This is a genomic window from Curtobacterium sp. L6-1 (assembly GCF_018885305.1).
GTDB classification, from domain to species: Bacteria; Actinomycetota; Actinomycetes; order Actinomycetales; family Microbacteriaceae; genus Curtobacterium; species Curtobacterium aetherium.
This window is the reverse complement of sequence record NZ_CP076544.1, coordinates 2,476,128-2,588,977: the sequence shown is the minus strand read 5'-3', so window position 1 is coordinate 2,588,977 and position 112,850 is coordinate 2,476,128. Positions and strand designations below refer to the sequence as shown.

At 72.7% G+C, this 112,850-nt stretch carries 112 protein-coding genes and 1 tRNA gene (2 of these 113 cut by a window edge); 76 read left to right on the top strand and 37 right to left on the bottom strand.

Annotated elements, in window-relative coordinates; translation table 11 throughout:
* A protein-coding gene (locus tag KM842_RS11870) for a hypothetical protein (RefSeq protein WP_216258615.1) crosses the window boundary here: on the bottom strand, positions 1-143 show its 5' portion. It extends 64 nt beyond the left edge of the window; only the first 143 of its 207 coding nucleotides appear in the window; its start codon is at positions 141-143; its stop codon lies off the left edge, out of view.
* An 84-nt stretch (positions 144-227) separates the two neighbouring features.
* Between KM842_RS11870 and KM842_RS11865 the strand changes: the two genes are divergently transcribed.
* The 13 genes from KM842_RS11865 (at position 228) to KM842_RS11805 (ending at position 15,348) form a co-directional block, all read left to right on the top strand.
* A complete protein-coding gene (locus KM842_RS11865; RefSeq protein ID WP_216258613.1) occupies positions 228-452 on the top strand; it encodes a hypothetical protein in 225 nt (74 codons plus the stop codon).
* A gap of 124 nt (positions 453-576) precedes the next feature.
* Positions 577-1,770 (top strand): Gfo/Idh/MocA family protein, encoded by a 1,194-nt coding sequence (locus tag KM842_RS11860; RefSeq protein WP_216258612.1) that lies wholly within the window; start codon positions 577-579, stop codon positions 1,768-1,770.
* An 80-nt stretch (positions 1,771-1,850) separates the two neighbouring features.
* Positions 1,851-2,498, top strand: coding sequence for a ThuA domain-containing protein (locus KM842_RS11855; RefSeq protein ID WP_253206376.1), 648 nt, complete (start codon positions 1,851-1,853; stop codon positions 2,496-2,498).
* On the top strand, positions 2,495-3,604 hold the full coding sequence (locus tag KM842_RS11850) for a Gfo/Idh/MocA family protein (protein WP_216258608.1): 1,110 nt from the start codon (positions 2,495-2,497) through the stop codon (positions 3,602-3,604). The genes KM842_RS11855 and KM842_RS11850 overlap by 4 nt, the downstream gene beginning before the upstream one ends.
* Before the next feature lie 140 nt (positions 3,605-3,744).
* On the top strand, positions 3,745-4,194 hold the full coding sequence (locus tag KM842_RS11845; protein WP_216258606.1) for a hypothetical protein: 450 nt from the start codon (positions 3,745-3,747) through the stop codon (positions 4,192-4,194).
* A 2-nt stretch (positions 4,195-4,196) separates the two neighbouring features.
* Positions 4,197-5,627, top strand: a complete 1,431-nt coding sequence (locus tag KM842_RS11840; RefSeq protein ID WP_216258604.1) for an FtsX-like permease family protein — start codon at positions 4,197-4,199, stop codon at positions 5,625-5,627.
* A 221-nt stretch (positions 5,628-5,848) separates the two neighbouring features.
* Positions 5,849-6,856: a LacI family DNA-binding transcriptional regulator gene (locus tag KM842_RS11835; RefSeq protein ID WP_216258602.1), complete on the top strand. Its 1,008-nt coding sequence runs from the start codon at positions 5,849-5,851 to the stop codon at positions 6,854-6,856.
* Positions 6,857-6,940: 84 nt separating this feature from the next.
* On the top strand, positions 6,941-8,245 hold the full coding sequence (locus tag KM842_RS11830; protein WP_216258600.1) for an ABC transporter substrate-binding protein: 1,305 nt from the start codon (positions 6,941-6,943) through the stop codon (positions 8,243-8,245).
* Positions 8,246-8,451: 206 nt separating this feature from the next.
* Entirely contained in the window at positions 8,452-9,354 is a 903-nt protein-coding gene (locus tag KM842_RS11825; RefSeq protein WP_253206375.1) for a carbohydrate ABC transporter permease, read from the top strand.
* Positions 9,351-10,274, top strand: a complete 924-nt coding sequence (locus KM842_RS11820; RefSeq protein ID WP_216258597.1) for a carbohydrate ABC transporter permease — start codon at positions 9,351-9,353, stop codon at positions 10,272-10,274. The genes KM842_RS11825 and KM842_RS11820 overlap by 4 nt, the downstream gene beginning before the upstream one ends.
* Positions 10,274-12,529 (top strand): alpha-xylosidase, encoded by a 2,256-nt coding sequence (gene yicI, locus KM842_RS11815; RefSeq protein WP_216258594.1) that lies wholly within the window; start codon positions 10,274-10,276, stop codon positions 12,527-12,529. Before KM842_RS11820 ends, yicI begins: the two co-directional genes overlap by 1 nt.
* Before the next feature lie 196 nt (positions 12,530-12,725).
* The gene (locus tag KM842_RS11810) at positions 12,726-13,913 is read left to right on the top strand and encodes an ROK family transcriptional regulator (RefSeq protein WP_216258591.1); all 1,188 of its coding nucleotides are present in this window, start codon (positions 12,726-12,728) and stop codon (positions 13,911-13,913) included.
* Between the two features lie 340 nt (positions 13,914-14,253).
* Positions 14,254-15,348 carry a hypothetical protein gene (locus KM842_RS11805; RefSeq protein ID WP_216258589.1) on the top strand — a complete coding sequence of 365 codons (1,095 nt, stop codon included), beginning with the start codon at positions 14,254-14,256 and terminating at the stop codon, positions 15,346-15,348.
* 3 nt (positions 15,349-15,351) lie between these two features.
* Here KM842_RS11805 and KM842_RS11800 read toward each other — a convergent pair whose 3' ends face one another.
* Entirely contained in the window at positions 15,352-15,852 is a 501-nt protein-coding gene (locus KM842_RS11800; protein WP_216258587.1) for a MarR family winged helix-turn-helix transcriptional regulator, read from the bottom strand.
* An 89-nt stretch (positions 15,853-15,941) separates the two neighbouring features.
* Between KM842_RS11800 and KM842_RS11795 the strand changes: the two genes are divergently transcribed.
* Positions 15,942-16,874 (top strand): NADP-dependent oxidoreductase, encoded by a 933-nt coding sequence (locus KM842_RS11795; protein WP_216258585.1) that lies wholly within the window; start codon positions 15,942-15,944, stop codon positions 16,872-16,874.
* A gap of 48 nt (positions 16,875-16,922) precedes the next feature.
* Here the strand turns inward: KM842_RS11795 and KM842_RS11790 are convergent, their stop codons facing one another.
* Entirely contained in the window at positions 16,923-17,687 is a 765-nt protein-coding gene (locus KM842_RS11790; RefSeq protein WP_253206116.1) for a glycosyltransferase family 2 protein, read from the bottom strand.
* Between the two features lie 190 nt (positions 17,688-17,877).
* Here KM842_RS11790 and KM842_RS11785 point away from each other — a divergent pair, with 190 nt between their 5' ends.
* From KM842_RS11785 to KM842_RS11750, 8 genes are all read left to right on the top strand, one after another.
* Positions 17,878-18,816 carry a hypothetical protein gene (locus tag KM842_RS11785; protein WP_216258584.1) on the top strand — a complete coding sequence of 313 codons (939 nt, stop codon included), beginning with the start codon at positions 17,878-17,880 and terminating at the stop codon, positions 18,814-18,816.
* On the top strand, positions 18,813-19,262 hold the full coding sequence (locus KM842_RS11780) for a phage holin family protein (RefSeq protein WP_216258582.1): 450 nt from the start codon (positions 18,813-18,815) through the stop codon (positions 19,260-19,262). Before KM842_RS11785 ends, KM842_RS11780 begins: the two co-directional genes overlap by 4 nt.
* Complete coding sequence (locus KM842_RS11775; RefSeq protein ID WP_253206115.1) at positions 19,262-19,867, top strand: DUF3618 domain-containing protein; 606 nt, start codon at positions 19,262-19,264, stop codon at positions 19,865-19,867. The genes KM842_RS11780 and KM842_RS11775 overlap by 1 nt, the downstream gene beginning before the upstream one ends.
* 149 nt (positions 19,868-20,016) lie before the next feature.
* Positions 20,017-20,709 (top strand): HAD family hydrolase, encoded by a 693-nt coding sequence (locus tag KM842_RS11770; protein ID WP_216258580.1) that lies wholly within the window; start codon positions 20,017-20,019, stop codon positions 20,707-20,709.
* Positions 20,710-20,761: 52 nt separating this feature from the next.
* Positions 20,762-21,244: a GNAT family N-acetyltransferase gene (locus KM842_RS11765; protein WP_253206114.1), complete on the top strand. Its 483-nt coding sequence runs from the start codon at positions 20,762-20,764 to the stop codon at positions 21,242-21,244.
* Between the two features lie 76 nt (positions 21,245-21,320).
* Complete coding sequence (locus KM842_RS11760) at positions 21,321-21,944, top strand: TetR/AcrR family transcriptional regulator (protein ID WP_216258578.1); 624 nt, start codon at positions 21,321-21,323, stop codon at positions 21,942-21,944.
* Entirely contained in the window at positions 21,941-23,659 is a 1,719-nt protein-coding gene (locus tag KM842_RS11755; protein ID WP_253206113.1) for an MDR family MFS transporter, read from the top strand. Before KM842_RS11760 ends, KM842_RS11755 begins: the two co-directional genes overlap by 4 nt.
* Positions 23,660-23,771: 112 nt before the next feature.
* Positions 23,772-24,707, top strand: coding sequence for a Ppx/GppA family phosphatase (locus KM842_RS11750; protein ID WP_216258576.1), 936 nt, complete (start codon positions 23,772-23,774; stop codon positions 24,705-24,707).
* A gap of 66 nt (positions 24,708-24,773) precedes the next feature.
* Here the strand turns inward: KM842_RS11750 and KM842_RS11745 are convergent, their stop codons facing one another.
* On the bottom strand, positions 24,774-25,376 hold the full coding sequence (locus KM842_RS11745; protein ID WP_216258574.1) for an antibiotic biosynthesis monooxygenase: 603 nt from the start codon (positions 25,374-25,376) through the stop codon (positions 24,774-24,776).
* A 233-nt stretch (positions 25,377-25,609) separates the two neighbouring features.
* On the opposite strand from KM842_RS11745, the gene KM842_RS11740 reads away from it, so the two are divergent.
* Positions 25,610-26,140: a hypothetical protein gene (locus tag KM842_RS11740; protein WP_216258573.1), complete on the top strand. Its 531-nt coding sequence runs from the start codon at positions 25,610-25,612 to the stop codon at positions 26,138-26,140.
* A 42-nt stretch (positions 26,141-26,182) separates the two neighbouring features.
* On the opposite strand, the gene ku is transcribed toward KM842_RS11740, so the two are convergent.
* Complete coding sequence (ku, locus tag KM842_RS11735; protein WP_216258571.1) at positions 26,183-27,274, bottom strand: non-homologous end joining protein Ku; 1,092 nt, start codon at positions 27,272-27,274, stop codon at positions 26,183-26,185.
* Positions 27,275-27,368: 94 nt separating this feature from the next.
* Here ku and KM842_RS11730 point away from each other — a divergent pair, with 94 nt between their 5' ends.
* From KM842_RS11730 to KM842_RS11715, 4 genes are all read left to right on the top strand, one after another.
* Positions 27,369-27,899, top strand: a complete 531-nt coding sequence (locus tag KM842_RS11730; RefSeq protein WP_216258568.1) for a hypothetical protein — start codon at positions 27,369-27,371, stop codon at positions 27,897-27,899.
* Between the two features lie 150 nt (positions 27,900-28,049).
* Complete coding sequence (locus tag KM842_RS11725) at positions 28,050-28,940, top strand: SDR family oxidoreductase (RefSeq protein ID WP_216258567.1); 891 nt, start codon at positions 28,050-28,052, stop codon at positions 28,938-28,940.
* On the top strand, positions 28,937-31,492 hold the full coding sequence (locus KM842_RS11720; RefSeq protein WP_437124530.1) for an ATP-dependent DNA ligase: 2,556 nt from the start codon (positions 28,937-28,939) through the stop codon (positions 31,490-31,492). Before KM842_RS11725 ends, KM842_RS11720 begins: the two co-directional genes overlap by 4 nt.
* Before the next feature lie 149 nt (positions 31,493-31,641).
* Positions 31,642-31,842, top strand: coding sequence for a hypothetical protein (locus KM842_RS11715; RefSeq protein ID WP_216258562.1), 201 nt, complete (start codon positions 31,642-31,644; stop codon positions 31,840-31,842).
* A 54-nt stretch (positions 31,843-31,896) separates the two neighbouring features.
* Here KM842_RS11715 and KM842_RS11710 read toward each other — a convergent pair whose 3' ends face one another.
* The 5 genes from KM842_RS11710 to KM842_RS11690 form a co-directional block, all read right to left on the bottom strand.
* Entirely contained in the window at positions 31,897-32,076 is a 180-nt protein-coding gene (locus KM842_RS11710; RefSeq protein WP_216258560.1) for a hypothetical protein, read from the bottom strand.
* Complete coding sequence (locus KM842_RS11705) at positions 32,069-33,049, bottom strand: sugar phosphate isomerase/epimerase family protein (RefSeq protein ID WP_216258558.1); 981 nt, start codon at positions 33,047-33,049, stop codon at positions 32,069-32,071. Before KM842_RS11705 ends, KM842_RS11710 begins: the two co-directional genes overlap by 8 nt.
* 159 nt (positions 33,050-33,208) lie before the next feature.
* Entirely contained in the window at positions 33,209-33,892 is a 684-nt protein-coding gene (locus tag KM842_RS11700) for a fumarylacetoacetate hydrolase family protein (protein WP_216258556.1), read from the bottom strand.
* Positions 33,889-34,356, bottom strand: coding sequence for a GtrA family protein (locus KM842_RS11695; protein ID WP_216258554.1), 468 nt, complete (start codon positions 34,354-34,356; stop codon positions 33,889-33,891). Before KM842_RS11695 ends, KM842_RS11700 begins: the two co-directional genes overlap by 4 nt.
* A gap of 70 nt (positions 34,357-34,426) precedes the next feature.
* Positions 34,427-36,901, bottom strand: coding sequence for a phosphoketolase family protein (locus KM842_RS11690; RefSeq protein ID WP_216258552.1), 2,475 nt, complete (start codon positions 36,899-36,901; stop codon positions 34,427-34,429).
* Between the two features lie 206 nt (positions 36,902-37,107).
* Here KM842_RS11690 and KM842_RS11685 point away from each other — a divergent pair, with 206 nt between their 5' ends.
* Complete coding sequence (locus tag KM842_RS11685) at positions 37,108-37,788, top strand: ABC transporter substrate-binding protein (protein WP_216258550.1); 681 nt, start codon at positions 37,108-37,110, stop codon at positions 37,786-37,788.
* A 117-nt stretch (positions 37,789-37,905) separates the two neighbouring features.
* Here the strand turns inward: KM842_RS11685 and KM842_RS11680 are convergent, their stop codons facing one another.
* Positions 37,906-38,511 (bottom strand): DnaJ family domain-containing protein, encoded by a 606-nt coding sequence (locus tag KM842_RS11680; protein ID WP_216258548.1) that lies wholly within the window; start codon positions 38,509-38,511, stop codon positions 37,906-37,908.
* Positions 38,512-38,606: 95 nt separating this feature from the next.
* On the opposite strand from KM842_RS11680, the gene KM842_RS11675 reads away from it, so the two are divergent.
* Entirely contained in the window at positions 38,607-39,668 is a 1,062-nt protein-coding gene (locus KM842_RS11675; RefSeq protein ID WP_216258547.1) for a sodium:calcium antiporter, read from the top strand.
* Between the two features lie 54 nt (positions 39,669-39,722).
* Here the strand turns inward: KM842_RS11675 and KM842_RS11670 are convergent, their stop codons facing one another.
* Complete coding sequence (locus KM842_RS11670; protein ID WP_216258546.1) at positions 39,723-41,540, bottom strand: glycoside hydrolase family 15 protein; 1,818 nt, start codon at positions 41,538-41,540, stop codon at positions 39,723-39,725.
* A 177-nt stretch (positions 41,541-41,717) separates the two neighbouring features.
* Between KM842_RS11670 and KM842_RS11665 the strand changes: the two genes are divergently transcribed.
* The 6 genes from KM842_RS11665 (at position 41,718) to KM842_RS11640 (ending at position 50,255) form a co-directional block, all read left to right on the top strand.
* A complete protein-coding gene (locus KM842_RS11665; RefSeq protein WP_216258545.1) occupies positions 41,718-42,884 on the top strand; it encodes an RtcB family protein in 1,167 nt (388 codons plus the stop codon).
* Positions 42,885-42,979: 95 nt separating this feature from the next.
* A complete protein-coding gene (locus tag KM842_RS11660; protein ID WP_216258544.1) occupies positions 42,980-43,837 on the top strand; it encodes a DUF1206 domain-containing protein in 858 nt (285 codons plus the stop codon).
* 173 nt (positions 43,838-44,010) lie between these two features.
* Positions 44,011-45,618, top strand: a complete 1,608-nt coding sequence (locus KM842_RS11655) for a protein kinase domain-containing protein (protein ID WP_216258543.1) — start codon at positions 44,011-44,013, stop codon at positions 45,616-45,618.
* A 109-nt stretch (positions 45,619-45,727) separates the two neighbouring features.
* Complete coding sequence (gene treS, locus KM842_RS11650) at positions 45,728-48,010, top strand: maltose alpha-D-glucosyltransferase (RefSeq protein WP_216262384.1); 2,283 nt, start codon at positions 45,728-45,730, stop codon at positions 48,008-48,010.
* Between the two features lie 93 nt (positions 48,011-48,103).
* A complete protein-coding gene (locus tag KM842_RS11645) occupies positions 48,104-48,979 on the top strand; it encodes an SMP-30/gluconolactonase/LRE family protein (RefSeq protein ID WP_216258541.1) in 876 nt (291 codons plus the stop codon).
* A 169-nt stretch (positions 48,980-49,148) separates the two neighbouring features.
* Positions 49,149-50,255 (top strand): alpha/beta fold hydrolase, encoded by a 1,107-nt coding sequence (locus tag KM842_RS11640; protein WP_253206112.1) that lies wholly within the window; start codon positions 49,149-49,151, stop codon positions 50,253-50,255.
* A 140-nt stretch (positions 50,256-50,395) separates the two neighbouring features.
* Here KM842_RS11640 and KM842_RS11635 read toward each other — a convergent pair whose 3' ends face one another.
* The 5 genes from KM842_RS11635 to KM842_RS11615 all read right to left on the bottom strand — a co-directional run bounded on the left by KM842_RS11635 (position 50,396) and on the right by KM842_RS11615 (position 54,232).
* Positions 50,396-51,592 (bottom strand): NAD(P)/FAD-dependent oxidoreductase, encoded by a 1,197-nt coding sequence (locus KM842_RS11635; protein WP_216258540.1) that lies wholly within the window; start codon positions 51,590-51,592, stop codon positions 50,396-50,398.
* Positions 51,593-51,602: 10 nt separating this feature from the next.
* Entirely contained in the window at positions 51,603-52,403 is an 801-nt protein-coding gene (locus KM842_RS11630; protein WP_216258538.1) for an SDR family NAD(P)-dependent oxidoreductase, read from the bottom strand.
* A gap of 14 nt (positions 52,404-52,417) precedes the next feature.
* Entirely contained in the window at positions 52,418-52,924 is a 507-nt protein-coding gene (locus tag KM842_RS11625) for a Dps family protein (RefSeq protein WP_216258537.1), read from the bottom strand.
* Between the two features lie 96 nt (positions 52,925-53,020).
* The gene (locus KM842_RS11620; RefSeq protein ID WP_216258534.1) at positions 53,021-53,536 is read right to left on the bottom strand and encodes a MarR family winged helix-turn-helix transcriptional regulator; all 516 of its coding nucleotides are present in this window, start codon (positions 53,534-53,536) and stop codon (positions 53,021-53,023) included.
* A gap of 138 nt (positions 53,537-53,674) precedes the next feature.
* Positions 53,675-54,232 carry an NADPH-dependent FMN reductase gene (locus tag KM842_RS11615; RefSeq protein ID WP_216258532.1) on the bottom strand — a complete coding sequence of 186 codons (558 nt, stop codon included), beginning with the start codon at positions 54,230-54,232 and terminating at the stop codon, positions 53,675-53,677.
* A gap of 146 nt (positions 54,233-54,378) precedes the next feature.
* Between KM842_RS11615 and KM842_RS11610 the strand changes: the two genes are divergently transcribed.
* The 4 genes from KM842_RS11610 to KM842_RS11595 all read left to right on the top strand — a co-directional run bounded on the left by KM842_RS11610 (position 54,379) and on the right by KM842_RS11595 (position 59,278).
* Positions 54,379-56,019 (top strand): glycoside hydrolase family 13 protein, encoded by a 1,641-nt coding sequence (locus KM842_RS11610; protein ID WP_216258529.1) that lies wholly within the window; start codon positions 54,379-54,381, stop codon positions 56,017-56,019.
* Positions 56,020-56,136: 117 nt separating this feature from the next.
* Positions 56,137-58,245: a lectin-like domain-containing protein gene (locus KM842_RS11605; RefSeq protein ID WP_216258527.1), complete on the top strand. Its 2,109-nt coding sequence runs from the start codon at positions 56,137-56,139 to the stop codon at positions 58,243-58,245.
* A 131-nt stretch (positions 58,246-58,376) separates the two neighbouring features.
* On the top strand, positions 58,377-59,018 hold the full coding sequence (locus tag KM842_RS11600; protein ID WP_253206111.1) for a DUF308 domain-containing protein: 642 nt from the start codon (positions 58,377-58,379) through the stop codon (positions 59,016-59,018).
* Entirely contained in the window at positions 59,015-59,278 is a 264-nt protein-coding gene (locus KM842_RS11595) for a hypothetical protein (RefSeq protein WP_216258524.1), read from the top strand. The genes KM842_RS11600 and KM842_RS11595 overlap by 4 nt, the downstream gene beginning before the upstream one ends.
* Before the next feature lie 157 nt (positions 59,279-59,435).
* On the opposite strand, the gene KM842_RS11590 is transcribed toward KM842_RS11595, so the two are convergent.
* On the bottom strand, positions 59,436-60,311 hold the full coding sequence (locus tag KM842_RS11590; RefSeq protein WP_216258523.1) for a LysR family transcriptional regulator: 876 nt from the start codon (positions 60,309-60,311) through the stop codon (positions 59,436-59,438).
* A gap of 81 nt (positions 60,312-60,392) precedes the next feature.
* Here KM842_RS11590 and KM842_RS11585 point away from each other — a divergent pair, with 81 nt between their 5' ends.
* Together KM842_RS11585 and KM842_RS11580 are read left to right on the top strand one after the other, a co-directional pair.
* Positions 60,393-61,652, top strand: coding sequence for an MFS transporter (locus KM842_RS11585; protein WP_216258522.1), 1,260 nt, complete (start codon positions 60,393-60,395; stop codon positions 61,650-61,652).
* A gap of 380 nt (positions 61,653-62,032) precedes the next feature.
* Positions 62,033-62,698: a hypothetical protein gene (locus KM842_RS11580; RefSeq protein ID WP_216258521.1), complete on the top strand. Its 666-nt coding sequence runs from the start codon at positions 62,033-62,035 to the stop codon at positions 62,696-62,698.
* A 22-nt stretch (positions 62,699-62,720) separates the two neighbouring features.
* Here KM842_RS11580 and KM842_RS11575 read toward each other — a convergent pair whose 3' ends face one another.
* The gene (locus KM842_RS11575) at positions 62,721-63,635 is read right to left on the bottom strand and encodes a cation diffusion facilitator family transporter (protein ID WP_216258520.1); all 915 of its coding nucleotides are present in this window, start codon (positions 63,633-63,635) and stop codon (positions 62,721-62,723) included.
* A gap of 48 nt (positions 63,636-63,683) precedes the next feature.
* Here KM842_RS11575 and KM842_RS11570 point away from each other — a divergent pair, with 48 nt between their 5' ends.
* Positions 63,684-64,427 (top strand): DUF4166 domain-containing protein, encoded by a 744-nt coding sequence (locus tag KM842_RS11570; protein ID WP_216258519.1) that lies wholly within the window; start codon positions 63,684-63,686, stop codon positions 64,425-64,427.
* Positions 64,424-65,425, top strand: a complete 1,002-nt coding sequence (locus KM842_RS11565; RefSeq protein WP_253206110.1) for an epimerase — start codon at positions 64,424-64,426, stop codon at positions 65,423-65,425. Before KM842_RS11570 ends, KM842_RS11565 begins: the two co-directional genes overlap by 4 nt.
* On the opposite strand, the gene KM842_RS11560 is transcribed toward KM842_RS11565, so the two are convergent.
* Complete coding sequence (locus KM842_RS11560) at positions 65,394-66,344, bottom strand: EamA family transporter (RefSeq protein ID WP_216258518.1); 951 nt, start codon at positions 66,342-66,344, stop codon at positions 65,394-65,396. The genes KM842_RS11565 and KM842_RS11560 overlap by 32 nt on opposite strands.
* 71 nt (positions 66,345-66,415) lie before the next feature.
* Between KM842_RS11560 and KM842_RS11555 the strand changes: the two genes are divergently transcribed.
* Entirely contained in the window at positions 66,416-67,330 is a 915-nt protein-coding gene (locus KM842_RS11555) for a LysR family transcriptional regulator (RefSeq protein ID WP_216258516.1), read from the top strand.
* A 130-nt stretch (positions 67,331-67,460) separates the two neighbouring features.
* Here the strand turns inward: KM842_RS11555 and purB are convergent, their stop codons facing one another.
* From purB to KM842_RS11540, 3 genes are read right to left on the bottom strand one after another with little or no spacing between them, the layout of a single operon-like run.
* Positions 67,461-68,846 carry an adenylosuccinate lyase gene (gene purB / locus KM842_RS11550; protein WP_216258514.1) on the bottom strand — a complete coding sequence of 462 codons (1,386 nt, stop codon included), beginning with the start codon at positions 68,844-68,846 and terminating at the stop codon, positions 67,461-67,463.
* Complete coding sequence (locus tag KM842_RS11545) at positions 68,843-69,355, bottom strand: low molecular weight protein-tyrosine-phosphatase (protein ID WP_216262376.1); 513 nt, start codon at positions 69,353-69,355, stop codon at positions 68,843-68,845. The genes purB and KM842_RS11545 overlap by 4 nt, the downstream gene beginning before the upstream one ends.
* A gap of 51 nt (positions 69,356-69,406) precedes the next feature.
* Positions 69,407-69,808, bottom strand: a complete 402-nt coding sequence (locus KM842_RS11540; protein ID WP_216258512.1) for a phage holin family protein — start codon at positions 69,806-69,808, stop codon at positions 69,407-69,409.
* Positions 69,809-69,849: 41 nt separating this feature from the next.
* Between KM842_RS11540 and KM842_RS11535 the strand changes: the two genes are divergently transcribed.
* The 6 genes from KM842_RS11535 (at position 69,850) to KM842_RS11510 (ending at position 76,301) form a co-directional block, all read left to right on the top strand.
* Positions 69,850-70,947: a histidinol-phosphate transaminase gene (locus KM842_RS11535; RefSeq protein ID WP_216258511.1), complete on the top strand. Its 1,098-nt coding sequence runs from the start codon at positions 69,850-69,852 to the stop codon at positions 70,945-70,947.
* 5 nt (positions 70,948-70,952) lie between these two features.
* Positions 70,953-72,089 (top strand): thiamine pyrophosphate-dependent dehydrogenase E1 component subunit alpha, encoded by a 1,137-nt coding sequence (locus KM842_RS11530; protein WP_216258509.1) that lies wholly within the window; start codon positions 70,953-70,955, stop codon positions 72,087-72,089.
* An 86-nt stretch (positions 72,090-72,175) separates the two neighbouring features.
* Positions 72,176-73,135, top strand: coding sequence for an alpha-ketoacid dehydrogenase subunit beta (locus KM842_RS11525; protein WP_253206373.1), 960 nt, complete (start codon positions 72,176-72,178; stop codon positions 73,133-73,135).
* Positions 73,136-73,178: 43 nt separating this feature from the next.
* Positions 73,179-74,780 (top strand): dihydrolipoamide acetyltransferase family protein, encoded by a 1,602-nt coding sequence (locus tag KM842_RS11520; protein WP_216258507.1) that lies wholly within the window; start codon positions 73,179-73,181, stop codon positions 74,778-74,780.
* A gap of 99 nt (positions 74,781-74,879) precedes the next feature.
* The gene (locus KM842_RS11515) at positions 74,880-75,455 is read left to right on the top strand and encodes a GNAT family N-acetyltransferase (protein ID WP_216258505.1); all 576 of its coding nucleotides are present in this window, start codon (positions 74,880-74,882) and stop codon (positions 75,453-75,455) included.
* Between the two features lie 111 nt (positions 75,456-75,566).
* Positions 75,567-76,301, top strand: a complete 735-nt coding sequence (locus KM842_RS11510) for a GntR family transcriptional regulator (RefSeq protein WP_216258504.1) — start codon at positions 75,567-75,569, stop codon at positions 76,299-76,301.
* 137 nt (positions 76,302-76,438) lie between these two features.
* On the opposite strand, the gene KM842_RS11505 is transcribed toward KM842_RS11510, so the two are convergent.
* The gene (locus KM842_RS11505; RefSeq protein WP_216258501.1) at positions 76,439-76,891 is read right to left on the bottom strand and encodes a PTS sugar transporter subunit IIA; all 453 of its coding nucleotides are present in this window, start codon (positions 76,889-76,891) and stop codon (positions 76,439-76,441) included.
* Positions 76,888-77,124 carry a PTS sugar transporter subunit IIB gene (locus KM842_RS11500; protein ID WP_110823137.1) on the bottom strand — a complete coding sequence of 79 codons (237 nt, stop codon included), beginning with the start codon at positions 77,122-77,124 and terminating at the stop codon, positions 76,888-76,890. The genes KM842_RS11505 and KM842_RS11500 overlap by 4 nt, the downstream gene beginning before the upstream one ends.
* A gap of 178 nt (positions 77,125-77,302) precedes the next feature.
* On the opposite strand from KM842_RS11500, the gene KM842_RS11495 reads away from it, so the two are divergent.
* The 12 genes from KM842_RS11495 to KM842_RS11440 all read left to right on the top strand — a co-directional run bounded on the left by KM842_RS11495 (position 77,303) and on the right by KM842_RS11440 (position 88,640).
* The gene (locus KM842_RS11495) at positions 77,303-78,571 is read left to right on the top strand and encodes a PTS transporter subunit EIIC (RefSeq protein ID WP_216258499.1); all 1,269 of its coding nucleotides are present in this window, start codon (positions 77,303-77,305) and stop codon (positions 78,569-78,571) included.
* Between the two features lie 116 nt (positions 78,572-78,687).
* Complete coding sequence (locus KM842_RS11490; RefSeq protein WP_216258497.1) at positions 78,688-79,605, top strand: metal ABC transporter solute-binding protein, Zn/Mn family; 918 nt, start codon at positions 78,688-78,690, stop codon at positions 79,603-79,605.
* Entirely contained in the window at positions 79,602-80,495 is an 894-nt protein-coding gene (locus tag KM842_RS11485; protein WP_216258495.1) for a metal ABC transporter ATP-binding protein, read from the top strand. Before KM842_RS11490 ends, KM842_RS11485 begins: the two co-directional genes overlap by 4 nt.
* A complete protein-coding gene (locus KM842_RS11480; protein ID WP_216258493.1) occupies positions 80,495-81,415 on the top strand; it encodes a metal ABC transporter permease in 921 nt (306 codons plus the stop codon). The genes KM842_RS11485 and KM842_RS11480 overlap by 1 nt, the downstream gene beginning before the upstream one ends.
* The gene (locus KM842_RS11475) at positions 81,412-81,834 is read left to right on the top strand and encodes a Fur family transcriptional regulator (RefSeq protein ID WP_216258491.1); all 423 of its coding nucleotides are present in this window, start codon (positions 81,412-81,414) and stop codon (positions 81,832-81,834) included. Before KM842_RS11480 ends, KM842_RS11475 begins: the two co-directional genes overlap by 4 nt.
* A gap of 10 nt (positions 81,835-81,844) precedes the next feature.
* Entirely contained in the window at positions 81,845-82,531 is a 687-nt protein-coding gene (locus KM842_RS11470) for an alpha/beta fold hydrolase (protein ID WP_216258488.1), read from the top strand.
* Between the two features lie 1,078 nt (positions 82,532-83,609).
* Positions 83,610-83,846, top strand: a complete 237-nt coding sequence (gene rpmB / locus KM842_RS11465; protein WP_216258486.1) for a 50S ribosomal protein L28 — start codon at positions 83,610-83,612, stop codon at positions 83,844-83,846.
* Complete coding sequence (gene rpmG, locus KM842_RS11460) at positions 83,846-84,016, top strand: 50S ribosomal protein L33 (protein WP_017886456.1); 171 nt, start codon at positions 83,846-83,848, stop codon at positions 84,014-84,016. The genes rpmB and rpmG overlap by 1 nt, the downstream gene beginning before the upstream one ends.
* A 3-nt stretch (positions 84,017-84,019) precedes the next feature.
* The gene (rpsN, locus tag KM842_RS11455) at positions 84,020-84,325 is read left to right on the top strand and encodes a 30S ribosomal protein S14 (protein WP_110823155.1); all 306 of its coding nucleotides are present in this window, start codon (positions 84,020-84,022) and stop codon (positions 84,323-84,325) included.
* Between the two features lie 379 nt (positions 84,326-84,704).
* Positions 84,705-84,992 carry an HU family DNA-binding protein gene (locus KM842_RS11450; protein WP_110823157.1) on the top strand — a complete coding sequence of 96 codons (288 nt, stop codon included), beginning with the start codon at positions 84,705-84,707 and terminating at the stop codon, positions 84,990-84,992.
* Positions 84,993-85,161: 169 nt separating this feature from the next.
* A complete protein-coding gene (locus KM842_RS11445; protein WP_216258484.1) occupies positions 85,162-87,339 on the top strand; it encodes a bifunctional copper resistance protein CopD/cytochrome c oxidase assembly protein in 2,178 nt (725 codons plus the stop codon).
* The gene (locus KM842_RS11440) at positions 87,336-88,640 is read left to right on the top strand and encodes an ATP-dependent DNA helicase (protein ID WP_216258482.1); all 1,305 of its coding nucleotides are present in this window, start codon (positions 87,336-87,338) and stop codon (positions 88,638-88,640) included. Before KM842_RS11445 ends, KM842_RS11440 begins: the two co-directional genes overlap by 4 nt.
* A gap of 360 nt (positions 88,641-89,000) precedes the next feature.
* Here KM842_RS11440 and KM842_RS11435 read toward each other — a convergent pair whose 3' ends face one another.
* Entirely contained in the window at positions 89,001-89,453 is a 453-nt protein-coding gene (locus tag KM842_RS11435; protein ID WP_216258480.1) for a DUF4383 domain-containing protein, read from the bottom strand.
* A 250-nt stretch (positions 89,454-89,703) separates the two neighbouring features.
* Here KM842_RS11435 and KM842_RS11430 point away from each other — a divergent pair, with 250 nt between their 5' ends.
* Both KM842_RS11430 and KM842_RS11425 read left to right on the top strand, forming a co-directional pair.
* Positions 89,704-90,618, top strand: coding sequence for a phosphatase PAP2 family protein (locus KM842_RS11430; RefSeq protein WP_216258477.1), 915 nt, complete (start codon positions 89,704-89,706; stop codon positions 90,616-90,618).
* Positions 90,619-90,702: 84 nt separating this feature from the next.
* Complete coding sequence (locus tag KM842_RS11425; RefSeq protein ID WP_216258476.1) at positions 90,703-91,842, top strand: CE1758 family FMN-dependent luciferase-like monooxygenase; 1,140 nt, start codon at positions 90,703-90,705, stop codon at positions 91,840-91,842.
* A gap of 226 nt (positions 91,843-92,068) precedes the next feature.
* On the opposite strand, the gene KM842_RS11420 is transcribed toward KM842_RS11425, so the two are convergent.
* Together KM842_RS11420 and KM842_RS11415 are read right to left on the bottom strand one after the other, a co-directional pair.
* Entirely contained in the window at positions 92,069-92,482 is a 414-nt protein-coding gene (locus tag KM842_RS11420; RefSeq protein ID WP_216258474.1) for a DMT family transporter, read from the bottom strand.
* Entirely contained in the window at positions 92,482-92,796 is a 315-nt protein-coding gene (locus KM842_RS11415; RefSeq protein WP_216258473.1) for a DMT family transporter, read from the bottom strand. Before KM842_RS11415 ends, KM842_RS11420 begins: the two co-directional genes overlap by 1 nt.
* Positions 92,797-92,885: 89 nt before the next feature.
* On the opposite strand from KM842_RS11415, the gene KM842_RS11410 reads away from it, so the two are divergent.
* From KM842_RS11410 to KM842_RS11395, 4 genes are all read left to right on the top strand, one after another.
* Positions 92,886-93,467: a TetR/AcrR family transcriptional regulator gene (locus KM842_RS11410; protein ID WP_253206109.1), complete on the top strand. Its 582-nt coding sequence runs from the start codon at positions 92,886-92,888 to the stop codon at positions 93,465-93,467.
* A 158-nt stretch (positions 93,468-93,625) separates the two neighbouring features.
* Positions 93,626-94,645 carry a permease gene (locus KM842_RS11405; RefSeq protein ID WP_216258471.1) on the top strand — a complete coding sequence of 340 codons (1,020 nt, stop codon included), beginning with the start codon at positions 93,626-93,628 and terminating at the stop codon, positions 94,643-94,645.
* Positions 94,632-95,483: a TIGR03943 family putative permease subunit gene (locus KM842_RS11400; RefSeq protein WP_216258469.1), complete on the top strand. Its 852-nt coding sequence runs from the start codon at positions 94,632-94,634 to the stop codon at positions 95,481-95,483. Before KM842_RS11405 ends, KM842_RS11400 begins: the two co-directional genes overlap by 14 nt.
* A 55-nt stretch (positions 95,484-95,538) precedes the next feature.
* Positions 95,539-96,882, top strand: a complete 1,344-nt coding sequence (locus KM842_RS11395; RefSeq protein WP_216258467.1) for a hypothetical protein — start codon at positions 95,539-95,541, stop codon at positions 96,880-96,882.
* Positions 96,883-96,927: 45 nt separating this feature from the next.
* Here KM842_RS11395 and KM842_RS11390 read toward each other — a convergent pair whose 3' ends face one another.
* From KM842_RS11390 to KM842_RS11380, 3 genes are all read right to left on the bottom strand, one after another.
* On the bottom strand, positions 96,928-97,890 hold the full coding sequence (locus KM842_RS11390; protein WP_216258465.1) for a helix-turn-helix transcriptional regulator: 963 nt from the start codon (positions 97,888-97,890) through the stop codon (positions 96,928-96,930).
* Positions 97,891-98,095: 205 nt separating this feature from the next.
* Positions 98,096-99,142: an NAD(P)-dependent alcohol dehydrogenase gene (locus KM842_RS11385; protein ID WP_216258463.1), complete on the bottom strand. Its 1,047-nt coding sequence runs from the start codon at positions 99,140-99,142 to the stop codon at positions 98,096-98,098.
* A 111-nt stretch (positions 99,143-99,253) separates the two neighbouring features.
* Positions 99,254-100,468 (bottom strand): glycerate kinase, encoded by a 1,215-nt coding sequence (locus tag KM842_RS11380; RefSeq protein ID WP_216258461.1) that lies wholly within the window; start codon positions 100,466-100,468, stop codon positions 99,254-99,256.
* Positions 100,469-100,553: 85 nt separating this feature from the next.
* Between KM842_RS11380 and KM842_RS11375 the strand changes: the two genes are divergently transcribed.
* Entirely contained in the window at positions 100,554-101,396 is an 843-nt protein-coding gene (locus tag KM842_RS11375; protein ID WP_216258460.1) for a formate/nitrite transporter family protein, read from the top strand.
* A gap of 141 nt (positions 101,397-101,537) precedes the next feature.
* On the opposite strand, the gene KM842_RS11370 is transcribed toward KM842_RS11375, so the two are convergent.
* Together KM842_RS11370 and KM842_RS11365 are read right to left on the bottom strand one after the other, a co-directional pair.
* Positions 101,538-102,587 (bottom strand): GNAT family N-acetyltransferase, encoded by a 1,050-nt coding sequence (locus KM842_RS11370; RefSeq protein ID WP_216258459.1) that lies wholly within the window; start codon positions 102,585-102,587, stop codon positions 101,538-101,540.
* A gap of 121 nt (positions 102,588-102,708) precedes the next feature.
* Complete coding sequence (locus KM842_RS11365; protein WP_216258457.1) at positions 102,709-103,971, bottom strand: MFS transporter; 1,263 nt, start codon at positions 103,969-103,971, stop codon at positions 102,709-102,711.
* A 606-nt stretch (positions 103,972-104,577) separates the two neighbouring features.
* Here KM842_RS11365 and KM842_RS11360 point away from each other — a divergent pair.
* The gene (locus KM842_RS11360; protein WP_216258455.1) at positions 104,578-105,138 is read left to right on the top strand and encodes a GNAT family N-acetyltransferase; all 561 of its coding nucleotides are present in this window, start codon (positions 104,578-104,580) and stop codon (positions 105,136-105,138) included.
* A 217-nt stretch (positions 105,139-105,355) separates the two neighbouring features.
* On the opposite strand, the gene KM842_RS11355 is transcribed toward KM842_RS11360, so the two are convergent.
* Positions 105,356-105,426 (bottom strand) — tRNA-Gly (locus KM842_RS11355).
* A 216-nt stretch (positions 105,427-105,642) separates the two neighbouring features.
* On the opposite strand from KM842_RS11355, the gene KM842_RS11350 reads away from it, so the two are divergent.
* Together KM842_RS11350 and KM842_RS11345 are read left to right on the top strand one after the other, a co-directional pair.
* On the top strand, positions 105,643-106,716 hold the full coding sequence (locus KM842_RS11350) for a DUF6177 family protein (RefSeq protein ID WP_216258453.1): 1,074 nt from the start codon (positions 105,643-105,645) through the stop codon (positions 106,714-106,716).
* 1 nt (position 106,717) lies between these two features.
* The gene (locus KM842_RS11345) at positions 106,718-107,053 is read left to right on the top strand and encodes a hypothetical protein (protein WP_216258451.1); all 336 of its coding nucleotides are present in this window, start codon (positions 106,718-106,720) and stop codon (positions 107,051-107,053) included.
* A 15-nt stretch (positions 107,054-107,068) separates the two neighbouring features.
* On the opposite strand, the gene KM842_RS11340 is transcribed toward KM842_RS11345, so the two are convergent.
* From KM842_RS11340 to dcd, 3 genes are read right to left on the bottom strand one after another with little or no spacing between them, the layout of a single operon-like run.
* Positions 107,069-107,398, bottom strand: a complete 330-nt coding sequence (locus KM842_RS11340; protein WP_216258449.1) for a HepT-like ribonuclease domain-containing protein — start codon at positions 107,396-107,398, stop codon at positions 107,069-107,071.
* The gene (locus KM842_RS11335; protein ID WP_216258447.1) at positions 107,395-107,919 is read right to left on the bottom strand and encodes an XRE family transcriptional regulator; all 525 of its coding nucleotides are present in this window, start codon (positions 107,917-107,919) and stop codon (positions 107,395-107,397) included. The genes KM842_RS11340 and KM842_RS11335 overlap by 4 nt, the downstream gene beginning before the upstream one ends.
* A 48-nt stretch (positions 107,920-107,967) precedes the next feature.
* Entirely contained in the window at positions 107,968-108,558 is a 591-nt protein-coding gene (gene dcd, locus KM842_RS11330; protein ID WP_216258445.1) for a dCTP deaminase, read from the bottom strand.
* A 94-nt stretch (positions 108,559-108,652) separates the two neighbouring features.
* Between dcd and KM842_RS11325 the strand changes: the two genes are divergently transcribed.
* From KM842_RS11325 to KM842_RS11310, 4 genes are all read left to right on the top strand, one after another.
* Positions 108,653-109,801, top strand: coding sequence for a GNAT family N-acetyltransferase (locus KM842_RS11325; RefSeq protein WP_216258443.1), 1,149 nt, complete (start codon positions 108,653-108,655; stop codon positions 109,799-109,801).
* A 307-nt stretch (positions 109,802-110,108) separates the two neighbouring features.
* A complete protein-coding gene (locus KM842_RS11320; RefSeq protein ID WP_253206108.1) occupies positions 110,109-112,067 on the top strand; it encodes a bifunctional copper resistance protein CopD/cytochrome c oxidase assembly protein in 1,959 nt (652 codons plus the stop codon).
* 57 nt (positions 112,068-112,124) lie between these two features.
* On the top strand, positions 112,125-112,691 hold the full coding sequence (locus tag KM842_RS11315; RefSeq protein WP_216258438.1) for an RNA polymerase sigma factor: 567 nt from the start codon (positions 112,125-112,127) through the stop codon (positions 112,689-112,691).
* On the top strand, positions 112,688-112,850 hold the 5' end (the start) of the coding sequence (locus KM842_RS11310; protein ID WP_216258437.1) for a hypothetical protein. Its footprint extends 656 nt past the window's final position; the window shows 163 of its 819 coding nt (coding positions 1-163); the start codon lies at positions 112,688-112,690; its stop codon lies off the right edge, out of view. The genes KM842_RS11315 and KM842_RS11310 overlap by 4 nt, the downstream gene beginning before the upstream one ends.

Below are 112,850 nucleotides of genomic sequence, written 5' to 3'. Positions count from 1 at the left end.
TCTGCGGCGTGCAGGCCGCCGTGTCCCCGCTCCCGACCGCAGTGCCAGCGGTCGAAGCGGCCCGGGCAGCGCTCGTCGCCGACGGCTCCCGGGCGGCCGGCGGGTGTCGCGGGGTGCGGGTGGATGGTCGGTCGGTCGTGCATCGTCTGCTCTCTCGTCGTGCGGTCCCCTTGTTGGACGTGTGCAGCGGGGGTTCCGTCACGAATCCGGTCCGCCCGGGCGGGGCCGTGCGGATCACCGCCGAGGTCGCGGTCGACGGTGCACGGCCGGCGACGGACACGGTGCGCGAGGTCGGCGAACGCATCCGCTCCGTGGTCGACGCCGAGCCCGGACCGCGCCCCGACACGATCACGGTCGTCGTCCGCCTCGTCGAGGACATCGTCGGCCTGGTCCCCACAGCGGGCGCGGAGCCCGTCGACACCGGGGCCGAGCGGGGCGCGACGCGCCACTGAGCAGCCTCGCCACCTCCCTGCGCGACGGTCCCCGCGAAAGTTTTCCGATCCTCCCGTCCGGCTTGTCCCGGCCACCCGCCGGTCCGTAGCGTCGACGGCGGACGCGAATGCGAGGGAGCATGCGATGACGGACGACCGGTTGCGGGTCGCGATGGTGGGACACGGCTTCATGGGGGCCGCGCACTCGCAGGCCTGGCGGGTCGCCCCGCGCTTCTTCCCCCTCGAGCGCGAGCCGGAGATGACGGTCGTCGTCGGCCGCGACCCCGAGCGCACCGAGGCCGCGCGCGCCCGCTTCGGCTGGCAGCGCGCCGAGACCGACTGGCGTCGCGTGGTCGAGGACCCGGACGTCGACGTCGTCGACGTCTGCTCGCCGGGGTCGTCGCACGTCGAGGTCGCGATCGCCGCGCTCGAGGCCGGCAAGCACGTCCTCTGCGAGAAGCCGCTCGCCAACACGGTGGCCGAGGCGGAGGCCATGGTCGCCGCCGCCACGGCCGCCGCCGCACGCGGGGTGCGCTCGATGGTCGGCTTCAGCTACCGCCGCGTCCCCGCACTCGCGTTCGCCCGGCAGCTCGTGCAGGCCGGCCGCATCGGCGAGGTCCGTCAGGCCCGCGCGCTGTACCTGCAGGACTGGCTCACCGACGCCGAGGGGCCGATGACCTGGCGGCTCGACGCCGCACTCGCCGGCTCCGGATCGCTCGGTGACATCGGCGCACACGCCGTGGACCTCGTCGAGTACGTCACCGGCGCCACGATCGGCACGGTGAGCGGGACGCTCGAGACGTTCGTGCACGAGCGGCCGCTGTTGGCCGACGGCGTCGGCCTGTCCGGCACGGCATCGGACGAGCGCGGACTGGTCACCGTCGACGACGCCGCCTGGTTCCTCGGCCGACTGACGGGAGGCGCGGCCCGCCCCGGTGGGACCCTCGCCTCGTTCGAGGCCACCCGGTACGCGACCGGGCGGAAGAACGGCCTGACCATCGAGATCAGCGGCTCGACGGGCGCGATCGCCTTCGACCTCGAGGCCATGAACGAGCTCCGCCTGTACGAGACGGCCGCGCCGGCAGGGGAGCAGGGCTTCCGCCGGATCCTCGTCACCGAGCCGGAGCACCCGTACATGGCGCACTGGTGGCCGACCGGGCACACGATCGGCTACGAGCACACCTTCGTGCACGAGGTCGTCGACTTCGTCACCGCGATCACCACCGGCCAGCAGCCCGAGCCGTCCTTCGCCGTGGGGCTGCACGTGCAGGACGTCCTCGACGCCGTGCAGCGGAGCGCGGCCGACGGCAGCGCCTGGACCACGATCCCCGCCCGATGACCGACCCTTCCCCCGATCCGCAAGGAGCACCTCCCGTGCAACGCCAGGCACTCGTCGTCCGCGGCGGTTGGGACGGGCACATGCCCGTCGAGACCACCGAGCTCTTCATCCCCTTCCTCCGCGACAACGGCTTCGACGTCCGTGTCGAGGAGGGCACCGCCGTGTACGCCGACGCCTCGGTGATGGACGCCGTCGACCTCGTCGTGCAGGTCAACACGATGTCCACCATCGCGAAGGAGGAGTTCGACGGCCTGCAGCGCGCGGTCCTCGCCGGGACGGGGATGGCCGGCTGGCACGGCGGCATCGCGGACTCGTACCGGGACAACGCCGACTACCTGCACATGATCGGCGGCCAGTTCGCCCACCACGCGGGCAAGCACCCGGACGAGCGCGTGGGCGAGCAGTCCGACAACTACATCCCGTACACGGTGCACGTCACCGACCTCGGCCGCGAGCACCCGATCACGCAGGGGATCGACGATTTCGACCTGGTCAGCGAGCAGTACTGGGTGCTCAGCGACGAGTACGACGACGTCCTCGCCACCACCACCCAGGAGGCCCGTGCCTGGGACGCCTGGAACCGTCCCGTCACCTCGCCCGCGATCTGGACCCGGCAGTGGGGGAAGGGCCGCATCTTCGTCTCGGCACCCGGGCACCGCATCGAGATCGTCGAGTCGCAGCCGGTCCGCACCATCATCGAGCGCGGCATGCTGTGGGCTGCACGATGAGCGCCGCGTCCGGTGCTCGTGGCGCCGCTCCACTGCGCGTCGGGATGGTCGGCGTCGGGAACATCAGCAGGCAGTACCTCGAGCAGTTCCCGTCGCTGCCGGACCTCCGGCTGACCGCGGTCGCCGACCTCGACACGTCCCGCGCCGCGGCCGTCGCCGACGAGCAGGGCGTCCAGGCGCTCGGCGTCGACGACCTGCTGGCGTCCCCGGACGTCGACGTCGTCCTCAACCTGACGATCCCGGCCGCCCACGCCGACGTCGCCACCCGGGCGCTCGCCGCGGGCAAGCACGTCTACGGGGAGAAGCCGCTCGCGCTGAGCACCGCCGAGGCCGCACCCGTCCTGGCCGCCGCCGAGGCCGCGGGTCTCCGGGTCGGCAGCGCACCGGACACCGTGCTCGGCACCGGCGTGCAGACCGCCCGGGCCGCGCTCGACGAGGGCCGCATCGGGACGCCGGTCGCCGCCGCGGTGTCCTGGAGTGCGCCGGGGCACGAGCTCTGGCACCCGGCGCCCGGCTTCTACTACCAGCCGGGCGGCGGCCCGCTGCTCGACATGGGCCCGTACTACCTGACGAGCCTCGTCACGTTCTTCGGCTCCGTTGTGCGGGTGAGCGGCAGCACGACCCGGTCGACCCGGGAGCGCACCGTCGCCACCGGCCCGGACGCCGGCCGGGTCTTGCCGGTCGACGTCGACACGCACGTCGTCGCGGTCCTCGAGCACGAGGGCGGCGTCGTCTCCACCGTGACGCTGTCCTTCGAGGTGTGGGCGACCGATGCCCCGCTGTTCGAGGTGCACGGCACCGCCGGGTCGCTCTCGGTCGCCGACCCGAACCGCTTCTCTGACCCGACTCGGATCGCCACCGCCGACGACCGCACGTTCCGCGAGCTCCCGGAACTCGCCGGGTTCCGGGACGCCGGCCGCGGGGTGGGCCTGGCCGACATGGCACGGGCGATCGCCTCGGGGGAGCCGCACCGGGCCTCCGGCGACCTGGCGTTCCACGTGCTCGACGTGATGGAGTCGATCGCGACCGCGGGGCGGACCCACGGCGTCGTGGCGGTCGCGAGTCGGGCCTCCCGGCCGGCGGCCGTGCCGCTCGCCGAGCGGTGATGTGTCGAGCGTGACGCCCGGCCCGGCGGAGCCGATCGCCCCGCGACGTCGACCTGCGAGCCGGATGTCATCCCCGAGGAGCAGGGGAGTCCTCCTCCGAACCGATCCCGGCAGGCCCCCGCGCACGGTGGGATGAGGGTGTGAACACAGAACTCACCCGCCTGTCCTCCCGGTACGCCACGGTCGTCGCCGTCGGTGCGCTCACACTCGGCGCGCTGACGCTCAGCGGCTGCTCCGTCTTGCAGGACCAGGTGCACCACCAGGTGACCCGGCACGCGGACACCCGGGCAGACCTCGGCTCGCCACCCGCCTGGATGCCCGAGGACGCGACCGACATCTCGTCGTCGACCGGCACGGCGGTGAAGGGCGACGACGCCGCGCCGACGACGGTCGTCTTCACGAGCAAGCAGGGCGCGGACTCGGCGGGCTGCACGACGGTGCCGAGGAAGTCGGCCCCGGTCATGACCGTCGAGGGCGCCCCCGACGTGTACGCGGCGAAGACCGTCGTCCGGTGCGGCGACTGGTCCCTGGTCGGCGACGGGCGGCAGTGGGTCGCGTGGACGCCGAACACCGGCGACGGCGGGTCCTGACCGTGTCACGACACCGCGGAGGACGGCCGTCCCGACGGCCCCGTCCGGGTCTCCGCGCGCTCGCCGAGAGCCGGTCGACCGTCTCCGTCGCCGCGCTGTCCGCCGGACTCGGCACGCTGATGGTCACCGGGTCCGAGGCAGCCCACCGCATCGTCGAACTCGGCGAGCGGACGGGCGAGAGCGCCACGGTCGCAGCGATCCTGCCGGTCGTGTCGTGGGTGTTCATCGCCATCGCGCTGTACGTCAGCGCCGTCGTCACCTCGAACACCTGCGCCACGGTCATCGCTGGGCAGACGCGCTCGCTGGCACTGCAACGCGTCCTCGGCGCCACGGGCGTGCAGCTCCGGCGCCGCATCACCGGTCTCGGCCTCGTGTGCGGCGTCGTCGGCTCGGTCATCGGCGTCGTGTCGGGCACCGCGTTCACCAACGGCGTCCTCGGGCTGGCCGCAGTCACGTCGGTGCTCCCGCCCCTCGGCTGGGTCCTCCCGCCCGCGGTGGCTCCGGTGGCCGTCCTCGTCACGCTCATCACGACCGTCGCCTTCCGCGTCGGTTCCCGCGACGTCCTGTCGATCACGCCGCTGCGCGCGCTCGACGCGTCGATCGAACCGCCCGCCGGCGCGACCCGCACCGGGCCCCGGACCGCCGTCGCCGCGGTGATCTTCACCGTCGGGGTCGTCGGCATCGGTGCGGCCTTCGTGCTCGGAGCCTCGACCGTCGACGCGCTCCTGCTCGCCGTTGCCAGTGGGGCGCTGTCCTTCACGGGCGTCGTCATCGCCTCGCCCGTCCTCCTGCCGGCCGTCCTCCGCGTCGTCGTCGCCGCGTCCGCGCAGCGCATCGTCCCCTCGATGGCGGCGCGGAACTCGCTCCGGTCTCCCGAGCGCACGGCCCGCGCGACCGTCGGCCTGGTGATCGCGGTGACCTTGATGACGACGTTCTCGGTCGGGTTCGCCACCTACGCCCGCATGCTGCAACGGCAGGCCGAGGCCGACCCCGTCTACTACCGGGACATCCAGACGCAGTTCGACCAGCTCGCGGTCATGTTCGCCGGCCTCATCGGCGCGGCGGGGGTGATCGCCGCGGCGGGCGTCGTCGCGGTGACGGCCCTGACGATCGCGCAACGTGCCGGTGAACTGGGGCTCCTCAGGGTCCTCGGTGCGACGCGAGGGCAGGTCCGCACGCTGATCCTCGTGGAGACGGCGATGACCATCGCGATCGCCGTCGTGCTCGGGGTCGTCCTCGGTACGGCGTACGGCTGGGCGGGGGCCTACACACTCCTCGGTGCCACGAACGGTGCGCAGCTCGTCGGTCCGACGGTCCCGGCGTGGCTCCTCGTCGTCGTGGTCGCGGGTGCGGCGGGCACCGGGCTCGCGGCAGCCCTCGGGCCCGCTGCCCAGGCGGTGCGGGGGACACCGGTGCGGGCACTCCACGAGTAGCACGCGGTCCGGTCCCGGCGCCGCGCCTGCCGGACCGGCACCGGCCGTGGCGGCCGGACGGGAGGCCCGTGGCGCGCTCCATCCGTCGATACCGCCGACGAGTGGGTTGCGCGAAGCGCTTCGACGCTGTTAGCGTCGCCGTCGCGAGCTCGTCGAAGCGCTTCACAGGCGCCGGACGGACCGCAGGGCACACGCGACGAACAGCACGAGGAGGTGCGCGCATGGTGACGATCCACGAGGTGGCGAAGGCCGCGGGCGTCTCGATCTCGACCGTCTCGTACGCCCTCTCCGGCAAGCGCGCGATCTCCGCCACGACCCGCGCCCGCATCGACCAGGCGGTCGCCGAGCTCGACTACCGGCCGAACGCCGGCGCCCGCATGCTCGCCGGGGCCCGCACGAACATCCTCGCCCTGTCCGCGCCCATCCGGGAGGACGCGCACCTGCCCACGCACATGCGCTTCGTCACCGCGGTGGTCGAGGCCGCACGGGCCCACGACGACGACGTGCTCCTGCTCGCCCGCGACGACGAGGTCACCGGGATCCGCCGCGTGGTGGACAGCTCGCTGGTCGACGGGGTCGTGGTGCTCGGGGTCTCCACGGACGACGAACGGGCCGAGGTCGTCCGCCGCTCGGGTGCCGCGGCCGCGTTCGTCGGCGTCCCGGGCGACACCGCCGGCCTGACCTGCATCGACCTCGACTTCGCCGAGGCCGGTCGCGCGTCGGTCCGGCAGCTCGCCGCCGCCGGGCACCGCAGCATCGGGGTCATCGGCCACCCCGCCACCTACGTCGAGCGGCACACGGGCTTCATCCGCCGCTTCGCCGACGCGTTCGAGGACGAGTGCCGCGCCGCCGGCATCGCCACGCTCGCGCTGTACCCGTCGCTCGACCGCGCCGACCAGCGTCGTGCGGCCGACGAACTCCTGGCCGGCCTGCCCGACATGACGGCGCTCGTGTTCCACTGCAACGAGCCCGTCGTCGAGGCCGTCCTCGCTCACCTCGTGTCCCGGGGCGTCCGCGTCCCGGAGGACGTCTCCGTGCTCGCCGCGTGCGCGAGCTACGACACCGACGCGCTCGAGGTCCCCCTGTCCACCATCCCCCTCCCGCTCGAGGAGATGTGTCGCGGCGCCGTGGAGGGCGCCGTCCGTCAGGTCGACGGTGCCCGTGAACCGGGCGTCACACTCCTCCCGCCGCGGTTCATCGACCGCGGGTCCATCCGACCGGTGCCCTGACCGGCACCGTCCCACCGGCGTCTTCGGCCGTGCATCGTCGAAGCGCTTCGACACCAGCACCATCCACTACGAGGAAGTAGCGACATGAAGAAGTTCCGCCTGCTCGGCGCACTCGCCGGGCTCGCCGCGACCGCCGTCGTCCTGACCGGCTGTTCCGCCGGCGGGAGCGCCGACGACCGCAGCAACGAGGACGGCAAGACCCTCAAGCTCTGGCACTTCGAGTCCGAGGACTCCGCCATGGGCAAGGCTTGGAAGGAGTCGATCGAGGTCTTCGAGAAGGAGACCGGCGCGAAGGTCGAGTTCCAGGAGAAGAGCTTCGAACAGATCCGGAAGACGGCCAGCCAGTCGCTCAACTCGGACCAGGCCCCGGACCTCATCGAGTACAACAAGGGCAACGCCACCGCCGGTCTGCTCGCCAGCCAGGGGCTGCTCAGCCCGCTCGACGACGCGGTGGAGAAGTACGGCTGGGACGACAAGCTCGCCAAGTCGCTGCAGACCACGGCCCGCTACGACGAGAAGGGCGTGATGGGCTCCGGCTCCTGGTACGGCGTGCCCGACTACGGCGAGTACGTGGAGTTCTACTACAACAAGGAGCTCTTCGAGAAGTACGGCGTCGAGGTCCCGAAGACCCAGGCCGACCTCGAGGAGGCCATGGCGACGTTCGAGTCGAAGGGCGTGACCCCGCTCGCCGAGTCCGCCGCCGAGTACCCGCTCGGTCAGCTCTGGTACCAGCTCGCGCTGTCGAAGGCGGACCGCAGCTGGGTCGACGACTACCAGTTGTACGAGAACCCGGTCGACTTCTCCGACGAGCAGATCACGTACGCGACGAAGACGATCAAGGACTGGACCGACAAGGGCTACATCTCCGCGGACGCCACCGGCATGAAGGCCGAGGACGCCGGGACCGCCTTCATCAGCGGCAAGTACCCGATGTTCTTCTCCGGATCGTGGTGGTACGGCCGCTTCACCACCGAGATGCAGCAGGACTGGGGCACCTTCCTCTACCCGGGCGCCGAGATGTCCCCGGGCTCGTCGGGCAACCTCTGGGTCGTGCCGACCAAGGCGAAGAACAAGACCCTCGCCGAGAAGTTCATCGACATCACGCTCCGCCCCGACATGCAGGCGCTCATCGGGAACAACGGCGGCGTCCCGGTCGCAGCCGACGAGGCCGACATCACGGACGAGAAGAGCAAGGAGCTCATCGCGAACTTCAACACGCTCACCGAGCGTGACGGCCTCGGCTACTACCCGGACTGGCCCACCTCGACGTTCTACGACCAGCTGAACGCCGGGCTGCAGAGCGTGCTCAACGGCAGCAGCACGCCGAAGCAGGTCAACGAGGAGCTCGGCCAGCAGTACGCCGACGGCGTGAAGGCCGTCACCGGCTGACCCAGCGGTACTCCACCACCCCGGTCGCTGACGCGACCACCTGCCGGGAGGCGCGGTGCGGGTCCGACCCGCACCGCGCCTCCCGGTCCCCTCACCCGCACCACCCCACTCCCCGGAAGGGAAGCCCGACGATGGCGTCCAGTCCTCCCGTCGCGCCGCTCCGCGGCCGCGTCCCCCGCCCCCGCCGTCGCGACGACGGCGCGATCATGCCCGCCTCCGGCCGCGGCAGCTACTGGTTCTACCTGCTGCCCGGGTTCGTCCTGCTGGCGGCGATCATCCTCGTTCCGCTCGGCTGGAACGTGTACCTGTCGTTCACGAACTACCGGGGGATCCTGCCGCCGCAGTTCACCGGCCTCGACAACTGGCGCCGGCTCATGGCCGACGGCCAGTTCTGGATCTCGTTCCGGAACAGCATCGTGATGATCCTCGCGATGGTGATCGTGCCGACCAGCCTCGGGCTCGTCCTCGCCGCCGCGCTGTTCGACGTCATCGGCAAGAAGTTCGGCGGCAAACTCGCGAGCTTCCTCCGCGCCACGTACTACCTGCCGCAGATCCTGCCCGCGGTCATCGCGGCGATCGTCATCGGGTGGATCCTCCGCCCGGAGAACGGCGCCCTCAACGCCGTCCTCGGTGCGGTCGGGCTCGACGGCCTGCGGCACAACTGGCTCGGCAGCCCGGACACCGCGCTGCTGTCGGTCGCCGTCGTGCTCGTCTGGGTGCAGATCGGCTACCCGGTCGTCGTGTTCATGGCGGCCCTGCAGCGCGTCGACCCCGAGCTCTACGAGGCGGCGGAGCTCGACGGCGCGAACTGGTTCCAGCGCTTCCGCTCCATCACCGTGCACATCATCCGGCCCGAGATCTTCGTCGTCGTGCTCACGTGCACGATCGCCGCGCTCAAGGTGTTCGGGCCCGTCTACGCCCTCACCGGCGGCGGCCCCGGCAACGCGACCATCGTGCCGAGCTACTACTCGTACAGCCAGTTCTTCCAGGCGCAGCAGGTCGGGTACGGCGCGACCATCGCCACCGCGCTGACGGTCGTCATCGTCATCGTCGCCATCGGTTTCATCGCCGCCCAGAACCGGGCAGAACGCAAGGAGGAGGCACGATGACCGTGTCCGCACCCGACACCAGGGCGACCGTCACGGCGGACGCGGGACGGGCCTCCCGGCCGACGGCGAAGCCGCGCAAGCGGCCCGGTGAGGGCGGCGTCAAGCGTCCCGCCGACTGGGTCGTGCTCGCCGGCGGCGTCGTCATCGCGGTGCTCATCGCCGCGCCGTTCCTGCTCATCCTGCTCAACTCGTTCAAGACGCCGGCGGACTACGCGGCCGGCGGCCCGCTCGCCTGGCCGACGCAGCTGTCGTTCGACGGCATCACGACGTTCTGGAACCGGGTCGACTTCCCGCTGAAGCTCTGGAACAGCGTGTTCATCAGCGGCATGGTGGCGCTGCTCGCGGTGCTCATCTCGATCCTCAACGCGTTCGCGATCGGCATCGGCCGGGTCCGCTACCGCACCTGGATCGTCGTGCTCTTCATGCTCGCGAACATGCTGCCGCAGGAGGTCCTGCTCTACCCGCTCTACATGATGTTCAAGGGCGTCGGGCTGTACGACAACGTGTGGAGCGTCATCATCGTCTTCACGGTGATCCAGTCGGCGTTCGGCACCTACCTGCTCTCGAGCGTCTACGGCACCTTCCCGAAGGAGATCCTCGAGGCCGCCGCGCTCGACGGCGCCGGTCGCTGGCGCGTGCTGTGGCGGGTCATCGTCCCGATCAGCCGGCCGACCCTGTCGGTCCTGCTCATCTTCTTCTTCATCTGGACGTGGAACGAGTTCCTCATCCCGCTGACCTTCCTGGTCAGCAACGACAACCAGACCGTCCCGGTCGCGATCTCCCTGCTGCAGGGCGACCGGCTCATGGACGTCACCACCACGAGCGCGTCGGCCCTGCTCGGCCTCATCCCGACGCTCGTGTTCTTCCTCATCTTCCAGCGCACCCTCGCGCGCGGCATCACGGCAGGAGCGGTCAAGTAATGAAGTTCACCGACGGGTTCTGGCAGCTCAGGCCCGGAGTCCACCCCGTGTACGCCGCCGAGGCGTACGACATCGACGCACGGCAGTCGCCGTCCGGGGACCGCCTGGTCGTCACGGCGCCGACGAAGGTCATCGCGTCGCGGGGCGACACCCTCAACCGTCCGACGCTGACCGTCTCGCTGTCGAGCCCGATGGAGGGCGTCGTCACCGTCCGGGTCGAGCACCACCGCGGCCGCCGGCCGGAGCTGTCCTTCGACCTGGTCGGGAAGGAGGCGGGGCACGGCTCCGCCACGGTCGCCGACGGTGTCGGGACCCTCACCTCCGGTGACCTGTCGGCCGTCGTCACGCCCGGGGCGCCCTGGGACCTGCGGTTCCTGTCGGAGGGCCGCGTCCTCACCGGATCCGGGCACAAGTCGCTCGGCCACGTCACGCTCGACCCCGGCGCCGAGGTGTCCCGCGGCGTCGTCGGCAACGCCCGGGTGCAGGGTGCGGACGCCCCGACGGCGGACCGCTTCGTGCACGCGCAGCTCGACCTCGGCGTCGGGGAGCTCGTCTACGGGCTCGGTGAACGCTTCGGGCCGCTCGTGAAGAACGGGCAGACCGTCGACATCTGGAACGCCGACGGTGGCACGTCGAGCGAGCAGGCGTACAAGAACGTCCCGTTCTACCTGACGAACCGCGGGTACGGCGTGCTCGTCGACCACCCCGGGCACGTCTCGTTCGAGGTCGGGTCCGAGACGGTCGAGCGTGTGCAGTTCTCGGTGCCGGGGGAGTCCCTCGTGTTCCACGTCATCGGGGGCGGCAGCCCGTCGGCCGTGCTCGAGCGGTACACGGCGCTCACCGGCCGTCCGGCGCACGTGCCGGCGTGGTCGTACGGGCTGTGGCTGTCGACCTCGTTCACGACCGACTACGACGAGGCGACCGTGACCTCGTTCGTCGACGAGATGGCCGCCCGACAGCTGCCCGTCTCGGTGTTCCACTTCGACTGCTTCTGGATGCGCGAGTTCACCTGGTGCGACTTCGAGTGGGACCCGCGGGTGTTCCCGGACCCCACCGGCATGCTCGGGCGGCTGCACGACAAGGACCTGCGGGTCTGCGTGTGGATCAACCCGTACATCGGGCAGGCCTCGAAGCTGTTCGACGAAGCGGTCGAGGGTGGCTACCTCGTCATGAACCCCGACGGCACGGTGTGGCAGTGGGACCTGTGGCAGGCCGGCATGGGGCTCGTCGACTTCACGAACCCGGAGGCCACCGCCTGGTACCAGGCGAAGCTCCGTGCACTCGTCGAGCAGGGCGTCGACTGCTTCAAGACCGACTTCGGCGAGCGCATCCCGCTCGACGTGGTCTACGCCGACGGCAGCGACCCCGAGCGGATGCACAACCTCTACACGCAGCTGTACAACCAGGCCGTGTTCGAGGTGCTCGAGGAGACCCGCGGGAAGGGCGACGCCGTGCTGTTCGCCCGCTCCGCCACCGCCGGCGGCCAGCAGATGCCCGTGCACTGGGGCGGCGACAACACGTCGTCGTTCCCGTCGATGGCCGAGACGCTCCGCGGTGGGCTGTCGCTGGCGCTGTCCGGCTTCGGCTTCTGGTCGCACGACATCGGTGGCTTCGAGGGCACCCCGGACCCGGCGGTGTTCAAGCGCTGGGTGCAGTTCGGCCTCCTGTCGTCGCACAGCCGGTTCCACGGCAGCAGCTCGTACCGGGTGCCGTGGGCGTTCGACGACGAGGCGGTCGAGGTGACGCGGGCGTTCACCGAACTGAAGCTGCGGCTCATGCCGTACCTGTACGCCGCGGGGCTCGAGGCGTCGGCGCGGGGCATCCCCGTGATGCGGCCGATGCCCCTGGCGTTCCCGGACGACCCGACGGCGGCGTACTGCGACCGGCAGTACATGCTCGGCGCGGACCTGCTCGTCGCGCCGGTGTTCAGCGCGACCGGCGAGGTCGAGTACTGGCTGCCCGCGGGGTCCTGGACGAACTGGTTCACCGGCGAGGTCGTGACCGGTGGGGTCTGGCGTCGGGAGCAGCACGGGTTCGACACCCTGCCGCTCTGGGTCCGCGAGGGGGCGGTCCTGCCGCTGTCCACCCGCACGGACCGGCCGGACCACGACTACCACGAGGCCCTCGAGTTCCGGGCGTTCCCCGGTGCGGGCGGGGCCGGCAGCCGGTCCGTCGTGGTGACGTCGCCCGACGGTCGAGCGGTGACCCACGAGGTGATCTTCACGGCCGACGGCACGGTCGGCGCCGGCGCCTGACCGCGCCGGCGCCTGACCGCGCCGGTGCGCTGGCCGCCCTCGGGCTGAGCGACGGTCCTCGTGGCGGTGGCCACGAGGACCGTCCCTCGCCGCGAAGCTCGCGCAGCGTGAGCGCAGCGTGAGCGCCGCGCGAGCGCAGCGCGGGCCGCACGCGGCTGGCGCACTACGCTGGCGGGACCCACGGAACGGAGCGGACATGGCGGAGGCGAGCACGGCCTCCCGTCCGGTGCGCACCACGGACGTCGTCCGGCGACGCAACCTCGCCCGCGTCCTGCGCCTCGTCCACGAGGGCGGCCCGATGCCCCGTTCCGCCCTCACCCGCGAGACCGGCCTGAACCGGTCGACGGTCGCTGCGCTCGTCGGGGAGCTCGTCGACCTCGGCCTCGTCGTCGAGGGCGACGCGGCACCGGCCACCGGCGTCGGCCGACCCAGCGCGACCGTCTCGGCGTCCGCCGAGGTCGTCGCCCTCGGGATCGTGCCCGAGATCGACGCCGTGACCCTGGCCGTCACCGGACTCGACGGCACCGAGCACGAGCGCCGCTCCGTCCGCACCACCACCGTCTCGACGCCCGACGCCGCCCTCGCGATCGCCACCGACCTGGTCGCCGCCGCGGCCGAGCGTCAGCGGGTGGCCGGTCGCCGGGTCGTCGGGGTCGGCGTCTCGGTCCCCGGAATCGTCCGCGTGGGCGACGGCGTCGTCCGGTACGCGCCGCACCTGGCCTGGCGGGACGAGGCCTTCGCCGCCCCGCTCGCCGACCGCACCGGGCTGCCGGTGCGGGCCGCGAACGACGCGAACCTCGGCGTCACCGCGGAGTTCCTCTACGGCGCCGGACGCGGCGCCACCGACGTCGTCTACGTCAACGGCGGCGCGAGCGGCATCGGCGGTGGGATCATCACCGGGGGCCGACCCCTGGCCGGGACGGACGGGTACGCGGGCGAGCTCGGGCACACCTTCGTCGCAGCGAACGGCATCCGCTGCCACTGCGGCGCCGTCGGTTGCCTGGAGACCGAGGCCTCGCAGGCGGCACTGCTCGACGCCGCGGGGCTGGGGATCGACGAGGCCGACCGGCTCGGTGACGTCCTGGCCGCCGGTCCGGGGTCGGAGCTCGCCGCCGTGGTGGAGCGCCAGGTCACCGCACTCGCCGTGGCGATCCGGAACGTCGTGCACACCGTCAACCCCGACGTGGTGGTGCTCGGCGGCTTCCTCGGCACCCTGCTCCGGCACGTCGGGACCCGGCTCGAGGACGCCGTGCGGGCGCAGACGATGACCGCGATGGGCGAGGACCTGCGGATCGTGCCCGCCGAGCTGGTCGGGAGTGTCCTGTTCCGCGGCGCGGCCGAGCTCGCCTTCGCGTCGCTGCTCGCGGACCCGACCGCGGGCTGAACCGCCGCGGCGGACGGCGTGTGCCGGCCGTCTCCGGACGGGAGGCGCGGTGCCGGACCGGTGGTGGGCCTCCCGGCCGGTGGGTGGCGGTGTGGACACGCGGACGCCCGCCGCAGTTCGGGTCAGGGGCGGGCGTCCACGGCCGGCGCGTGCCTCCGGGAGTGGCAGGCGCGAGTCGTCGCTCCACGAGGTCAGGGTCCCTCGCGTGCCTTCCGGCCGGGCGACTTCCGGAACGCTACGCCGCCGTCCTGGATCGCGTCCAAGGTCGTCCGTGTCGTGTACCCGCCGGGGTGTCCTCGGCGGCTTGCCCGAGCACGCCCCGGCGCGCCACACTCCCCGAGTGCGTTCCTCCACTCACGACCTGCTCGACGGTCCCCGTTTCCGCGTTCTCTGTCTCGCGTTGGTGAGCGACCTCGACGCGGCCGTGCAGCAGGCGGTCCAGGCGGTGGACGCTGCGGCGGACCAGGACTTCGCGCTGCCCGAGGCGGTCGGAGTGCCCGCGGACGTGGTCGCCGGACTCGCGTCCGCCGTCGCCGCGGTCGACCTTGCGGACGTCCGGGGCTGGCGGGATCCGCTGCGCTTCCTGCCCGCCCTGGGCGCGACGGTGGACTCGTCGATGCCCTGGCAGCCGCCGATCGTCGGCGCGGAGGCGATCACCGCCTTCCCCGAGGTGCGCTCCGCACTCGCGCCTGTGGCGGAGGCGGTCCTGTCCGCACCGGCGACGACGTGGTGGGCGACGGACCTCGACCTCGACGCGCAGTGGGTGGCGCGTCCCGTGCGCGACGGCGAGGTCCAGCCGGTCGGTTCCGGAGGAGGTGTCGCCGCGACGGTCGCGCGGTGGAGACGGAACCACGAGGACGACGAGGCGCGCGGGGCGGCGGATCGAGCGGTCCCGGTGCACCGGACCGCGGGCGGCGCCTGGTGGTCCACACCACTGGCGTACGGGGACGCCGGCGCCGCGCGGTTCATCTCGAGTACACGCCGGGTCGGGTCGCTCGGGGCAGGGGCGCTCGAGCTGGTGGAGGACGGGTTCGGTGACGACGAGGTCGTCCTCCAACGCGTCACGGCGGATCGGGAGCCGCGCGTGTGGGAGGTGCACTCGGCCGAGGACTGGGCCCGGTTGGTGTCGACGTACCCGAAGCCCGCCCTCTGGGCACGGCGCGGTGCGTGGTGGCCGTCGACCGGCCTGGAGGCGGACTGGCTGGTCCCCGACCTCGAGGCCCTGGCGGTCGATGTCGACGCCGTGCACGTCTCCGTGCAGGGGTACCTGGCGGCGGCCGGCCGTGCGCTCGAGGTCGACGGCGGCGCGACGGTCCTCGCCGGGTGGGCGCCGGACGAGACCTCCTGGTTCACCGACGACGTGACGGTGTCCCCGGTCGAGGAACGGTGGGTCCGCCGCGGGGACGGGCCGTCAGGCTGGACCCGCGCCTCCTGACCGTCAGACCGTGCGGCGGCGGCGTGGTGCGGCGGAGCGGGGCGGTGCTGCGCGCAGGCGGTCGCCGACCTTGCCGAGCACGGCAGCGAGCGCGTCGACCTCGTCGGTCGACAGCGACGCGAACAGGAGTTCCTGCACGAGAGCGATGTGCCCGGGGAACACGGCGGCGAGGACCTGACGGCCGGCGTCGGTGATCGACACGACGACACGGCGTTCGTCCTCCGGTGACGGCGCCCGCGACACCAGGCCTCGCTGGTCGAGGAGCTGCGCCTGGTAGGTGAGCCCGCTCCGGCTGTAGACGACCCCGTCGGCCAGGTCGGTCATGCTCCGACTGCCGGTCGGGGCGTCGCCGAGTCGTGCCAGCAGCTGGAACTGCACGTAGCTGAGCTGTCCGACGTCCTTGAGCTGCTTCTCGACGGCGGGCCGCAGCAGCGCGCTCACCTCGGTGAAGGACAGGTAGGCGGCCAGCTGCGCGGACGTCAGGGACGAGGAGGGTTCGGGCACGTCTCGATCCTACCGTTGCTTCGAGTTCGAAGCAGTGCTACGGTTCCGACAGTGCTTCGAACTCGAAGCAACAACGAGAGGATACGACCATGCAGGCCATCCAGTTCTCCGAAGTCGGCGGTCCCGAGGTGCTCCGGCACGTCGAGGTCGACCAGCCCGTCCCCACCGCCGGCGCGGTGCGCATCCGCGTCGCCGCCTCGGCCTTCAACGCGGCCGACGGCGGCATGCGTGCGGGCTCCCTCCCCATCCCCGTGGTCCTGCCGCACGTCCCCGGTTACGACGTCTCGGGCACCGTCGACGCGATCGGCGACGGCGTGCAGGGCCTGTCCGTCGGCGATGCGGTCGTCGGGTTCCTGCCGATGGAGCGGGACGGCGGCGCGGCCGAGTACGTGGTCGCCCCGGCCGAGGCGCTCGTGGCCGCACCGACGAGCATCCCGCTCGCCGACGCCGCCGCGCTGCCCTCGGTCGCCCTCACCGCGTGGCAGGCCCTGGTCGACGACGGTGGCCTGCAGGCCGGGCAGCGACTGCTCGTCGTGGGCGCCGGCGGGGTGGTCGGCAAGTACGCCGTCCAGCTGGCGACGCGGATCGGTGCGCACGTCGTGGCGACCGCGAGTCCGCGCAGCGCGGACGCCGTGCGGGCTGCGGGAGCGGACGAGGTCGTCGACCACACCACGACCGACCTGCTGGACGCCGTCACTGAGCAGGTGGACGTGCTCCTCAACCTCGCCCCGATCGAGCCCGACGCGTTCACCCGCCTCGTCACCCTGGTGCGGGACGGTGGGGTCGTCGTGAGCACGACGGCCTGGATGCCCGCGCCGGACGACGCCGACCGCGGGGTCCGCTCGGCCGTCGTGTTCGTCCTGCCGCACCGCGAACGCTTGGCGCGTCTGGTGTCGATGGTGGACGAGGGGGCGCTGCACGTCGAGGTCACCCGCCGCATCCCGCTCACCGAGCTGCCGGCCCTGCACGCCGAGGCCAGCAGCGGGCGCGTCGCCGGCAAGGTGGTCGTCCTCCCCGCGTGAGTCCACGGAGCGGCGCCGGCGCGACGTGCGCGGTCAGGGCAGCTCACGTCAGCGGGACCGCCACCAGGCGTGCGCGTGGTGCCGACGCAGTTCCACCCGGAACCGCCGGGCCCACCGCCGCACGGGCGTGGCCCGGCGTCCGTTGACCCGGAACGTGTGGCCCGCGCGACGGGCGCGCAGCAGGGCGGACGGGAGGCTCGAGAAGGGTCGCGAGGACACACCCACCGTGAGCGCCCGGTCGGCCAGCACCCGCCACGCCGGGTCGAGCTGCATGCTGAGGTCGACGTCGTCGTGCACCTCGGGGTCGTGGCGGTGGACCCGGTGACGGACGGCGAGCCAGGTCGTCCGACGCACGGCGGCGGCGGAACCGAACAGCGGCGGGCGTGCGAGTGCACTGCGCATGAGCACGAAGTACGGCTGCATGTAGAGGACCGGCCAAGCCGCCCGGACGAGCGGCCCGGCGTCGATCGGCCGACCGGGTCCGGTGACGGCGACGACGGTCGGGTCCTCGAGCAGCGCGAGCGCCGTGGCGATCCAGTGCGGCGGCGGGACCGAGTCCGCGTCCAGTCGCACGACGACGTCGCCCCGCGCGGTGTCGAACCCACGCGCCGATGCCCGTGCGATGCCACGCTCCGGCTCGCTGCACAAGACGGCTCCGGCGGCCGCCGCCACCGCGGCGCTGTCGTCCGAGCTGCCGTTGTCGACGACGACGACCTCGTCGGGCACCCGGGTCTGGGCCTCCAGTGCGGCGAGGCACCGGCGCAGGTGGTCGGCGTCGTCCCGGACGGGGATGACGACCGACACAGAGGGCATCGTCCGAGCCAACCGGAGCGGGGCTGGGAGGACGCGCGGATCGAGCCTCGTCCTGGCGTTCTGCGGAGGGTCGGGCCGACATCCGCGCAGATCGGCGTTCCTGGGGCCCGGCACAGGGTGCGCCGCGCAGGTTCGAGTCCAACGCCGCAGGTGCACCGCCCGTGGCGACGAGAAGACCGGAAGGCCGACCATGACCACGAACCCACCCGGGAACGACTCCGGGACGCCCATCCACGACGCCACGGCTGCCGCCGAGGGTCACGAGATCCACCCCGGCGTCACGGTGCCCTCCTACGCGAGCGGGACCCCCGTCGAGCGCCCCTCGGGCTTCGACGACCTCGAGCCGCTCGACGCCGAGCCGCTGGACGCGATCCCCGCCGACACCCAGCTCCCCGCCGGCACCGCGCCGATCGGCAGCCTGTCCGCCACCTCGACGAGCTCTGCGGGTCACGCCGACTCCGGCTCCGACTCGAGCGGCGGCAAGGCCAAGGCCGACGCCGCGAAGGGTGCCGCCTCGGACGTCGCAGGTGACGCCAAGGAGAAGGCTGCCGACGTCGCCGGCACCGCCAAGGAGCAGGCTGCGAACGTCGCCTCCGAGGTGTCCGACCACGCTCGCCAGCTCTTCGGCCAGGCGTCGGGCACCGTCAAGGACCAGGCTGCCGACCAGCAGCAGAAGGCCGCCAGCGGTCTCCGTACCATCGGCGACCAGCTCGGCAAGATGGCCGACAACGACGACGAGCAGGGCCTGGCGGCGAAGGTCGTCCGCGACCTGTCGAACCGTGCCGGCTCGTTCGCTGGCTACCTCGAGGGCCGCGACCCAGGTTCGCTCGTCGACGAGGTGAAGTCGTTCGCGGCTCGCCGTCCGGGCACCTTCATCGCGATCGCCGCCGGCGCGGGCATCCTCGCCGGGCGTCTCACCAAGGCGCTCACGACGGAGATCAAGCACGAGAAGGAAGCCGAGGCCCGCAGCGCGACCGCGACTTCCGGCACCACCGGCCACGACGCCCCGACGAGCACCACCGGGTACGACACCACCGGCCTCGGCACGACGGGGACGACCGGGCTCGGCACGACGGGCACCACGGGCACGACCGGCACCGGGACCACCGGGACGGGGCCGCTCGTATGACCGATCCGTTCCCCGGCGCGTCCGGTCGGACGGTGCCCGGACAGCCGACCCCCCAGGAGCGCGCCGCGACGACGCCGCTCGGTGAGCTGCTCTCCGAGGTGTCCCGTGACCTCTCGACGCTCTTCCGCCAGGAGGTCGCGCTCGCCAAGGCCGAGCTGACCGACTCCGCGAAGAAGGCGGGCAAGGGTGCCGGCATGTTCGGCGGGGCCGGCGTCACCGGCCTGTTCGCCCTGCTGTTCCTGTCGATCGCCGCATGGTGGGGCCTCGGCTACCTCATCGGCAACGCCTGGTCCGCAGTGATCATCGCCGTCGTCTACGCCATCGCCGCCGCGATCCTCGCCTCGCGCGGTCGCAAGGAGATCAAGCAGATCAACGGTGCCCCGCAGACGGTCGAGACCGTCAAGGAAGTCCCCGAGACACTCAAGCCCAACACCGGGAGGAACTGATGAGCACCCCAGACGAGATCCGCGCCGACATCGAGCGCACCCGTGGCGCACTCGGCTCGGACGTCGACGCCCTCGCCGACAAGGTGAGCCCGTCGCAGATCGCCCACCGCCAGTCCGAGAAGGTCAAGGGCAAGTTCCAGGACGTCCGTGAATCGGTGATGGGTGCTGCCGGCAGCGCTCGCGACTCCGTCATGGGCGCAGCCGACTCGGCCCGCTCCAGCGTCTCGGGCTCCGGCTCGGACGCCGTCGGTTCCGTCAAGGACACCGCGTCGCGCGGGGTCGAGAAGGCCAAGGGCAACCCCCTCGCCGTCGGCCTCACCGCCTTCGGTGTCGGCTGGCTCGCGTCGTCGCTCCTGCCGTCCTCCACCAAGGAGGAGGAGCTCGCCGGTGAGCTGAAGGACAAGGCCGCACCGCTCGTCGACAAGGCGAAGGAGCAGGCCAAGGAGGCCAGCGCCCCGCTCGTCGACGCCGCCAAGGAGCACGCGCAGGACCTCAAGGGCACCGCGCAGGACGCGGCCCAGACGGTCAAGGACGAGGCGCAGGGCGCCGCGTCCGACGTCAAGGACCACGCGCAGTCGTCCGCGGACGACGTCCGCAACGCCTGACGCGCACCTGCACCACGTCCCCCGGGACGGACGGGAGGCCCGGTACCAGCTGGTACCGGGCCTCCCGTCCGTCGTGGGGTCGCCACGCGATCCGACCCCGCAGGGTGACCCTGGACCGACGGTCGCCGGTGGCGGAGCAGGGTGGACGCATGCCCGACACCCCCACCACCGCCGTCCTGTTCGACATCGACGGCACGCTCGCCGACTCGAACTACGCCCACATCGACGCCTGGTGGCGGGCCTTCCGGGCGGTGGGGGAGTCGGTCGACGCGTGGCGGGTGCACCGCGCGATCGGCATGGACTCGTCGATGCTCCTCGAGGACCTGCTGCCCGACGCGTCCGACGAGGTCCGCGACACCGCGAAGCAGTTCCACACCGCGTTCTACTCGGAGCACATGCCCCAGCTGCGGCTGCTGCCGGGCGCCCGCGAGCTGCTCGCCGCGGTCGCTGCCCGGGGCCACGCCGTCGTGCTCGCCACGAGTGCGCCGCAGAACGAACTCGACCGCCTGCTCGACCTGCTCGACGCCGACGAGTGGGTCAGCGTGGTGACGAGCGGCGAGGACGTCGAGCAGGCGAAGCCGGACCCGGGCATCGTCCGGATCGCGCTCGAGCGGGCCGGTGTCGACGCCGACCACGCGGTCATGGTCGGTGACGCGATGTGGGACGTCGAGTCCTCGGGACGTGTCGGCGTGACCTGCATCGGCGTGATGACGGGCGGCATCGGCGGCGACGAGCTCCGCGGTGCCGGTGCGGCAGCGGTCTACGACGACGCGGCGGCACTGCTCGCCGACCTCGACGACAGCCCGATCGGCGCACTCGAGGCCGGGTCGGCGATGTCCTGAAACCTGCCCTGCCGGAGGCCGAGCGCTCCCGGCAGTGCCAAGATGGTTCCTCGTGATCACCATCGAACGCGTCCCCTGGGAAGACCCGCGCGGTGTCGCGCTCCGCGCCACCATGGACGAGGAGATGCACGAGCGCTACGGCGACGGGAACCCGGGCGAGGCGCCCGAGGTGAGCGCCGAGCGCAACCGCGTGCTGGCGGTCGACCCGTCGAGCGTCGTGACCTCCCTGCTCGCCGTGGACGAGGACGGCACGGTGCTCGGGCACATCGCGGTCCGTCGCCTCGGGGACGAGATCGAGCTGAAGCGCCTCATCGTCCTCGCCGCGGCGCGGGGCAAGGGTGCGGCGACGGCGCTGCTCGACGAGTGCGCCCGGGTCGGTCGCGAGCAGGGTGCCGAGCGGTTGATCCTGCAGACCGGGGACAAGCAGCCCGAGGCCGTCGCGCTCTACGAGAAGACCGGGTGGGACCGTATCGACGTGTACGAGCCGTACGCCGAGACGATGCCCTGGTCGTACTGCTTCGCGAAGACGCTCTGACTCCGCTGCCGGTCGCCTCGCTGGGAATCTCCCACGCTGAATTGCACTGTCCGCTCGGGAGTGCAATTCTTGCTCGGTGAGCACCGCTGAACGTACCCGCGCCCTCCGGCGACGCATGGTAGCCGAGGCCCGTCGCGCCGTCGTCGACGGAGGGCTGCAGGGCTTCACGATCGAGAAGCTCTGCGAGCGCGTCGGGGTGTCCCGCCGGACGTTCTTCAACCACTTCGCGTCGAAGGAGGACGTCGTCCTCGGCATCGAGCTCAACGCCGACACCGACATGCTCGCCGCCTTCGCCGCCGGCGCCGTCGTGCCCGCAGGACTGGCTCCGCTGCCGTCCGTGATCGCGCTCGTCATCGAGCAGCTGCACGTCGCCGGCATCGACCGTGCCGACGAGGCCCTGGTGCGCCGGGTCTTCGAGCGCGAACCCGCCCTGACCGCACGGTTCCTGTCCGCCACCGACGCGCAGATCGCGAAGGTCGCCGACGCCGTCCGCCAGCGCTTCGCCTGGACCGACCCGACGGACCCGCGCGCCCGACTCGTGTCCGAGGCCGCGGTGGGCGTGCTCCGGGTCAGCGCGGGCGTGTACTTCGCCGACGACTTCGACGAGACGTCCGGGCCGCGGTTCGACGAACTCCTCGACACCAACCTCCGCCTGATGACGGCGGCCATCACCACTCCCGACCAGGAAGGCACCTTATGAGCGCATCCGCGCCGAGCACCGCGCGCCGGGGGCGTCAGCAGCCCGACGGCCCGCTGCTCCTCACGCAGCGTCGCATCTGGATCATCTTCTCGGCGCTCATCGCCGGCATGCTGCTCTCCAGCCTCGACCAGACCATCGTGTCGACCGCGATGCCGACCATCGTCGGCGAGCTCGGCGGTGTCGCACACCAGGCGTGGCTGACGACGGGGTACCTGCTCGCGTCCACCATCGTGATGCCCGTCTACGGCAAGTTCGGCGACGTCCTCGGGCGCCGCAACCTGTTCCTCATCGCGATCGCGCTCTTCACCATCGCGTCGGCCGGGTGCGCCTTCGCCGGTGACTTCACCCAGCTCGTCGTGTTCCGTGCGATGCAGGGCCTCGGCGGCGGTGGCCTGATGATCCTGTCGCAGGCGATCATCGCTGACATCGTCCCGGCGTCGCAGCGTGGCAGGTACCTCGGGCCGCTCGGCGCGATCTTCGGCCTGTCGGCCATCGGCGGCCCGCTGCTCGGCGGGTTCTTCGTCGACCACCTCACCTGGAACTGGGCGTTCTACATCAACATCCCGGTCGGCATCGCAGCGTTCTTCGTCGCGTGGTTCGCGCTCACGCTGCCGAACAAGAAGGCGACCAAGCGCATCGACGTGCTCGGCGTGCTGTTCATGTCGGCGGCCACCACGTGCCTGGTGTTCTTCTCGGAGTTCGGCGGCAGCAGGGACCACGGCTGGGACGCCCCGGAGACCTGGGCGTGGTTCGCGGGCCTCGTCGTGTCCGCCGCGCTCCTCGTGGTCGTCGAGTCGCGGGCGCAGGACCCGGTCCTGCCGCTGTCGTTCTTCCGGAACCGCACCTTCCTGCTGGCCACCGGCATCGGCCTCGTGCTCGGCATCGGCATGTTCGCCGCGATCGGGTTCGTCCCGACGTTCCTGCAGATGGCGTCCGGCACCTCGGCCGCGGTCTCGGGTCTGCTGATGCTGCCGATGATGGTGGGCCTGATCGGCACCTCGATCGCATCCGGCAACCTCATCACCAAGACCGGCCGCTACCGGAAGTTCCCGATCATCGGCACGGTCCTCGTCGCCGTCGCGATGCTCGCCATGACACAGCTCGCAGCGGACACCCCGATCTGGCTGATCTGCGCCTACCTGTTCGTCTTCGGCGCCGGCCTCGGGCTCATCATGCAGGTCGTCGTGCTCGTCGCACAGAACGCCGTCCCCGCCGAGCAGGTCGGTACCGCCACCTCGACGAACAACTACTTCCGAGAGGTCGGTGCCTCCCTCGGGACAGCCGTGTTCGGTGCGCTCTTCACCGCGCGACTCACGACGTCGCTGACCGACGTGTTCCGCGGAGCCGGCGGCTCGGCAACCGACGCGGCATCGTCGGCGGGCAGCATCGACCCCGCGACCGTGGCGAAGCTGCCCCCGGCGGTGCAGGACGGCATCGTCGACGCGTACGCCGACTCCCTGGCACCGGTGTTCTGGTACCTGCTGCCGTTCATCGCGGTGGCGTTCCTGCTCGCGCTGTTCCTGCCGCAGATCACGCTGTCCGACACGGCCGGCATGGTCGCCCGTGGTGAGGCGGTCGGCGGCGCCGAGGCGGACGAGCTCGACCGGGCCCAGCGTGCCGGGACGCGCGGCACGACGACCGCGGAGGACGCGGTGCCGGCGGAGCCGGTCGGCTCGACGACCGGGTCCGTGCCGACGGCCCGTCGCGACGACTAGCGGCCTGTCGGTACCCCGGCCGGCCCACCGACCGGCCGGGGCCGACGGAGTGGCGGTGTGCCGTGCCTCCCGGCCGTTCCACGCGGCGCGGGAGCGCCACTAGCGTGGTGGCATGCGCGTCGGAGTCCTCGACATCGGTTCGAACACCGGTCACCTGCTCGTCGTCGACGCCCACGGGGGTGCGGCGCCGCTGCCGGCGTCCTCGTTCAAGCAGGCGCTGCGGCTCGCCGAGCACCTGGACGACCGGGGTTCGGTCACGCAGGTCGGGATCGACGCGCTGACCGACTTCGTCGCGCAGTCCGTCCGCGTCGCCGAGGACCGCGGGTGCGAGGACATGCTCGGCTTCGCGACCTCGGCCGTCCGCGACGCGGTCAACTCCGACGCCGTGCTCGCCCACGTGCAGGAGCGGACCGGCGTCGAACTCGCCGTGCTCTCCGGGTCCGACGAGGCCCGCCTCACCTTCCTGGCCGTCCGCCGCTGGTTCGGGTGGTCCGCCGGACGCCTCGCCGTGTTCGACATCGGCGGCGGATCGCTCGAGATCGCCGGCGGCGCGGACGAAGCGCCCGACGTCGCGTGGTCCATGCCGATCGGCGCCGCCCGGCTCGCGCGCTCGTTCGCCGCCACCGGCACGCCCTCCGAGGACGACGTCCGGCGCATCCGCCACGAGATCCGGGTGGAGATCGCCCGCGACGCCGGTCGGCTGCTGCGGTCCGGGGCGCCGGACCGGGCGGTCGCGACCTCGAAGACGTTCCGGTCGATCGCCCGGATCTGCGGCGCGGCACCGTCCGCGGCCGGGGCGCTCGTCCCGCGGGTGCTCGACGGGGCGGTCCTGCGCGAGAAGCTGCCGTCGCTGCTCACCATGGGCGTCGACGAGCTCGTGACGCTGCCGGGGGTGTCCCCGAGTCGGGCGCACCAGGTCGTGCCGGGAGCGCTCGTCGCCGAGGCGTGCCTGGACATCTTCGACCTGCCGTCGCTCGAGATCTGCCCTTGGGCGCTCCGGGAGGGCGTCATCCTCGAGCGGCTCGACCAGCTGTCGGTGCTCGGGTAGGACCCTCCGGGACGCCGCGGTCGGGCCGTCGTCGAGGCCGAGCGCCCGGGCTGCGCCGGCCCCGGGTCAGGCCCGGGGCGGCGCCAGCAGCCACGGGCGGATGAGCTTCGTGACGAACGGCAGCACCCAGAAGGTCATGATCGGCGTCAGCACCAGCGTCGTGATGAGCACCCGGGGCAGCGCCGCGAGGCCCGCGAAGGACGGCAGGAGCCACCCGACCAGGACCGTGAACACGAGGTTCACCGGGAAGAACCCGAGCCAGATGCTCACGGCCTGCTTCCACCGCGGGGGAGCGGTCGACGCCGGAGCGTCCTGCGGGACGTCGAACCACCCCTCGATGCCGGTGCGCTTCTCGATCCGCGACTCGACGACGAGGTCCCGGCCCAGGTCGAGCCACCGCAGCCGGTCGTCGGAGTTCTCCCACGTGGTCAGGGAGTCGTGGTCGGCGAACCGGTAGAGCATGTGCCACTCCCGTGACCGCGCGGTCGAACGCACCCATCCCGAGCCGAGGAATCCCGGGTAGCGGTTCGCGAGGTTCACGCCGGACTGCACCCAGCGGGTGACCTCCGGGATGCGGTCGGGTTCGACGAGGCGGGTGATGGACACGGTGACGGGCGGGCCGGCGGTCTCGGGTGACGATTGCAGGCTCCCTGGCTCTTGTGGAGTCATTCGTCCAGTGTCGCGCCGGTCGTGTTACACGCGCATGTCGGCGGCGGGACCAGGCGCCCGTCGTCGGGACGCCGGGCCGCCCGGCAGTCGCCGACGGGCCTGAGGAGATCCTCGCCTCCGCTCCACCGACGTCCCAGGCGAGGTCGGCACGATCGAGGACGACCACAGCGCCGACCACCGCGACGGCGGCCCACCCGGACACGAGACCCCGCCACCGCCCAGGGAGGAGCCCCATGCCCACCGAACACACCCACACCCCGACTGACACCGCCCGGTCCGCCGACGTCCCCCGTGCCACGGTCGCCGTCCCGCTCGGCCGCCCCGTCGCCGTCCTGGCCCTCCGCTACACCGCGATGTACGGCCCGAAGCCCTTCGACGAAGCGCTCCTCGCCCTGCTCGACAACGGGACGTACAAGATCCTCTCGCCCGGCGAGGACCACCACGGCTGCCACGTCTCGGCGACCGACCCGTCCGGACCCCTGCGGCACGTCGCGTTCATGTCGTGGCCGTCCATCGACTGGGACAGCAACGTGGCGGCACACACCCTGACGTTCGACGGTGACACCGGAGCGTTCATCCAGGAGCTCCGCCTGCCCGGCGACCCCGTCCCACGGGCGCAGCACGGCTTCGCGGTCGCGGTGCCGGACCCGGCACGGTTCGACCTGGAGGCCCGCTGGCCAGCACTCCGCTCGGCGCACGCCGACGTGTTCGACCGGCTCCGCGTCCTGGCGGCCGCGCCGGGGCGCGACCGCACGACGGACTGAGCGCCGATCGGACCGCGCGCACGACGGAGTGGCCGCTGGTCCTCAGCCCGCGCGCTTCTGCGCGGCGGCGGTCTTCCGAGCGGGCGACTTCTTCGTCGGCGCCTCCTCGGCAGCCGATCCCTTCGCGGAGGCCTTCGCCGTGGTGGTCTTCCTCGCCGGTGCCTTCTTCGCCGGGGCCTTCTTCGCCGGTGTCTTCTTCGCCGGGGCCTTCTCGGCCGGTGCCTTCTCCGCGGGGGCCTGGTCCGCGTCGTCACCGGACGACGACGACCGCGACCCGGACGACGACGACCGCGACCCGGACGAGGACCGAGCGCCGGAGGACGAACGCGACCCCGAGCCTCCCGTCCGCTTCTTGTCGACGGATGCGCGCAGCGCAGCCATCAGGTCGATGACGTCCCCACCCGTGTCGTCGTCCTCGTCGGCCGTGTCCTCGCCGAACGTGGCCGCCGTGTCGACGTCGTCGCCGGCCTCGAGCTTGGCGTCGATGAGCTGCTGCAGCTCCTCCTGGTACTCGTCGGTGTAGCGGTCCGGGTCGAAGTCCGTCGACATGCTCTCCACGAGCGAGGACGACATCTTCAGCTCGTTCGCGCTGACCTTCACCGAGGTGTCGAGGGCCTTGAAGTCCGCCGCACGCACCTCGTCGCCCCACAGGAGCCCCTGCAGCAGCAGCACGTCGTCGTGCACGCGGAGGACCCCGAGCCGAGTCTTCTGCCGGAGCGTGAACTGCACGATCGCCAACCTGTCGGTCTGCTCGAGCGTCTTCCGGAGCAGCACGTAGGCCTTCGGGGAGCGGGAGTCGGGCTCCAGGTAGTACGTCTTCTCGAACATCATCGGGTCGACCTGGTCGACGGGCACGAACTCGAGCACCTCGATCTCGTGCGACTGTTCCTGCGGCAGCTGCTTGAAGTCGTCCGAGGTGAGCACCACGGTCTTCTCGCCGTCGTCGTAGGCCTTCTGGATGTCGCCGTACTCGACCTCGTGCCCGAGCTCGCAGACCCGCTTGTACCTGATGCGCGCCTTGTCCTCGTCGTGGATCTGGTGCAGGGAGACGTCGTGCGTCTCGGTCGCCGCGTACACCTTGATCGGCACGTTGACGAGCCCGAACGCGATGGAGCCCTTCCAGATCGACCTCATGGGGACATCGTGCCCGTGTCGCTGCGGGAGCGCGTCCAGTTCTGAGGGGATCGGCAGGTGCGGAACGCTCTCCCCAGGCGTACCGTCTCGTCGCATGACGGGGGATCAGCCGGAGCGGACGGACGACGACCGACTCGACGCGGTCGCGTGGTGGACTCTGGCGGCGCACGCGGTCCTCGGGGCGCTGACGGGAGTCGGCGTCGGTCTGGTCGTCGACGGGCCGTTCCCCTGGGTGACGGTGGTCGTGCTCGGGGCGGCGCTCGCCGTGGTCCTGCCGGTGGTGCAGCTGCGCCGGTGGTGGGCGCGCGGTGGTCGTGTCGCGGTCCGTGCGACCCGGGGCTGGGTGCAGGACCGCCGCGTGCCGGACGAGGTGCCGGACGCGGTCTGGCGTCCGCGGGTGCGGCAGTACCAGGAGGACGTGGTGCGGGCGCTCGTCGGCACCTGGGCCGCAGCGGGCATCGCCGTGCTCTGGGCTGTCTCCGCCGTCACGAGCGACCCGACGCACTGGCTGCTCGCCGGCCTGTGGGGCGCCGCCTCGGTCGTCGACGCAGCACGCTGGTCCGGGCAGCGGCAGGCGGTCCGACGGCTCCTCGACGCGCCGGTGCGGCCGACGGTGGCGGCCTGACGGGCCGGCGCCTCTTGGCTGACAGGGCCGGTGCCTCCTGGCTGACAGGTCCGGCCGGCGGACCGCAGCAGCCGGGAGGCGCGACCCGCGTCCGCCACGGACCGCGCGCCTCCTGGACCGGCCACCCGGGACCGCGAGCACGATGGGACCATGAGCCAGCTCGACAAGCAGGACCCTCGTGAGCAGTACGCCCGTCCGCCGTTCCCCGCGCAGACGCAGGAGGGCTCCGGACGAGCCGCCGACCTCGACCCGCCAGCCGACCACGGCGAGACGAGCTACCAGGGCACCGGCCGGATGCGCGGACTCCGCGTCCTCGTCACCGGGGCGGACTCCGGGATCGGGCGCGCCGCCGCGATCGCGATGGCGAAGGAGGGCGCGGACGTCGCCCTCACCAGCCTGCCCGAGGAGCTCGAGGACCTCACCGAGGTCCGTGACCTGATCGCCGACCTCGGCCGCACCGCCGTGATGTTGCCCGGTGACCTGACGGACGAGTCCTTCTGCGCGGAACTCGTCAGCTCGGCCGTCGACCAGCTCGGGGGACTCGACGTGCTGACCCTCGTGGCCGGTCACCAGCAGGTGCACGAGGACATCACGCAGCAGAGCACCGAGGACTTCGACCGCACCGTGAAGGTCAACCTGTACTCGCTGTTCTGGCTCACCCGGGCGGCGGTCCCGCACCTGGCGCCCGGCAGCGCGATCGTCACGACGAGCTCGGTCTCGGCGTACGCCCCGCAGGACCGGATGATCGACTACGCGGCCACCAAGGCGGCGATCATCACGTACACGTACGGTCTCGCGCGGCAGCTCGCGGCGAAGGGCATCCGGGCCAACACCGTCGTGCCCGGGCCGGTGTGGACGCCGCTGCAGCCGATCAGCTACCCCGGCGACGAGATCGCGGCCTACGGGCAGGACACCCCGTTCGGCCGACCCGCACAGCCGGTGGAGGTCGCGAGCGCCTACGTCCACCTGGCCAGCCCCGAGTCGTCGTACACGTCGGGGACGACGCTGACGGTGGGCGGTGCGACCGGGATGGCGCTGTGAGCCCGGTGGCGAAGAAGACGACGGTCCAGGTCGGTGACCGTCGCCTCGCGCTGACCAACCTCGACAAGGTGCTCTACCCGGAGACCGGCACCACCAAGGGGCGGGTGATCGAGTACTACGAGCGCATCGCCCCGTGGATGATCCCGCACGTCACCGGCCGTCCGATGACCCGGAAGCGCTGGGCGAACGGCGTCGACGGCGCGGTGTTCTTCGAGAAGAACCTGCCGGACTCCGCGCCGGACTGGATCCGGCACCACACCATCCACCACGAGCACCACGACGTCGAGTACCCCGTCGTCGACGAGATGCCGACGCTCGTGTGGACGGCGCAGCAGGCGGCCCTCGAGCTGCACGTGCCGCAGTGGCGGTTCGGTCCCCGCGGCGGACACCAGGACCCGGACCGGCTCGTCCTCGACCTCGACCCCGGCGAGGGCGTCGGGCTGCCGGAGTGCGTCGAGGTGGCGGTCGCGGCACGCGAGGTCCTGCAGGGCATGGGCCTGGAGCCCTACCCGGTGACCTCCGGGTCGAAGGGCATCCACCTGTACGCGGCCCTCGACGGCCGGGCCACCGCGCAGCAGGTGTCCGAGGTCGCGCACGAACTCGCGAAGGCGCTCGAGCAGGACATGCCGGACCTCGTCCTGTCGTCGATGAGCCGCGCCGAGCGCGCCGGGAAGGTGTTCGTCGACTGGTCGCAGAACAACGGCAACAAGACGACGATCGCGCCGTACTCGCTGCGCGGTCGACCGCACCCGACCGTCGCCGCACCGCGGACCTGGCGGGAGCTGACCGAGCCCGGGCTCGCGCACCTGACCCTCGACGAGGTCCTCGAGCGCATGCCCGACACGAACGACCTGCTGCACCCCGTCGCGGCGGCGTCGCTCGGCGTCGGGCGCGCCGACGCCGGACACTGGGACGGTGCCCGGACCGAGGAGGTCACCGAGCGGGAGCGTGCGGAACGGCAGGAGATGCAGGACCGCCTGTCCACCTACCGTGCCAAGCGCGACGCGACCCGCACCCCGGAGCCGGTGCCGCAGGCGTCGCCGACCGTCCGTACCGACGGGACCCCGACGTTCGTCATCCAGGAGCACCACGCCACCCGGGACCACTACGACTTCCGCCTCGAGCACGACGGCGTGCTGGTGAGCTGGGCGCTCCCGAAGGGCGAACCGACCGACCCCGGCGCGAACCACCTGGCCGTGCAGACCGAGGACCACCCGCTCGAGTACGGCGGCTTCGAGGGGATCATCCCCGCCGGCGAGTACGGCGGCGGCACGGTCACCATCTGGGACGACGGCACCTACGAGCTCGAGAAGTGGCGCGAGGGCGAGGAGGTCATCGTCACCCTGCACGGTCGGACGAACGGCGTCCGACGGCTCGCGCTCCTGCACACGCGCGGTCGTGGTCGGTCGGGGGGCGAGGCGAACTGGCTCATCCACCGGACGAAGGACCAGCCGACGGCGTCCGACAGCGGGGCCGACGAGCGCCCCACCGCAGGGCGGGGCTTCGGACGGTCGTCGGGACGTGCCGACGCCTCCGCGCGGATCGACCGGGCGGCCTCCGCGGCGACCGCACCCGACGAGCGCCGCACCATGCAGGCGTCCCTCCGCACGGGCGAGCCCGCACTCGACCCGGAGCACTGGGCGTTCGAGATGAAGTGGGACGGTGTGCGGGCGCTCGCCACCGTGCGCGACGGGACCGTGCGCCTCCGCAGCCGGAACGGCAACGACCTCACCGACCAGTACCCCGAGCTGCAGGAGCTCGCGGAGCGGGCGGGCGTCGACGGGGTCTTCGACGGCGAGGTCGTCGCGCTCGACGCCCGCGGCCGCCCGTCGTTCCAGCTGCTGCAGGACCGGATGGGGCTGACCAAGCCGCGCGAGGTGGCGGCGGCGCGACGGGAGACCCCGGTGCACCTGTTCCTGTTCGACGTGCTCGAGGCGGACGGACACGAGCTGACCCGCCTCGGGTACACCGCGCGTCGGGAGGCGCTGGCCACGGTGGTCGACCCGGGCGGGGCGATCGAGGTGCCCCCGGAGTCGACGGGCGACCTCGCCGCCGCGGTCGAGGCGTCCCGGGAGCGCGGGCTCGAGGGCGTCGTGGCGAAGAAGCGCTCGTCGCGGTACGTCGAGGGTCGGCGCTCCGAGTCGTGGCTGAAGCTCAAGCACCACGCCACGCAGGAGGTCGTCGTCGGCGGGTGGAAGCCCGGGGCCGGCCGCCGCGAAGGGGGCATCGGGTCGCTGCTGCTCGGCATCCCCGGGGACGAGGGCCTCGAGTACGTCGGGAAGGTGGGGACCGGCTTCACCGACCGCGACCTCGACGCGATCGCCGACGTGCTCGGCGCCATCGGCCGCGACGACTCCCCGTTCGTCGACGTCCCGAGAGCCGACGCCCGTGACGTGCACTGGGTCGCTCCCGAGCGGGTCGCCGAGGTCGAGTTCGCGGAGTGGACCGGCGACGGACGCCTGCGTCAGCCCTCGTGGCGCGGGTGGCGCAGCGACAAGGCCCCCGACGACGTCGTCCTGGAGCGTGCGGAGGACGGGGACGACCCGTCCTGACGGGCTCCGGAATCCGCATGCAGCAGCATCGGGTCCGCCCCGGGCGAACTTCCGTCCCCCGTTGTCACCGCAGGTGGGGGACGATCCGGCCGCCCCTGCCCGGCACGCCCGTGTCGGCTGTTACGTTCCTCGGGACGGAAGGACGCGACATGGACGCGAGCAAGTACCTGCCGCCGTTCACGCAGGGGCAGCGCGGAGACGCGCTGGGGGACCCGCGTGGCGAGCAGGGCGCCGCCGGAGGCGCACCCGTCGGTGGGCGGTCGACCGAACGGGAGATGGTGGACGCCGGGGGTGTCACCGACCCGGAGGCCACCTACGCCGACTTCCTCGGCGAGCAGGTCGACGACTGACCGGACCGGGTCGCGGACCGACGCGCTGACGCGCCGGTCCCGACAGGCTCGGTGTCAGGCCGCGGGGGCCGGGCCGTCCGCGGGCGCCGCACCGGACTCGAGCGGCACGTCCTGGCGCGCGGCCTCGCGCTCGTCCGCCTCGCCGGCCTCGGTCGCGGCGGCCTTCGCCTCGTCGATGGCCTCCTGCGATGCCCGCAGCGCTTCGTCGTTCCCGGGGTGTGCCTGATCAGTCATGCCCACCACGGTACGCGGAGGTCGCTGGGCCGGTCCGGCGGGGCAGCGCCACACTCGGGAGGACCGTGCTCCGGGGCTGCTCGTAGTCGACGGCCGAGGTGGGCGCCGTGCTCGTCGGCATCGCGGGAGCCGGTGGGCCGCCGTGCGCGTCGGCGGCGTCGAGCACCGCGCGGGTCGCTGCCGCGGCCGTCCGCAGCGCATCGGCGATCGGCATCGCGCGGAGCGCCGGCGTGCGCACCTCGACACCCCACGGCTCGTCGAAGCCGAGACCACGCACGGTCCGGACGAAGCCGGGCAGGTCCCACGCGCCGGTGCCCGGCAGGTACCGCCCGTCCCGGGACTCGTCGGCCAGGGTCATGCCGCTCGGGGTGTGCAGCAGGCCGTCGGTCAGCTCGACCGCGGCGAGGACCGCGGGGGAGACGCCCTGCGCGATCGACGCCAGCGTCGACCCGCCGCGGAGTGTGTGCATCGCGTCGAGGAGCAGCCCGCCGTTCGGGTGTCCCGCCGCCACGAAGCGTGCGGCCCGTTCCGCCGTGCCCAGGTTCGACCACGGCTCCGGCTCGAGCACGAGGTGGGCACCGACGCCCTCGGCCTGCACGGCGAGCCGGTCCCACGCCTCCGCCATCGTCCCGAGGGACACGGCTGGCACGGCGTGGTCGGCGCGGACGACGACCTGCCAGGCCCGGAGGGTCGCGGCGGCCTCCAGGACCACGCCGCGGTCCGCCTCCTGGTCGCTCCGGCTCGTCGTCGACCACCAGTCGCCGAGCATGCCGAGCTGCACCCAGACCACGCCGGCGTCGTCCAGCATCCGCCGGAGCTCGGCGAGGCCGGTGGTCGCGCGGGCCTCGTGCAGGTCGTCGAGCGACAGCGAGAGCCCCGCGAACCCGGCCCGGGTGACGGCGCGGATGCGCTCGTGGACCGGTTCGCTCCCGGTCCACGTCCACGACGTGGCGAGCAGGTCGTGTTCCTCCACAGGACCACCTCCATGATCCGGACGCGTCCGACCGCTCCGTTGCGGTTGCTGCCCGTCCTGCCTGCGGATCGCCGCGTCGTCCCCGTGCGGCGTTCGAGGTCGGTTCTACGCCGGTCGCCTCCGGACGTTCCCAGCGGGCACGGGTGTCCGCCGCGGACCTCAGACGATGCGCGTCTCCACGACACCGACCCCGTCGATCGCCCCGCGCAGCACCGAGCCCCGCTCGACGGGCCCGACCCCCTCGGGCGTCCCGGTGAACAGCAGGTCGCCGGGCGCGAGGGCGACGGACCGCGACAGTGCGGCGATGGTCTCGGCGACGCTCCAGATCTGGTCGGCGAGGTCGCCCGACTGCCGCATCTCCCCGTCGACGTGCAGCGTGACGGCGCCCGACGCCGGGTCCACACCCGCAGCGGGGACGACCGTCCCGACCGTCGCGGAGTGGTCGAACCCCTTCGCCAGGTCCCACGGCCGACCGAGTCGCTTCGCCTCGGCCTGCAGGTCACGGCGGGTCAGGTCGATGCCGACCGCGAACCCCCAGACGAGTCCGAGCGCGTCCGCCACGGACACGTCCTGGCCACCGCGGCCGAGGGCGACCACGAGTTCGACCTCGTGCTCCAGCCGGTTCGTCCCCGGCGGGTACGGGGTGTCGGCGCTGTCGACGACGACCGCGTCCGCGGGCTTGCCGAAGAAGAACGGCGGCTCGCGGTCGGGATCGTGGCCCATCTCGCGCGCGTGCGCCGCGAAGTTGCGGCCGACGCAGTACACGCGGCGGACCGGGAAGCGCCCGCCGGTGGCGGTCGGGACGGACGGGAGGCTCGGGGCCGGGACGACGAGGTCGGTCACGCGTCCAGCGTGGCAGGCCGGGCGGGGAACACGAAGCGGTTCATCGCCCAGTACCGGAAGCACATCGCGATGAGCGTGCCGATGACCGGCCCGCTGATGAAGTCCGCGAGTTCCTGACCGGCGAGCGAGACGTTCGGGACCGCCAGGCCGAGGACGTACCGCGAGATCCACAGCGGTGCGGAGTTGAGCGCGACGCCGATCAGGCTGACGACGACGAAGAGCAGGACCTCGTGACCGGTGTGCAGCTCGCCGCGGTCCCCGAACGACCACTTCTTGTTGAGGAAGTACGAGACGACCGTTGCGACGACGATGCCGATCGCCAGCGCCGTCACCGGGTGCTGCGGGATGACGAAGAACTTCAGCCCGTAGTTGATGCCCATCGTGATGACGAAGCCGAGCCCGCCGACGACCAGGAACCGGAGGGCGGGGTGCTCCACCACGGACCGGAGCGAGAACGACTGCACCGGCCAAGCGTAGACCGGCCCGGCCGGGCGCCCGCTGACGGGCACGCCTTCCGGACCGGTCGTGGTGCGCTCAGCGACCGGGCGCCGAGCCCTCGCTCTCGCCCTGCCCGGGGTCGCCGCCGGTGCCGCCGTCGGACGCCTCGTCCTGCGGCCAGCCGGTGAACTGCCACGTGGAGACGGCCTCGTGGTCCTCGCCGTTCGTGTAGGCGTACGACTGCGCCGCAGCACGGGCGTCGGTGAGTGCGGCGAGCAGGTCGGCGAACCGGTCGGACCCGTCGGCGACGCGGGTCAGCGCGTCGTGGGCGAGGGCGTAGCGGTCCATCTCGTTGCGCATGAGCATGTCGAACGGCGACGTCGTGGTGCCGCGCTCGAGGAAGCCGTGCACGTGCAGGTCGTCGTGCCCGTGCCGCCGGTAGGTGAGCTGGTGCACGAGCGTCGGGTACCCGTGGAACGCGAACACGGCGGGCGTCCCGGGCAGGAAGAGCTCGTCGTACCGCTCGTCGCTGATCGGGTGCTCGTGCTTGCGCGGGTCGCCGATCGACAGCAGGTCGACGACGTTGACGACGCGGACGCCGACGTCGGGGGCGTGCTGGCGGATGATGTCCGCGGCGGCGACGGTCTCGACGGTGGGGACGTCCCCGGCGCTGACGAGCACGACGTCGACCCGGCCGACCTGCTGCTCGGTGCCGGCCCAGTCCCAGGTGCCGACCCCGGCCGCGGCGTGCGCGACGGCGTCCTCGAGCGACAGGAACACCGGCTCGGGGTGCTTCCCGGCGACGATGACCTCGATGCGGTCCGTCGTCTCGAAGGCGTGGGCGGCGACGGCGAGCAGCGTGTTCGCGTCGGCGGGGAGCTTGATCCGCACGAGGTCCTGCTGCTTCGACGCGACCACGTCGAGGAAGCCGGGGTCCTGGTGCGAGAAGCCGTTGTGGTCCTGCCGCCAGACGTGCGACGACAGCAGGATCGTCAGGTTCGAGACCGGTGCGCGCCAGTCGATGTCGGTCGAGGACTCGAGCCACTTCGCGTACTGGCCGACCATCGAGTCGACGATGTGGGCGAACGCCTCGTAGGTGTTGAACAGGCCGTGGCGACCGCTCAGCACGTACCCCTCGAGGAGTCCCTCGAGCAGGTGTTCGGACAACACCTCGATGACCCGACCGCGGGCGGCCATGTGCTCGTCGCCCGCTTCGCGTCGGGCCCGCCAGACGCGGTCCGTGACGTCGAAGACCGCGTCGAGCTTGTTCGAGATGGTCTCGTCCGGTCCGAACAGCCGGAAGGTGCTCTGGTTCCGCTGCATGAGCGCGGCGATCCACGGGCCGAGCGTGCCGGTCGCCGAGGCGTCCTCGCCGACGGGGACGCCGAACTCCTCGAGGCCCGGCCGGTCGAGCGCGGTGCGGATGCGCCCGCCGTTCGCGTGCGGGGTCGCGCTCATCCGGGTGTCGCCGGTGGGGCGGATGGTCTCGAGGATGCCGATCGGGCGCGCGTCCTCGTCGAACAGCTCCTCCGGACGGTAGGAGCGCATCCACTCCTCGAGCTGCCGCAGGTGCGCGTCGTCGTCGCGGACGTTCGGCAGCGGCACCTGGTGGGCGCGGAAGGTGCCCTCGACCTGCTCGCCGTCGACGACCTTCGGCCCGGTCCAGCCCTTCGGGGTCCGGAGCACGATCATCGGCCAGCGCGGGCGGAGGTCGGTGGCGCCGGCCATCTCACCGGCGGCGGCACGGGCCGCCTGGGCGCGGGCCGCGGCCTGGATGTCGTCGATCGTCGCGAGGGCGCGGCGGAGCGCACCGTCGAACAGGGCGTGCACGGCGAACGGGTCGTGGTCGACACGGCCGGAGTCCACCACGATCGGCTCGTACCCGAGGCCGCGGAAGTACGCCTGCAGGTCCTCGTCGGGGATGCGGGCGAGGATCGTCGGGTTCGCGATCTTGTACCCGTTGAGGTTCAGGATCGGCAGCACCGCACCGTCCGCCACCGGGTCGAGGAACGTGTGTGCCTGCCACGAGGCGGAGAGCGGTCCGGTCTCGGCCTCCCCGTCACCGACGACGCAGGCGACGACGAGGTCCGGATTGTCGAGCGCCGCACCGTACGCGTGCGCCAGCGAGTAGCCGAGCTCGCCGCCCTCGTTGATCGAGCCGGGCGTCTCCGGGGCTGCGTGCGAGGGGATGCCGCCGGGGAACGAGAACTGTCGGAAGAATCGCTGCAGCCCCGCCGGGTCCGGTGTGATGTCCGGGTAGAGCTCGTTCCACGTGCCGTCCAGCCAGGCGTTCGCGTTCATCGCGGGGCCGCCGTGACCGGGACCGCAGATGTACAGCACGTCGCGGTCGGTCTCGGTGATCTGCGCGTTGAGGTGCGCGTAGACGAGGTTGAGCGCCGGCGACGTCCCCCAGTGCCCCAGCAGACGGGGCTTGATGTCGGAGGGTTCGAGCGGCCGCTGCAGCAGCGGGTCGTCGAGCAGGTAGATCTGCCCGACGGTGAGGTAGTTCGCGGCGCGCCACCAGGCGTCGATCGCGCGGATGCGGTCGGTGGACGAGTGCGTCGTGGCCATGCCTCACACGCTACGAGAGGGGCGATCCGGAAGATCCAGAAATCTCCCCAATCCGATCTGCGACCCGCCCCGAATCACTGTCACAAGCCGGGAAACACCCGCAGCGCTCACCAGCCGCACGTTGCTGGTTCTCCACCCCGTCACGGGGTGTGTTCGGCGCGCATCCAATGACCGCGTCGAGCGCGAACAAGCAAAGGAACGAAGACATGCGCAAGTCCCTGAAGACCTCGATCACCCTCGCCACGACCGGTGCCCTCGTGCTCGGCGGCGCCGCGTTCGGTGTCACCGCCGCGAACGCGTCGACCCCGGCCGTGCACACCGTCTCGAGCTCCGAGTCGAAGATCCCCGCCCCGGTCGCCTCGGTGCCCGAGGTCCTCGGCGGCGACACGTCCGTCGCGCTCGACAAGGGCTTCACCGACGCCCTGGCCTCGCTGAAGCTGACCCCGGGCGTCTCGGGTGACGGCAAGCTCGAGGACGGCGCCGTGTCGTTCCCGATCACCTCCGGCTCGGTCACGTACTGGAGCCCGGACGGCAACTACCGCCCCTACGTGCAGGGCCTGCTGAACCACGACGACTCCGGCCTGACCCTCAAGGCCGGCGACACCACCGTCACGCTCGAGAACTTCGTCGTGAACCCGGGCTCCTCGAAGCTCTACGGTGACGTCCTCGTCAACGGCAAGGTCGCCGCGCCGAACGCGTACCTGTTCTCGCTGCACGGCGGCACCCTCAAGCCGCTCCAGCTCGAGGGCGACAACGCCATCCTGACCGGCACCACGGTCCACGTCTCCGACGACGCCGCGAAGCTGCTCAACGACACCTTCAAGACCGACGCCGTCAAGGGTGGCCTGCTCGTCGGCACCGCCACCATCACCGCCCAGATCAAGTAACACCCCCCCGGCGTCACCAGACGCAGCACCACACGAGAACGCCGTCCCGCACCAGCGGGACGGCGTTCCGTCGTCACGGCGGCGACCCCGCGGGGCGGCCGGGAGGCGCGGCGCGGCTCAGGCGCGCCGGCGCCACCAGCGGGACCGTCGGGTCCCGGCCGCGTCGTCGGCCGCAGCCGTCGCGTCGGCGGCGAACCGGGCCTCCCGGCGCTCGCGCCACCCGGCCACCTCGGCCTCGACGTCGCGCATCGGCGTGACGACCGGTGGACCGCCGAGCAGCTGCCGGCGCGCTTCCTTCACCCGGGCGTTGAAGTCGACCAGGACGTCCCGCACATCCGACTCCACCGACAGCGCGTCCAGGTGGTCGTCGAGCTCGGCGTCCTCGGTGCGCAGGGACAGGGCGGGCGGTGCGATGCCGCGGATGTCCTCGCGCTCGATCTTCGCCTTGATCCACCAGTTCGGGTCGTGGCCGCGGTCGAGCCCGGGCAGCGGCTTGCCGTGGTACGGGTTGCCCTCGAACACGCCGCGGCGCTCGGCCTCGGCGATCTGGGCACGGGCGTGCGCGGCGACGTCGGCGGCCTTGAGCAGCCGGCGCTCCTCACGCTCGGCGCGGACCTCGTCCGGGTCGAGCGAACCCCGCTCGACCTCGGCGTCCTCGAGCTGCTGGTAGCGGTACCGTGCGGCCTTCCGCAGGCGGTCCATCCTGGCATCGACGTCGTTCATCGTCCGACCATGATGCGCCCGACCCCTGACGGCGCCGTCCAGCCACTGCGCGCAGGTCCGCGGACAGGACGGCCGGGGCGGTCCATGGTCGGGGTGTGGAATCCCTGCCCCTCTGGTTGCTCGCGCTCGTCTTCGTCGCGGGAGCGGCCGTCATCTGGGTCGCCGGCATCCAGCTCTCGAAGACGACGGACGTGCTCGACGCCCGCCTGCACCTGGGCAGTGCGCTCGGCGGCCTCATCGTCCTGGCCGTCGCCACGAACCTGCCCGAGATCGCCATCACCGTCAGCGCCGGGCTGTCCGGGTCGATCGAGGTCGCCGCGGGCAACATCCTCGGCGGGATCGCGATCCAGACCGTCGTGATCGCCGTGCTCGACGGGTTCGGCAAGCGCGGGAGGGGCGTCCGGCCGATCACCTACCGCGCGGCCTCGCTCACGCTGGTGCTCGAGGCGCTCGTCGTCGTGGCCGTCCTGTCGGTCGTGATCGCCGGCAGCCAGTTGCCGCCGGACCTCGTCGTCGCCCGGTTGACGCCCGACGTCGTGCTCATCGCCGCCATCTGGATCGTCGGGCTCTTCCTCGTGCAGCGCGCCGGCAAGGGACTGCCCTGGCACGAGAGCGGGCACGCGCCCGACGCCAGTCCGCACGACTCCGGCCACCGCACCCGCAAGCAGGACGAGAAGCCGATGAGCACCCGGAAGGCGGCCGTCGTCTTCACCGTGTCCGCGCTCGCGACCCTCGTCGCGGGTGTCGTGCTCGAGCGCGCCGGGGACGCCGCCTCGAGCCAGATCGGGCTGTCCGGGGTGCTGTTCGGCGCGACCGTCCTGGCCCTGGCGACGAGCCTGCCGGAGATCTCCACGGGCCTCCAGGCCGTCAAGCAGGGGGACGACAACCTGGCGGTCTCCGACATCTTCGGCGGCAACGCCTTCCTGCCGGTGCTGTTCCTCGTCGCCACGGTGCTGTCGGGCAAGGCGGTGCTGCCGCAGGCGAACGCGAGCGACATCTACCTGACCGCACTCGCGGCCGTGCTGACGCTCGTGTACGCGGTGGGGCTCGTGTTCCGGCCGCAGCGACGGATCGCCGGGATGGGCGTCGACTCGTTCGTGGTCGTCGTGCTCTACCTGGTCGGCATCGCTGGCCTCGTGGCGATCACCCTGGGGTGAGCGGGCAGGCGCCTGCCCGCGCGCCCGGCACCCTTCGGGCGCCTGCCCGCGCGCTCAGGACCCCTCGGCCGCGACCTCCTCGATCGTCAGCGCCGCCTGGATGAGCGCGAGGTGGGACAGCCCCTGCGGGACGTTCCCCATGAACGACCCGTCCTCGCTGATCATCTCGCTGAACAGGCCGACGTCGTTCGCCTGGTCGACGACGTCCTCCATGAGGGACCGTGCCTCATCGAGCCGTCCGGTGCAGGCGAGCGCGGCCACGAGCCAGAACGAGCACGCGACGAACGGCGACTCCTCGTCCTCGATGCCGGAGTAGCGATAGACGAGCGGCCCGCGCTGCAGCTGCTCCTCGATCGCCCGGATGGTCGAGCGCATCCGCGGCCCCCGGTCGAAGCCCGACATCGCGTGGATGAGGATCGACGTGTCCAGCGCGTCGCTGCCCGGGTACATGACGTAGTGGCCGCGCTCCTCGTCCCACCCGTTCTCGGACACCCAGGTCTCGATGAGCTCGCGGTTCTCGATCCACTTGTCGCGGGGACCGTCGATCATCCCGGCGTCGTGCAGCTCGACCGCGGCGTCGAGGGCCTGCCACGCGCCGATCTTGCTCGTGACGTAGTGCTGCGCGTCCTCGAGCTCCCACATGCCCGAGTCGGCTTCCTCCCACCGGTGGCAGGCGTCGTCGGCGAGTTGCTCGAGCACGGCCGCGGTCTTCCGGTCGAGGACGTTCCCGGCCCGCACGTACTGCCGGAGGATCGCGAAGACGTCCCCCCAGACACCGAGCTGCAGCTGGTTCCCCGCACGGTTGCCGACGGTCACCGGCCCGATGCCGTTCCACCCCGGCACGTCGCGCTCCTCGACCTCGTCGGTCTTCGTCCCGTCCAGGCGGTAGAAGATCGGCATCGTCTCGTCGTGCTGTGCGATGGTGCGCATCACCCAGGACACGGCCGCGTGGGTCTCCTCACGCAGTCCGAAGCGGGTGAGCGCATGCACCGTGTACGCCAGGTCGCGCACCCAGGCGAAGCGGTAGTCCCAGTTCTTCCCGCCGGTGCGGTCCTCCGGGAGGCTCGTGGTCGGCGCCGCCGCGATGGCGCCGGTGGGCGAGTAGATGAGCAGCTTCAGGGCGAGCGCGCTGCGCTGCACCGCGTCGGCCCACGGCCCGTCGTACTCGAACTCCTTCGACCAGTTCTGCCAGTTCTCGATCGTGCGGTCGACGCCGGCGAGGCTCCGCTCCGGCTCCGGCATGAAGATCGGCTCGTCGTGGGTGCCGACGACCGTGAGGATGCTCTTCGACCCGACCGACGTCGAGAACCGCCCCGAGAAGCGGGCGCCGTCCTCGTGCACCGGGTCGAACCCGCGCTCGACGATCGCGATCGTGACGCCGTCGATGCCGATGACCGCGCCGTTGCCGGTGTCCAGGCGCTTCGGCTCCGCGGTCTGCAGGATCGTGCCGGGCACCACCGCCCACTCCATCTCGACCGCGCCCTCGACGCCCTGCACGCAGCGCGCGATCTCCGCCCACGGCAGCCGGCCGGCGACTCCCGTCACCATCGCGTCGGTGACGGTGGCGACCCCGGAGGCCGTGGTCCAGGTCGTCACGAGGACGTTCGTCCCGGGCTCGTACGCACGCTCGACCGTCGCGTCACCTGTCGGGCGGAGGGCGATGTGCCCGCCGTGCTCGGCGTCGACGATGCTCGCGAACACCGGCGGCGAGTCCATCGCGGGGATCGGCAGCCAGTCGATGCGGCCGTCGCGGGCGATGAGGGCCACGGTCCGGCCGTCGCCGATCGCCGCGTAGGAGCGCAGCGGGACGTACCCGTCGGTGCGATCCTCGTTGTCGGTGGCGTCGGGGGTGTCGCGCGTCTGTTCCGGCATACCGCCATGGTGCCCGCCGTGGCTCCGCGTGCCGCGCGCACCACGTACCCCGGGCGTCGGGCGGTGGGCTGCCGTCGGGTGCCCTTGCGCGCGGGCCTCGTCAGGCGGTACGTTCCTCGGTTCTGCCCGGACGGGCGGACCGTCGCTCCGACGCCGTCCGACAGGGACACCACGACCATGCAGAAGATCACGAACCGCCTCCTCTCCTGGGCCTCGATGCTCGAGGAGACCACCGAGCAGCAGGCCCGCACGACGTCCCGGATGCCCTTCGTGTACCCGCACCTCGCGCTCATGCCCGACGCGCACCTCGGCCTCGGCGCCACCGTCGGGTCGGTCATCCCCACCCTCGGTGCGGTCATGCCCGCAGCCGTCGGCGTGGACATCGGCTGCGGGATGATCGCGGTCCGGACGCAGTTCTCCCGCGCCGACCTGCCCGAGGACCTCCGACCGCTCCGCGAGGCGATCGAGCGGGCGGTCCCGCTGTCCGCCGGGGCGACCAACCGGACGGTCGTCGAGACGGCCGTCCCGCGGATCGCCGAGCTCGAGACGCTCGCGGTGCAGGCCGACTTCGACCCCGCCCAGTCGCTCGTCGGGTGGCGGGACCAGCTCGGCACCCTGGGGTCGGGCAACCACTTCATCGAGGTGTCGCTCGACGAGGAGGACCGCGTCTGGCTCTTCCTGCACTCCGGCTCGCGAGGCGTCGGCAACCGGATCGCTCAGCGGCACATCGCCGTCGCGAAGGAGGCGATGCGGCGCTGGTGGATCGACCTGCCCGAGCCCGACCTCGCCTACCTCGTCGAGGGCACCCCGGAGTTCGACCGGTACATCGCCGAGCTGCGGTGGGCCCAGCACTTCGCGCTCCTCAACCGCGAGGAGATGATGGACCGCGTCGTCCGTCAGCTCGCCGAGGTCGTCGGCACCGACGTGCAGGAGCTCGAGCGGATCAACTGCCACCACAACTTCACGCAGCGCGAGACGCACTGGGGGAAGTCGGTGTGGGTCTCCCGCAAGGGCGCGATCCAGGCGGCGGCCGGGCAGCCCGGACTCATCCCCGGATCGATGGGCACGGCGTCGTACGTCGTCGAGGGGCGGGGGGACAAGCCGTCGCTCGAGTCGTCCCCGCACGGGGCCGGCCGGTCGTACTCGCGGTCCGCGGCGCGGCGGACGTTCACCCACGAGCAGCTGCGCGAGGCGATGGCCGGCATCGAGTACCGCGACACCGACGCGTTCCTTGACGAGATCCCGGCCGCGTACAAGCCGATCGACCAGGTGATGGCGGACGCCGCCGACCTCGTCACGGTCCGCCACACGCTGCGGCAGATCGTCAACGTCAAGGGGGACTGAGCGGGGCGACGACGGACGGGAGGCCCGTGGCGGACCCGACCACGGGCCTCCCTTCCGGGCCGGACAGCGTCCGCCGGGGCGGGCAGACTCGTGGGGTGACCGACGCAGCACAGGACGCCGCCCGCGAGACCGGACGACAGGCACGCCGTGCCGCCGACAGCCGGTGGTTCGAGACGACAGCCCGAGCCGGCTTCGTCGGCAGCGGCATCGTGCACCTGCTCATCGGGTACCTCGCGGTGTTGCTCGGCATCGGGAACGCCACGGCCGGCAGCGGTGCCCAGGGGTCAGGGTCCGGCGACACCGACCAGTCCGGCGCGCTCGCGCAGATCGCGTCGGTGCCCGGCGGGGTGGTCCTCCTCTGGCTCGTCGCGGTCGGGACGGCGGCACTGACGATCCGGCTCGTGGTCGAGGCCGTCGTCGGCGGCCGCACCGACGACGCACGGGCCTGGCTGAACCGGGCGAAGAACGTCGGCAAGGCCGTGGTGTACGGCGCGATCGCGTACTCGTCGGCGAGCTACGCCCTCGGTGCCGGGAAGAGCTCCTCGGGGTCCACCCGGAGTGCGGCGGCCACGGCCCTCGCGACGCCGGGCGGGGTCGTGCTCCTGCTCCTGGTGGCGGCGGTCGCGATCGCCGTCGGCGTGGGGCTCGTCGTCATCGGCGTCCGTGGGTCGTGGAAGAAGCACCTCCGCCCGCAGCCGCAGTCCGTGCGCCGGGCCGTGCAGGTGCTCGCCACCCTCGGCTACGTCGCGAAGGGCGTCGCGGTCGTCATCGTCGGCGTGCTCGTCGCCGTGGCCGCGTTCCGGAGCGACCCCGACCAGGCCACCGGCCTCGACGGGGCGTTCGACGCCCTCCGGTCGATGCCGGGAGGCTCGGTCGTGCTCGTCGTCGTCGGGCTCGGGTTCGCCGCGTTCGGTGTGCACAGCTTCTTCCGGGCCCGGTACGCGCGGATCTGACCGCGTCCTCGGGATGGTCGCGGACAGGGCGCCCCGCGCGATGCGATGATGCATCGTCGAGTCCTCGACACCAGCGTCGACGCACCGCGGGTCCCCGACACCCGCGACGACCGGTCGCGCTCCCCCACCAGGAGCGGCCGACCACGAGTCGCCCACACCGAAGACGAGGAAGCATGGTTCCGACGGAGGGACACCAGGAGGGCACCGCGCTCCTGGCGGGCCGGTACCGCCTGGAGCAGGTCATCGGCCAGGGCGGCATGTCCGTCGTCCACCGCGCCTGGGACGAGAGCCTGGACCGCCCCGTCGCGGTGAAGGTCTTCCACCCCGGACTGGTCGACATCGCCCGACAGGAGGCCGAGCAGGGCGTCCTCGCCTCGCTCGACCACCACAACCTCGTGAGCCTGCTCGACGCCGGCGTCGTCGAGGACCGGCACGGGTCCCTCCAGCGGTTCATCGTGATGGCGCTCGTGCACGGGCAGGACCTCGAGGAGCGGCTCTCGCTCGGGCCGCTCGCCTCGCGCCACATCGCCGAGATCGGCTACGACATGGCCGAGGCGCTGGACTACATCCACGCGCAGGGCGTCGTGCACCGCGACATCAAGCCGTCGAACATCCTGCTCGTCGACTACGGCAACGGCTCCGACCGGGCCCGCGCACGCCTCACCGACTTCGGCATCGCCCTCGCCGCCGGGGTCGAACGGCTCACCGCCGACGGCGTCACGACCGGGACGGCCGCCTACCTCAGCCCGGAGCAGGCGCGGGGCACCGAGGTGGGACCCGCCAGCGACGTGTACTCGCTCGGCCTCGTGCTGCTGCAGTGCTTCACCCGCCGTCGGGAGTTCCCCGGCTCGCTGGTCGAGTCCGCGCTCGCCCGGCTGTCCCGCGACCCGGTGGTCCCCGAGCCGCTGCCCGACCACTGGAAGCACGCGCTCGCCGCGATGACCGCGCAGGACCCGGCGGCCCGGCCGACCGGTGCCGAGCTGGTCGCACTGCTGCGCCACGTGGTCATCACCGACACCGCGGTCGACGAGGTGCCCGCAGACGTGGCGGCGGACCCGGCGCAGCGCGTCGGCGGACCGGCACCGTCGGCGGACGAGGCGCCCGCCGGCCCGACCACGCTCGACGTCCTGCCCGAGGAGGCACTGCAGCGGACGACGGCGATGGCCGCGCGGTTGTTCGACGCGCCGATCGCCCTCGTCGAGGTGCTCGACGAGGACCGCGAGTGGTCGCAGTCGTACCTGGCCGACGGCGTCGACAAGTCCGCACGCAGCATCACGTTCCGGAACGGCTTCGCGCCCGTGCCGGTCCCCGTGGTGATCCCGGACGGGTCGACCCACCCGGAGATGCAGAACAGCCCGCTCGTCACCGGGCCGCTCGGCATCCGTTTCTACGCGAGCGTGCCCCTGGTCCGGCACGATGGTGAGACCATCGGCACCCTCGCGGTGCTCGACTCCCGGCCGCGCACCGCCGACGAGGCCGACATGGCGAACCTGCGCGACCTCGCGGCGCTGGCGGTCACGCAGCTCGAGCTCCGGCAGGAGTCGCTCCGGAACACCAGTGAGGGGTTCCCCTTGCCGCACACCGGCGGGACCGACGGCGGAGCGCGCGGGAGCGGTGCGCACGGCGGGCCGCGGACCGACGGCGGGCCGCGCACCGGCGGCGGCGCGCACGTCGACGGCGGCCACGGTCCGCGGACGGGCGGTGCCCACGGGGGACCGCGCACCGGCGGGCGCCACACCGACGGCGCCCACGCCGCGCCGGAGCCCGACCGCGCCGTGTGACCCGACGGCACGAACCGGCGTCCGTCCCCGGGGAGCCATGACTAGCGTGGGGCAGGTGGACATGGACGACGCAGCACCCCGGATCGACGACCAGGTCGCCGACGAGCAGATGACCGGTGACCGACTCCCGGTCGACCGGGCCGACGACGAGCAGGTCGCCGACGACCAGGCCGCCGAGGACACGACCCCGGCGACGCCGGAGATTACCTACGACGAGCAGCTCTACCCCGCCCGCCCGCGGCGACTGCGCCCGCGGGCGAACCTGCGCGGCGGCAGCCTGCAGCGCCGCTTCTCGGACCCGCGCGCGGCCAACGGCGAGAACCCCGCCTACATCGAGTGGCTCGTCCGCCAGTCGATGCTCAAGGACGCCGACGTCCTGAGCCGGCAGCTCTCGGGCACCCCGAGCATGTGGCGGAACCCCTACGCACGACCCGACGCCCGACGTGCGGTGTCGACCTCGGACGTGTGGTTCACGGCCTACCCGATCTCCCTCATCACCCGCGACGGTGAGTCGTTCCTCACCGCGCTCGCCGACCCCGAGCTGTGGACGGCGTTCGAGCGCGTCGGCATCAACGGCGTGCACACCGGCCCCGTCAAGCGCGCCGGCGGCATCCGCGGCTGGCAGGAGACCCCGAGCGTGGACGGGCACTTCGACCGGATCGGGACGCAGATCGACCCGACCTTCGGCGACGAGGAGACCTTCCAGCGGATGACCGACGTCGCCGAGGAGCACGGCGGCAGCATCATCGACGACATCGTGCCGGGGCACACCGGCAAGGGCGCGGACTTCCGGCTCGCCGAGATGGCGTTCAAGGACTACCCCGGGATCTACCACATGGTCGAGATCCCGCCGGAGGAGTGGCACCTGCTGCCCACCGTCCCGGAGCACCGCGACTCGGTGAACCTGGACCGGGCGACCGAGTCGGCGCTCGCGGAACGCGGCTACATCATCGGCGAGCTGCAGCGCGTGATCTTCCACCAGCCGGGCGTCAAGGAGACCAACTGGAGCGTCACCGCCCCGGTGGTCGGCGTCGACGGCGTCACCCGCCGCTGGGTGTACCTGCACTACTTCAAGGAGGGGCAGCCCTCGGTCAACTGGCTTGACCCGACCTTCGCGGGCATGCGCCTGGTGATCGGCGACGCGCTGCACTCCCTGGGCGACCTCGGCACGAGCGCGCTGCGACTCGACGCGAACGGGTTCCTCGGCGTCGAGAAGAGCGCCGAGGGTGCTCCGGGCTGGTCCGAGGGCCACCCGCTGTCCCACGCCGCGAACCACGTCATCGCAGGCATGGTGCGCAAGGTCGGTGGCTTCACGTTCCAGGAGCTCAACCTGACGATCGAGGACATCCGCGACACCGGTGCCGTCGGTGCCGACCTGTCGTACGACTTCATCAACCGGCCCGCGTACCACCACGCCCTCGCCACGGGGGACACCGAGTTCCTCCGCCTGACGCTGCGCACCTCGCTCGAGCTCGGGGTCGAGCCGGTCAGCCTCGTGCACGGCATGCAGAACCACGACGAGCTCACCTACGAGCTCGTGCACTGGGCGACCCTGCACCAGGACGACGTCTACACGTTCCACGGCGAGGAGACCACGGGCGGGGCGCTCGCCGAGCAGATCCGCGCCGACCTCACCGAGGCGCTGACCGGAGACGCCGCCGACTACAACCTGGTGTTCACGACGAACGGCATCGCCTGCACGACGGCGTCGCTCATCGCGGCCACCCAGGGCCACACGACCCTCGACGCGATCACCGAGGAGCACGTCCCGCAGATCCGCGACGCGCACCTGCTGCTCGCCGCCTTCAACGCCTGGCAGCCCGGCGTCTTCGCCCTGTCCGGCTGGGACCTGCTCGGCTCGCTGACGCTCCCTCAGGACCTGGTCACCGACCTGATCGCCGAGGGCGACACCCGCTGGATCGAGCGCGGCGCGCACGACCTGCTCGGCGTCGCACCCGAGACCGAGCGGTCCGCGTCCGGCATGCCGCGGGCCCGCTCCCTCTACGGTCCGCTGCCGGAGCAGCTCACCCACCCGGACTCGTTCGGGTCGCGGCTGAGCGAGCTCCTGCGGGTCCGCACCGAGTACGGCATCGCCTCGGCCCGCCAGGTCGACGTGCCCGAGGTCGCCCACCGCGGGATGCTCGTGATGGTGCACGAACTCGAGTCCACCGACGAGCAGGGCGAGCCGATCGTGCAGATCACCGTGCTCAACATGACCGACACGGCGCTCGACGGGACGATCCGCTCCGAGTCGCTGCCGCACGGCGCGACGGTCGTCGACGCGACCGACCACAGCGAACTCGGCACCGTGGACGACCTGTGCAGCTTCCCGCTGAGCATCGGCGCGTACGGCTCCCGGTTCCTCGTCCTGCGCCGCCCGACCGAGCAGTGACCGCTGCCGTCACCCGTCCCGGTCGCGCGCGATCGGGACGGGCGACGCCGGGGCTGGACACCCGGGCACCCGCACACCGGTAGACCGGACGACATGACGACGAGCGCCACCACCGGTCCGGCCACCGTGTTCTCCGACGTGCGGGCCACCCTCGCCGAGAGCATCGTCTGGGACCCGGGCCAGCAGGTCGCCCGCTGGGTCGACATCCCCCAGGGCACCCTGACGACCGCCGACGCCGACGGGAACGTGCTCGAGACGGTGACGCTCGACCCGCCGCTGCCGTCCTTCCAACCGCGGGCCGGCGGCGGGTTCGTCGCCGCGCAGGACGACACCGTCGTGCTCACCGACCCCGCGGGACACGTCGAGCGCGAGCTGGCCGGCGTGCAGCACGCGAACGACGAGATGCGCTTCAACGAGGGCAAGTGCGACCCGTTCGGACGCTTCCTGGTGGGGAGCATGGACCCCACCGACGGGCCGCCCGCGGGCGCGCTGTACGCCTTCTCGCCGGACGGGTCGGTGCAGGTGGTGCGGGACGGCTTCGGCACGACCAACGGCATGGAGTGGAACGACGACGGCTCCGAGATGTACGTCACGGACACCGACACGAACACGGTCTACCGCGGGTCGTACGGTCCGGACGGCGTGCTCGGCGACCTGCACCCGTTCATCGAGGGCGCGGCGCACGACGGGCTCGTCCGCGACGACGAGGGCTGCTTCTGGGGCGCGATCTACGGCGAGTCCCGGGTGGAGCGGTACGGCCCGGACGGCACGCACCTCGAGACCGTCGAGATCCCCGCGCCGAACGTGACCTCGGTGGCGTTCGGGGGCACCGACATGTCCCTGCTGCTCGTCGGGACCGCGCGCGAGGAGCTGAGCGACGAGCAGCTGGCGGAGGCGCCGCACTCGGGCTCAGTCTTCGCGGTGCCGACCCGCGTGCACGGCCGCCCGGCCTTCCCCTTCGGCGGCTGACCCGGCGCGGCTCGGTCGCCGGGCTGGCGGACTGCCGGACCGCCGGGCCGCCGGACCGCCGGGTCGCCGGACGACCCGCGGCCCCGCCGCCCGACCGCGCACGGCCTCGCGGGGTAGCCTGGGCGACCGCCAGCCACGCGCGAGGAGCACCAGTGAACGACGAGCACCAGTGAACGACGAGCACCACCCGGGGGCACCCGTCCCGCCCGGCGCCCCGGACCCCGCGGGGGAACTCGCCCACGCCGAGGACGCCCAGGTCGAGGTGCGCGTCGACCGGATCGCCGTCGACGGCACCCACGTCCGCGTCAGCTCGATCGGTGCACCGGGGGACCGGGCGTTCGTCCTGGTCGCCGGACTCGGCATCGCGTCGACGTACTACGAGCGGCTCGCCCCGCACCTCAACGAGAACGGCCCGGTGCACGCGCTCGACCTGCCGGGCTTCGCCGGGGTCCCGCGCTTCCGTGGCGGCGTGTCGATCGAGCGCTACGCCGACGCGGTCGAGAAGGTCATCGACGACCTGCGCCTGCACGACCCGGTGCTCATCGGCCACTCGATGGGGACGCAGGTCGTCACCGAGGTCGCGGCCCGCCGTCCGGAGATCTCTGACCTGGTGCTCATCAGCCCCGTCCTCGACCCGGCGGCGCGCACGGTGCCGAAGGCGGCCCTCCGCTTCCTCCGCTCGGCCGTGCACGAACCGTCGGCGGTCCGCTGGCACGCCGTAACCGCGTACGCCCTCTGCGGCTGGCACTGGTTCCGCAAGGTGCTGCCGAAGATGATCGCGTACCCGATCGAGGACCGCGCCGGTGACGTGCAGGCGCACACGCTCGTCGTCCGCGGCGAGCACGACGCCCTCGTGCCGCGTGCCTGGGTCCGGCGCCTCGCCCGCGCGCTGCCGTACGCGGTCCTCCGTGAGGTCGCCGACGGCGCCCACTCGGTGATGCACGCCCAGGCCGACGCCGTCGCCCAGCTCGCGGTGGCCCACGTCGAGGGGCGCCTGCCGGACCGGGGCGTCTCGTCGCTGCAGCGGGTCCGGGACGACTCCACGGCCTCCGACCTCGACCGGCTCAGCGTCACCGATCGCTGGCTCGTCGTGAAGTCGCGCTTCATGGAGCTCGCCGGCATGGCCAAGGGCGACGACGAGCAGCTCGAGGCAGCCAAGTCCGCCCACGCGGTCGCGATGGCGGACAACGACCGCATCCCGGTCGACCCCGAGCAGCGCGAGGCCGTCGTCGAGACGGTCGCGCCGGAGCGCCGGGGCGACCGCCGCCCCTTCTGACGGGGCCGCCGGCCCGCCCCTTCTGACGGGGCCGCCGGCCACCCCGGAGGGACGACGGACGGGAGGCCCGTGCCCGGTCCCGCAGGACCGGCCACGGGCCTCCCGTGTGCCGCTGGTGGCGGGCGCTCGCCCGCCAGCCGTCAGTCGGCGCTGATCGTGCCCGGCAACGCGTCGGGCGTGAGCGCGTGCGCCTCGGCGAGGACCTTGCGGGCCTCGTCGGTCCTGCCCGGCACGTTCCACAGCAGCACGCCCGCGACCAGGTCGTCGTCGTCCAGGTGGTAGACGACGCCGCGCTCGTCCTGCTCGGCCCAGTCCTCGACCGTGCGGAGCGACGAGGACACGACGCCGACGGCCTCGTACCCGACGTCGAAGACGTTCGAGTAGAACATCGGCGTGTGCTCGTAGGGCTCGTCCGCCCCGGCGAGGTTGCGTCCGGCCTGCCGGCCCTGCTGCTTCGCGTTGTCGACGTGCTCCACCCGGCGGGTGCCGAGCAGGCGGTCCGGGTACGACGCGACGTCGCCGGCGGCGAACACGGCGGGGTCCTCGGTGACGAGCGTCGCCGAGACGGACACGCCGTCGTCGACCGCCAGGCCGGCGTCCTCGGCGAGCTGCGTGGCGGGGTCGATGCCGAGACCGGCGACCGCGGCGTCGGCCGTGATCGTCGACCCGTCGTCGAGGGTGAGCGTGACCCCGTCGGCGTCCTCGGACCCGGACTCGACGCGGCGACCCGTGCGGACCTCCACGCCGGCGTCGACGAAGCGCTGCTGGAACGCCGAGGCGAGTCCGGCGGGGAACATGTGCCCGCCGAGCACGTCGTCGCGGGTGACGAGCGTCACGCGGGCGCCGTTCTGCACCAGGCCCGCGGCGATCTCGGTGCCGATGTAGCTGCCGCCGACGACCACGACGTGCGCGCCCCGGTCGGCGTGCCGGCGGAGCGTGCGGTAGTCCTCGGCGCTGCGGAAGGCGAGCACCCGGTCGGAGGGTGCCAGGCCGGGCAGGTCGCGCGGGTGGCCGCCGGTCGCCAGGAGCAGCCGTTCGTAGCCGACGGTCTGCCCGTCGGCCGTGGTGACGGTCTTCGCCGCACGGTCGAGGGACGCGACGCGGGTGCCGAGCACGAACTCGGCGCCGGTCTCCTCGGTGTGCAGGTCGACCTTCTCGTCCCAGCTGAAGTCCGGGTCGGTCCAGAGCTTCTTGGACAGGGCGGGTCGGGCGTACGGGCGGTCGACGTCCTCGCCGATGATCCCGATCGAACCGTCGGGGTCGAGCTCGCGGATGCCGCGGGCAGCGGAGTCGGCGACCATCCCGCCGCCGACGATCAGGTAGCGGTGGTCGGTCAAGGTTCCTCCGTCAGATGGTGGCCACCGAGCCGGAGTCGACCCGGTAGTTCGAGCCGTTCACGAAGCTGGCGAGCTCCGAGCAGAGGAACGCGACGACATTCGCGACCTCCTCGGGCTCACCGCGACGCTTCAGCTCCATGTAGGGGCGCTGCTCGTCGAGGAAGCTCGTGACCGCCTCGTCGAACGAGGTGCCGAGTTCCTTCGCGCGCTTGTCCATCATCGCGTCGGTCATCGGCGTGTGGATGAACGCGGGCGAGACGGTGTTCACGAGCAGCCCCTCGGACGCGTACGAGCGCGACAGGCCCTTCGCGAACGACAGGACCCCGGCCTTCGCGGCGCAGTAGGGGAGCTCGTCGTCGTACGGCTGGCTGGCGTCCTCGGACACCAGGTAGACGATGCGACCCCAGCCGCCGTTCCGCAGGTCCCCGATGAACTCGCGCGTGATGCGGACCGGGCCCATCAGGTCGACGTCGAGCGTCTCCTGCCAGCCGGCCTCGTCGATCTCGTGGAACATCCCCTGGGCGCCCGTGACGCCTGAGGACTGCACGAGGATGTCGATCTCGCCGACGGCATCCCGCACCTGCTGGTGCAGCGCGGCGAGGCTGTCGGCGCTCCGGACGTCCGCCGCGAAGGCGTGCAGCTTGCCGAGGGGCGCCTCGAGCTGGTCCGCGCTGGTGTCGAGCCGGCTCTGGTCGAGGTCGGTGACGACCACGGTCGCACCCTCTGCCAGGAGGATGCGTGCCGTGTTCCAGCCGATGCCGGAGTCACCGCCGAAGACGAGTGCGGTCTTGCCCTGGATCCCGAGGTCCACGTGCGACCCGCGGCTCAGGAGTGCGCGGACGCTTCGGCGGTCGCCGGGCTGGTGGCGGCGGCGAGCGGCGTGCGGGGCGCGCGGTTCTCGGCGGAGACCATCCAGGCCAGCTGCTCGAGGCGCTCGATGAAGCCGTGCAGCAGGTCGGCGGTCGTCGGGTCCTCCTCGTCGACCTCGTCATGCACGTCGCGCATGGTGCCGGTGGCCTGGTACAGGCGGAGGGTCACCAGGTCGATGGCGTCGGTCGTGGCGACCTCGCCCTCGGGGAACGCGTCGAGGTGGCTGCTGGCGGCGACGGTGGCCGAGCGGCCGTCCGGCACGGCGTACAGGGCACGCATGCGCTCTGCGGTGTCGTCGGCGAACTCACGGGCGGCGTCGACGATCTCGTCGAGCTGCAGGTGGAGGTCGCGGAAGTTGGTGCCGAGGATGTTCCAGTGGGCCTGCTTGCCCTGCAGGTGCAGGTCGATGAGGTCCACGAGGACCTTCTGCAGGTTGGCGGCGAGCTTGTCCGATGCGTGCATGTGACGACTCCTTCTTCGCGGTGCTGACCGTTCCGGTCTACGCGCTCCGCGCCGGAGCGTTCCCAGTGGGTGTCGAGGAACCGTCCCCCGGACGGATCAGTGCTGGACGGCGGACGGGTCGACCTGGTCGACGGCGACCCGCATCTGCTCGAGGAACAGTGCGACCACGCGGGCGTCCTCCGCGGTCAGGCCCTCGGCGATGCCCATCATGCGGCGGTGCATGACGCCGAGCGTGGCGCGCACCTCGGCGTCGGTCTCGACGGTGGGGACGATGATGAGCCCGCGTCGGTCGGTCGGGTGCGGCTCGCGCCGGACGTGACCGCTCTTCACCAGGCGATCGACGAGGATCGTGGTCGACGCGGACGAGATCTTCAGGTAGGCGGACAGGTCCTTCGGGCTGACCGACCGGCCGGCCCGCTGCGCCTGCAGCAGGTGGCGGACGGCGAGCAGGTCGGTCTCGCCCATGCCCATCGAGTCGCGGGTGCGGCGGCGCATGGCCGTCTCGGAGGCACGGTAGCGGCGGAGCGCGTTCAGGACGGCGACACCGCGCTGGGTCGCGTCGTCGTCCGGGAACCAGTAACCGGACGCCTCTGTGATCTCCTGCGTCGTCATCCGATGATGGTAGTCCGTCTGGTGGCCAGGCTGTCTAGCGATCCGGCCGACGTGCGGCAGACGGACGGGAGGCTCCCGCCGGGCTGGGTGGGAGCCTCCCGTCCGTACCGTGGTCGCGTCGTCACGCGACCGGCGGGACTACGCCGCGACGGGCTCGCCGGCGGCGTCGGCGAGGGCGGTCAGGGCGCCGCGGAGGAGCCCGACGACCTCCTCGTCCTCACGCGGGTGGGTCTCGGCGAACCGGACCACGGACTGCGGGATCGCGACCTTGACGTCCTCGAGGACGTTGCCACCGGCGATGCCGGCGGCCTTGCGGGCCTCGTCGTGGGCCCAGACGCCGCCGTACTGGCCGAACGCCGAGCCGATGACGGCGACCGGCTTGCCGGAGATGGGGGAGGAGCCGAAGGGGCGCGAGGCCCAGTCGAGCGCGTTCTTCAGCACGGCCGGCATCGTGCCGTTGTACTCGGGCGTGACGAGCAGCAGGCCGTCGGCCTCGGCGACGGCCTGGCGGAATGCGACGGCGGCCGCCGGCGGCGTCTCGCCGTCGAGGTCCTCGTTGTAGAAGGGCAGGTCGACGATGCCGTCGAAGACCGTGAGCTCGATGCCCTCCGGGGCGTGCTGGACGGCCGCCTCGGTGAGCTGGCGGTTGGTGGACCCGGCGCGGAGACTGCCCACGAGGGCGACGATCTTGGTCATGGCGTTCCTTCTGGTCGCGGTGAACCACCGACGGACGTGATGGTTTCAGCGACAACCAATCCGCACCACGCGGGATTCCGTGGCCGTCACGCGGGCGTGTCACCACACCTCGACCACGCGGAGGGGCCGTCGGTAGTGTCGGCCGTGTGACCCCCAGACGGACGCCGACCGACACGCCCCGCACCACCGACCCGGCCTGGTGGCGGCAGGCCGTCGTCTACCAGGTGTACCCCCGGAGCTTCGCCGACTCCGACGGCGACGGGATCGGGGACATCGCGGGCGTGACCAGCCGCGTGCCCTACCTGGCCGAGCTCGGCGTCGACGCCCTGTGGCTGTCGCCGTTCTACCCGTCACCGCTCGCCGACGGCGGCTACGACGTCGCCGACTACCGGGACGTCGACCCGAAGCTCGGGTCGCTCGACCGGATCGACGAGCTCATCCACACGGCGCACGAGCACGACCTCCGCGTCGTCGTCGACCTGGTGCCGAACCACACCTCCGACCAGCACGAGTGGTTCCGGGCCGCCCTCGCCGCGGCCCCCGGGTCCGTCGAACGTGCCCGGTACGTGTTCCGCGACGGCTCCGGGCCCGACGGCGACCAGCCGCCGAGCGACTGGGTGTCGAACTTCGGCGGCAGCGCCTGGACGCGGGTGCCGGACGGCCAGTGGTACCTGCACCTCTTCGCGCCCGAGCAGCCAGACCTGGACTGGACCAACCCCGAGGTCCACGAGGACTTCGAGCACACGCTCCGGTTCTGGTCCGACCGCGGGGTCGACGGGTTCCGGGTGGACGTCGCGCACGGGCTCGCGAAGGACCTGTCCGAGCCCTACCGGCCCTCGAACGCGGACGACCTGCCGCTCGACGGCTCCGACCCGCTGTACGACCGCGACGAGGTGCACGAGATCTTCGCCTCGTGGCGGAAGGTGCTCGACGAGTACGCCCCGCCCCGAGCCGCGATCGCCGAGGCCTGGGCCGCCGCTCCCCGCCGGGTGCTCTACGCCCGTCCGACCGAGCTCGGCCAGGCGTTCAACTTCGACCTGCTCGAGGCGCCCTTCGCGGCCACCGAGTTCCGGACGCTCGTCGAGCAGAACCTCGACGCCGCGCAGACGTCCGGCGGGTCGAGCACGTGGGTGCTCTCGAACCACGACGTCGTCCGGCACGCGACCCGGTACGGGCTGCCCGACGGCACGGACACCGACGCGTGGCTCATGACGGACGGCGAGCAGCCGCCACTCGACCGCGAGGGCGGCCTGCGGCGCGCCCGGGCAGCCACCCTGCTGGTGCTCGCGCTGCCGGGCTCGTCGTACGTCTACCAGGGCGAGGAGCTCGGGCTGCACGAGGCGCCGGCGATCCCGCACGACCAGCTGCAGGACCCGAAGTGGCTGCGCACCGGCCACACGGTCAAGGGCCGCGACGGCTGCCGCGTGCCGCTGCCGTGGACGGAGACCGGGCCGTCCTTCGGCTTCGGCGACGCCGCTCCGCACCTGCCGCAGCCGGTGGACTTCGGCGCGTCCAGCGTCGAGGCGCAGGATCGGGTGCCCGGGTCGACGCTGTCGTTCTACCGCGAGGCGCTGTCCGCCCGCCGACGCCTGCAGCAGGGCGAGGAGCTGACCTGGCTCGAGACGTCCTCGCCCGACGTGGTCGCCTTCGCGCGACACGACGGGTGGCGGTCGTACACGAACTTCGGGTCCGAGCCGGTCCCGATGCCCGAGGGCGCCGTCGTCGTGACGTCCGGACAGCTCGGCGACGGGGAACTGCCCGGCGGCACCACGGTCTGGCTGGCCTAGCTCCCACACCACCGCGGCCACGGGCCTCTCCTGCACATCCGGGAGGCCCGTGGCCGCCTTCCACAGGTCGGCTCCGGACCGCCGGTCGGTCGCCGCCGGGTCGCGACCATCGGTGGCATGACACACGACACGACCACCGCACCACCGCCTCCCGACCGACGCCGGGACCCGGCCACGCCGCGACCGCGACGGACACGCGGACTGCGCCGGGCGCTCCTGGTCGCGGCCACGGCCGCGACGCTCGGCGCCCTCACCGTCCCGACACTGCCGACCCCGCCGGCCACTGCGGGCGAGCTCACCTTCCCGTGGTCGACCGGGTTCGACGACGCTGCCGGTGGCACCCTCAGCGGATCGGCGAAGACCACCGGCGGGCGCCTCCGCCTGACCGCGGCGCAGCCGAACCAGGCCGGCGCGTGGGCCATGGACGACGTCTTCCCGTCCTCGCTCGGCCTCGACATCGAGTTCGACTACGCGATGTGGACGCCGGACGAGATCGGCGCCGACGGACTCCTGCTCTACCTGGCCGACGGGTCCGTGCCGGCCGGGGTCGGTGCGTACGGCGCCGCCCTCGGGTACGCCTGCCGCTCCGACACGAACCAGGGCGGCGGCCCCTGCACCCTGCCCGGACTGCCGGGGGCGTTCGCGGCGATCGCCCTCGACGAGTACGGCAACTTCTCGCTGCCGTTCAACGACAGCGGGCCGGGTCGCAAGCGCAACAGCGTCACGGTCCGCGGGTCCGGCGACGGTGTCACCGGCTACCGGTTCGTCCAGCGTGCGGCCATCGCGACGGGGGTGGCCACCGGCAGCTCGGCTGCGCGACGGATGCGCGTCACGCTCCTGCCCGAGGACGGCCGGCTCACCCTGACCGTCCAGATGCAGACGGCCGACGGCATGCGGACCGTGCTCGACCACGTCACGCTGGACGGTGCCGGGCAGGCCGCACTGCCGAAGACCCTGCGGCTCGGGTTCACCGGCGCGACCGGGTCCTACAAGAGCTTCCACGAGGTCGACGACCTGCGCGTCCGGCAGCCCGCCGACCTGCGCGTCGAGCACGACGTGCCACCGGTGGTGGCGGGGGACCGGGTGCGGTACACCGTGACGGCGTCCAACGTCGGGAGCAACGCGTCCTCGCCGAGCCCGCTCGACGTCGACGTCCCGGACGAGGTGCGCGACGTGCACTGGTCCTGCGCAGCGACCGCGCCCTCCACGTGTCGGGACGCTGCCGGCACGGGCGACGTCCGCACCGCCGTCGGACTCGACCGCGATGGCACCGCGACCGTGACGATCGAGGGCACCCTCGACCCGGGTGCGAGCGGGGAGCTCACGAGCACCGCGACCGTCCGCACCGCCCCCGGGCTGTCCGACACGAACGAGGCCGACAACCGGTCCGTCGCGTCCGCCCCGGTCACCGCGGTTGCGCAGCTCACCACGGGGAAGTCGGTGGCGCCGACGGACCCGGTCGCACCGGGCGACACCGTCGAGTACACCGTGACGGCGCGGAACGGGGGACCGTCGACGGCGGTCGACGTCGGAGCGGTGGACGACCTGCCGGCGCAGCTGGCGTTCGCGGGGTCGGACGACGGCTGCTCGGCGGCCGGGCAGCGCGTCACCTGTTCCTCGGACGTCGACCTGGCGCCCGGGCAGGAGCACGCCTTCCACCTGCGGGCGCGACTCGACCCGGGGTACCGCGGCGACGGGTCCGACGTGGTGAACGTGGCGACGGCGACCTCGCCCACGGACCCCGACGGGGGCGAGGAGTCGCCCGAGGTGCCGATCTCCGTGGTCGACCCGGAGGGACCGACGGGGCCCGAAGGTCCTGAGGATCCTGAGGGTCCCGAGGGTCCCGAGGGTCCCGAGGGTCCCGAGGGTCCGGAGGGTCCGGAGGGTCCGGAGGGTCCCGGAGGTCCCGGCGGACCGCAGGGCCCTGGCGGCCTGCAGGGACCGCAGGGGTCGCAGGGGCCGCAGGGTCCTGGCGGACCGGCCGGACCGGCCGGGGGCGCCGGGCCGGGTGCGCCGGTCCCCGGTCCGACCGCGGTCGGTGCGTCAGGCGGTGCCGATCGGCCCGCCGCCCCGGGAGCGCTCGCCTACACCGGCGCCTCCGGTCTGACGACCGCCGGCCTGGTGGCCGCGGCGCTCGCCGCCGTCGGCGCGGGCGCGTGGCTGGTCGTCCGACGGCGCCGGTGCACGCCGGGCGAGGACGAGGCCCCGGTCGTGGACCGGGGCTGACGGACCGGCGTCCTGCCGGAGGGGGCCCGCGCGCGGGTCCCCTCCGGCACCGGCGGCACCCGCGCGGGACGGACGCCCGGGACGGCGGCGGTAGGATCGACCGTACGAACCGCCAGCCCGAGAGAGGTCCTGTGTCCGACTCCGTGGACGACGCCCAGCAGCGCGCGCGGTACTGGCCGGTCCCCGTCCTCCGGGCAGTCCCGGCCGCCGTGATCGCGATGGTCATCACGTTCTCCCCGAACCACTCGGCCGGCTTCGGCCTCGTCCTGTTCGGCGTCTTCGCCCTGGTCGACGGCGCGGTCCTGGCGTGGGCCAGCGCCTCCCGCCTGCCGGGCGACGGCCGGTCCCGCCGCACCGGCGTCGTGCAGGCCGTGCTCTCGGTCCTCGCGGGCGTCGCGGCGATCGCGTGCGGTGGGATCGGCCTGCCGGCGTTCATCTCGATCGTCGTCGCCTTCGCGGTCCTCGCCGGCGCACTCGAACTGACGCAGGGGGTCCGCGCCCGGGGGCGCTCGCCGTTCGCCCGTGACTGGACGACCGTCGGTGGACTGACGCTCCTGCTCGCGGTGGCCTTCCTCGTGACGCCGCCCGACTACTCCCAGCAGCTCGGCGGCGTCGAGCGCGTCACCGGCACCCTCGACGCCTCGATCGTCCTGGTCGGACTGCTCGGCGCCTACCTCGCCATCGCGGCGGTCTTCCACCTGATCGCCGGCCTCTCGCACAAGTGGGGGACGGCTGCCCCGGCGGCCACCCCGGACGGAGCACCACACGCATGACCACCCCCACCCGCCGCGACCGCCTGCGTCCGGCCGAACTCCTCGGAATCTCCGCGGTCATCGCGGTGGTCGTCGGGCTCGTCGTGCTCATGTCCACGCGGGAGCTGACGCTGTCGCTGGTCTTCTTCGGCGTCGGGTTCATCGTCGTGGTCGTCGTGATGGCGATGCTCCAGCTCACCTCGACCACCGAGCAGGACGACAACGACATGCTCGGCGGGCACAAGACCCCCGGCAAGTCCGAGGACGACGGCTTCCACTGACCTGCGCGTCCGGCGACCTCGAACGCACCGCGGGCTCGACGCATCGCGGGCACCACGCACCGGGGGCTCGACGCACCGGGGGCACGACGCACCGTGGGTACGACGCACCGCGGGCGCGACGTGCGCTGAGCAGCGACGGCGTCCCGGCGTCCGCTGGTCAGCGCCGCGCGGCGACGATCGCCCGTGCCAGCGCCTGGGTCGCCCGGTTCGGCTCCGGGTCGCTCCGCATCGCCAGGCCGATCCGCAGGGGCTCGACCTCGTCCTCCAGGTCCAGCACCACGCCGTCGTACCGCACGCCGGAGTCCGGGACGACCCCCACCCCGATGCCGGCCGAGGCGAACCGGACCACGGCCGGCATGTCGTTCATCTCCGCGACCACCCGACGGCGGATCCCCAGCCGTTCGAGCGTCGCGTCGAGGATCATCCGGTTGCCGAACCCGTGCGCCGTGTCGACGAACGACTCGTCCGCCAACTCGCCGAGCGACACCGAGGCGCGGTCGGCCAGTGGGTGGTCGGCGGCGACGAACACCCGGAAGGGCATCTCGCGCAGCGGCTCCACCACCACCCCGGTCGGCGTCTTCGGCAGGCCCGTGTAGGCGAGGTCGAGCCGCCCCGCCACCAGGTCCTGCACGAGTCCGGTCGTCCCGCTCGGCGAGGTCATCAGCTCCACGGCGACGAGGGGGTGCTGCTGCCGGAACCCCCGCAGGACCCCGGTCAGGTCGACGATGTCCATGCTCGTGAAGATGCCGAGGCGCACGCGGCCGCGCAGTTCCGCGTCGGACACCGCCGCCAGGTCCCGCATCCGGTCCAGCGACCCGAGCACCGCGCGCGCGTGCGGGAGCAGGTCGGCGCCCGTCGGCGTCAGCACGAGTCTTCGACCACCCCGCTCGAACAACCGCGCGCCGAGGGTCCGCTCCAGGCTCGCGATGCCGGCGGACACCGTCGACTGCGCGGCCCAGAGCCGTTCGGCGGCGCGCGTGACGCTGCCCTCGGCCGCGACGGTCACGAACTGTTCGAGCAGGCGGGTCTCCACGCGACCATCATCGACGGTATCGATGCCAGGTATCAAGGACGTCCGTTCGACTCGATGCACCGCCGGTGGGACGATCAGGGCATGTCATCCGTCATCGACACCCCGGCGACCGGCACCCCGGCCACCGCTCCGGCTCCGCGAGGCCGTCGCGCGCACACCCGCCGTCGCCACGGCTTCGGCTTCTGGGCCGTCGCCTTCGCGTTCACCTCGGTGATGGCCTTCGCGACCGTCCCCGCCCCGCTCTACGTCATCTACCAGGCCCGCGACGGCTTCCCGACGTTCACGACGACCGTCGTCTTCGCCGCGTACGGCCTCGGCGTCGTCGGCTCCCTCTGGTTCGCCGGACACCTCAGCGACGTGCACGGTCGCCGGCCGCTCATCCTCGTCTCCGTGGCCCTGGAGCTCGTCGCCGCCGTGCTGTTCCTGCTGTGGAACGACGTCACCGGCCTCATCGTCGCCCGACTCGTCACCGGCCTGGGCGTCGGCACCCTGACGGCGACGGCCACCGCGCACCTCGGCGAGCTCAAGGTCCGTGCGACGGGTGACGAGTCCTCGGCCAAGGGTGCGAGCGTGGCCGCCGGTGTGGTGAACCTCGGCGGGCTGTCGCTCGGTGCGCTGATCGGCGGCGCCCTCGCGGAGTTCGTCGGACAGCCGCTCATGGTGCCCTACGTGGTGTTCGTCGTCGCGCTCGCGATCGCGTTCGTCGTGGTCCTCGCCGTCCCCGAGACGGTCGACCGTCCGACCGAGCCGGTGCCGTACCACCCGCAGCGCCTGCGGGCTCCCGAGGGACAGGGCGCGGCGTTCTGGGCCGCCGGCACCGGGGCGTTCGCCGCCCTCGCCGTGCAGGGCCTGTTCACCTCGGTCGCACCGACGTTCCTCGGCACGACGTTCCACGTCACCGACCGGCTCGCCGCGGGTGCCACGACCTTCGGGGTCTTCGCCGCGAGCGCGCTGTCGCAGATCGTGTTCGCCAGGCTGCCGCAGCGCACGCAGATCCGCCTCGGGGGGGTCCTGCTCGTCGGCGGGCTCGGCGTCCTGGCGGTCTCGGCCGTGGTGCTGCAGGTGGCCGGGTTCATCGGCGGCGGTGTCGTCGCCGGTGCGGGGGTCGGGCTGCTCTTCCGCGCCTCGATCGGCAGCGCCGGGGCACTCGTCGGCCCGGTGGAGCGCGGTGGCGTCCTCGCGGCGACCTTCCTCATCGCCTACGCCGGCCTGACCGTCCCGGTCGTCGCGGTCGGTGCCGCCCTGCTGGTGCTGCCGACCCTGCCCGTCCTGATCGGCTACGTCGTGCTCGTCGCGGCCCTCGCGACCGTCGCCGGGTCGCGGCTGGCCGCCCGCGCCTGACCCGGGCAGAACACCCCCGTCGGCACGAGACGCCCCCGTCCGTCCTGGGCGCCGCTCACACGACGAGACGCCGCCCAGTTCGGCGGCGTCTCACGCTCCGAGCGGCGTCTCGCCGGCCCGGAGGTGTGTCGGCACCGCCGGGCCTCGCCCACGCGGGTGACGCCCCCGCCTGCGCGAGACGCCCCCGTCCGTCTTGAACGCCGCTCGCACGACGAGACGCCGCCGAGTTTGGCGGCGTCTCACGCTCCGAGCGGCGTCATGCGTCCGCCGCCCGGCCGCCCCCGCCGCGCCCCCGCCGCGCCCCGCCGCGCCCCCGTCCCCGCCGCCCCGCCGCGCCCCGGCCGCCCGGGAGGCTCCGCCCCCTCCGGCATACTGGCCGCATGTCCTCGAAGCGCTCGCGTTCCACGCTCACCGGCGTCGCCGCGGCCCTCGCCGCCGTCGTCGTGATCGGCGGCTTCGCGCTGACGAACGCGCGGAACGGCGACGACGCGGTGCTCTCGGCGGCCCCGTCCGCCACGGCCTCCGACCGCAGCGCCCCGACCGCCGGCAGCGGCGACACGAGCGGCACCGGCGACTCGGACGGCGGCAGTGACACCGGGGACGGCAGCGGCGTCGCGGTCGTCGACCGGAACGGGCCCGATTTGCCCGGCGCCGACGTCCTCGACCGCTGCACGAGCGACTCCCGCGCCACGGTCGCCGCCTACGAGACCGCGGCGCTCGGCCGGGTCGTCATGCAGTGCGGCACCTCGGCGCAGGGGTACGAGCACATCCGGGTCCGGCACACGGGGGACTGGCGGGAGGTCCTCGCCGGGCACACCGCCGAGCGGGACTGGGACGACGCCATGCTGACCGCGGTGCGGACGGCGCTGACGAGCCCGCAGAAGGGGCTGCCGGTCGACGCCGGCGACGGCAAGGTCTGCTACGCTGCGCCCGTCCGGTTCGACGACGGGACGGCACCGAGCCCCGACGGTTTCGTGAAGGTCATCGTGTCGGCCACGACGGAGCGGGTCATCACCGCGTACCCGACGGACGAGTCCGACTGCTGACCGTCCCCGGGCCGGGCCCGGGTCAGGCGTGCACCTCGTGCTCGTGCCGCTGGTGCGACGCGGGCTCGAGCTGGAACGTCGAGTGCTCGACGGGGACGTCGAAGTGCTCGGCCACGCACTGCTGCAGTTCGTCGAGGATCGCCGGGGCGTGCGCGGTCGTGAAGCAGTGGTCGTCCACCACGACGTGCGCGGTGAGGTTCGGGACGCCGGTGGACACGAGCGTCGCGTGCAGGTCGTGCACGGCGATGACGTGGTCGAGCCCGAGGATGTGCCCTCGGACGGCGTCGAGGTCGAGCCCGCGCGGGGTGGCCTCGAGCAGGACGTCGGCGGTCTCGCGCAGGAGCTTGACGGCACGCGGCAGGATGAGCGCGCCGATGAGCAGCGCCGCGACCGAGTCCGCCCGCTGCCAGCCGGTCGCGAACAGCACGACCGCGGCCGCGATCACGGCCACGGACCCGAGGGTGTCGTTGAGGACCTCGAGCCGGGCAGCGCGGGACGTGAAGCCCTCGCCGGAGGCCCGGACGAGCACCGCGAACGCGACGAGGTTGCCGACGAGCCCGACGACGCCGAAGACGAGCAGCGGACCGGCCTCGATCTCCTCGGGCACGAAGAGCCGCTGCACAGCGGAGATGACGACGTACACGCCGACGGCGAGCAGGATCGCCGCCTGGGCCGTCGCCCCGAGCACCTCGGCACGCTGGTAGCCCCAGGTCCGCCGCGCGGTCGGGGTGCGGCGGGCCAGCCGGGTCGCGACGAGACCGATGCCGAGCCCGCCGGTGTCGACGACCATGTGCCCGGCGTCGACGAGCAGCGCGAGGGAGCCTGTGACGACCGCGCCGACCACCTCGGCCAGCAGGATGCCCGCCGAGATGCAGAACGCGATGAGCAGCGCGCGCTCGGAGGCGTGTCCGTGCGCGTGGCCGTGGTCGTGTCCCATGCCCGCCATCGTAGGAGGCGCGTCCGACGACGTGCCAGGATCGGGAGCGTGAGCGGATCGCCGTACGAGCTGAGCGCACCGGCCGACGTCCTCGCACGGTTGCACCCGCGCCTCCGCACCTACTTCGGCCGGATCCCGTCCGGGCACGTCGGCCGCGGCTCGGGCACGTTCAGCGTCGTCGGCACGCCCCGTCGCTGGGTGTGGCCGGTGCTCGCCGTCCTCGCACGCGACGCGGTGCTGTTCCCGGTCTGGGAGCACGACGTGCCCTTCACGGTCGAGAATCGCCCGGCGCGCGTCGGCCGCGGCTCGGCACCGGCACCGGACGGTGAGTCCGGCATCCGCCGCCGCCACGCCCTCCGGTCCGGCACCCACCGCGCCGACCGTGCCCGCGCCGACGGCCGGGAGGCGCGTCCCGCCGTGCGCGCGCACCGCACCTTCCACTTCGCCTCCGGGGACCGGACGATGGTCGACGCGATCACCGCCGAGCCCGAGGGGCTCGTCGACCACCTCGGCACCCGCGGCCGGGTGAGCGCACTGCTCGCGGTGGCGGTCCCCGCGACCGGACCCGACGCCGGGGTCCTCCGCCTGGTCTCCACGTGCGTGTCGGTGCGTGCGCTGGGACGGGAGTGGCGCCTCCCGGCCGTCGTGTCGCCGCGGGTGGTCCTCACGGAACGGTTCGACGACGAAGCGGACGTGCAGCGCGTGTCCCTGGTGCTCTCGGCACCGGTGGTGGGCACGCTGTACCGGTACGAGGGGGCGTTCCGGTACGTCGTCGTACCCGACGAGGCATGACCGGGAAGACGGAGGACAGCATGGACGGACAGCAGCGACGCGTGGTGGTGGCGGGGGCGAGCGGTTTCGTCGGCCGGTACCTGCAGGACGCGTTCCGTGACGAGGGGTACCAGGTCGTCACGATCGGCCGCACCGGCGACGCGGTCTGGGGGAACACCCTGCGCATCCGTGAGCTCGTGGACGGTGCCGACCTCGTCGTGAACATGGCGGGCAAGAGCGTCGACTGCCGGTACGGGCCGCGGAACCGCGCCGAGATCATGCGCTCGCGGGTCGACACGACGCTCGAGCTCGCCGAGGCGATCCGGTCCGCCGAACACCCGCCGCCGCTGTGGCTGAACGCGTCGACGGCGACGATCTACCGGCACGCCGACGACCGCCCGCAGGACGAGGAGACGGGCGAGCTGGGCGAGGGCTTCTCGGTCTCGGTCGCCCGTGCGTGGGAGGACGCCCTCTTCGGCGGCGACCTGCCGCACACCCGGCGGGTGGCCCTGCGGATGGCGATCGTCCTCGGCGACGGCAGCGCCCTGGTGCCGTTGCTCCGTCTCGCGCAGGCGGGGCTGGGCGGGCCGCAGTACGACGGCCCGTGGTTCCCGACCCGGGCGCGTCTGGCGGCCGGCACGTACCACCACGACCGGCACACCCACGGGCGGCAGCGCTTCAGCTGGGTGCACATCGCGGACGTCCTCGGTGCGATCCGCTTCGTCCGTGACCACGAGGACCTCGACGGGCCGGTGAACGTCACGAGCCCGAACCCGTCGGACAACCGCACCGTGATGGCCACGATCCGCGACGCCGTCGGGCGCCGCTTCGGCCTGCCGACCTGGCGGTGGATGCTCGAACTCGGGTCGGTCGCCATCCGTACCGAGACCGAGCTCGTCCTGAAGAGCCGGTGGGTGGTGCCGACCCGGTTGACGCAGGCGGGCTACGAGTTCCGGTACCCGCACCTGCGCGGGGCGCTGGCGGACATCATCGCCGAGCGGCGTCAGCACCGGCGCTGAGCGGCGGGGCAGCGGAGGCGTCCGTGGCCGGGGGCTCGGCGGCGACGCGGACGGGGCGGGCGGGTCGGGAGGTCCACAGCACCGCGCCGACGACGACCGCGCCCGCGACCGCCTCGACCAGGTCCGGCACCTCGCCGAACGCCGCCCACGACGCCAGCACGCCGACGACCGGCACGAGCATCGAGAAGGGCGCGACCGTGCTCGACGGGTACTTCCCCATCAGGCGCGACCAGATGCCGTAGCCCACCAGGCTGCCCGCGACGACGATGTAGAGCAGCCCGAGGTCGGCCGGCAGCGCCTCGGCGGTGAACGCGGTGCCGAGCGCGTGCCCGACCCGCTCGGGCCCCTCGACCAGGAGCGACAGCGCCGCCATCGGGACCGGTGGCACCACGGCCCACCACAGGGTCAGGTGCAGCGGGTTGACCGGCCCGGCCTTCCGCGTCGTGACGTTGCCGATCGCCCAGCCGAGTGCCCCGCAGAGCACGAGGACGACGGGGAGCAGCGCCGCCGTCTGCGCCCGGTGCACCGCGATCACGCCGAGGGCCGCGACGGCGATGGCCACTCCGACCACCTGGCGTGCGGTCAGGCGCTCGCGGAGCAGGACACCGGCGAGCAGCACGGTGAACGGTGCCGAGGCCTGGATGACGAGGGACGCCAGACCCGTCGGCATGCCGGCCGCCATCCCGAGGTAGAGGAACGCGAACTGCAGCACGCCGAGCGTCGCGCCGACGAGCACGATCCAGCGGAACGACACCGCCGGGCGCGGCACGAACAGGAGCGTCGGGACCGCGAGCAGCGTGAACCGCACGGCGGCCAGGAGGAACGGTGGGTAGTGCTCGAGGGCGATCGCGGTGGCGGGGAAGTTCAGTCCCCACGCGACGGCGACGACGAGGGCGAGGACGCGGTCACGGGGCTGCACCGGACGATCGTCCCGCATCCGATGCAGTAGCACCAGCGGACGTTCCGACAGCGTCGTTGTAGGGTCCCTGCATGGTCGGCTTCGACATCGCCCTGCTGCCGGTGCTCCGCGAGCTTGCCGAACGCGGCAGCGTCACCGCGGTCGCCGCCGCCACCCACCGCACGCCCAGTGCCGTGTCCCAGCAGCTCCGCACCCTGCAGCGGCAGGCCGGGGTCCCGCTCGTCGAGCGCGTCGGCCGCGGGGTCCGGCTCACCGAGCACGGCCGCGCCCTGGCCGGCATGGCGACCGGCGTGGCGACGGCGCTCGCCACGGTCGAGGCGGCCTGGACCGAGCACCTCGCCGGCGCGACCGGCACGGTCGACCTCGCGGCGTTCCCCTCGGCCGCCGAGCTGCTGCTCCCCGGCCTCCTCACCCGGATGCGGGCGCACCCGGGGATCGCGCTCGAACTGTCCGACGTCGACGTCAGCGAGGGCGAGTTCGCCCCGCTCGCCGCCGACCACGACGTCGTCATCGGCCACCGCCCCGACGGCGCCCGACGAGCCGACCGGTCCGCCGTCGAGACCGTGCCCCTGCTCCGGGAACCGCTCGACGTCGCCCTGCCGCTCGACCACCCGCTCGCGGGCCGGGACCGGGTGGGCATCGAGGACGTCGTCGGGGAGACCTGGATCGGCGTGCCCGAGGACTACCCGATCGACCGGGTGCTGACCGCGATGGCCGCGGCCTCGGACACACCGCCGTCGGTCGCGTTCCGCACGATCCACCTGCCCGTGATCGAGAACCTGGTGGCGGCGGGGCACGGCATCGCGCTCGTGCCCCGGTACACCTCGCGGACGCGGGCGCCGGGGCGGTTCCGGCTCGCGACCCTCGCCGACGTCCGCGCGGGGCGGCGCATCGAGGCGCTCGTCCGCCCGGACCGTGCGGTCCGCCCCGCGGTCCGCGTCGTCCTGGAGGCCCTGGTCGCCGAGGCCACGGACGTCACCACCTGATCCGGTCCCGTCCGCACCGGACGGGGGACGGGCCTCCCGGCGGCCGGACCCCGCAGCACGCGGGACGGGCGGTCACCCGCGGCGGAGGACCGCTGCGGGGGACCGCCCGTAGGGCGTCGTGCGCGACGCGCTAGACGTCGAGGTGGTCGACCAGCTCGTCCGCGAGCCCGGTGTAGGTCGCGGGCGTCAGGTTCGTCAGCCGGGCCTTGGCGGCGTCGGAGACGTCGAGCCCGTTCACGAAGTCGACCAGCTCCTGGCGGCCGATCCGTTTGCCGCGGGTGAGGTCCTTGAGCATCGCGTACGGGTCCTCGATGTCGGACTGCCCGGCGGTGACCTCGGCGCGGATGACCGTCTGGATCGCCTCGGCGAGCACCTCCCAGTTGCCGTCGAGGTCCTCGGCCAGGCGCGTCTCGTTCACCGCGATCTCGCCCAGGCCGCGGCGCAGGTTGTCGAGCGCGAGCAGCGAGTGCCCGAACGCGACGCCGATGTTCCGCTGCGTGGTGGAGTCGGTGAGGTCGCGCTGCAGGCGGCTCGTGACGAGGGTCTCCGACAGCGTGGAGAACAGCGCCGACGAGATCTCGAGGTTCGCCTCGGCGTTCTCGAAGCGGATCGGGTTGATCTTGTGCGGCATCGTCGACGACCCGGTGGCACCCGCGACCGGGATCTGCGTGAAGTACCCCATCGAGATGTACGTCCACACGTCGGTCGCCAGGTTGTGCAGCACGCGGTTGGCGTGGCGGACCCGGTCGTACAGCTCGGCCTGCCAGTCGTGCGACTCGATCTGCGTCGTCAGCGGGTTCCACGTCAGGCCCAGGCCCTCGACGAACTCCTTCGACAGCGCGGGCCAGTCGGCCTCGGGGTCGGCCGCGAGGTGCGCCGAGAACGTGCCGGTCGCGCCGGAGAACTTGCCGAGGTACTCGCCGCGCTCGACCTGCGACAGGATCCGCTCGAGGCGGTACACGACGACCGCGACCTCCTTGCCGAGCGTGGTCGGCGTCGCCGGCTGCCCGTGCGTGTGCGAGAGCATCGGCACGGCGCGGAGGCTCGTGGCCATCTCCCGCAGGCGCTCCACGACCGCGCGCACCGACGGCAGCCAGACGTGCTCGACGGCGTCGCGCACGGTCAGCGCGTAGGAGAGGTTGTTGACGTCCTCGCTCGTCGCGGCGAAGTGGGTGAGCTCGGCGACCGAGTCCAGGCCCAGGTCGCTCAGGCGACGGCGGACGAAGTACTCCACCGCCTTGACGTCGTGCCGGGTGGTCGCCTCGATCTCGGCGAGCTCCGCGATCTGCGCCTGACCGAAGTCGTCGACGATCGCACGGAGCGCGGCCTTGTCGTCCACGGAGAGCGGCGACGTGGTGAACATCGCGTGGTCCGTGAGGAACACGAGCCACTCGACCTCGACCCGGATCCGGGCGCGGTTCAGGCCGGCCTCGGACAGGTGCTCGCCCACCGTGTGCACGATCGGGTAGTAGCGCCCGTCGAGCGGGCTGATCGGCTGCGGGGGAAGGGGGGTCATGGGGCTCCCTGGCGGACTGCCGGCTCGAGCTGGTGGAAGAGTGCCCGGCAGGCCCGTTCGACCGTGCTGAGCACCCGGTCGAACTCGTGTCGGTCCGCGTAGTACGGGTCCGGCACGTCGGCCTGCTGAGGCCAGGCGTCGTCGTACCGCAGCAGGAGCGTCACCTTCGCGGCGTCGTCCATGGTCGGTGCCCACGAGCGCAGGATGCGTTCGTGGGAGCGGTCGAGTGCGACCACCAGGTCGAGGTCCGGGAACCGGTCCGGGTCGAACTGACGGGCGCGATGCCTGCTGCCATCGTATCCGCGCGCCGCGAGCGCTGCGATCGTCCGCTCGTCGGCGGGTTCCCCGACGTGCCAGTCCCCGGTGCCGGCGGACTCGACGACGAAGCGGTCGGCCATGCCGGCGTCGGCGGCGGTCTGCGCGAAGACGATCGCGGCCATCGGGGACCGGCAGATGTTGCCGCTGCAGACGAAGGAGACACGGAAGGGCGACGGGGCCCCGGCGTCCATGGTCATGTGCACATCATGGCGCAGGAGGGTGGCCGACGCGATGCCCGTCCGTCAGGCGCGACCGCGGCCGCCGAGCACCGGACGGGCGACGAGCCCGACCAGCCAGGCGAACACCGCCAGCACGAAGGCACCGACGATGCCCCAGCCGAACGACTCCACCTGGAGCCCGAAGCCGAGCCCCGTCGAGATCCCCGCGACGATGAGGAGCAGGACCCCGTTCACGACGAACGAGATGAGCCCGAGCGTCAGGACGTACAGGGGGAACGCCACGATCCGGATGAGCGTGCCGATCACGGCGTTCACGATGCCGAAGACGAGCGCGACGAGCAGGTAGGTCAGGACCGTCTCGACGGGGCCGTCGTCCCCGAAGGCGTCGACGGACACCCCGGTGACGAGGAGCGTGGTGAGCCACAGGGCGACGGCGTTGACGATGAGCCGGACGAGGAAGCGCATGGGTCCCATGATGCCCGCGCGCCTCCCGGTACGCTGAGGCGGTGACCGACGCGCCCGTGCACATCCGACCCGAGATCGCGGTCCTGCCGCCCTACAAGCAGGGACGACAGGCGGCCCCGGACGCCCTCAAGCTCTCGAGCAACGAGAACCCGTTCCCGCCGCTGCCCGGCGTGGTCGAGGCGGTGCAGGCGCAGACCGCGTACAACCGCTACCCGGACGCCACCGCGCTCGCCGTGCGGGCCGTCCTGGCGAACCGGTTCGGCACCACCGTCGACCAGGTGCACGTCGCCCCCGGCAGCGTCGCGATCCTGCACGAGCTCGCGAAGGCCACGTCGGGCCCCGGCGACGAGGTCGTGTACGCCTGGCGCTCGTTCGAGGCGTACCCGGGTGTCGTCACGGTGGCCGGCGCCACGAGCGTGCAGGTTGCGAACCGCCCCGACGGCGGGCACGACCTGGACGCGATGGCCGCCGCCGTCACCGAGCGGACGCGCATGGTGGTCGTGTGCACCCCGAACAACCCCACCGGCCCGATCGTGACCGGAGCCGAGTTCGCGTCCTTCATGGCGCAGGTGCCGACCTCGGTGCTCGTCGTGCTCGACGAGGCCTACGCGGAGTTCGTGACCGACGACGACGCGGTCCGTGGGCCGGCGCTCCTCGAGCGGTACCCCAACCTCGTCGTGCTCCGGACCTTCTCGAAGGCGTACGGGCTGGCGGGCCTCCGCGTCGGGTACGCGCTCGGACCGGCATACGTCCTCGACGCCGTGCGCGCCTGCGCCATCCCGCTGTCCGTCACGGCGCAGGGACAGGCGGCCGCGCTGGCCAGCCTCGAGCGCGAGGGCGAACTGCTCGAACGGGTCGCCGAACTCGCCGCGCGCCGCGACGAGATCCGCGCGGGGCTGCTCGAGCAGGGGTGGGACGTGCCCGTCGCGCAGGGCAACTTCGTGTGGCTGCCGACCGGCGAGCACACCGCGGTCGTCGCCGAGGCGCTCGAGCGTGCCGGACTCATCGTCCGGGCCTTCGCCCCGGAAGGCATCCGCATCTCGATCGGCGAGCACGAGGCTGTCGCAAAGCTCCTCGAAACCACGGGTGCCGTTGTGGGACGTCTCACAACGGCGGCCTCTGAGCGGCCGGTACGCTGACCGACATGTTGTTCCGCGCCGCGGCTCCTGCGACGACCCCCGTCCAGCTCCTCGATCCCGAGGGCCGGTTCGTGGAGACCGACGAGAACGCCGAACTCGCCGCCGTCGCACAGTCCCTCCCCGACGAGACCCTGCTCGCCATGCACCGCCAGATGGTGCTCACCCGACGCTTCGACCACGCCGCCGCGAACCTGCAGCGCACCGGTCAGCTCGGACTCTGGGCGCCGAGCCACGGGCAGGAGGCCGCGCAGGTCGGTTCGGCCTTCGCGCTCCGCCCGCAGGACCACGTCTTCCCCTCGTACCGCGAGCACGCCGTCGTCCTGCAGCGCGGTGTGCAGCCGATGGAGATCGTCTCGCTGTTCCGCGGCCAGGCGCACGGCAACTGGGACCCGGACGAGCGCGGCAACACGCACATCTACACGCTCGTCATCGGGGCGCAGACCCTGCACGCGACCGGCTACGCGATGGGCCAGGCGCTGGACGGCGTCGTCGGCACCGGTGACCCGGACGTCGACGAGTGCTCGATCGTCTACTTCGGCGACGGCGCGACCAGCCAGGGCGACGTGAACGAGGCGTACGTGTTCGCCGCCTCGCACACCGCCCCGGTCGTCTTCTTCCTGCAGAACAACCACTGGGCGATCTCGGTCCCGGTGTCCGTGCAGTCACCGACCCCGCTCGTCGACCGCCCCCGCGGCTTCGGCATCCCGAGCATCCGCGTCGACGGCAACGACGTCCTGGCCTCGTACGCCGCCAGCGCGCTCGCCACCGAGCACGCGCGCAGCGGCCAGGGCCCGGCCTTCGTCGAGGCGGACACCTACCGCATCGGCGCGCACACGAGCTCCGACGACCCGACCCGGTACCGCGGGGACGACGAGCTCGCCGGGTGGGTCGCCCGCGACCCGATCACCCGGTCCGAGGCGTACCTGCGCAGCCGCGGGGCGACCGACGCGCAGTTCGCCACGTTCGACGCCGAGGGCGAGCAGATCGCCGCCGACATCCGCACCCGCACGAACGCCCTCCAGGACCCGCCGATGGAGGCCATGTTCGACCACGTGTACCGCGAGCCGCACCCGCGCATCGACGAGCAGCGCGCATGGCTCCGCGACTACGAGGCCGGCCAGGACGCAGGAGCCCACGCATGAGCACCACCGAGCAGCTCTTCGACTACACGCTGCGCGCGCACCCCGGCGCCGGCGAGGTCCCCGAGGACCCGACTCCGACCCTGCCGATGGCCAAGGCGCTCAACGCCGGCCTGGCCAAGGCCATGGAGGCGGACGACAAGGTCCTGCTGATGGGCGAGGACATCGGCCGCCTCGGCGGCGTCTTCCGCATCACCGAGGGCCTGCAGGACCGCTTCGGCGCCGACCGCGTGCGGGACACCCCGCTCGCGGAGTCCGGCATCGTCGGGACCGCGATCGGCCTGGCCCTGCGCGGCTACCGTCCCGTGATCGAGATCCAGTTCGACGGCTTCGTCTGGCCGGCGTTCAACCAGATCACCTCGCAGCTGGCGAAGATGGCGAACCGGCTGCCGGCGCACATGTCGCTGCCGATCGTCATCCGCATCCCCTACGGCGGCCACATCGGTGCCATCGAGCACCACCAGGAGAGCCCGGAGGCGTACTTCGCGCACACCCCGGGCTTGCGCGTCGTCAGCCCGAGCACCCCGAACGACGCGTACTGGATGATCCAGGAGGCGATCGCGTCGAAGGACCCGGTCGTGTTCTTCGAGCCGAAGTCGCGCTACTGGCCGAAGGGCCAGGTCGACCTGGTCGACGGGCACGTCCCGATGCACACGACGCGCGTCGCCCGCACCGGCACCGAGGTCACCCTCGTCGGACACGGCGCGATGGTCGCGACCCTCATGCAGGCGGCGGACATCGCCGAGGCAGAGGGCACGAGCTGCGAGGTCGTCGACCTGCGCTCGATCTCGCCGATCGACTGGGAGCCGCTGCTCGCCTCGGTGCGCAAGACCGGCCGTCTGGTCGTCGCGCAGGAGGACTCCGGCTTCATCAGCGTCGGCAGCGAGATCGCCGCGACCGTCGCCGAGCGGGCGTTCTACACGCTGCAGGCGCCGCCGCTGCGGGTCTCCGGGTTCGACATCCCGTTCCCCCAGTCGAAGCTCGAGCACTTCCACCTGCCGGACGCCGACCGCGTCCTCGAGGCCGTCGACCGCGCCCTCGCCTACTGACCCGCATCCTCCCCGCACGAACGAACCCTCCGAAGGAGCCGACGTGGCCGTCGCCGAATTCCCCCTGCCCGACGTGGGGGAGGGCCTGACCGAGGCCGAGATCGTCCAGTGGCGCGTCGCCCCCGGCGACGAGATCACCGTGGACCAGGTGCTCGTCGAGATCGAGACCGCGAAGTCCCTCGTCGAGCTGCCGTCGCCGTTCTCCGGCACCGTGACCGGACTGCTCGTCGCCGAGGGCGACACGGTCGAGGTCGGCAAGCCGATCATCCGCGTCGAGTCCGACGCCGCTGCCGTCGACCAGCCGGGAGGCCCGGCACCCGTCGCCGACGCCGCTCCCGTCGCGCAGGCCCCGGCTCCGGCTGCCCCCGCACCGGCTCCCACGTCGGCCGCGGCCGCTCCGGCCCCCGCCGCGCCTGCCCCCGCTGCTCCGGCCCCGGCTGTTCCGGCTCAGGCCGCTGCCGTCCCCGCACCCGCCGCCGCTCCCGCTGTTCCGGCTCCGGCCGCAACACCGGCACCCGCGCAGGTCGCGGTCGACGCCGCTGTGGTCGGCACGGACGAGGGCTCCGGCGCCGTCCTAGTCGGCTACGGCTCCGCCACTTCCGCACCGTCCCGTCGCAAGCCGGGCGCCCGCCGGGCCGCGGCGGTCGCGGCCGAGGCGAGCCGCGCCTCCAGTCGGGAGGCCGACCTCGACCTGGTGACCGACGACGGTGAGGCCACCACCGCCGACGCCGTGGCCGCGCAGGGCCGTCGTCCCGCGCGTCCCTCGATGCCGAGCGCCTCGGCGCTGCAGGTGATGGCGAAGCCGCCCATCCGCAAGCTCGCGAAGGACCTGGACGTCGACCTGACCACGGTCGTCGCCACCGGACTGGCCGGCGAGGTCACGCGCGACGACGTCATCCGGCACGCCAAGCAGGCGAGCGTGTTCCGCAACATCGAGACCCCGGAGTGGGGCGGCGTCCGCCAGGAGACCATCCCGGTCAAGGGCGTCCGCAAGGCCATCGCGACCGCCATGACGACCTCGGCGTTCACCGCGCCGCACGTCTCGCTGTTCGTCGACGTGGACGCGACCCGCACGATGGAGTTCGTCAAGCGCCTCAAGGACTCCCCGACGTTCGCCGGCGTCAAGGTCTCGCCGCTGCTCATCATGGCGAAGGCCGTGATCTGGGCCGTGCGCCGCAACCGCTCGGTGAACTCGTCGTGGACCGACCGCGAGATCATCGTCCACCACTTCGTGAACCTCGGCTTCGCCGCGGCCACCCCGCGCGGGCTCCTCGTGCCGAACATCAAGGACGCGCAGGACATGTCGCTCCTCGAGCTCGCGAAGGCCCTCGAGGAGATGACCCTCACCGCCCGAGACGGCAAGACCAGCCCGGCGCAGATGGCGGACGGCACGATCACGATCACGAACATCGGCGTGTTCGGCATGGACACCGGGACCCCGATCCTCAACCCGGGCGAGGTCGCGATCGTCGCCATGGGCACGATCAAGCCGAAGCCGTGGGTCGTCGACGGGGACGTCCGCAGCCGCATGGTGACCACGATCGGCGCCTCCTTCGACCACCGTGTCGTGGACGGCGACGTGGCATCGCGCTTCGTGCACGACGTCGCCTCGGTCATTGAGGAGCCGGCGCTGCTGCTCGACTGAGCGGCGCCGCCGCCGGTCCGTCCGCGCGATCCGGACCGGCACACGCACTCGTGGTGTGCCGTTCACACCGATGTCGGCGGCGCGGGGGATGATCGGGACATGGTCCACCAGCTGCTCGTCCCGCAGCAGGAGATCCGGACGGGTCGCCTGGTGCTCACCCCCGTGACGCCCGCGGACATCGACGCCGTGCACGAGCTGTTCTCCGACGCCCGCACGTGGACGCACCTGCCCGCCGGACGCCACGTCTCGCGGGCGGAGACGCAGGACCTCGTGCAGCGGAAGATCGGCGGCCGGGTGCGGTACGGGCTGGGCTCGTGGGTCGCCCGCTCGGCGGCGTCCGGCGCGTTCCTCGGCCTCGGCGGGGTCGACCGCACCGCGGGCGGCGTCTGGAACCTCGGGTACCGCTTCGCGCCGGAGCACCACGGGCACGGGTACGCGACCGAGCTGGCCCGCGCCGCCGTCGACGCCGCTCGTGACGTGCACCCCGAGCTGCCGGTGACGGCACGCGTGCTGGTGAACAACCCCGCCTCGGCACGGGTGCTCGCCCGCGTCGGGCTGACCCAGGTGTGGCAGGGGCCGTCGAGCGCTGCCGGTCCGGACGGGGCCGCGTGCCAGGTCTGGAGCGACCGGGCGCTCGCGGACGCGCAGCGCGACTGGCTCGTCGCCAACAGCTGAGGGCCGGGCGCCGCGACGACCGACATCCGTTGGTCGCGACGGTGTCGGACGGTACTGTGACAGGACTGGTCATGTCCACACAGGACCGCCGCCGCAGCACGAGGAGTCCGTTTGCCGAGCCGCATCACCGAGGGTGCTGAACCGAAGCACCAGCAGCTGCGGCGGATCCTGCTCGACCTCATCACGACCCGGCTCGCCCCGGGCGCGGCCATCCCGTCGGAGCGGCAGCTCATCGCCGAGTACGGCGTCTCGCGCATCACCGTCCGGGAGGCCCTCGGCCAGCTCGTCAACGAGGGGCACCTCGAGCGCGTCCGCGGCAAGGGCACCTTCGTCGCCAACCGTCCGATGCAGTCGACGCTGCACCTGGCCTCGTTCACCGAGGAGATGCGCGCGATGGGCCACGTGCCCACCACGGTCGTGCTCGTCCGCGAGGAGCGGCTCCCGCCCGAGGACACCGTGGCCGCGCTGCACCTCGCCGAGGGGGAGCCGGCGTACCACCTCAAGCGTCTGCGGATGGCGGACGGCGCCCCGGTCTCGGTCGACGACGCCTGGCTGACGGCCGACGTCTTCCCCGGGTTGCTCGACCACGACCTGTCCGGGTCGGTGTACTCGATCGCGGCCGAGGTCTACGGGCGCCCGATCGACCGCGCGCAGCAGACGGTCGCGGCGAACCCGGCGGTGGACGAGATCGCGACGCTGCTCGGCACGAAGACCGGAGCGCCGCTGCTCGAGTTCGACCGGGTGTCGTACTCCGGCACCCGTGCAGTCGAGCACGCCCGGAGCTGGTACCGGTCGGACCGCTACCGGGTGCAGATGGAGGTCACGGCGGCGCGGCTCACCGCCTGAGCGGCTGCGGGGGCGCGTGCGGGTCCGTCCCGTCGTCGACGGTGCTCCCGACACGACGGTGCTCCCGACGAACGGAGCGGGCGCCGCGTCGGTCGCAGCGCCCGCTCGGGGAGCAGTGCCGGCTCGGTCGGGGTGGGTCAGACCTCGAACAGGGCAGCACCGGCAGCGACGGTGCTGCCGACGGCGTCCTGCGGGACCGAGTCGGGCGTCGACCCGAGCACGACCACGGGTACGACGGGGGAGTAGCCGGCCGCGGTGATGGCCGCCGGGTCGAAGCGCACGATCGGGTCCCCGGCGCTGACGGTGTCGCCCTCGGCGGCGAGCAGGGAGAACCCCTCGCCCTTGAGCTTCACGGTGTCGATGCCGACGTGCACGAGGACGTCGGTGCCCGCGGCGCCCTGCATCGCGAACGCGTGCGGGTGCAGCTTGACGATGGTGCCGTCGACCGGCGCCACCGCGGTGACCGTCCCGTCGATGCCGGACGGGTCGAGTGCGACCCCCGCGCCGACGAGCTGCTCGGCGAACACCGGGTCCGGCACGTCGGCGAGTGCGACGACCGGTCCGGCGAACGGCGTGCGGACGACCGTCACAGTTCGTCCTGGATGTCCTGCGCGAGGTTGTCGGCGATCGGGCCGACGATGACCTGCCAGCCGGTGCCGCCACCGACGACGGCCTGGGCGCCGGCGGCCTTGAGTGCGTCCTTGTCGACGAGGTCGCCGTCCTCCACCTCGACGCGGAGGCGCGTGATGCAGCCCTCGACCTCGTCGATGTTGTCGGTTCCGCCGAGTGCGGCGATGATGTCGGCAGCCTTGATGTCAGCCATCTGTTTCCTCCTCGTTACGGGTTCGCTCACAGGTTGACATGCAGTCCACGGTCATCGACACTACGAACTGGTCATGACCGGACAGGACCGGACCTGGCGACACTGCCGAGGGTACCGGGGCGGTCCACGCGACTCAACTCACCCCGACCAGCTCCACCCGACGACGAGAGGAACGCCGATGAGCACCGCTGCCCCCACGGACGTGCCGGAGAAGAAGACGCCGAAGAAGCAGAGCAAGCTCTTCGCCAACGCGCAACGACTCGGTCGCAGTCTGTTGCTCCCGATCGCGGTCATGCCCGCGGCCGGCATCCTGCTCCGCCTCGGTCAGGCCGACATGCTCGGCGCCATCCCCGGCTTCTCGCAGGGCGCGACGATCATCGCCGCCGCGGGCAACGGTGTGTTCACCTGGCTCCCGCTGCTCTTCGCGGTGGGCATCGCGATCGGGTGGGCGAAGAAGTCCGACGGCACCACGGCCCTCGCCGCCGTCGTCGGCTACATGGTCATGTACCAGGTCTTCGCCGCCATGTCGCCGATCGTGCTCGCGGGTGTGAAGGACGCGAACGGCGACCAGGCGACGATCAACTTCGGCGTCCTCGGCGGCATCGTGATGGGCCTCGTCTCCGCCGTGCTCTGGCAGAAGTTCCACCGCACGAAGATGCCCGACTTCCTCGGGTTCTTCTCGGGTCGTCGTCTCGTGCCGATCCTCACCGCGGTCGCCGGTCTCGTCATCGCCGTCGTGATGTCGTTCTTCTACCGCTACTTCGACATCGCCTTGACCGCCGCCGGCCAGGCCGTCGCCGACAACGCCGTCCTCGGTGGTGGCGTGTTCGGGTTCGTCAACCGCATGCTCATCCCGATCGGTCTGCACCAGCTGCTCAACTTCTTCCCGTGGTTCCAGCTCGGCAGCTTCACCACGGGCGGCGTCACCTACCACGGCGACATCGCGCGCTTCCTCGCCGGCGACCCGACCGCGGGCATCTTCCAGACCGGCTTCTTCCCGATCATGATGTTCGCGCTGCCGGCCGGTGCCCTGGCGATCTGGCGGAACGCCAAGCCGCAGAACCGCAAGCTCGTCGGCGGCATCATGCTCTCGGCCGCGCTGACCTCGTTCGTCACCGGCATCACCGAGCCGCTCGAGTACTCGTTCATGTTCGTGGCGTTCCCGCTCTACATCATCCACGCGGTCCTCACCGGCACGTCACTGGCGCTGGTGAACGCTCTCGGCATCCACGACGGGTTCTCGTTCTCGGCGGGAGCGATCGACTACGTGCTCAACTTCGGCAAGGCCGACGGGGCGATCTGGCTCATCCCGATCGGTCTCGCGTACGCGGTCGTCTACTACTTCCTCTTCAGTTTCGTGATCAAGAAGTGGAACCTCCGCACCCCCGGGCGCGAGGACGACACGACGATCGCCGAGAACACCATCGACGCGGCGACCAAGCCGTAGCCGGACCGACCCCGGACGGGAGGCGCGGTGCCAGCCGGCACCGCGCCTCCCGTTCGTCCGCTCTCGGATGAGAGCGGTTTTGACAATCGTTCTCAGCTAGGGCTAGCGTCATCAGCATGCACTCCCGTCGCTTCCTCGCCCTGCCGCTCGTCGCCGGTGCCGCCGCGCTCGCCCTGACCGGCTGCGCGAACTCCTCGTCCTCGTCCTCGTCGTCGGACGACGGCGGCGTCGTGACCGTCGTCGCGTCGACGAACGTCTACGGCTCGATCGTCGAGACCATCGGCGGTGACCGCGTCGACGTCACCAGCATCCTCGACGACCCCTCGCAGGACCCGCACTCCTTCGAGTCGAGCGCCAAGACGCAGCTCGCCGTGTCGAAGGCCGACCTGCTCATCGAGAACGGCGGCGGGTACGACGACTTCATGACGACCCTCGCGAAGTCGTCGAACACGAAGGCCGACACGATCAACGTCGTCGACCTGTCCGGGCTCGACACGGGCGGCTCCGACGAGTTCAACGAGCACGTGTTCTACAGCTACCCGACCATGGTGAAGCTCGTCGCCGACGTGGCCGACCGTCTGGGTGCGCTCGACAGCGCGGACAAGAGCACCTTCCAGCAGAACGCCGACGCGCTCACCGAGAAGCTGCAGGACCTCGAGTCGCAGACCGCCGCGGTGAAGAAGACGGTCGACGGCGACGAGGTCGCCTACACCGAGCCGGTCCCGGGCTACTTGTTCGATGCGATGGGCCTCGACAACGTCACGCCCGACGACTTCTCCGAGGCGATCGAGGAGGGCGACGACGTCCCGCCGGCCGCCCTCAACGCCACCCTCAAGCTGTTCACAAGCGGTGAGGCGAAGCTCCTCGCCTACAACGAGCAGACCTCGAGCCCGGAGACCGAACAGGTGCAGCAGGCCGCCGAGGACGCCGACGTCCCGGTGGTCGGTGTGACGGAGACGCTCCCGAAGGGGGAGGATTACGTCTCGTGGCAGCAGGCGAACATCGACGCGGTGAAGGCGGCACTGACGAAGTGACGACGGTCCAGGAGCCGACCCGAGCCGCCACTGCCGAGCGCAGTGGCGGCTCCGCCGTGCTCGCGCTCCGGGACGCCGGGCTGTCCTACGGCACGCGGAAGCTCTGGGACGGGCTGGACCTCGACGTCGCTCCCGGGGAGTTCGTCGCCGTCCTCGGGCCGAACGGCGCCGGCAAGACCTCGCTCCTGCGCACCGTGCTCGGCCAGCAGCGCCTGACGAGCGGATCCATGTCGTTCCTGGGCCGCCCGGTGCGCCGCGGACACCGGAGGATCGGCTACATCCCGCAGCAGCGGCTCATGGACTCCGGCACACCGCTGCGCGCCCGCGACATGATCGCCCAGGGCGTCACCGGGCACCGCTGGGGCGTGCGTCCGGAACGCCGGGCCGAACGGGAGCGCATCGACCGCATCGTCGACGAGGTCGGCGCCACCGCGTTCGCCGACGCCCCCGTCGCCGAGCTCTCCGGCGGCGAGCAGCAGCGCACCCGCGTCGGGCAGGCCATCGCCGCCGACCCGGCACTGCTCCTGTGCGACGAACCCCTCATCTCGCTCGACCTGCGGCACCAGCGCGGCGTCACCGAGCTCATCGACCGGCAGCGCCGGCAGCAGGGCGCAGCGGTCCTGTTCGTCACGCACGACGTCAACCCGATCCTCGACGTCGTCGACCGCGTCCTCTACATCGCCGGCGGGCGCTTCCGGATCGGCGCCCCCGACGACGTCCTGCGCGCCGACGTCCTCAGCGACCTGTACGGCACGCCCGTCGACGTCGTGCGGACCATGGGACGCGTCGTCATCGTCGGTGCGAGCGACGCCCACGACACCGCCGGCGACGGCCACCACCACTGCGAACCCGCCCCGCACGGCGCCTCGCCCGACGAAGGGCGGCCGTGATGGACGTCTGGTCGACGATCTTCTCGTTCCAGGACTACGGCGAGCTGCTCGTCCTCGTCCGCAACTCGATCCTCGCCGGTGCGGTGCTCGGCATCGTCGGCGGACTGGTCGGGCCGTTCGTCGTCGCGCGGAACATGCCCTTCGCCGTGCACGGGATCAGCGAGCTGTCGTTCGCCGGTGCGAGCGCGTCCCTGCTCCTCGGCGTCAACGTCGTCACCGGGTCGCTCGTCGGGTCCGTGATCGCCGCGGTGCTCATCGGCCTGCTCGGCAGCCGGGCGCGCGACCGCAACTCGATCATCGCCGTGCTCATGCCGTTCGGGCTGGGCCTCGGGATCCTCTGCCTGGCGCTGTACAAGGGGCGGGCGGCGAACAAGTTCGGCCTGCTCACCGGGCAGATCGTCTCCGTCGACAACCCGCAGCTCGGGTTCCTGGTCGTGGTGTCCGCGGTCGTCGTGCTCACCCTGGTGGTCATCTGGCGTCCGCTGATGTTCTCGTCCGTCGACCCCGACGTCGCCGCGGCCGCCGGCATCCCCGTCCGGACGCTCGGGCTCGTGTTCATGCTCGTGCTCGGACTCGCCACCGCGGTGTCGGTGCAGATCGTCGGGGCGCTCCTGGTGCTCTCGCTCCTGGTCACCCCCGCGGCAGCCGCCCTCCGCGTGACGGTCAACCCGGTCCTCGTGCCGGTGCTCTCCGTGCTCTTCGCGGTGACGTCGGTGGTCGGGGGCATCCTGCTGGCCCTGGGTGGTGGACTGCCGATCAGCCCCTACGTCACGACCATCTCGTTCGTGATCTGGGTGGTCTGCCGGGTGCTCGGCGCCCGGAAGGACCGCCGTGGACGCGACCGCGTGACGGTCCGAGAGCAGCACGCCGACGGTGGGACGGGCCTCCCGGCCACGACGAAGGAAGGAGTCGCAGCATGAACGCCGTACAGCGACCACGACGCAACACCTGGCAGCGCGAAGCCGTCCGCGGCGCGCTCACCGAGACCGAGGGGTTCGTCAGCGCGCAGTCGCTGCACGCACACCTGCGCGACGGTGGGTCGACGATCGGGCTGGCGACGGTCTACCGTGCGCTGACCGACCTGGCGAACGACGGCGACGCCGACTCGCTCCAGCAGGACGGCGAGGCCCTGTACCGGGCCTGCACGACCGACAAGCACCACCACCACCTCATCTGCCGCGTCTGCGGGCGGACGGTCGAGATCCAGGCCGACCCGGTCGAGGAGTGGGCACGGGCGACCGCCGCCGCGAACGGGTTCTCGAACGCCAGCCACGTGGTCGACGTCTTCGGTGAGTGTGCCGAGTGCACGGCCCGTGCTGCTGTCCGCGGGGGCGCGTAGTCTCCGCGACATGCACGTCATCCTCGTCCCCGGGTTCTGGCTCGACGCGAGCGCGTGGGACGAGGTCGTCCCGGTCCTCCGGGCCGCCGGACACACCGTCGACCCGGTCACCCGACACGGCGAGACCCTCGACGAGCAGGTGACCGACCTCGTCGGCCGGATCGACGCCGCACCGGAACCCGTCGTGCTCGTCGGGCACTCCGGCGGCGGACCGATCGCGTACACGGCCGCCGACCGACGCCCGGACCGCGTGCGACACCTGGTCTACGTGGACACCTTCCCCGGGCCCGAGGGCGGCTGCGTCAACGACGAACTGCCCGTCGTCGACGGACGCGTGCCCCTGCCGTCGTGGGACGTCTGGGAACCCGCGACCGTGCGGGACGTGACCGACGAGGTCCGCGCCGACCTGGAGCGCCGGGCGTTCGCCGAGCCGGCACGCGTCACCTCGGATCGGTTCCACTACACCGACGCCGCGCGGCACCGGATCCCGGCGACGGTGATCACCTGCGAGATCGCGCCGGACGAACTCGCCGCGATGGTCGCCGACCACCAGGCGTGGGCCGCGGAGCTCGTCGCGACCGAGGAGCTCGAGATCGTCGGGCTCCGTGCCGGGCACTGGCCGATGCTGACGGTACCGCGGGAGCTCGGGGCGCTGATCGCGCAGGCGCTCGCGCCGCGGCCCGCCGCCGGCGTGTAGCGCGGGGGCGGGCGGCACCGGCCGGCGGGCGGCTTCGCCGGGCGGCGGCCGACGGGCGGCGTCGGGTGGCGGACGGTCGGGTTCGCCGGGCGGCGGACGGTCGGGTTCGCCGGGCGGCGGCCGGTCGGGTTCGCCGGGCGGCGGCCGGTCGGGTTCGCCGGGCGGCGGCCGGTCGGGTTCGCCGGGCGGCGGCCGGTCGGGGGCAGAGGTCGCACGATCTGCCGCCCCGCAGGCGTCGGCACGGCAGTTGATGCGACCTCGGCGGAGGGCCGACGGCGGGTCCTGCGACCTCGGTCGTGCCGACCCGGTCCGATCCGACTGACCCATCGGCCCGGCCGTCGCCGTCCTGCAGAGCTGGCCATCGGCCCCCGTCCCGCCGAGGTCGCACGATCTGCCGGCACGTGGCGGCCGGCGCGGCACTTCGTGCGACCTCGGCGCTCGTCCGACGGCGCGTCGTGCGACCTGGGCGGGTGCTCGACGGCGCGTCCTGCGACCTCGACGCTCGCCCCCGCCCGAGAGGCCGATGCGGTCCCCGTCGTCATCGTCCATCGCACCCAGCGTCGGCACCCCGTCCCGCCGAGGTCGCACGTTCGGTCGGCTCGCGGCGGCCGGCGCGGCAGTTCGTGCGACCTCGGCGGGCCTCCGGCGGCGCGTCGTGCGACTTGGGCGGGTGCTCGGCGGCGCGTCGTGCGACCTCGGCGGGCACCCCCCCCCCCCGGCGATGGCCTCGCGGCACGCCGCCGGGGCCGCGGCACGCCGCCCGGGCCGCGGCCCGCACCCTCCCGGACGGGAGGCCCGGCTTGCGACGCGCCCGGCCGTCGCGTAACGTAGGCGGCTGGCTCTCCGCGTCCGCGCGGAGCGCCCGTTGTTCTGCCCTCCGACCGTCGCGAACGCCGCGGTCGCGTGGTACCGGATCCGAGCCTCCAGGCACGGATGTGTCGGCGCGAGCCGACCGCCGGTCTGGGCGGTGCGCACAACCCCCTCGCTCAGGCACCTCCGGTGGTGCCAGCGCGTGCGTGCCAGGCAAGTGACCTTGGGTGCAGCCGATCGGCTGCACGGTATTCATCAGGAGGAAACCATGGCTGCAGTGTGCCAGGTGACCGGCGCCGTTCCCGGCTTCGGACACAACATCTCGCACTCGCACCGCCGGACGAAGCGTCGCTTCGACCCGAACGTGCAGAAGAAGACCTACTACGTGCCGTCGCTGCGTCGTAACGTGACGCTCAACGTCAGCGCCAAGGGCATCAAGGTGATCGACGCTCGCGGCATCGAGTCCGTCGTGGCGAGCATCCTCGCTCGTGGGGAGAAGATCTGATGGCGAAAAAGGGTCAGGACATCCGTCCGATCATCAAGCTGCGTTCCACCGCGGGTACCGGGTTCACGTACGTGACGAAGAAGAACCGCCGGAACAACCCCGACCGTCTCGTGCTCAAGAAGTACGACCCGGTGATCCGCAAGCACGTCGACTTCCGTGAGGAGCGCTGAGTCATGGCGAAGAAGAGCAAGATCGCGAAGAACAACCAGCGCGCCGTCATCATCGAGCGCTACGCCGAGCGTCGCCTCGAGCTGAAGAAGGCCCTCGTGGACCCGAACGGCACCGACGAGTCGCGTGAAGCCGCTCGCGTCGGCCTGCAGAAGCTGCCGCGCGACGCGTCGCCGGTCCGCTACCGCAACCGCGACGCCATCGACGGCCGCCCCCGTGGCCACCTCGGTGAGTTCGGCATCAGCCGTGTCCGCTTCCGCGACATGGCCCACCGTGGCGAGCTGCCGGGCATCACGAAGAGCTCCTGGTAAGCACCAGCACCACCGACGCCCCCGCGACCTTCCGAGGTCGCGGGGGCGTCGTCGTGTCCGGGGCACCGACCGGCTGGTCCGAGGAGTCCGACCGGCGGCTCGGAGGTCCCCGGACGAGGCACCCGGGATGCCAGGGAGCGGGCTGCGAACGGGGGACAGGCGCCGCATCGGTCGTCCCATGCGTCACTCCAGCCTCACCTGTTGCCCGAGAGCCCCGGAAATCCGGGCGAGTCGACGGGAAACCCACGGACCGGCTGGTAGGTTCATCACCGGTTCCACGGGCCCTCGGCCCGGTGGTCCGCGGCTCGGGGCAACCGCTCCGCGCACCCGGACGTCACGACGTCCGACCCATACGCAAGAAGTCCGAGGAGGACATCCAATGGCTGACAAGTCACTGAACCGCACCGAGCTCGTCGCTGCCGTCGCCGCCGAGTCCGGCCAGAGCCAGGCCACCGTCAACGGCGTCGTGGACGCGCTCTTCGCCGTCGTCGGCAAGTCCGTCGCGGACGACACCAAGGTCACGATCCCGGGCTGGATCGCCTTCGAGAAGACCCACCGCGCCGCGCGCACCGGCCGCAACCCGCAGACGGGTGAGGCCATCGAGATCGCCGCGAGCGACTCGGTCAAGGTCAGCGCCGGCAGCAAGCTCAAGGCGTCGGTCAAGTAAGACCCCTCAGCGAAACGGAAGGGACGGCGTGCGCGCCGTCCCTTCCGTCGTTCCCGGGAGGCGCGGCAGTTCTCCACAGGCCGGCACGACCGCCGGGAGGCGCTGCTCCCGTCCACAGGCCGCTCACCGCGATTGTCGGGGCGCGTCGGCCAGCGCCTAGGCTTGCCGGGTGAACCGCATCGCGCGCATCGCCGGCCCCGGGGTCCTGTTGCTCGCAGCGTTCGTGTCCCTGCTGGTGGCGCTCGTCGTCGGAGGTGGGGCGGACGCTGCGCTCATCGCCGACCCCGGCGCCGTCGTGCGGTTCGGGCTCCCGATCGCGCGGATGCTCGTCGACCTGTCGGCCGCCGCCACCATCGGTGGTCTGGCCCTCGCGACCATCGGGTTGTCCCGCTCGGCGCCCGAGTGGGACCGGGCGATCGACATCGCCGCGGGCGCCGCCGGTGTCTGGACCGTGACCTCCGCCGTCACCACGTTCTTCACCTACCTCAGCGTCGCGGGCGGCGCCGTCAGCCTCGACGCGAGCTTCGGCCAGTCGATGGGCGTGTTCCTGACCGGGACGGATCTCGGCCTCGCGTGGCTCACCACCGTGCTCGTCGCGGCGGCCGTCACCGTCCTGTGCTTCGCCGTCCGCTCGCGTGGCATGGTCGCGCTCACCACCGCGGTCTCGCTCATCGGACTCGTCCCGCTCACCCAGCAGGGGCACGCCGCCGGCACGGCCAGCCACGACGCCGCGGTCACCGCGCTCGGACTGCACCTCGTGGGCGCCGCACTGTGGGTCGGGGGGCTCCTCATGCTCGTGCTCGTGCGCGACACCCTGCCGGGAGCCCGCCTGGCCGCCGTCGTCGGCCGGTACTCGAGCGTCGCGCTGGGCTGCTTCGTGCTCGTCGCCGTGTCGGGGGTCGTGTCCGCGCAGATCCGCCTCGGCGGCTTCGGCGAGCTCGGCAGCCCCTATGGCGTCCTCGTGCTCGTCAAGGTCGGCGCGATCATCGCGATGGGCGTCATCGGCGCCCTGCACCGGCGCAGCGTCATCGCCGCACTCACCACCGCTCCCACTCGGGTCCGTCCGTTCTGGACGCTCGTGGTGGTCGAGCTCGCCGTCATGGGCGTCGCCTCCGGGTTCGCCGCCGCCCTCGGCCGGACCGCCACACCGGCCGGACAGGTCGCCCTGAGCAAGACCAGCGACCCGACGCCGGCCGAGCTCCTCACCGACGACCCGCTCCCCGCCGCTCCCGGTCCGTGGGGGTGGGCGACGAGCTGGAACGTCGACCTCTTCTGGGTGATGGCCGCCGTGCTCCTCGTCGCCGCGTACACGGCCGGTGTCGTCCGCCTCCGTCGACGGGGCACGACGTGGCCGGTCCGCCGTTCCGTGGCCGCGGCGATCGCGGTCGTGACCCTCGTGGTCGCCACCTCGGGCTCGCTGCACACCTACGACCGCTTCCTCGTGTCGGCGAACATCGGCGCACACGTCCTGCTCGGCCTGGTGGTGCCGGCCCTGGTCTGGGCAGCGGCGCCGGTGCAGCTCATCCGCGCGGCGGTCCTGCCCCGCGAGGACGACAGCGCCGGTGTCCGCGAGTGGACCGGGGTGCTCGTCGACAACGCCGTCGTCCGCTACCTGGTGCAGCCCTTCCCGGCGTTCCTGCTGCTGGCGGGCATCTGGTGGGGCCTGTTCGCGACCGACGTCCTGCGCTGGTCCGTCAGCGACGCCATGGGCCGCACGGTCGTCGACGTCGTGTTCCTGCTCGTCGGGCTCCTGGCCCTGCCGACCCTGCTGACGCCGGTGGCCGTCGGAGCCCGGACCGTGTCGACCGCGGCGTTCCTCGTCCGCGTGGTCGGGGCCGTCGTCGTGGCCGCCGGCACGGTGTCGCTCGGGCTCGCGATGCAGGGACCGCTCGGGCTGCTGCAGGCGTCGTGGTTCGGGGCGATGGGCCGCACCTGGGGGCCGGACCCCCTCGTCGACCAGGCGCGCGGTGGGGCGGTGTTCGTCGTCGCCGGCGTGCTCGTCGTCGTCACGGTCGTGGTGGTCGGTCTCGTGCGCCTCCGTCGCGGAGCACCTCCCGCGGGCGTGGCGGGGACGGGCGACGAGGGTCCGGTGTCCGACGGAACCGCGACGGGAGGCGTGGACCAGGCGTCGGTCTCGACGGGCGCGGCGGGTGCGACGGACGCGCCGGGCGCGGCTGCTGCGGCGGGAGCGACCCGATCGTCGGACGTGACGCGGACGGCGGACGCGGTGGGCGCGAGCCGAGCGGCGGATGTGACGCGGTCGGCGGACGCGGCCACGGGCCTCCAGGACGGGTCGGCCGCGGCCGGAGCCGACAGTGCGGTCCCGACCTGGTCGGGCACGCCGTGAGCATCGAGCTCTCCGCCGAACAGCGGGCGGTCTTCGAGTACATCGAGTCCACGCGCGACCACGTCTTCATCACGGGCCGGGCGGGGACCGGCAAGTCGACCCTGCTCAACCACCTGTCGTGGAACACCGAGAAGCAGGTCGTCATCTGCGCGCCCACCGGCGTCGCCGCGCTGAACGTCGGCGGGCAGACGATCCACTCGCTGTTCCGGCTGCCGATCGGCCTCATCGCCGACGCCGAGCTCCGGCAGGGGCCCGAGACCAGGAAGCTCCTCAACACCATCGACACCCTGGTCATCGACGAGGTCTCGATGGTGAACGCGGACCTCCTCGACGCGATGGACCGGTCGCTCCGCAAGGCCCGCGGGCGGCAGTCCGAGGCGTTCGGTGGGGTCCAGGTCGTCATGTTCGGCGATCCGTACCAGCTGCCCCCGGTGCCGGGTGACGGGGACGAGCGTGCTTACTTCACCGACCACTACCGGTCGATGTGGTTCTTCGACGCGAAGGTGTGGCTCGAGGCCGAGCTGAACATCATCGAGCTGGCGACCGTGCACCGTCAGCGCGACGACGCCTTCGCCGCCATGCTCACGGCCGTCCGCCACGGCCGGGTGACCGCCGACGTCGCGGGGCAGCTGAACGCCGCGGGCGCACGACCCGCGCCGGACGACGCCATCACGCTGGCCACCCGGAACGACACCGTGTCGCGGATCAACAAGGCGGCACTCGAACGGCTGCCCGGCAAGCTGAAGACCGCTCGGGCCGACGTGAACGGGGACTTCGGCGGGCGGAACTTCCCGGCGGACGAGGCCCTCGAGCTCAAGCCGGGGGCGCACGTGATGTTCCTCCGCAACGACCCCGACCAGCGCTGGGTGAACGGCACGCTCGGCATCGTGCGGAGCATCCGGGACACCGTTTGGGTGAGCGTCGACGGCGAGGACTTCGAGGTGCAGCCGTCGGTGTGGGAGAAGTTCAAGTACTCCTACGACCCGGACAAGAAGGAACTCAAGAAGGACACTGTGGGGGAGTTCCAGCAGTTCCCCCTCCGCCTCGCGTGGGCCGTGACGATCCACAAGTCCCAGGGCAGCACGTACGACCGGGCCGTCGTGGACCTGGGCAACCGCGTCTTCAGCGCGGGGCAGACGTACGTGGCGCTCTCGCGGCTGACCTCGTTGGACGGGCTGTTCCTGACACGGCCGCTGCGGCCGGCGGACATCATCGTCGACCTCGACGTGCGGCGGTTCATGTCCGAGGCGCCGAGGATCGTCGCGACCCAGCTCGAGGCGCCGAAGCCCGCCGAGGACTGACGGGGCGGCCGCGGCGCGGCGGGCCCGTACGCCCGCCCGCTCGCGTTCGCCGAGTCGCACGACCTGCCGCCCGCGTTCGCCGAGGTCGCACGATCGGCCGGGTGGCTGGCGCCGGGGCGGCGGATCGTGCGACCTCGGCGGCAAGGCGGCGGCGTGTTGTGCGACCTCGACCCCTCGACCCCTCGACCCCTCGACCCCTCGACCCCTCGACCCCGCCTCGACCCCGCCTCGACCCCGCCCCCTCGACCCCGCCTCGACCCCGCCCCCTCGACCGCGCGCCGCGCCCCCGCGCCGCGCACGCGACGACGCCCGCCTGCCGAGCGGCAGACGGGCGTCGAGGGGTCGTTCGGAGCGGGAGGATCAGGCGCGGGCGCCGGCCGCACGCAGCGCGCGGAGGTTCTCCTTGTCGGCCCCGAGCGCGGTGAGCACGAGGACCACACCGACGATCGCGTGGAAGACGTTGTCCGTGGTGTTCAGCGCGAGGACGTTGGCCGAGGTGGACATGAACACGAAGCCGTAGACCGCGAGCACGAGGAGCACGACACCGATGACCAGGTTCACGGCCCGCGACCCGATCGTGTTGCCGAGGCCCACGATGAAGAACGCCGCGGCGAGGAGCGTCCAGATCGCACAGAGCGCCGGGTTGAGGCCGAAGGCGTTCCAGAGGAACCCGCCCGAGCGGCTGAAGAACTGGCCGCCGTTGTCCTGCGCGAAGAAGAAGCCCAGCACGCCCCAGATCGCGAAGAGCGTGCCGGCGGTGACCGCCAGGGCGCGGTTTGGCGAGGCGGTGATGCCCGGTTCCTTGATGGCCACTTCGGTCTCCTCTTCCCGCGCGACGATCGCGCTGTACGACGTCCCGCCGACTCGGTGTCCGGCGCTGGTCGCACCTGTGTCACGCTGTCCGGAGACCTGCTGCAGGACGGCCGTGGCCTTGCTGCGGAGGCCCGAGTTCCCAGCTCCCGACGGGTGCTGCAACGGTATCGTGTCGGACCCCGAGCGACCGAATCGCTTCCCGCCCAGCAGACGGACGACGAGACCGACCACCATGACACCGAGGAGGACGATGCCCGTGATCCGGACGCCCGAGCGCACTGCGCCGGAGTTCCGCGACGAGGGGCGTGGACCGAGCGTGTCCCGGAGGTTCCGGTGGGCACTGCTCGCGGCTCTGGGGTTCGTGATCGTGCCTCTCGTCTACGCGGTCGCGGTGTTGACGCCGACGGGGCAGCGGATCGAGGATGCCGCACTCGGCGGTGTCCGCGAGTCCGACCTGTTCGGGTCGGACACCGCCCTCAACGTCATCTCGGTCCCGGTGATCCTGCTGCTGGTCGTCGTGATCGCCGCCGTCGCGTTCGCACGCAGGCGGCTCGCCGTGGGGCTCGGGGCGGGCTTCGTGGTGCTCGCGTCCGCTGCCACATCGACGTTGCTCAAGCGTATCGCCGAGCGCCCGGAGATCGCCCAGTCGACGACGCCGAACTCGTTCCCCTCCGGGCACGCGACGATCGCGCTCGCTGCGCTGTTCGCCGTGCTCATGGTCACACCGAGGCGGTTCCGGGCGGTGGTGCTGCTGCTCGGCACGGTTTACGCGGTGTTCGTCGCGAACCAGACGGTCGTGTACGGGTGGCACCGGGTGAGCGACATCGTGGGGGCGTGCGCGGTGGCGCTCTTCTGGCTCGGCGTGGTGCGGGCCGTCGGTCCCCGGGTGGACCGGGGCGAGCGCGGCGACCGGGACGGCGCCCGCGGCCCCCGTCGTGCAGTGACCGTCGTGCTGCTCGTGGCGGTGGGCGTTGCGTTCGCCGTCGGGGTCGTCGCGCTCCTGGTGGGGACGGCGGGCAACGGGGACCACGACGCGATGCTGCTGGCCGGCCGGCTGGCCTCCTCGGCGAGCGTCGTCGCGGTCGTCACCGCTGTGTGGCTGGCCGACGGCATGCACCACGTGCCGTCGACGACGAGTCCGGCAGCGCCGCCGACCAGGGTCTGACGCTGGCGGGAATGCCCTCGCCTGCGCTACGTTGTACCGAGCAAGTCGATGCAAACGCATCGAACGCACGGAAGGCGGCGCATCATGCAGTTCGGGATCTTCACGGTCAGTGACGTCACGACCGACCCCACCACGGGCACCACGCCGGACGACACGCAGCGCGTCCGCGACATCCTGACGATCGCACAGCACGCGGACCAGGCCGGTCTCGACGTCTTCGCGACCGGTGAGCACCACAACCCGCCGTTCGTCGCCTCGTCCCCGACGACGATGCTCGGCTACCTCGCCGGTGTCACGAAGGACATCACGCTCTCCACGTCGACGACCCTGGTCACCACGAACGACCCGGTGCGCATCGCCGAGGAGTACGCGATGCTCCAGGTCATCAGCGACGGCCGCATGGACCTCATGATGGGCCGTGGCAACACCGGCCCCGTGTACCCCTGGTTCGGCAAAGACATCCGGCAGGGTCTGAGCCTCGCCGTCGAGAACTACGCGCTCATCCGCCAGCTCTGGGAGAACGAGGTCGTCAACTGGCAGGGGCAGTTCCGCACGCCGCTGCAGGGCTTCACCTCGACCCCGCGCCCGCTCGACGGCGTCGCACCCTTCGTCTGGCACGGGTCGATCCGCACGCCGGAGATCGCCGAGCAGGCCGCGTACTACGGCGACGGCTTCTTCCACAACAACATCTTCTGGCCGATCCAGCACACCGAGCAGATGGTCGGGCTGTACCGCCAGCGCTACGAGCACCACGGGCACGGCCGTGCCGACCAGGCGATCGTCGGCCTCGGCGGACAGTTCTTCGCGCGGAAGAACTCGCAGGACGCCTGGAACGAGTTCCGTCCGTACTTCGACAACGCCCCGGTCTACGGCCACGGCCCGTCGATGGAGGACTTCACGACCCAGACCCCGCTGACCGTCGGCTCGCCGCAGCAGGTCGTCGACCGGTACGCGGCCATGAAGGACCACGTCGGCCACTACCAGCGCCAGCTGTTCCTCATCGACCACGCGGGGCTGCCGCTCAAGACCGTGCTCGAGCAGATCGACATCCTGGCCGAGGACATCGTCCCGGAGCTCCGTCGCATCAACGACGAGGGTCGCCCCGCGGACGTCCCCGCGAACCCGCCGACGCACCGTGAGCGGGTCGCCGCTGCGCAGGCGGCCGGCACCGTGGGCGCGGACCACGTCGCCGCGGTCGACGAGTGGACCGGCGCCTCCGTCTGACCGCCCTCCCGGGCGTGACGGGCTGACCAGTCCGCGGGCTGTGCGACGGGCCGCACGGACGACACCGTGACGGACGGGAGGCGCGGTGCGCGCTGGCACCGCGCCTCCCGGCCGCGGGGTGTGCACGCTTGCCGACACCACGGACGACGGGAGGCCCGGTGCGCGCTGGCACCGGGCCTCCCGTCCGTGGGGTGCGCAGCCCGGCGGCGGGCGGCCGCGGCCCGTCTCAGCGCACCGGATCCGTCTTCGACCCGCGTCGCGGTGTCGGCGCGGTCGCGTCCGGCGCACCGGTGCCAGTGGTCGGACCTGCTGGACGAACCGGACGTGCCGGCACGAGCTTGAGTCCCACCACGCAGCCGACGATCCCGGCGATGAACACCAGGCGCAGCACCGTCACGGGCTCGGCGCCCGTCGCCATGCCCCAGAGCACGGTCAGGGCAGCGCCGGTCCCCGTCCAGACGGCGTAGGCCGTGCTGATCGGGATGTGCTTCAGGACGTACCCGAACGCGCCGAGGCTCAACGCGATGGTGACCGCGAAGACGAGCGTCGGCCCGGGGCGGGTGAACCCGTCGCTCTCCCCGAGCGCGGTGGCCCAGACGGTCTCGAACGCGGCACTGACGAACAACACTACCCAGGCCATCAGCCGACCACCTTCAGGCCGACCACGCAGGCCACGAGTCCGACGACCAGGCCGATGCGGGCGAGGGACGCGGCCTCCTGCCGGCGGGCGATCGCGACGAGGACGGTGAGCGACGCACCGATCCCGACCCAGACGGCGTAGGCGGTGCCGACCGGGATCTCCTTCATGGCGAAGGCGAGCCCGACCATGCTCAGCGCCATGCCGGCGACGAACACGATCGTCGGCACGACCCTCCGGAACCCCTTCGATGCACCGAGTGCGGTTGCCCAGACGGCTTCGAGCACGCCGGACAGCACCAGGACGACCCAGGCCATGTGTTTCCTCCGATCCGAAGTCGTACGACTGTGCGACTTCCGGCTCCCAGTTCTAGCACAAAGTCGTACGACTGTGCGAACATTGCCGCATGGCACGGAGCATCGACCTCGAGGAACGTCGGCGGACCGTCTCCGAGGCGGCGGGGCGGGTGCTGGCGCGCGACGGCCTCGGCGCCCTCTCCGTCCGGAACGTCGCAGCCGAGGCCGGGCTGCCACCGAGCACTGTCCGCTACGCCTTCCCGACCCAGGCGAGTGTGCGCGAACACGCCATCGCGCTGGTGTTCGACCGGACGCGGGAGCGGATCGCCGCGATCCCTGGAGACCTGTCGACGCGGGACCGGGTGCGGGCCGTGCTCGTCGAACTGCTGCCCCTCGACGAGGAGCGCGAGGTCGAACTCGACGTGTACCTCGCGCTCGGGAACGCGGCACTGACCGACCGGGAACTCCGCCCGACGCTCGACCGGGTCGTGGCCGAGATGCGGGAGTGGTGCGACCGGGTCCTCGTCATGCTCGCCGTGCCCGAGGCCGACCGGGAGTACGAGGCGAACCGGCTGCACGCCCTCATCGACGGGCTCGCGATGCACGTCGCACGACTCGCTCCGGGTGCGGCGGGGGACTGGGCCATCGCCGTCCTCGACCGCCACGTCGACGGGCTCGTCGCCGGCAGCTGACGCACCCGCCCGCCGGGCCGCACCCGCCCGCCCGCCGGGCCGCACCCGCCCGCCCGCCGGGCCGCACCCGCCTGCCCGCCGGGCCGCACCCGCCCACCGGACCCGAGCCGCGCCTCCCGGTCGGCGTCCACAGCGCCACGGTCGCCTATCCTGTCCCGGTGACGAGCAGCCCGGCCCGCCCCGTCACGACGCGCTCCCGCAGCCTCACCGGTCCCGGTCTGGTGCTCGCAGCCGTCGTGGCGCTCCTCGCCGTCCGCATCGTCTCCCCGGCGGTCGGCACCGCGGGCCTGCCGGACGTGCTGCAGGACTTCCTCACCCTGGCGATCAGCGTCGTCGTGGAATCGCTGCCGTTCGTCGTGCTCGGCATCGTCCTGTCGATCGTCGTCGAGGTCTGGGTCCCGCACGGTGTCCTCGAGCGGATCCTGCCGACCCGCCCGATCCCCAGGCGTGCCGTCATCTCCCTCATCGGCATGCTCTTCCCGGTGTGCGAGTGCGGCAACGTCCCGCTCGCCCGGGGCCTCATGCTCCGCGGCTTCACCCCGGCCGAGGCGGTCACGTTCCTCGTCGCCGCCCCGATCCTCAACCCGCTCGTCATCATCAGCACCGCGCAGGCGTTCGGTTGGTCCGGGTGGATCCTGCCGGCCCGCATCGTCGGCGGCTTCGTCGTGGCGAACCTGGTCGGCTGGATCGTCGCGGCCCACCGCCGTCCGGCCGACCTGCTGCTGCCCGCCTTCGAGGCCCGCTGCCGCGCGGCCGTCGGGGCGCCCCGGGTGGCCAACCGGTGGCGGGAGAGCGCCTCGCACTTCGGCGGGGAGACCGCCACGATGATGCCGGCGCTGTTCGTCGGTGCGGGGCTGGCCGCCGCGATCCAGGTCGCGGTGCCGCGGAGCACCCTCGTCGCGGTGGGCTCGAACCCGGTGCTGTCGGTGCTCGCGATGATGCTCCTGGCGATGACGGTGTCGCTCTGCTCGAACGTCGACGCCTTCTTCGCGCTGTCGTTCGCGTCGACCTTCCTGCCGGGGTCGATCACCGCGTTCCTGATCATCGGGCCGATCATCGACGTCAAGATGATCGCCCTCCTCCGGACGACGTTCCGCGCGCGCTTCCTGGTGCTGCTCGCCGTCGTCTGCGTCATGTTCGCCGCGACCGTCGGGTTGGTGATGAATGTCCTCGTCTGATCAGCCGTCGCGCGAGCACACCGCGCACGTGCACGAGCACGCCGACACCCGACCGGGTCGGGCGGACCGCACCGCGATGCGCCGCACCCTCCTCGGGCTCGGCTCGGTCCTCGCCGTGGCGCTCGGCACCCTGTGGCTCGGGGTCGCCGACCACCTCGACCTGTACATCAACCCCCGGTACGCGACCTTCACGCTCGTGCTCGCCGCCGTGGCCGTCCCGGCGTCGGTCGCCGGTCTCCTCGTGGTCGCCCGCCACGGCACGCACGCGCACGACGGGGACCCGGAACCCCGGCCGGGAGGCGGTGGTCGCCTCCTGCACGTCGTCCTCGGCTCGGTCGCGGCGCTCGTCACGGTCGGCACCGTCCTCGCGATGCTCGTCCTGCCCCCGTCGACCCTCTCCGCCCGCACCGCCCAGCAGCGCAGCGTGGGGTCGGCCTCGCTGTCCGACGCGACCGGGGCGGGGGCTCCGGTCGCGCTCCTCGGCAGCGAGTCGGTCGACACGTCGGAGTACGGCGTGAAGGACTGGGCGGCCCTGATCCGGCAGACGACCGACACCACCGCGCTGGTCGGTCGGAAGCTGACCCTGACCGGCTTCGTCGTACCCGGCTCCGACGGCACCTTCACCCTCACCCGCTTCGTCGTGAGCTGCTGCGCGGTCGACGCGCAACCGGTCGGTGTCGGCGTGACGACGGACGGCAGCGAGCCGCAGGAGAACCAGTGGGTCCGGGTCGAGGGCGCCCTCGCCGCGAACCCGGACACCGCCTCGGACGCCCGGCTCGTGATCCGTGCGGCGAAGGTCACGCCGATCGACGAGCCCTCGGACCCGTATGAGTACTGAGACGCGTCCACGCCGCCCGGTCACGCACCGGTTCCGCCGGCGTTTCGTGACGGTCGTGACGGTCCTCGCCGTGGTCGCCGCGCTCGCCGCCGCCGCCGGGTCGCAGCAGGGGCCGCGCCTCCGCTCGGTGTCCTACGACGCCGGCGACCTCGTCACGCGTCCGGCCCAGCGGGTCATCCTCACCGCGAACCAGGCCGTGCAGCGGGTGCCCGCGTCCGCCGTGCGGGTCAGCCCGGCGGCACCGTTCTCGGTCACCTCGAGCGGCAACACGGTCGCGGTCGAGTTCGCCGGCCCGCTCGCGTACGACCGCGACTACACGCTCACCGTCCGCGACGTGCGGGCGCCCGGGCAGTCGGCGGCGTCCGAGCTCCGCACGACCATCCGGACGGGCAACACCGACGTCCTCGCCGTGGTGCCCGGGGCGGACGGGCAACCGGACAGCATCGTCCGCCGCAGTCTCGACGCCGCCGGGTCCAGGACCGTGTACCGGGCGCGCGGGATCACCGAGTACGCCGTCCTCGCCCGCTCGCTGGTGGTGCTCCGCGACACCGGCCGAGGGGGTTCCGCCATCGACGTCGTCCCGCTCGCACGCGGGGTGCAGGACGAATCCGTGCCGGTGGAGCGCATCGCGATGCCGAGCTCCGTCGGTTCGGCGAAGGCACTGCACGCGGCCGACGACGGCTCGTCGTTCGGGTTCGTGTACGCCGACACGTCCTCGGGTCGGAGCGAGGACGTCGGCCTGTACGTCGTCGACCTGACCGGCACCCACCAGCCGGAGCCGGTGGCCGCGGACGGCGAGCCGACCCCGGGCGCGACGCCGATCTCGGTCGCCCAGTGGGCGTACGTCCCGCGCACCGCGAGCGCACTCGTCCGCACCGGGACCGACGACCTGGTGCTCGTCGACATGAGCGGCCGCACCGACGCCGTCCGCCTGGGGTCCGCCACGTACCTGCACGGCTTCGTCGGCTCCGGTACGACGGCCGTCGTCGAGACGGGCACCGGCATCGTGCAGCTCGACCTGACGAACGGCGAGCGCACCGACCTGCCGGCGCCGGCGGCGAGCACGGCCACGAGCTACCTCGGTCGCATCGCGCCGATCGCGGACGACCGCTACCTGCGGGTGGTGGGGTCGGTGCGCCCGGACGGCACCCTGTCGGCCCGGCTCGTGCGCGTGGACGGGGAACGCGCCTCCCGGCTCGCGGTGACCGTGCCGGACGACGCGAGCATCACCGCGGTCTGCCCGTCGCCGAACGGGCAGTTCGTCGCCCTGGCGACGCAGTCGGCGGACGGGGCGCTCGTGAGCGTCGTCGACGCCACGTCGGGGGCGCTCGAGGCGTCGCTGGCCGGCACCGCGATCGACTGGTGCACGGCGCTGCCGACGGGCGACGAGGTCGGCTGAGCCCGGTCGGCGGATGGACCGTCCGACCGGTCGCGCGGCGTCCGGCTAGTGGCGCAGCGTCCGGCGCGGGTACTCGCCGAAGCGGCGCAGGTACTCGCCCGAGAACCGCCCCATGTGGGTGAAGCCCCAGCGCGCGGCGATCTCCGCGACGGACCCGGTGCCGGGCTCGGCGGCCAGCAGGTCGGCACGCACGCGGCGCAACCGGATCTCGCGCAGGTAGTTCATCGGCGTGCGGTCGAGCGTCCGCTGGAACGACTCCTGGAGCGCCCGGACGCTGAGGTCGGCAGCACGGGCGATGTCCGACACGCTCAGCGGCTCGGCGGCGTGCTCGTGCAGGAACTCCACCGCGGCGCGCAGCCGGTTGTTGCGGCGCTCGCCGTAGCCGTCGGGCAGGACCTCGCCCTGGAAGCGGTAGAGGCCGAACAGCGACCGGGCGACGTCCCGCTGCGCCTCGTGCCACGCCAGCGACGACGAGCCGTCGGTGCGCAGGGCACGGACGGCCGAGGCGACCGAGCCGCGCCAGGACTCGACGGCGGCGGCGGACGGCGGGGTCGTTCGGTCGAAGCCGAGGGTGCCGTCGACCAGGAACTGCTCGGCGGCGACGTCGAGTACGAGGTCGCGGCTGAGGTGCACGAGTCGCTGGTCCCAGTCCTCGTACTCCATCGCGAAGCGTCGCTCGATCGGGAAGAGCGTCGGGACGCCCGGTTCCATGCGGACCTCGTCGCGGCCGACGTCGACCCGTGCCCGACCGGAGTCGATCCACTGGACGACGACCTCGTCCTCGACGGCCACGTCGCCGCGGAGGAGTCCGTGCATCTGGGAGCGGCGGATGCTCATCGTCTCGTCGCCGACCCCGACGTACTTGTACCAGTAGTCGGTGTCGATGCGGGAGGAGTGCCAGGAGCGCCCGGCGTACATGCCGGCGAGGTCCTGGATGGCTCCGCCCGTGTCCGTGCCCGACACGGCGACGAAAGCGCCGTGCGGTGCTGGTGTGCCGGGATTCGTCATGTCCGCCAGCCTCCCCCTCCCGGGGGGTCGGACGCGAGCCTTCCGGCGCGGTGTGCCCCGGTCGACGGCGTTCTTCGGACCTTCCGTGCACGACGTGGAGGGTGCGGTCAGCCGTACGACGACGGACGGGAGGCCCGTCACCAGCTGGTGACGGGCCTCCCGTCCGGTGCGTCCCGGCTCGTGGTCGGGACCCGCGTGCCGTGCGTCAGGCCAGCGTCGCCGCGTCGATGACGAAGCGGTAGCGGACGTCCGAGGCGAGGACGCGCTCGTAGGCGTCGTTCACGTCGTCCGCGCTGATCAGCTCGGTCTCCGGCAGGATGCCGTGCTCGGCGCAGAAGTCGAGCATCTCCTGGGTCTCCTGGATGCCGCCGATGGACGAACCCGCCCAGCTGCGACGACCCGGCAGCAGCGCGAAGGCGGGGACCTCGAGCGGCTCGGACGGGGCGCCGACGTTGACCATCGTGCCATCGACCTTGAGCAGGCCGAGGTGCGCCGCCATGTCGATCTTCGCCGAGACCGTGTTGATGATGAGGTCGAACGAGCCGCGGAGCTTCTCGAACGTCTCCGGGTCCTTCGTCGCGTAGTGGGCCTTCGCGCCGAACTTGAGCGAGTCCTCCTGCTTCGAGGTGGTCTGCGACAGGACGGTCACCTCGGCGCCGAGCGCGGCGGCGATCTTGACGCCCATGTGACCGAGGCCACCGAGGCCGACGATCGCGACCTGCATGCCAGGGCCGGCGTTCCAGTGGTGCAGCGGCGAGTAGAGCGTGATGCCGGCGCAGAGCAGCGGTGCGACCTTCTCGATGTCGAGCGACTCCGGGACGCGGAGGACGAAGTCCTGGTCGACGACGACGGCCTGCGAGTAGCCGCCCTGCGTGATGGTGCCGTCGGCGCGGTCGACCGAGGCGTAGGTGCCGGTGTTGCCCTTCAGGCAGTACTGCTCCTGGCCGGCGAGGCACTGCTCGCACTCGCGGCAGGAGTTCACCATGCAGCCGACGCCGACGAGGTCGCCCACGGCGTACTTCGTGACGTCCGAGCCGATCTCGGTGACGTGGCCGACGATCTCGTGGCCGACGACCTGCGGGTACTGGATGTCGCCCCATTCACCGCGGACGGTGTGGATGTCGGAGTGGCAGATGCCGGCGTAGGCGATGTCGATCATCACGTCGCCCGGCAGGAGGTCGCGGCGCTCGATGGTGGTCTTGACGAGCGGTTCGGTCGCGGACGGTGCCGCGTACGCGTTGACGGTGCGCAAGGGTCTCCTCGTGGGGGTGGGAAGGCGGACCAGAGCGGTCCATCCTCGATCCTGCCCTCGGCGGGTGCCGGGAGAGGGGTACCGATGGAGCACCCCTCGCGGCCCGGTCCGTCACGCCCCGGGCGCGCCCTGCATGCGGGCCAGCCGCCGACCGGCGATGCGGGCGAACCGCAGCGGGTCGCGGTGGGCGTCGTCCGGCGCACCGGTGGTCTGGGTCGCGATGACCGTCAGGGAGGCTGCACTCGCGAAGGCGCCGACCGGCGCCTCGACCGCACCGGCCACCAGGGCGACCGGTGTGCCGAGGTGCTCGGCGACGGCGAGGACGACCGCCGGTGCCTTGCCCGCGCTGCTCTGGCCGTCGAAGCGGCCCTCGCCGGTGACGACGAGGTCGGCGCGTGCGACCGCGTCGGCCAGACCCACCGCCTCGGCGATCGTCGTCGCGCCGCTCGTGATCATCACGCTGGGCCCGGGCACGTCGGCGGCTGTCGGGACGGCTCCCGTGCCGTCGGCCGCCGTCGCCGGGCCGGCCCCCGTGTCGTCGGCGGCCGCTGCCCGGGTCCGGCCCGCGGTCGCGCCCCACGCCAGCAGGCCGAACCCCGTCCCGCCCGCGGCGCCCGCTCCCGGTGTCGACGGGTCGACCTCGGGGAAGCACGCGGCCCAGCGTCGGAGGCGCTCCTCGTGCGCGGCGAGCCGGTCGGGCGCGACCCCCTTCTGCGGCCCGAACACCGCGGCCGCCCCGTGGACGCCGAGCAGCGGGGAGGTCACGTCGCTCAGCACGACGACGCCGAGCGGCGGCAGCGCCCGCAGCCCGGTCGGGTCGACGGGAGGCACGTGGTCGAGCACCGCACCCCCGGTCACGTCCGACTGGGCTCCGGTCCGCAGCCCGAGGGCCTGCAGCGCGCCCACCCCGCCGTCCGTCGAGGCGCTGCCGCCGATGCCGAGCAGCAGCCCGGTCGCCCCGGCGTCGAGCGCGGCGGCGATCGCCTGCCCGAACCCGGTGGTGTGCGCCGTGTCCGGGCGGAGGGCGTCGAGGAGCGTCAGGCCGCTCGTCGCCGCGAGCTCGACCACCGCGCGCCCGTCCGGCAGGCGCAGCCACGCGGTCACCACCGGTCGGTCGTCGGGTCCGGTCACCGTGACCGCGACCCGCTCGCTGCCGGGGACCGCCGCGGCGACGGCGTCGAGCGTGCCCTCGCCGCCGTCCGCCATCGGGACGAGGACCAGGTCGTCGTCGGGACGTTCGTCGTGCCAGCCGGCGGCGACTGCCGCGGCGACACCGGGGGCGGATGCCGTGCCCTTGAACGAGTCCGGAGCGATGACGACGCGCATCCCGTCACGCTACCGGGGCGCGCGTCGGGGACAACCCGGCGTCCGTGGTGGTCGCCGACGGCGTGGGACGCCTACCGTCCCCGCCATGACCGACGACCGCCGACGTGAACTCGGCTCCAGCGACGCACCCGTGGAGGACGAGCTCGCCGAGTCCTTCGACGCGACCCTCGAGGAGGGCGCCGAGCGGCTGCAGCGGACCACCCGGGCGGTCCTCATCACCGGGTTCTTCGGCGGTCTCGAGGTCGGCCTCGGCGTCATGGCGTACCTCGCCGTCCTGACCGAGACCGACAGCCACCTGCTCGCCGGCCTGGCCTTCGGCATCGGCTTCATCGCCCTGCACCTGGCGCACAGCGAACTGTTCACCGAGAACTTCCTCATGCCCGTCGCCGCCGTGGTGGCCCGGGAGGGGACCGTCCTGCAGCTCGTGAAGCTCTGGGGCGGGACCCTCCTCGCGAACCTGGCGGGCGGTTGGCTCTTCATGTGGCTCGTCGTCCAGGCGTTCCCGCAGTGGCACGCGACCCTGGCGGAGTCCGCCCGGCACTTCACCGACGCGCCGTTCGGCCTGCAGAGCATCGTGCTCGCCGTCCTCGGTGGCAGCACCATCACGCTGATGACCCGCATGCAGCAGGGCACCGACTCGGACCCGGCGAAGCTCGTGGCGGCCGTCGCCGGCGGGTTCCTGCTCGCCGGCCTGCAGCTCTTCCACTCGATCCTCGACTCGCTGCTCGTCTTCGGGGCGATCCAGGCCGGCGAGGACATCACGTACGGGCAGTGGCTCGGGTGGTTCGGCTACACGCTGCTGTTCAACGTCCTCGGCGGGCTGGTGCTCGTGACGGCGCTGCGGCTGCTCCGCACGAAGGAGCTCATGGAGGACCGGCGGCGACGCTCGCAGGACGACCCCGAGCGCGCGGACCACGAGCAGGACTGAGCCGCCCGCGGGCGTGCTGCTCGACGAGCAGGGTGCGCTCGCCGCGGACGCCAGCGACCGGGCGGTCGCTGCTCCGACGACGCCACCGCCGATGACGACGCGGTCGTACGGGCGGGGCGCGGGAGCGGACGTGCCACCAGGCTACGGCGCGCCCGGCCCGCTCGACCCGTCGGGGGACACCCCTGTGGAGGACGGCCGAGGAGCGTCCGGCGTGGAGGTGTCCGGTGTGCCGGGCATGCCCGGCCACCCGGTCGGGGTGACCCACACCAGGGACGACACCACCGTGCGCCCGCTCGCGAGGGCGTTGCGCAGCGAGGGCGTGTTGTCCGGGTGGACGTGCCCCCAGAGCACGTCCGGTGCCTCGGCGGGCAACCGCTGTGCGAGGTGCTGGAGGACGGCGGGGCCGTACCCGCGGCGACGGTGCTCGGCGTCGAGGGCGATCTCCTCGACGCCGAACCCGGTGAAGCCGTACGCGTCGTCACGAGCGGCCGCGACGACGCCCGCCGTCCGGCCCTCGACCACGACGTCGAACAGCAGGCCCTCGTCGTCGGCGTCGGCGAGGTCGTCCGCGCTCGCCGGTGTGGCCCACTCGTCGAGGTCGGGACGGGAGCGCTGCACCTCGGCGTAGATGCCCGCGACCCGTGCTGCGGCGGCCTCCGGCGTCGACCGGACGAGTTCGACGGCGGAGGAACGAGCAGTCCGCGCCCGAGCGTTCACCGCGGTCACGGACCCCGCCACGACGAGTTGGTCCGGCGCGGAGGTGAACGGCGCTCCCGCGAGTGCACCGGCGCTGCGTGCGTCCCCCGGCAGGTGCACGCGGAGGCAGCGCGGTGCGAAGGCCTCGTATTGGACCAGGACCTCGGCGAGCTCCGCGATCCCGGTGGCGTCCGGCGTGACACTCGTCGCGATGACGTCGACGAACGGCTTCGTGACGTCGCGCCCGCGGAACCGGATGCCGGTGACCGCCCATCCTCCGGAGGAGAGGGAGAGGTGTCGGTTCGCCCAGAGCAGCGGGTCGGCGACGGGGAGCTGCACCGCGTCGCGGACGGCACCGCCCCACGCCGCGTCGCCGACGAGGGCGAGGCTCGGTTCCGCCCACCGGGCCAGTTCCTCACGCCAGGCCGGGTTCCAGCTCGGGAGCTCTGCCGGCGACCACACCTCGAGGGCCGCCCGGACGTCTGCGTCGATCATCGAGGCCGACCATAGGGGCACGCGCCGACCAGCCGCAACGGTCGAGCCGGAGCCGGAGCCGGAGCCGGAGCCGGACCTGGAGCCGGGCCCGGACCCGCCGGTGACGCGAGGCGGGGTCGGGTCACGCCTCCAGGTCGGCCACGGACGCGATCTGCACCCGGTCGGGCAGGCCGTCGACCGCCGCTCGCCATGCCCACGCCGCCGCGGCGAACACGACCACGCAGACGACCCACAGCACCCAGGGGAAGCGGCTGTCGAGCAGCCCCAGGGTGAGCGGGAAGAGCGCCATCCCGACCGAACCCGCCGTCTGGAACACCCCGATCGCCCGCCCGCGGACACGCGGATGGGGCGCCTCCGCCATCACGGCGTTCGCCGCCGGGAGGGACAGCATGTCCGCCACGGCGAGCACGACGGCGGTCGCGCCGACGTACACCCACGCGACGACGCCGTGGAGCGGCGGGAGGAACACCAGGGGTACCACCGTCGCGGCGGTGAGGAGCGCGCCGGTGCCGATGAGCCGGCTCCGCCGGATCCCGGCGACGCGCCGGGTCACCGTCGTCTGGAGGACCGCGCACAGCCCGGTGGCGACGGCGAACTGGACGGGGGCGACTGCGGGAGGCATGCCCCACCGCTCCACGAACAGGACGCTCAGCGCGACGTTCGGGAGGACCATGGCCGGCCCGACGAGGAACTGGCCGAGGGTGATGAGCCGCATCGACCTGTCGGCTGCGAACGCCCGGAGGGAGCCGCCCGTCCCGCGACGGTCGGCCGAGCCGGTGGCCGCCGCCCTCCGCGTCCCGGTCCGCTGCGTCGCGAAGACGACCGCGGCGACGACGCTCGTGACGACGTTGGCGAGCACCAGCCAGCGGAGCCCCTGCTGGCCCTGTGCGAGCGTGACGGCGGCGACGACCGCCCCCGCGCCCAGGGCCGCGGCCTTCGTCGCCTCGAGGAACGCGAACCACCGTTCGAAGGGGCGGCCGTCGGCGAGGTCGTGGACGTACGCCGTCCACGAGGTCCAGTAGAGCCGCTCCGACGCGTTGGCGAGGAAGATCGCGGCGAAGACCGTCGCGGGGTCGTGCGCGACGAGGTAGAGCGTGAAGCCCGCCGCCGACAGGAGGTTGTTGAGGATCATCGACGCCTTCGCGCCGAACCGGTCGGTGAGCACGCCGCCGACCAGGCCGATCGGGAGCGCGATCAGCGAGCCGACGGTCGAGAGCACGCCGATCAGGGCGAGCGGCACGTCGGTGGTGAGGGTGAAGTAGACGATCGACAGCGGGAGCGTCAGCCCGGCGCCGATGGTGTCGGTGAGGACGGCGAACGTCACGAACCGGTGGTCACGGAGGGTGGAGAGCGATGCCCGGAGTCGGGCGGGAGCGAACAGCACGGAGTGGTCCCAGGAGTCGTCGCGCGGCCGGGTCGGCGGCGCGGGCGTGCAGGAACTCCGTGAGCGGGAGGCTCACGGAGAGGAGGCGCCGTCGCTGGTGCGTCGGCTCAGTGCTGCGTTGCCATGACTCCGGGGGTGGTCTGCGGACTCGTCGCCCGAACGCTACCCGTCCTCGGGTCGCACCGCCACCGTCGGTGCGGCCCGGAGAGCGTCGTCATCCTGGACGAGTCGCCGACGGCGGCTGGATGCTCGGCGGGGCCATCCTCGACGAAACGATGCTCGGACGCGTCTGATCGTCACCAGCTCGTCACGCGCCGACGGTGAGCACGACAGTGTGCCGGGCTGCCGGGCTGCCGGGCTGCCGGGCTGCCGGGCCGCCGGGTCGCCGGGTCGCCGAGCCGCCGGGTCGCCCCGCCTGCCGCGCCGGGCGGTGGAGGCGCAGCGTGACCGTCGTCAGCCGGCCCAGCTGCGCTCGCACTGACGAAGACCGCCCTCGTCACCGATCGTCGGAAGTGGACCATGCCCCTCCACGAGCACATCGGTGTGGACGAGCGCTCTCCGCACCGTGGAACGGAGACAGGCCGGACGACCTGCGAAGCTCGGACCATGTCGTGGCCGCGAACGGTTCCCCTGCAGACGGACCGCCTCTCCCTGGAGCCGCTCGCCGTGGGCCATGCGATCGAGATGGAAGCCGCGCTGGCACCTCCAGACCTCTACCGGTTCACGGGCGGACAGTCTCCCACCCTGCAGGAACTCCAGTCGCGCTACGCCCGCCAGGTGCAGGGCCGGTCCGAGGACGGGAGCGCCGGGTGGCAGAACTGGGTCATCCGGCCTGCTCGCGGCGGTCCGGCCATCGGTTTCGTGCAGGCGACGCTCACGCAGGACGGCACCGACCTCGTCGCCGACCTCGCCTGGCTCGTCACGGCATCCGAGCAGGGCCGTGGTCTCGCGGGAGAGGCTGCGTCTGCAGTCGTGACGTGGCTGACCTCCATCGGCGTGCGGCACCTGCGAGCCGCCATCCACCCCGATCACCTGGTGTCGGCGCGCGTCGCCCAGCGGCTCGGGCTCGAACCGACGCTCACGGTCGTCGACGGCGAGGTCCTCTGGGCCGCCGTCGTGGCCGCTGATCCCCACGGACGCGAGATCGGGCAGGCAGTCGGTCGGTGACCGGACCCTCGTCAGGGCGATCGTGCTCCGCAATCCGGTCGGATCCGTGTGTCGGCCGGGTCGTTGCCAGCCGAGCGCTGGTGTGGGCCTGCGGCCGTGGCTGCGCCGGGACGACGCCGCGTCGACGAGCGATGGACGGCACTGCCACGACGGACGACACTGCGTCGAGGAACGACACTGCGTCGACGAACGACACGCTCGGAGAGGGATGATCCAGAGCGAGTGACGGGAATCGAACCCGCGCTACCAGCTTGGGAAGCTGGAGTTCTACCATTGAACTACACTCGCGCGCCCCGGCGAACGGGACCGCACCAGCCTAGCGGATGATCCGCTGGATGCCAGCCGGACGTCCGCGCACCGCTCGAGGCGGACGCGAGCCGCGCCTCCCGGCCGCCCCTGTCTCTGTCCTGTGAGCCGCCGTTCCCGACGGACACTCCCGGACGGCGTGTGTACCGTCCAGGGGGATCCGCAGCGCGCCAGCAGACCGACCCGAGGAGGCCCAGGATGGTCAGACATCCCCTCATCGACGACGTGGTCGGACCGGCCATCGTGGTCGATTCGAGCGCCCCTGTCGTGTGGCTCACCGACTCCCTCGACGCGCTCCTCCGTCGCGCCTCGGCCGCCGGACGCACCGTCGTGCTCCGCACCGGCCAGGAGGCTGCGCTCACCCCCGCCCTCCGGCACGCGCTGGGTGCGCACGGCGCCGCATGGGCCGTCCGCGGCACCGACGGCGCTCTCCGCGACGGCCGGACCGGTGTGTCGGCCGCGGGCATCGAGGACTTCGTCGAGCAGGGCCCGGAGCTGCTCGGAGAGCCGGCGCCGGAGCACCGGCAGGCGACGGGCTCGGTCCGGCAGATCAGCATCGACCTCACCCTCCGGCACCACGACGAGCGCACGGTCGACATCGGCTCGGCGATCGAGGCGCTCTGCGACACCGTGGGAACCTGCCCGACGCGGTGGGGCACCTCGGAGCCGCTCGCCTCGGCGTGGGACCGCTGGGTCGTCACGCAGTACGCCAAGCACGAGTCGCCCGGCATCAGCACGTCGTACGCGGTCGGGGACGGGATCTCCGCCACGATGACCGCCCACCTGACCGACGAGGTCGTCGTCGAGACGCTGTCCGCGGTGCTGACGGTGCCCGAGGGCGGAGCCGACCCGGAGCTCGCCTCCCGTCTGCTCGACGCCGTGCACCGGGTGGCGGGTGACGTCGAGCCCGTGTTCGGGGTGGTCATGCAGCGCCGTGGCGACGCCGACCACCTCGTCCGCGCGGTCGCCCACGGCGAACCGGAGCCCCTCGCCGTCATCGTCGGCCCCGAGGCCGTCCGCTTCCTCGACCGCGGCGGCGAGTGGCCCCCGGTCCGAACGACCACCGAGTCCTTCGCGGGCGAGGTCGGCGAAGGACTGGTCGTCCGGTTCCAGGACGGGTGGACCGCCCTCGAGTCGTTCCTCGACCGCATCGACGAGGACCGCTTCCTGCAGCTCGTCGGCGGCGCGCCCCTTGACCCGGCGCACGACGACGGAGCACTCGGACCGCACGCGATGCAGCACGGCGGACAGGGGTCACAGGGTGCCGCGTGAGGTGACGCTCCTCTGCCGTGGCGAGGTGCAGGTCCGCGACGTCGCCGAGGCACTGCTGCTTCACGACGACGCATGGGGCGTCCGGGCGCTCGACGACGGCCCGATGATGCAGGTCTGCCGTGACGCCACGCACCCGGTCATCACGGTGCTCGGGGTCCGCCGCGTGGACACCGCCGAGGAGGTCGAACGGCTGCTGCCGGACGCCCCCGCCATGTCGGTGCCGCTGTGGTGGGTCGACACCGTCACCCCCTACAGCGCAGACGGTGAGGCCGGGGTCTCGGCAGCGCTCGAGGCGTCGCTCGACCTCGATGCGGTGTGCGTCGTGCACGGGGACTGACCGCCGCCGCACCGATCAGCCGCAGCGGGCCCGCATCCGGAGCGCCGCTTCGCAGAGCACCGGCACGTCCGTCCGGGCGGTGCTGAGCAGGACGGACGCCGGGGTGTCGCACGGTCGACGCGTGAGCCGTTCGGCGAGGGCGGACACCTGCGCCCAGGGGATCGCCGGTTCGCGGGCCGTCACGGCCGGCGGGAGGGACCGGACCGACGACGCGATGTCGATCAGCCGCATCCGGACGGCGTCGTGCACGACCGTCTCGGGCAGGGTCGGGTCGGCCACGTACTCCTGGATCCGGCGGCAGGCGAGGAGCACGTCGTCGAGCCGCTCCTGCGGTGTGGGGCTCACATCGGCACGGCCCGGTCGAGGACGTCGCTCGTCAGGGCGTCGGCGGCGAGGACGTCGACGCGCACCCCGAGCAGCTGTTCGGCCGCTTCCTGCATCCGCATGAGCGAGAAGATGCCCGCGGGCGGTTCCAGGTCGACGACGAGTTCGACGTCGGCGGTCCAGTCCTCGGTTCGCACGCGGTCGCCGTGGCCGAGCAGCTGGCGGACCGCGACGGCGCCGTGGCGCTCGAGCAGCGCGACGAGGTCGTCCCGGTGGCGGGCCACGAGTTCGCGGAGCGGTGCGGGTTCGGCGACCGGCTGCAGGTCGATCGCGGTGCGGAAGCCCGCCGCGAGCAGGAGTCGCTGCAGTGCGGCGAGCGAGGGCTCCCGGCGGCCGTTCTCGTACGTGCTGATCACGCTCTGGGTGACCCCGGCGCGGGAGGCGAGCTGGACCTGCGTCAGGTCCGCGCGCAGCCGGGCCTCACGGATGATCGCGGCGGCGGAGAGCGTCGTCGGCGACGCACGGAGGTGTGCTGGCGGCATGACGCTACGATACACAGGATTCCGTATTTCGCACGCCGATGTCTGGTGTCACTCGGAGGTGCGCGAGACGTCCGCCCGGTGGAAGTTCTGCGCCGAGCGCGACGGAGTCGGCCCGCGCTGTCCCTGGTACCGCGACTGGTACTCGGCCGATCCGTACGGCTTCTCCGCCGGACTCGACAGCTGGAAGAAGCAGAGCTGGCCGATCTTCATGCCGGGCCACAGCTTGATCGGCAGCGTCGCCACGTTCGACAGCTCGAGCGTCACGTGGCCGGAGAAGCCCGGGTCGATGAAGCCGGCGGTGGAGTGGGTGAGCAGGCCCAGGCGTCCGAGCGAGCTCTTGCCCTCGAGGCGTGCCGCGATGTCGTCGGGCAGCGTGACGACCTCGAACGTCGACCCGAGCACGAACTCGCCGGGGTGCAGGACGAACGCCTCGTCGGGGTCGGTCTCCACCAGGCGGGTCAGCTCGGGCTGGTCCTCGGCCGGGTCGATGTGCGGGTACTTGTGGTTGTCGAACAGCCGGAAGTACTTGTCGAGTCGGACGTCGATGCTGGACGGCTGCGTCAGCGCCGGGTCGTACGGGTCGAGCCCGATCCGGCCCTGGTCGAGCTGAGCAGTGATGTCGCGGTCGGAGAGCAGCACGGGGGAAGCCTAGCGGCCGCGTCCGGCGCACCGGTACGCTGGTCGGCTGCCCGGTTCCCGACGACGACCGACCCGGGTGGCGGGAGGAACGACCATGACCACATCCGCCACGACCGCCCCCGAGGTGGTCGAACTCACCGTCCCGCGCACGATGGACGACGACCCCGACGCGGTCCGCGCCTTCGCCGAGTGGCTCGCCGTCTCGGACACCGCCGAGATCGCCGTGCACGGGCTCGACGAACTGCGCTGGACCCCGGCCGAGTACCTGCCGACGTGCCACGAGCCCGGAGCGCCGAGCCGCCTGTTCGTCGTCCGCGACGCCGACGGCACCACGGTCGCGGCCGGGTCGTACGACACGAAGCAGGAGCCCGGCACGACGAACTGCTGGCTCTCCGTCGCCGTGCGCCCGGACCACCAGCGTCGGGGGATCGGCACCCTGCTCGCCGACCACCTCGAGGCCGTCGCCCGTGCCGACGGCCGCACGCAGTGGAAGACGTACGCCGTCTCGCGCCAGGTCGGCGTCGGCGGGGGGCCGGGCTTCCTGGCCGCCCCCACCGGCGCCGGTGTCGTGCCGGAGGACGAGGCCGCGGTCCGCTTCCTGAGCGGGCGCGGCTGGCGCTTCGGGCAGGTCAACCGGATCAGCCGGCTCGCGCTCCCCGCCGACCCGGACAGCCTGCGGGCACTGCACGACCGGGCAGCGGCCGCCGCGGGCGACGCGTACCGCGTGCACAGCTGGACCGGGCCGACGGCGGACCGCTGGCTCGCCGACCTCGCGCTGCTCGAGACGCGGATGAGCACCGACGCCCCCGAGGGCGACATGGCCGAACCCGAGGACGTCTGGACCGCCGAGCGCATGCGCGAGCACGAGACAGAGCTCGCGGCCGCGCCCCGGCACATGCTCACCGTCGCGGTCGAGCACGTCCCGAGCGGGACCCTGGCCGGGTTCACCCAGCTCGCCGTGCCGCACGATGCCAGCCGTCCCGCGATGCAGTGGAGCACGCTCGTGCTGCGGGAGCACCGCGGTCACCGACTCGGCTGGCTCCTCAAGGTCGTCGGCATCGAGACACTGCAGCGGGAGTTCCCGGGGCGGCCGTCGATCGTGACGTTCAACGCCGAGGAGAACCGCCCGATGCTCGACGTCAACGAGGCGGTCGGCTTCGTCGGTGTCGGCAGCGAGGGCATCTGGGAGCACCGCACCTACACCGCGACGGACACCGACGCCGCGACCGACACCGGTCGCTGAGCCGCCGTCGTCGGTACCCGGCCCCGCGCCGGACGGGTGCCGACGGCGGGCGGTGGTCCGCGCCTCCAGGCCGGTGCCGCGGACCACGTCCGCGCCCCAGCGCGACGGGCTGGGAACCGCCCGGACCCACATGGCGGGTCCAGACCAGCGCGCCTACGATGGAGGGTCCGCGGACCGCGGACGGAACCGACCCGAGACAGGTATGGCCGTCACGTCACCCCAGCCCCGCCCGGACGCCGCCCCTCAGCCGGGAGGCCCGGCACCGGAGACCGCGCCCGTCACCACCCGCACGTCCACCGTCGCGACCGTGCTGGTGATCGCCCTGCCGGTCGTCGTCGCCTGCGCGATCCTCGGCATGACGGTCACCGGGGCCTTCACCGCGAACCAGCAGCTCGTCTCGGCGGGCGATGTCGTGCAGTTCGGCCTGGTCGCCGCCCGTGGTGTGCACGACGGCGTCGCCGCACTGACCATCGGCCTGCTCATCGTCGCCGCGTTCGCGCTGCCCGCGCAGAAGGCCGACCACGGCGCGATGTCGTCCGTGCAGCACCGGGCAGCGCGCTGGGCTGCGATCTCGGGGGCCGTCTGGTTCCTCGCCGCGGTCGCCGGCATCGTCCTGACCGGTGCGAACACCCTCGGGGCGCCGCTCACCAGCCCGGTGTTCGCCCGCAACTTCCTGCTCTTCGCGTTCCAGGTCGAGATCGGGCAGTCGCTCGTCGTCTCCGCCGCGGCCGTGCTCGTCGCCACCGTCGTCGCCGCGCTCGCCACCCGGGCCACGACGCTCGCCGTCGCCACCGTCGCGTCGCTGTTCGCCCTGCTGCCGCTCGCCCTGTCCGGGCACGCCGCCGGGTCGCTCGAGCACGCGAACGCCGTCAACTCGCTCGCCGTGCACCTGGTCGGCGTGTGCGTCTGGGCCGGCGGGCTCGTCGCCGTCGTGCTCCTCCGTGCCCGGACCAAGGGCGCCACCGGCCGCGTCGTCGCCCGGTACTCGACGCTCGCCGGGTGGGCCTTCGCCGCGGTCGCGTTCTCGGGCATCGTGAACGCGCAGCTGCGCCTGACCGGGCCGCTCGACCTCGTCACGACGCCGTACGGGTGGCTCATCACGACGAAGGCCACGATCCTCGTGCTGCTCGGCGTCGCGGGCGTCGTGCAGCGTCGGAAGCTCGTGCCCGGCCTGCTCCGTGCGCCGACCGACCGCCGGCTGTTCGTCCGCTTCGCCCTGGCCGAGATCGTCTTCATGGCGGTCGCCATCGGGGTCTCGGTCGCCGTGTCCCGCAGCCAGCCGCCGATCCCGCAGACACCCGAGACCGGTGCCGACACCCGCTCCGGGCTCATCGGTTACCCGTACCCGCCCGAGCAGACCATGCAGACCTACCTGTCGCACTGGCACGTCGACTGGATGTGGCTCGCGCTCGCCCTCGTCGGGGCCGGCTGGTACCTGTGGAGCGTCCGGAAGCTCAAGCAGCGCGGCGACTCCTGGCCGGTCGGGCGCACCATCGCCTGGCTGCTCGGCTGCGCCGTCTTCATCTGGACGACCTCGGGCGGCCCGGCCGTCTACGGCATGATCCACTTCTCGTCGCACATGGTCCAGCACATGCTGCTCATGATGTTCGTCCCGCTGCCGCTCGTGCTCGGCGGGCCGGTGCTCCTGGCACTGCGGACCCTGCCCGTGCGCAACGACGGGTCCCGCGGCACCCGCGAGTGGCTCATGCTCTTCGTGCACTCGCGGTGGATGCAGTTCCTCGCGAAGCCCGCGGTGGCCGGTGTCATCTTCGCCGGATCGCTCGTGGTGTTCTACTTCACGCCGGCGTTCGAGTACGCCATGCAGTCCCACGAGTGGCACATCGTGATGATCGTGCACTTCGTGTTCAGCGGGTACCTCTTCTTCTGGGTCTTCGTCGGGATCGACCCGGGTCCCCAGCGCCCGCAGTACCCGATCCTCATCATCGCCCTGCTCGCGACCCTGGCCTTCCACGCCTTCTTCGGCGTCGCCGTGATGACCTCGCAGGAGGTGTACGCCGTCGACTGGTTCCACGCGCTCGGGCAGACGAACGACACCGCGCTCCTGGCCGACCAGCACGTCGGCGGCGGCATCGCGTGGGGCGCGTCCGAGCTGCCGATGGTGTTCGTGGCGCTGCTCGTCGTCCGCAACTGGGTGCGGTCGGACGAGCGCACGGCCAAGCGCAAGGACCGGCAGGCCGAGCGCGACGGCGACGCCGAGCTGAACGCGTACAACGAGCGCCTGTCGGCGATGCAGCGGCGCGACTGATCTCCGACCGGCAGCGCCAGGACGGAACCTTCCGGGCGCTGCCGGACACTCCAGGGCATGAGGACCGGAAGCGGCGACGACGCCGAGGACTGGGCGGCTGCGGGCCGCGGTGACGGCGAGGCCTACGGCCGCGTCTTCGACCGCCACCGCGGCCGGGTACGACGGCACGCCATGCGGCTGGTGCCACCCGAGGTGGACGTCGAGGACGTCGTCGCGGTGGTGTTCCTCGAGGCGTGGCGTCGGCGGCGCACCGCCCGGCTCGTCGACGGCGACCTGCTCCCGTGGCTGCTCGTGACGGCGACGAACGTCGCGCGCAACGCGACCCGGGCGACGATGCGGCACCGACGCCTCCTCGCGACGCTGCCGCCCGCCGAGCACGCGCCCGACCCCGCCGACCGGCACGACGACGGCGCCGCCGTCGCGGCCTTCCGTCGGCTGTCGGTCGCCGACCAGCAGGTCCTCGCACTCTGCGTCGTCGCGGGGCACCGCGAAGCCGAGGCGGCCGCCGTGCTCGGCGTGCCGATCGGGACGGTCAAGTCCCGCCTCTCCCGCGCCCGGAAGCGCCTCGGCGCCCAGTTCGCGGAGCACCCAGCCGTCTCGACGACCAGCGGAGGACACCGATGACCACCACACCCCGCGACCGCGCCCTGCGCGCCCTGCTCGTCGACCGCGTCGAGCGGTCCGTGCGCCGCCGCCGCTGGCTCGTCCCCACCGTCGGCGTCGGCGCGTTCGTCGCGGCGGGCGCACTGACCGCCGGGGCCCTCGTCGGGACCGGTCTCCTGC

Bases quoted from the DNA above. Each gene is read 5' to 3' on its own strand.
- KM842_RS11410 (WP_253206109.1), top strand. From the start codon at position 92,886: ATGGCACGGAGCATCGACCTCGAGGAACGTCGGCGGACCGTCTCCGAG.
- KM842_RS11475 (WP_216258491.1), top strand. From the start codon at position 81,412: ATGAACGCCGTACAGCGACCACGACGCAACACCTGGCAGCGCGAAGCC.
- KM842_RS11425 (WP_216258476.1), top strand. From the start codon at position 90,703: ATGCAGTTCGGGATCTTCACGGTCAGTGACGTCACGACCGACCCCACC.
- KM842_RS11585 (WP_216258522.1), top strand. From the start codon at position 60,393: ATGTCATCCGTCATCGACACCCCGGCGACCGGCACCCCGGCCACCGCT.
- KM842_RS11420 (WP_216258474.1), bottom strand. From the start codon at position 92,482: ATGGCCTGGGTAGTGTTGTTCGTCAGTGCCGCGTTCGAGACCGTCTGG.
- KM842_RS11620 (WP_216258534.1), bottom strand. From the start codon at position 53,536: ATGACGACGCAGGAGATCACAGAGGCGTCCGGTTACTGGTTCCCGGAC.
- KM842_RS11555 (WP_216258516.1), top strand. From the start codon at position 66,416: ATGGTCGGCTTCGACATCGCCCTGCTGCCGGTGCTCCGCGAGCTTGCC.
- KM842_RS11415 (WP_216258473.1), bottom strand. From the start codon at position 92,796: ATGGCCTGGGTCGTCCTGGTGCTGTCCGGCGTGCTCGAAGCCGTCTGG.
- KM842_RS11500 (WP_110823137.1), bottom strand. From the start codon at position 77,124: ATGGCTGACATCAAGGCTGCCGACATCATCGCCGCACTCGGCGGAACC.
- KM842_RS11820 (WP_216258597.1), top strand. From the start codon at position 9,351: ATGACCGTGTCCGCACCCGACACCAGGGCGACCGTCACGGCGGACGCG.
- KM842_RS11525 (WP_253206373.1), top strand. From the start codon at position 72,176: ATGGCCAAGGCGCTCAACGCCGGCCTGGCCAAGGCCATGGAGGCGGAC.
- KM842_RS11450 (WP_110823157.1), top strand. From the start codon at position 84,705: ATGGCTGACAAGTCACTGAACCGCACCGAGCTCGTCGCTGCCGTCGCC.
- ku (WP_216258571.1), bottom strand. From the start codon at position 27,274: ATGAGGTCGATCTGGAAGGGCTCCATCGCGTTCGGGCTCGTCAACGTG.
- KM842_RS11380 (WP_216258461.1), bottom strand. From the start codon at position 100,468: ATGCGCGTCGTCATCGCTCCGGACTCGTTCAAGGGCACGGCATCCGCC.
- KM842_RS11770 (WP_216258580.1), top strand. From the start codon at position 20,017: ATGCCCGACACCCCCACCACCGCCGTCCTGTTCGACATCGACGGCACG.
- KM842_RS11740 (WP_216258573.1), top strand. From the start codon at position 25,610: ATGCCCACCGAACACACCCACACCCCGACTGACACCGCCCGGTCCGCC.
- KM842_RS11725 (WP_216258567.1), top strand. From the start codon at position 28,050: ATGAGCCAGCTCGACAAGCAGGACCCTCGTGAGCAGTACGCCCGTCCG.
- KM842_RS11850 (WP_216258608.1), top strand. From the start codon at position 2,495: ATGAGCGCCGCGTCCGGTGCTCGTGGCGCCGCTCCACTGCGCGTCGGG.
- KM842_RS11750 (WP_216258576.1), top strand. From the start codon at position 23,772: ATGCGCGTCGGAGTCCTCGACATCGGTTCGAACACCGGTCACCTGCTC.
- KM842_RS11685 (WP_216258550.1), top strand. From the start codon at position 37,108: ATGCGCAAGTCCCTGAAGACCTCGATCACCCTCGCCACGACCGGTGCC.
- KM842_RS11580 (WP_216258521.1), top strand. From the start codon at position 62,033: ATGTCCTCGAAGCGCTCGCGTTCCACGCTCACCGGCGTCGCCGCGGCC.
- KM842_RS11625 (WP_216258537.1), bottom strand. From the start codon at position 52,924: ATGCACGCATCGGACAAGCTCGCCGCCAACCTGCAGAAGGTCCTCGTG.
- KM842_RS11530 (WP_216258509.1), top strand. From the start codon at position 70,953: ATGTTGTTCCGCGCCGCGGCTCCTGCGACGACCCCCGTCCAGCTCCTC.
- KM842_RS11375 (WP_216258460.1), top strand. From the start codon at position 100,554: ATGACCGACGACCGCCGACGTGAACTCGGCTCCAGCGACGCACCCGTG.
- KM842_RS11655 (WP_216258543.1), top strand. From the start codon at position 44,011: ATGGTTCCGACGGAGGGACACCAGGAGGGCACCGCGCTCCTGGCGGGC.
- KM842_RS11780 (WP_216258582.1), top strand. From the start codon at position 18,813: ATGACCGATCCGTTCCCCGGCGCGTCCGGTCGGACGGTGCCCGGACAG.
- treS (WP_216262384.1), top strand. From the start codon at position 45,728: ATGACCGGTGACCGACTCCCGGTCGACCGGGCCGACGACGAGCAGGTC.
- rpmB (WP_216258486.1), top strand. From the start codon at position 83,610: ATGGCTGCAGTGTGCCAGGTGACCGGCGCCGTTCCCGGCTTCGGACAC.
- KM842_RS11400 (WP_216258469.1), top strand. From the start codon at position 94,632: ATGTCCTCGTCTGATCAGCCGTCGCGCGAGCACACCGCGCACGTGCAC.
- purB (WP_216258514.1), bottom strand. From the start codon at position 68,846: ATGACCCCCCTTCCCCCGCAGCCGATCAGCCCGCTCGACGGGCGCTAC.
- KM842_RS11835 (WP_216258602.1), top strand. From the start codon at position 5,849: ATGGTGACGATCCACGAGGTGGCGAAGGCCGCGGGCGTCTCGATCTCG.
- KM842_RS11490 (WP_216258497.1), top strand. From the start codon at position 78,688: ATGCACTCCCGTCGCTTCCTCGCCCTGCCGCTCGTCGCCGGTGCCGCC.
- KM842_RS11605 (WP_216258527.1), top strand. From the start codon at position 56,137: ATGACACACGACACGACCACCGCACCACCGCCTCCCGACCGACGCCGG.
- KM842_RS11430 (WP_216258477.1), top strand. From the start codon at position 89,704: ATGCCCGTGATCCGGACGCCCGAGCGCACTGCGCCGGAGTTCCGCGAC.
- KM842_RS11715 (WP_216258562.1), top strand. From the start codon at position 31,642: ATGGACGCGAGCAAGTACCTGCCGCCGTTCACGCAGGGGCAGCGCGGA.
- KM842_RS11710 (WP_216258560.1), bottom strand. From the start codon at position 32,076: ATGACTGATCAGGCACACCCCGGGAACGACGAAGCGCTGCGGGCATCG.
- KM842_RS11325 (WP_216258443.1), top strand. From the start codon at position 108,653: ATGACCACATCCGCCACGACCGCCCCCGAGGTGGTCGAACTCACCGTC.
- KM842_RS11860 (WP_216258612.1), top strand. From the start codon at position 577: ATGACGGACGACCGGTTGCGGGTCGCGATGGTGGGACACGGCTTCATG.
- KM842_RS11595 (WP_216258524.1), top strand. From the start codon at position 59,015: ATGACCACCCCCACCCGCCGCGACCGCCTGCGTCCGGCCGAACTCCTC.
- KM842_RS11370 (WP_216258459.1), bottom strand. From the start codon at position 102,587: ATGATCGACGCAGACGTCCGGGCGGCCCTCGAGGTGTGGTCGCCGGCA.
- KM842_RS11390 (WP_216258465.1), bottom strand. From the start codon at position 97,890: ATGACGAATCCCGGCACACCAGCACCGCACGGCGCTTTCGTCGCCGTG.
- KM842_RS11775 (WP_253206115.1), top strand. From the start codon at position 19,262: ATGAGCACCCCAGACGAGATCCGCGCCGACATCGAGCGCACCCGTGGC.
- KM842_RS11665 (WP_216258545.1), top strand. From the start codon at position 41,718: ATGCAGAAGATCACGAACCGCCTCCTCTCCTGGGCCTCGATGCTCGAG.
- KM842_RS11565 (WP_253206110.1), top strand. From the start codon at position 64,424: ATGACCGGGAAGACGGAGGACAGCATGGACGGACAGCAGCGACGCGTG.
- KM842_RS11540 (WP_216258512.1), bottom strand. From the start codon at position 69,808: ATGCGCTTCCTCGTCCGGCTCATCGTCAACGCCGTCGCCCTGTGGCTC.
- rpmG (WP_017886456.1), top strand. From the start codon at position 83,846: ATGGCGAAAAAGGGTCAGGACATCCGTCCGATCATCAAGCTGCGTTCC.
- KM842_RS11360 (WP_216258455.1), top strand. From the start codon at position 104,578: ATGTCGTGGCCGCGAACGGTTCCCCTGCAGACGGACCGCCTCTCCCTG.
- KM842_RS11545 (WP_216262376.1), bottom strand. From the start codon at position 69,355: ATGGACGCCGGGGCCCCGTCGCCCTTCCGTGTCTCCTTCGTCTGCAGC.
- KM842_RS11795 (WP_216258585.1), top strand. From the start codon at position 15,942: ATGCAGGCCATCCAGTTCTCCGAAGTCGGCGGTCCCGAGGTGCTCCGG.
- KM842_RS11515 (WP_216258505.1), top strand. From the start codon at position 74,880: ATGGTCCACCAGCTGCTCGTCCCGCAGCAGGAGATCCGGACGGGTCGC.
- KM842_RS11645 (WP_216258541.1), top strand. From the start codon at position 48,104: ATGACGACGAGCGCCACCACCGGTCCGGCCACCGTGTTCTCCGACGTG.
- KM842_RS11825 (WP_253206375.1), top strand. From the start codon at position 8,452: ATGCCCGCCTCCGGCCGCGGCAGCTACTGGTTCTACCTGCTGCCCGGG.
- KM842_RS11680 (WP_216258548.1), bottom strand. From the start codon at position 38,511: ATGAACGACGTCGATGCCAGGATGGACCGCCTGCGGAAGGCCGCACGG.
- KM842_RS11615 (WP_216258532.1), bottom strand. From the start codon at position 54,232: ATGACCAAGATCGTCGCCCTCGTGGGCAGTCTCCGCGCCGGGTCCACC.
- rpsN (WP_110823155.1), top strand. From the start codon at position 84,020: ATGGCGAAGAAGAGCAAGATCGCGAAGAACAACCAGCGCGCCGTCATC.
- KM842_RS11495 (WP_216258499.1), top strand. From the start codon at position 77,303: ATGAGCACCGCTGCCCCCACGGACGTGCCGGAGAAGAAGACGCCGAAG.
- KM842_RS11670 (WP_216258546.1), bottom strand. From the start codon at position 41,540: ATGCCGGAACAGACGCGCGACACCCCCGACGCCACCGACAACGAGGAT.
- KM842_RS11470 (WP_216258488.1), top strand. From the start codon at position 81,845: ATGCACGTCATCCTCGTCCCCGGGTTCTGGCTCGACGCGAGCGCGTGG.
- KM842_RS11575 (WP_216258520.1), bottom strand. From the start codon at position 63,635: ATGGGACACGACCACGGCCACGCGCACGGACACGCCTCCGAGCGCGCG.
- KM842_RS11745 (WP_216258574.1), bottom strand. From the start codon at position 25,376: ATGACTCCACAAGAGCCAGGGAGCCTGCAATCGTCACCCGAGACCGCC.
- yicI (WP_216258594.1), top strand. From the start codon at position 10,274: ATGAAGTTCACCGACGGGTTCTGGCAGCTCAGGCCCGGAGTCCACCCC.
- KM842_RS11790 (WP_253206116.1), bottom strand. From the start codon at position 17,687: ATGCCCTCTGTGTCGGTCGTCATCCCCGTCCGGGACGACGCCGACCAC.
- KM842_RS11785 (WP_216258584.1), top strand. From the start codon at position 17,878: ATGACCACGAACCCACCCGGGAACGACTCCGGGACGCCCATCCACGAC.
- KM842_RS11755 (WP_253206113.1), top strand. From the start codon at position 21,941: ATGAGCGCATCCGCGCCGAGCACCGCGCGCCGGGGGCGTCAGCAGCCC.
- KM842_RS11855 (WP_253206376.1), top strand. From the start codon at position 1,851: ATGCCCGTCGAGACCACCGAGCTCTTCATCCCCTTCCTCCGCGACAAC.
- KM842_RS11730 (WP_216258568.1), top strand. From the start codon at position 27,369: ATGACGGGGGATCAGCCGGAGCGGACGGACGACGACCGACTCGACGCG.
- KM842_RS11480 (WP_216258493.1), top strand. From the start codon at position 80,495: ATGGACGTCTGGTCGACGATCTTCTCGTTCCAGGACTACGGCGAGCTG.
- KM842_RS11315 (WP_216258438.1), top strand. From the start codon at position 112,125: ATGAGGACCGGAAGCGGCGACGACGCCGAGGACTGGGCGGCTGCGGGC.
- KM842_RS11810 (WP_216258591.1), top strand. From the start codon at position 12,726: ATGGCGGAGGCGAGCACGGCCTCCCGTCCGGTGCGCACCACGGACGTC.
- KM842_RS11830 (WP_216258600.1), top strand. From the start codon at position 6,941: ATGAAGAAGTTCCGCCTGCTCGGCGCACTCGCCGGGCTCGCCGCGACC.
- KM842_RS11335 (WP_216258447.1), bottom strand. From the start codon at position 107,919: ATGCCGCCAGCACACCTCCGTGCGTCGCCGACGACGCTCTCCGCCGCC.
- KM842_RS11350 (WP_216258453.1), top strand. From the start codon at position 105,643: ATGGTCAGACATCCCCTCATCGACGACGTGGTCGGACCGGCCATCGTG.
- KM842_RS11690 (WP_216258552.1), bottom strand. From the start codon at position 36,901: ATGGCCACGACGCACTCGTCCACCGACCGCATCCGCGCGATCGACGCC.